The 110,110-nt window shown below is 69.4% G+C and carries 115 protein-coding genes, 2 tRNA genes, 48 pseudogenes and 1 riboswitch (2 of these 166 running past the window's edge); of the genes and pseudogenes, 95 read left to right on the forward strand and 70 right to left on the reverse strand.

Annotation, left to right across the window (positions count from 1 at the left end):
• The 9 genes and pseudogenes from G7085_RS15750 to G7085_RS15790 form a co-directional block, all read right to left on the reverse strand.
• Positions 1-122 carry the 5' portion of a hypothetical protein gene (locus G7085_RS15750; RefSeq protein WP_197511691.1) on the reverse strand. Its footprint begins 214 nt before the window's first position, so 122 of the gene's 336 nt are visible here — the first part of the coding sequence; the start codon lies at positions 120-122; its stop codon lies beyond the left edge, outside the window.
• A 492-nt stretch (positions 123-614) separates the two neighbouring features.
• Positions 615-691: transfer RNA gene (locus G7085_RS15755), tRNA-Pro, on the reverse strand.
• 58 nt (positions 692-749) lie between these two features.
• A pseudogene (locus G7085_RS15760) lies at positions 750-1,650 on the reverse strand (metallophosphoesterase).
• 3 nt (positions 1,651-1,653) lie between these two features.
• Positions 1,654-1,830, reverse strand: coding sequence for a hypothetical protein (locus tag G7085_RS15765; protein ID WP_197511692.1), 177 nt, complete (start codon positions 1,828-1,830; stop codon positions 1,654-1,656).
• On the reverse strand, positions 1,827-2,192 hold the full coding sequence (locus tag G7085_RS15770) for a PASTA domain-containing protein (RefSeq protein ID WP_197511693.1): 366 nt from the start codon (positions 2,190-2,192) through the stop codon (positions 1,827-1,829). Before G7085_RS15770 ends, G7085_RS15765 begins: the two co-directional genes overlap by 4 nt.
• The gene (locus G7085_RS15775; RefSeq protein WP_197511694.1) at positions 2,174-2,767 is read right to left on the reverse strand and encodes a penicillin-binding transpeptidase domain-containing protein; all 594 of its coding nucleotides are present in this window, start codon (positions 2,765-2,767) and stop codon (positions 2,174-2,176) included. Before G7085_RS15775 ends, G7085_RS15770 begins: the two co-directional genes overlap by 19 nt.
• On the reverse strand, positions 2,659-3,006 hold the full coding sequence (locus G7085_RS30810) for a penicillin-binding transpeptidase domain-containing protein (RefSeq protein WP_197511695.1): 348 nt from the start codon (positions 3,004-3,006) through the stop codon (positions 2,659-2,661). The genes G7085_RS15775 and G7085_RS30810 overlap by 109 nt, the downstream gene beginning before the upstream one ends.
• Positions 3,007-3,168: 162 nt before the next feature.
• Positions 3,169-3,315 (reverse strand): hypothetical protein, encoded by a 147-nt coding sequence (locus tag G7085_RS15785; RefSeq protein WP_197511696.1) that lies wholly within the window; start codon positions 3,313-3,315, stop codon positions 3,169-3,171.
• Positions 3,309-4,073 (reverse strand): transglycosylase domain-containing protein, encoded by a 765-nt coding sequence (locus tag G7085_RS15790; RefSeq protein ID WP_197511697.1) that lies wholly within the window; start codon positions 4,071-4,073, stop codon positions 3,309-3,311. The genes G7085_RS15785 and G7085_RS15790 overlap by 7 nt, the downstream gene beginning before the upstream one ends.
• Before the next feature lie 141 nt (positions 4,074-4,214).
• Between G7085_RS15790 and G7085_RS15795 the strand changes: the two genes are divergently transcribed.
• Positions 4,215-4,529 (forward strand): WhiB family transcriptional regulator, encoded by a 315-nt coding sequence (locus G7085_RS15795; RefSeq protein WP_197511698.1) that lies wholly within the window; start codon positions 4,215-4,217, stop codon positions 4,527-4,529.
• A 30-nt stretch (positions 4,530-4,559) separates the two neighbouring features.
• On the opposite strand, the pseudogene G7085_RS35280 reads toward G7085_RS15795, so the two are convergent.
• The 6 genes and pseudogenes from G7085_RS35280 to G7085_RS15825 form a co-directional block, all read right to left on the reverse strand.
• Positions 4,560-5,079 (reverse strand): annotated as a pseudogene (locus G7085_RS35280) (NUDIX hydrolase).
• Between the two features lie 19 nt (positions 5,080-5,098).
• A complete protein-coding gene (locus G7085_RS15805; protein ID WP_197511699.1) occupies positions 5,099-5,650 on the reverse strand; it encodes a TlpA family protein disulfide reductase in 552 nt (183 codons plus the stop codon).
• A 170-nt stretch (positions 5,651-5,820) separates the two neighbouring features.
• Positions 5,821-6,490: pseudogene (gene nth, locus G7085_RS15810) on the reverse strand (endonuclease III).
• A pseudogene (locus G7085_RS15815) lies at positions 6,490-6,944 on the reverse strand (RidA family protein). The pseudogenes nth and G7085_RS15815 overlap by 1 nt, the downstream one beginning before the upstream one ends.
• A gap of 228 nt (positions 6,945-7,172) precedes the next feature.
• The gene (locus tag G7085_RS15820; RefSeq protein ID WP_197511700.1) at positions 7,173-7,631 is read right to left on the reverse strand and encodes a phage holin family protein; all 459 of its coding nucleotides are present in this window, start codon (positions 7,629-7,631) and stop codon (positions 7,173-7,175) included.
• A gap of 97 nt (positions 7,632-7,728) precedes the next feature.
• Positions 7,729-8,466, reverse strand: a complete 738-nt coding sequence (locus tag G7085_RS15825; RefSeq protein WP_197511701.1) for a hypothetical protein — start codon at positions 8,464-8,466, stop codon at positions 7,729-7,731.
• Positions 8,467-8,661: 195 nt separating this feature from the next.
• On the opposite strand from G7085_RS15825, the gene G7085_RS15830 reads away from it, so the two are divergent.
• From G7085_RS15830 to G7085_RS15960, 31 genes and pseudogenes are all read left to right on the forward strand, one after another.
• Entirely contained in the window at positions 8,662-9,597 is a 936-nt protein-coding gene (locus G7085_RS15830) for a hypothetical protein (RefSeq protein ID WP_197511702.1), read from the forward strand.
• A 118-nt stretch (positions 9,598-9,715) separates the two neighbouring features.
• Positions 9,716-10,317: pseudogene (locus G7085_RS36380) on the forward strand (ATPase, T2SS/T4P/T4SS family).
• An 8-nt stretch (positions 10,318-10,325) separates the two neighbouring features.
• Positions 10,326-10,718, forward strand: coding sequence for an ATPase, T2SS/T4P/T4SS family (locus G7085_RS35295; RefSeq protein ID WP_408647122.1), 393 nt, complete (start codon positions 10,326-10,328; stop codon positions 10,716-10,718).
• Complete coding sequence (locus G7085_RS15840; RefSeq protein ID WP_197511703.1) at positions 10,715-11,197, forward strand: hypothetical protein; 483 nt, start codon at positions 10,715-10,717, stop codon at positions 11,195-11,197. Before G7085_RS35295 ends, G7085_RS15840 begins: the two co-directional genes overlap by 4 nt.
• Positions 11,194-11,802, forward strand: coding sequence for a type II secretion system F family protein (locus G7085_RS15845; protein WP_197511704.1), 609 nt, complete (start codon positions 11,194-11,196; stop codon positions 11,800-11,802). The genes G7085_RS15840 and G7085_RS15845 overlap by 4 nt, the downstream gene beginning before the upstream one ends.
• A gap of 180 nt (positions 11,803-11,982) precedes the next feature.
• Complete coding sequence (locus tag G7085_RS15850) at positions 11,983-12,210, forward strand: type II secretion system F family protein (protein WP_197511705.1); 228 nt, start codon at positions 11,983-11,985, stop codon at positions 12,208-12,210.
• 42 nt (positions 12,211-12,252) lie between these two features.
• Positions 12,253-14,490, forward strand: a pseudogene (locus tag G7085_RS36385) (DEAD/DEAH box helicase).
• 137 nt (positions 14,491-14,627) lie between these two features.
• Positions 14,628-14,822 (forward strand): DUF4244 domain-containing protein, encoded by a 195-nt coding sequence (locus G7085_RS15865; RefSeq protein ID WP_197511706.1) that lies wholly within the window; start codon positions 14,628-14,630, stop codon positions 14,820-14,822.
• 62 nt (positions 14,823-14,884) lie between these two features.
• The gene (locus tag G7085_RS15870; RefSeq protein ID WP_197511707.1) at positions 14,885-15,622 is read left to right on the forward strand and encodes a hypothetical protein; all 738 of its coding nucleotides are present in this window, start codon (positions 14,885-14,887) and stop codon (positions 15,620-15,622) included.
• A 24-nt stretch (positions 15,623-15,646) separates the two neighbouring features.
• Positions 15,647-16,665: pseudogene (locus tag G7085_RS15875) on the forward strand (aldo/keto reductase).
• Positions 16,666-16,718: 53 nt separating this feature from the next.
• The gene (locus G7085_RS30825) at positions 16,719-16,841 is read left to right on the forward strand and encodes a hypothetical protein (RefSeq protein WP_269451892.1); all 123 of its coding nucleotides are present in this window, start codon (positions 16,719-16,721) and stop codon (positions 16,839-16,841) included.
• Between the two features lie 2 nt (positions 16,842-16,843).
• A complete protein-coding gene (locus G7085_RS26955) occupies positions 16,844-18,070 on the forward strand; it encodes a methyltransferase (protein WP_331715728.1) in 1,227 nt (408 codons plus the stop codon).
• 426 nt (positions 18,071-18,496) lie between these two features.
• Positions 18,497-21,144, forward strand: a pseudogene (topA, locus tag G7085_RS30830) (type I DNA topoisomerase).
• A 124-nt stretch (positions 21,145-21,268) separates the two neighbouring features.
• A complete protein-coding gene (locus G7085_RS15890) occupies positions 21,269-21,922 on the forward strand; it encodes a hypothetical protein (protein ID WP_197511708.1) in 654 nt (217 codons plus the stop codon).
• Between the two features lie 129 nt (positions 21,923-22,051).
• Complete coding sequence (locus G7085_RS15895) at positions 22,052-22,543, forward strand: hypothetical protein (protein WP_197511709.1); 492 nt, start codon at positions 22,052-22,054, stop codon at positions 22,541-22,543.
• Complete coding sequence (gene tmk, locus G7085_RS15900) at positions 22,543-23,163, forward strand: dTMP kinase (RefSeq protein WP_197511710.1); 621 nt, start codon at positions 22,543-22,545, stop codon at positions 23,161-23,163. The genes G7085_RS15895 and tmk overlap by 1 nt, the downstream gene beginning before the upstream one ends.
• A gap of 341 nt (positions 23,164-23,504) precedes the next feature.
• A pseudogene (locus G7085_RS15905) lies at positions 23,505-24,361 on the forward strand (sulfite exporter TauE/SafE family protein).
• 7 nt (positions 24,362-24,368) lie between these two features.
• Positions 24,369-25,523: pseudogene (locus G7085_RS15910) on the forward strand (DNA polymerase III subunit delta').
• Positions 25,524-25,612: 89 nt separating this feature from the next.
• Positions 25,613-25,777 carry a hypothetical protein gene (locus tag G7085_RS15915; protein WP_197511711.1) on the forward strand — a complete coding sequence of 55 codons (165 nt, stop codon included), beginning with the start codon at positions 25,613-25,615 and terminating at the stop codon, positions 25,775-25,777.
• Positions 25,778-25,813: 36 nt separating this feature from the next.
• Positions 25,814-26,653: a hypothetical protein gene (locus tag G7085_RS15920; RefSeq protein WP_197511712.1), complete on the forward strand. Its 840-nt coding sequence runs from the start codon at positions 25,814-25,816 to the stop codon at positions 26,651-26,653.
• Positions 26,635-27,204 (forward strand): DoxX family protein, encoded by a 570-nt coding sequence (locus G7085_RS30840; RefSeq protein ID WP_197511713.1) that lies wholly within the window; start codon positions 26,635-26,637, stop codon positions 27,202-27,204. Before G7085_RS15920 ends, G7085_RS30840 begins: the two co-directional genes overlap by 19 nt.
• Before the next feature lie 206 nt (positions 27,205-27,410).
• Positions 27,411-27,692, forward strand: coding sequence for a hypothetical protein (locus G7085_RS26985; protein WP_231980826.1), 282 nt, complete (start codon positions 27,411-27,413; stop codon positions 27,690-27,692).
• On the forward strand, positions 27,587-28,228 hold the full coding sequence (locus G7085_RS15930; protein ID WP_231980563.1) for a PSP1 domain-containing protein: 642 nt from the start codon (positions 27,587-27,589) through the stop codon (positions 28,226-28,228). Before G7085_RS26985 ends, G7085_RS15930 begins: the two co-directional genes overlap by 106 nt.
• Before the next feature lie 162 nt (positions 28,229-28,390).
• Positions 28,391-28,873 carry a hypothetical protein gene (locus G7085_RS15935; protein WP_197511714.1) on the forward strand — a complete coding sequence of 161 codons (483 nt, stop codon included), beginning with the start codon at positions 28,391-28,393 and terminating at the stop codon, positions 28,871-28,873.
• Positions 28,848-29,876 (forward strand): alpha/beta hydrolase, encoded by a 1,029-nt coding sequence (locus tag G7085_RS15940; protein ID WP_197511715.1) that lies wholly within the window; start codon positions 28,848-28,850, stop codon positions 29,874-29,876. The genes G7085_RS15935 and G7085_RS15940 overlap by 26 nt, the downstream gene beginning before the upstream one ends.
• 46 nt (positions 29,877-29,922) lie before the next feature.
• A tRNA-Thr gene (locus G7085_RS15945) sits at positions 29,923-29,995 on the forward strand.
• A 243-nt stretch (positions 29,996-30,238) separates the two neighbouring features.
• Positions 30,239-30,325 (forward strand): annotated as a pseudogene (locus tag G7085_RS26990) (FAD-dependent oxidoreductase); the annotation flags it as partial.
• 176 nt (positions 30,326-30,501) lie between these two features.
• Positions 30,502-31,503: a flavin monoamine oxidase family protein gene (locus G7085_RS15950; RefSeq protein WP_231979602.1), complete on the forward strand. Its 1,002-nt coding sequence runs from the start codon at positions 30,502-30,504 to the stop codon at positions 31,501-31,503.
• Between the two features lie 97 nt (positions 31,504-31,600).
• Positions 31,601-31,885, forward strand: a pseudogene (locus G7085_RS35300) (DNA glycosylase AlkZ-like family protein); the annotation flags it as partial.
• A gap of 47 nt (positions 31,886-31,932) precedes the next feature.
• Positions 31,933-32,163 (forward strand): annotated as a pseudogene (locus G7085_RS35305) (DNA glycosylase AlkZ-like family protein); the annotation flags it as partial.
• A gap of 223 nt (positions 32,164-32,386) precedes the next feature.
• Positions 32,387-32,599, forward strand: coding sequence for a DNA glycosylase AlkZ-like family protein (locus G7085_RS15960; protein ID WP_197511717.1), 213 nt, complete (start codon positions 32,387-32,389; stop codon positions 32,597-32,599).
• A 12-nt stretch (positions 32,600-32,611) separates the two neighbouring features.
• On the opposite strand, the gene G7085_RS15965 is transcribed toward G7085_RS15960, so the two are convergent.
• From G7085_RS15965 to G7085_RS15985, 5 genes and pseudogenes are all read right to left on the reverse strand, one after another.
• Positions 32,612-33,094, reverse strand: a complete 483-nt coding sequence (locus G7085_RS15965) for a GyrI-like domain-containing protein (RefSeq protein WP_197511718.1) — start codon at positions 33,092-33,094, stop codon at positions 32,612-32,614.
• Between the two features lie 93 nt (positions 33,095-33,187).
• Complete coding sequence (locus G7085_RS15970) at positions 33,188-33,526, reverse strand: P-II family nitrogen regulator (protein ID WP_197512921.1); 339 nt, start codon at positions 33,524-33,526, stop codon at positions 33,188-33,190.
• A gap of 88 nt (positions 33,527-33,614) precedes the next feature.
• Positions 33,615-34,850 (reverse strand): annotated as a pseudogene (locus G7085_RS15975) (ammonium transporter); the annotation flags it as partial.
• A gap of 19 nt (positions 34,851-34,869) precedes the next feature.
• Positions 34,870-35,460: a SixA phosphatase family protein gene (locus tag G7085_RS15980; RefSeq protein ID WP_197511719.1), complete on the reverse strand. Its 591-nt coding sequence runs from the start codon at positions 35,458-35,460 to the stop codon at positions 34,870-34,872.
• A 48-nt stretch (positions 35,461-35,508) separates the two neighbouring features.
• Positions 35,509-36,494 (reverse strand): annotated as a pseudogene (locus G7085_RS15985) (TRM11 family SAM-dependent methyltransferase).
• Between the two features lie 119 nt (positions 36,495-36,613).
• On the opposite strand from G7085_RS15985, the gene G7085_RS15990 reads away from it, so the two are divergent.
• Genes G7085_RS15990 through G7085_RS15995 form a run of 3 tightly spaced genes read left to right on the forward strand, consistent with a single transcriptional unit; the run spans position 36,614 to position 37,312 of the window.
• Complete coding sequence (locus tag G7085_RS15990; protein WP_197511720.1) at positions 36,614-36,970, forward strand: FluC/FEX family fluoride channel; 357 nt, start codon at positions 36,614-36,616, stop codon at positions 36,968-36,970.
• 40 nt (positions 36,971-37,010) lie between these two features.
• The gene (locus G7085_RS30845) at positions 37,011-37,139 is read left to right on the forward strand and encodes a hypothetical protein (RefSeq protein WP_269452265.1); all 129 of its coding nucleotides are present in this window, start codon (positions 37,011-37,013) and stop codon (positions 37,137-37,139) included.
• A 2-nt stretch (positions 37,140-37,141) separates the two neighbouring features.
• Positions 37,142-37,312: a fluoride efflux transporter FluC gene (locus G7085_RS15995; protein ID WP_197511721.1), complete on the forward strand. Its 171-nt coding sequence runs from the start codon at positions 37,142-37,144 to the stop codon at positions 37,310-37,312.
• A 206-nt stretch (positions 37,313-37,518) separates the two neighbouring features.
• On the opposite strand, the gene G7085_RS16000 is transcribed toward G7085_RS15995, so the two are convergent.
• From G7085_RS16000 to G7085_RS16020, 5 genes and pseudogenes are all read right to left on the reverse strand, one after another.
• Positions 37,519-37,899: an FGGY-family carbohydrate kinase gene (locus G7085_RS16000; protein ID WP_197511722.1), complete on the reverse strand. Its 381-nt coding sequence runs from the start codon at positions 37,897-37,899 to the stop codon at positions 37,519-37,521.
• Positions 37,900-38,254: 355 nt separating this feature from the next.
• Positions 38,255-38,943 (reverse strand): annotated as a pseudogene (locus tag G7085_RS35310) (xylulokinase).
• 3 nt (positions 38,944-38,946) lie between these two features.
• Positions 38,947-39,099: a hypothetical protein gene (locus G7085_RS16010; protein WP_197511724.1), complete on the reverse strand. Its 153-nt coding sequence runs from the start codon at positions 39,097-39,099 to the stop codon at positions 38,947-38,949.
• A gap of 147 nt (positions 39,100-39,246) precedes the next feature.
• Positions 39,247-39,876, reverse strand: coding sequence for a sugar phosphate isomerase family (locus G7085_RS16015; RefSeq protein WP_197511725.1), 630 nt, complete (start codon positions 39,874-39,876; stop codon positions 39,247-39,249).
• Positions 39,877-40,178: 302 nt separating this feature from the next.
• Positions 40,179-40,716: pseudogene (locus G7085_RS16020) on the reverse strand (inorganic diphosphatase).
• A gap of 842 nt (positions 40,717-41,558) precedes the next feature.
• Between G7085_RS16020 and dacB the strand changes: the two are divergent.
• From dacB to G7085_RS16090, 14 genes and pseudogenes are all read left to right on the forward strand, one after another.
• Positions 41,559-42,247, forward strand: a pseudogene (gene dacB, locus G7085_RS27000) (D-alanyl-D-alanine carboxypeptidase/D-alanyl-D-alanine endopeptidase).
• On the forward strand, positions 42,247-43,272 hold the full coding sequence (locus tag G7085_RS16035) for a zinc-dependent metalloprotease (RefSeq protein WP_197511727.1): 1,026 nt from the start codon (positions 42,247-42,249) through the stop codon (positions 43,270-43,272). The pseudogene dacB and the gene G7085_RS16035 overlap by 1 nt, the downstream one beginning before the upstream one ends.
• The gene (locus tag G7085_RS16040; RefSeq protein WP_197511728.1) at positions 43,230-43,742 is read left to right on the forward strand and encodes a tRNA lysidine(34) synthetase; all 513 of its coding nucleotides are present in this window, start codon (positions 43,230-43,232) and stop codon (positions 43,740-43,742) included. The genes G7085_RS16035 and G7085_RS16040 overlap by 43 nt, the downstream gene beginning before the upstream one ends.
• A gap of 405 nt (positions 43,743-44,147) precedes the next feature.
• Positions 44,148-44,699, forward strand: coding sequence for a hypoxanthine phosphoribosyltransferase (hpt, locus tag G7085_RS16045; RefSeq protein WP_197511729.1), 552 nt, complete (start codon positions 44,148-44,150; stop codon positions 44,697-44,699).
• A gap of 147 nt (positions 44,700-44,846) precedes the next feature.
• Positions 44,847-45,227 carry a hypothetical protein gene (locus G7085_RS16050; protein ID WP_197511730.1) on the forward strand — a complete coding sequence of 127 codons (381 nt, stop codon included), beginning with the start codon at positions 44,847-44,849 and terminating at the stop codon, positions 45,225-45,227.
• 156 nt (positions 45,228-45,383) lie between these two features.
• Positions 45,384-47,534 (forward strand): annotated as a pseudogene (ftsH, locus tag G7085_RS16055) (ATP-dependent zinc metalloprotease FtsH).
• A pseudogene (folE, locus tag G7085_RS16060) lies at positions 47,467-47,977 on the forward strand (GTP cyclohydrolase I FolE). Before ftsH ends, folE begins: the two co-directional pseudogenes overlap by 68 nt.
• Positions 47,978-47,993: 16 nt before the next feature.
• Positions 47,994-48,713 (forward strand): annotated as a pseudogene (locus tag G7085_RS16065) (dihydropteroate synthase).
• Positions 48,710-49,195, forward strand: a complete 486-nt coding sequence (gene folB, locus G7085_RS16070) for a dihydroneopterin aldolase (protein WP_231979605.1) — start codon at positions 48,710-48,712, stop codon at positions 49,193-49,195. Before G7085_RS16065 ends, folB begins: the two are co-directional and overlap by 4 nt.
• Positions 49,188-49,595 (forward strand): 2-amino-4-hydroxy-6-hydroxymethyldihydropteridine diphosphokinase, encoded by a 408-nt coding sequence (folK, locus tag G7085_RS16075; protein WP_331715729.1) that lies wholly within the window; start codon positions 49,188-49,190, stop codon positions 49,593-49,595. The genes folB and folK overlap by 8 nt, the downstream gene beginning before the upstream one ends.
• Positions 49,596-49,620: 25 nt before the next feature.
• On the forward strand, positions 49,621-49,746 hold the full coding sequence (locus tag G7085_RS32930) for a hypothetical protein (RefSeq protein WP_331715730.1): 126 nt from the start codon (positions 49,621-49,623) through the stop codon (positions 49,744-49,746).
• Positions 49,747-49,874: 128 nt separating this feature from the next.
• Positions 49,875-50,054 carry a hypothetical protein gene (locus G7085_RS35315; RefSeq protein WP_408647124.1) on the forward strand — a complete coding sequence of 60 codons (180 nt, stop codon included), beginning with the start codon at positions 49,875-49,877 and terminating at the stop codon, positions 50,052-50,054.
• On the forward strand, positions 50,054-50,284 hold the full coding sequence (locus G7085_RS16085; RefSeq protein WP_197511732.1) for a hypothetical protein: 231 nt from the start codon (positions 50,054-50,056) through the stop codon (positions 50,282-50,284). The genes G7085_RS35315 and G7085_RS16085 overlap by 1 nt, the downstream gene beginning before the upstream one ends.
• Positions 50,285-50,416: 132 nt before the next feature.
• A complete protein-coding gene (locus tag G7085_RS16090; RefSeq protein ID WP_197513098.1) occupies positions 50,417-50,896 on the forward strand; it encodes a hypothetical protein in 480 nt (159 codons plus the stop codon).
• A gap of 26 nt (positions 50,897-50,922) precedes the next feature.
• On the opposite strand, the pseudogene G7085_RS35320 reads toward G7085_RS16090, so the two are convergent.
• Positions 50,923-51,111, reverse strand: a pseudogene (locus tag G7085_RS35320) (NADH-quinone oxidoreductase subunit D-related protein); the annotation flags it as partial.
• 91 nt (positions 51,112-51,202) lie between these two features.
• Positions 51,203-51,391: pseudogene (locus tag G7085_RS35325) on the reverse strand (NADH-quinone oxidoreductase subunit D-related protein); the annotation flags it as partial.
• 709 nt (positions 51,392-52,100) lie between these two features.
• On the opposite strand from G7085_RS35325, the gene G7085_RS16105 reads away from it, so the two are divergent.
• Together G7085_RS16105 and G7085_RS16110 are read left to right on the forward strand one after the other, a co-directional pair.
• Positions 52,101-52,430, forward strand: a complete 330-nt coding sequence (locus G7085_RS16105; protein ID WP_197511733.1) for a histone-like nucleoid-structuring protein Lsr2 — start codon at positions 52,101-52,103, stop codon at positions 52,428-52,430.
• A 113-nt stretch (positions 52,431-52,543) separates the two neighbouring features.
• Positions 52,544-55,047, forward strand: a pseudogene (locus tag G7085_RS16110) (ATP-dependent Clp protease ATP-binding subunit).
• 192 nt (positions 55,048-55,239) lie between these two features.
• On the opposite strand, the gene G7085_RS16115 reads toward G7085_RS16110, so the two are convergent.
• Together G7085_RS16115 and G7085_RS16120 are read right to left on the reverse strand one after the other, a co-directional pair.
• Positions 55,240-55,509, reverse strand: coding sequence for a DUF202 domain-containing protein (locus G7085_RS16115; protein ID WP_197511734.1), 270 nt, complete (start codon positions 55,507-55,509; stop codon positions 55,240-55,242).
• 40 nt (positions 55,510-55,549) lie between these two features.
• Positions 55,550-55,867 (reverse strand): YidH family protein, encoded by a 318-nt coding sequence (locus G7085_RS16120; protein ID WP_197511735.1) that lies wholly within the window; start codon positions 55,865-55,867, stop codon positions 55,550-55,552.
• Positions 55,868-55,925: 58 nt separating this feature from the next.
• On the opposite strand from G7085_RS16120, the gene G7085_RS16125 reads away from it, so the two are divergent.
• Positions 55,926-56,291, forward strand: coding sequence for a CDP-alcohol phosphatidyltransferase family protein (locus G7085_RS16125; protein WP_197511736.1), 366 nt, complete (start codon positions 55,926-55,928; stop codon positions 56,289-56,291).
• 212 nt (positions 56,292-56,503) lie between these two features.
• Here the strand turns inward: G7085_RS16125 and G7085_RS16130 are convergent, their stop codons facing one another.
• A complete protein-coding gene (locus tag G7085_RS16130) occupies positions 56,504-57,094 on the reverse strand; it encodes a TetR/AcrR family transcriptional regulator (RefSeq protein WP_197511737.1) in 591 nt (196 codons plus the stop codon).
• 94 nt (positions 57,095-57,188) lie between these two features.
• Here G7085_RS16130 and G7085_RS16135 point away from each other — a divergent pair, with 94 nt between their 5' ends.
• The 5 genes from G7085_RS16135 to G7085_RS16155 are packed head-to-tail and all read left to right on the forward strand — an operon-like array spanning position 57,189 to position 59,083.
• Complete coding sequence (locus G7085_RS16135; RefSeq protein ID WP_197511738.1) at positions 57,189-57,629, forward strand: DUF2871 domain-containing protein; 441 nt, start codon at positions 57,189-57,191, stop codon at positions 57,627-57,629.
• Positions 57,629-58,147 (forward strand): MFS transporter, encoded by a 519-nt coding sequence (locus G7085_RS16140; protein WP_197511739.1) that lies wholly within the window; start codon positions 57,629-57,631, stop codon positions 58,145-58,147. The genes G7085_RS16135 and G7085_RS16140 overlap by 1 nt, the downstream gene beginning before the upstream one ends.
• Positions 58,148-58,185: 38 nt before the next feature.
• Complete coding sequence (locus tag G7085_RS16145) at positions 58,186-58,539, forward strand: hypothetical protein (protein ID WP_197511740.1); 354 nt, start codon at positions 58,186-58,188, stop codon at positions 58,537-58,539.
• A complete protein-coding gene (locus tag G7085_RS16150; RefSeq protein WP_197511741.1) occupies positions 58,536-58,784 on the forward strand; it encodes a hypothetical protein in 249 nt (82 codons plus the stop codon). The genes G7085_RS16145 and G7085_RS16150 overlap by 4 nt, the downstream gene beginning before the upstream one ends.
• Entirely contained in the window at positions 58,754-59,083 is a 330-nt protein-coding gene (locus G7085_RS16155; RefSeq protein WP_197511742.1) for a hypothetical protein, read from the forward strand. Before G7085_RS16150 ends, G7085_RS16155 begins: the two co-directional genes overlap by 31 nt.
• Positions 59,084-59,160: 77 nt before the next feature.
• On the opposite strand, the gene G7085_RS16160 is transcribed toward G7085_RS16155, so the two are convergent.
• The gene (locus G7085_RS16160; RefSeq protein ID WP_197511743.1) at positions 59,161-60,135 is read right to left on the reverse strand and encodes an ABC transporter ATP-binding protein; all 975 of its coding nucleotides are present in this window, start codon (positions 60,133-60,135) and stop codon (positions 59,161-59,163) included.
• A 70-nt stretch (positions 60,136-60,205) separates the two neighbouring features.
• A pseudogene (locus G7085_RS27005) lies at positions 60,206-60,469 on the reverse strand (ABC transporter permease subunit); the annotation flags it as partial.
• Here G7085_RS27005 and G7085_RS32935 point away from each other — a divergent pair.
• The gene (locus G7085_RS32935) at positions 60,377-60,580 is read left to right on the forward strand and encodes a hypothetical protein (RefSeq protein WP_331716054.1); all 204 of its coding nucleotides are present in this window, start codon (positions 60,377-60,379) and stop codon (positions 60,578-60,580) included. The pseudogene G7085_RS27005 and the gene G7085_RS32935 sit on opposite strands and share 93 nt — an antisense overlap.
• Here the strand turns inward: G7085_RS32935 and G7085_RS27010 are convergent.
• From G7085_RS27010 to G7085_RS27025, 8 genes are all read right to left on the reverse strand, one after another.
• Positions 60,573-60,851, reverse strand: coding sequence for an ABC transporter permease subunit (locus tag G7085_RS27010; protein WP_231979607.1), 279 nt, complete (start codon positions 60,849-60,851; stop codon positions 60,573-60,575). The genes G7085_RS32935 and G7085_RS27010 overlap by 8 nt on opposite strands.
• A complete protein-coding gene (locus G7085_RS27015) occupies positions 60,821-61,237 on the reverse strand; it encodes an ABC transporter permease family protein (protein ID WP_231979608.1) in 417 nt (138 codons plus the stop codon). Before G7085_RS27015 ends, G7085_RS27010 begins: the two co-directional genes overlap by 31 nt.
• Complete coding sequence (locus G7085_RS27020) at positions 61,222-61,770, reverse strand: hypothetical protein (protein WP_231979609.1); 549 nt, start codon at positions 61,768-61,770, stop codon at positions 61,222-61,224. The genes G7085_RS27015 and G7085_RS27020 overlap by 16 nt, the downstream gene beginning before the upstream one ends.
• Positions 61,767-61,904, reverse strand: a complete 138-nt coding sequence (locus G7085_RS16170) for a hypothetical protein (RefSeq protein WP_197513102.1) — start codon at positions 61,902-61,904, stop codon at positions 61,767-61,769. The genes G7085_RS27020 and G7085_RS16170 overlap by 4 nt, the downstream gene beginning before the upstream one ends.
• Positions 61,905-62,198: 294 nt before the next feature.
• Entirely contained in the window at positions 62,199-62,801 is a 603-nt protein-coding gene (locus tag G7085_RS16175; RefSeq protein ID WP_197511744.1) for a thiamine ABC transporter substrate-binding protein, read from the reverse strand.
• A gap of 31 nt (positions 62,802-62,832) precedes the next feature.
• Positions 62,833-62,940, reverse strand: a riboswitch (TPP riboswitch).
• A gap of 31 nt (positions 62,941-62,971) precedes the next feature.
• Complete coding sequence (locus tag G7085_RS16180) at positions 62,972-63,136, reverse strand: hypothetical protein (protein WP_197511745.1); 165 nt, start codon at positions 63,134-63,136, stop codon at positions 62,972-62,974.
• A 5-nt stretch (positions 63,137-63,141) separates the two neighbouring features.
• Positions 63,142-63,597, reverse strand: a complete 456-nt coding sequence (locus tag G7085_RS16185; RefSeq protein ID WP_197511746.1) for a hypothetical protein — start codon at positions 63,595-63,597, stop codon at positions 63,142-63,144.
• On the reverse strand, positions 63,576-64,121 hold the full coding sequence (locus G7085_RS27025) for a diadenylate cyclase (protein WP_231979610.1): 546 nt from the start codon (positions 64,119-64,121) through the stop codon (positions 63,576-63,578). Before G7085_RS27025 ends, G7085_RS16185 begins: the two co-directional genes overlap by 22 nt.
• On the opposite strand from G7085_RS27025, the gene G7085_RS27030 reads away from it, so the two are divergent.
• Entirely contained in the window at positions 64,120-64,557 is a 438-nt protein-coding gene (locus tag G7085_RS27030; RefSeq protein WP_231979611.1) for a HEAT repeat domain-containing protein, read from the forward strand. The two genes, G7085_RS27025 and G7085_RS27030, sit on opposite strands and share 2 nt — an antisense overlap.
• A complete protein-coding gene (locus G7085_RS27035; protein WP_231979612.1) occupies positions 64,506-64,826 on the forward strand; it encodes a HEAT repeat domain-containing protein in 321 nt (106 codons plus the stop codon). Before G7085_RS27030 ends, G7085_RS27035 begins: the two co-directional genes overlap by 52 nt.
• Positions 64,827-64,982: 156 nt before the next feature.
• Here the strand turns inward: G7085_RS27035 and G7085_RS35330 are convergent.
• The 5 genes and pseudogenes from G7085_RS35330 to G7085_RS16200 form a co-directional block, all read right to left on the reverse strand.
• Positions 64,983-65,150 (reverse strand): annotated as a pseudogene (locus G7085_RS35330) (HEAT repeat domain-containing protein); the annotation flags it as partial.
• A gap of 29 nt (positions 65,151-65,179) precedes the next feature.
• A pseudogene (locus G7085_RS35335) lies at positions 65,180-65,503 on the reverse strand (HEAT repeat domain-containing protein); the annotation flags it as partial.
• 44 nt (positions 65,504-65,547) lie between these two features.
• On the reverse strand, positions 65,548-65,904 hold the full coding sequence (locus G7085_RS27045) for a MerR family transcriptional regulator (RefSeq protein WP_331715732.1): 357 nt from the start codon (positions 65,902-65,904) through the stop codon (positions 65,548-65,550).
• A gap of 34 nt (positions 65,905-65,938) precedes the next feature.
• Positions 65,939-67,300: pseudogene (radA, locus tag G7085_RS16195) on the reverse strand (DNA repair protein RadA); the annotation flags it as partial.
• Between the two features lie 95 nt (positions 67,301-67,395).
• Positions 67,396-68,033, reverse strand: a pseudogene (locus tag G7085_RS16200) (VOC family protein).
• Between the two features lie 112 nt (positions 68,034-68,145).
• Here G7085_RS16200 and G7085_RS35340 point away from each other — a divergent pair.
• From G7085_RS35340 to G7085_RS16295, 20 genes and pseudogenes are all read left to right on the forward strand, one after another.
• Positions 68,146-68,929: pseudogene (locus G7085_RS35340) on the forward strand (sugar phosphate isomerase/epimerase family protein).
• A gap of 172 nt (positions 68,930-69,101) precedes the next feature.
• Positions 69,102-69,302, forward strand: a complete 201-nt coding sequence (locus G7085_RS16210) for a hypothetical protein (RefSeq protein WP_197511748.1) — start codon at positions 69,102-69,104, stop codon at positions 69,300-69,302.
• Between the two features lie 8 nt (positions 69,303-69,310).
• Positions 69,311-70,009: a hypothetical protein gene (locus G7085_RS27050; protein ID WP_231979614.1), complete on the forward strand. Its 699-nt coding sequence runs from the start codon at positions 69,311-69,313 to the stop codon at positions 70,007-70,009.
• On the forward strand, positions 69,891-70,619 hold the full coding sequence (locus G7085_RS16215; RefSeq protein WP_231980577.1) for a CPBP family intramembrane glutamic endopeptidase: 729 nt from the start codon (positions 69,891-69,893) through the stop codon (positions 70,617-70,619). Before G7085_RS27050 ends, G7085_RS16215 begins: the two co-directional genes overlap by 119 nt.
• A gap of 114 nt (positions 70,620-70,733) precedes the next feature.
• Positions 70,734-71,760, forward strand: a pseudogene (locus G7085_RS30850) (aspartate-semialdehyde dehydrogenase).
• Positions 71,757-72,548 carry a pyrroline-5-carboxylate reductase gene (gene proC, locus G7085_RS16225; RefSeq protein WP_197511750.1) on the forward strand — a complete coding sequence of 264 codons (792 nt, stop codon included), beginning with the start codon at positions 71,757-71,759 and terminating at the stop codon, positions 72,546-72,548. The pseudogene G7085_RS30850 and the gene proC overlap by 4 nt, the downstream one beginning before the upstream one ends.
• 139 nt (positions 72,549-72,687) lie before the next feature.
• The gene (locus G7085_RS16230) at positions 72,688-72,789 is read left to right on the forward strand and encodes a 30S ribosomal protein bS22 (RefSeq protein WP_042842924.1); all 102 of its coding nucleotides are present in this window, start codon (positions 72,688-72,690) and stop codon (positions 72,787-72,789) included.
• A 96-nt stretch (positions 72,790-72,885) separates the two neighbouring features.
• Positions 72,886-73,047, forward strand: coding sequence for a glutaredoxin family protein (locus G7085_RS16235; protein ID WP_197511751.1), 162 nt, complete (start codon positions 72,886-72,888; stop codon positions 73,045-73,047).
• A gap of 60 nt (positions 73,048-73,107) precedes the next feature.
• Entirely contained in the window at positions 73,108-73,710 is a 603-nt protein-coding gene (locus G7085_RS16240) for an SAM-dependent methyltransferase (protein ID WP_197511752.1), read from the forward strand.
• Positions 73,635-74,516, forward strand: a complete 882-nt coding sequence (locus tag G7085_RS16245; RefSeq protein ID WP_197511753.1) for a uroporphyrinogen-III synthase — start codon at positions 73,635-73,637, stop codon at positions 74,514-74,516. The genes G7085_RS16240 and G7085_RS16245 overlap by 76 nt, the downstream gene beginning before the upstream one ends.
• Positions 74,513-74,683 carry a hypothetical protein gene (locus G7085_RS16250; protein WP_197511754.1) on the forward strand — a complete coding sequence of 57 codons (171 nt, stop codon included), beginning with the start codon at positions 74,513-74,515 and terminating at the stop codon, positions 74,681-74,683. Before G7085_RS16245 ends, G7085_RS16250 begins: the two co-directional genes overlap by 4 nt.
• A gap of 45 nt (positions 74,684-74,728) precedes the next feature.
• Positions 74,729-75,358 (forward strand): histidine phosphatase family protein, encoded by a 630-nt coding sequence (locus G7085_RS16255; RefSeq protein ID WP_197512927.1) that lies wholly within the window; start codon positions 74,729-74,731, stop codon positions 75,356-75,358.
• A pseudogene (locus G7085_RS27065) lies at positions 75,355-75,923 on the forward strand (TlpA family protein disulfide reductase). The gene G7085_RS16255 and the pseudogene G7085_RS27065 overlap by 4 nt, the downstream one beginning before the upstream one ends.
• A gap of 44 nt (positions 75,924-75,967) precedes the next feature.
• Positions 75,968-76,676: pseudogene (locus tag G7085_RS16265) on the forward strand (cytochrome c biogenesis CcdA family protein).
• A 56-nt stretch (positions 76,677-76,732) separates the two neighbouring features.
• Positions 76,733-78,211, forward strand: a complete 1,479-nt coding sequence (resB, locus tag G7085_RS16270) for a cytochrome c biogenesis protein ResB (RefSeq protein ID WP_231980580.1) — start codon at positions 76,733-76,735, stop codon at positions 78,209-78,211.
• Positions 78,208-79,117: pseudogene (gene ccsB / locus G7085_RS16275) on the forward strand (c-type cytochrome biogenesis protein CcsB). The gene resB and the pseudogene ccsB overlap by 4 nt, the downstream one beginning before the upstream one ends.
• Positions 79,118-79,193: 76 nt before the next feature.
• Positions 79,194-79,667 carry a hypothetical protein gene (locus G7085_RS16280; RefSeq protein ID WP_197511755.1) on the forward strand — a complete coding sequence of 158 codons (474 nt, stop codon included), beginning with the start codon at positions 79,194-79,196 and terminating at the stop codon, positions 79,665-79,667.
• Positions 79,668-79,702: 35 nt separating this feature from the next.
• Complete coding sequence (locus G7085_RS16285) at positions 79,703-80,065, forward strand: hypothetical protein (protein WP_197511756.1); 363 nt, start codon at positions 79,703-79,705, stop codon at positions 80,063-80,065.
• Positions 80,041-80,262 carry a hypothetical protein gene (locus tag G7085_RS16290; protein ID WP_197511757.1) on the forward strand — a complete coding sequence of 74 codons (222 nt, stop codon included), beginning with the start codon at positions 80,041-80,043 and terminating at the stop codon, positions 80,260-80,262. The genes G7085_RS16285 and G7085_RS16290 overlap by 25 nt, the downstream gene beginning before the upstream one ends.
• Positions 80,262-80,561 carry a Gmad2 immunoglobulin-like domain-containing protein gene (locus G7085_RS16295; protein ID WP_197511758.1) on the forward strand — a complete coding sequence of 100 codons (300 nt, stop codon included), beginning with the start codon at positions 80,262-80,264 and terminating at the stop codon, positions 80,559-80,561. Before G7085_RS16290 ends, G7085_RS16295 begins: the two co-directional genes overlap by 1 nt.
• Here the strand turns inward: G7085_RS16295 and G7085_RS16300 are convergent.
• Positions 80,554-81,324, reverse strand: a complete 771-nt coding sequence (locus G7085_RS16300) for an SDR family NAD(P)-dependent oxidoreductase (RefSeq protein WP_197511759.1) — start codon at positions 81,322-81,324, stop codon at positions 80,554-80,556. The two genes, G7085_RS16295 and G7085_RS16300, sit on opposite strands and share 8 nt — an antisense overlap.
• A gap of 93 nt (positions 81,325-81,417) precedes the next feature.
• Between G7085_RS16300 and G7085_RS16305 the strand changes: the two are divergent.
• The 3 genes and pseudogenes from G7085_RS16305 (at position 81,418) to G7085_RS16315 (ending at position 84,029) form a co-directional block, all read left to right on the forward strand.
• A pseudogene (locus G7085_RS16305) lies at positions 81,418-82,820 on the forward strand (mycothione reductase).
• Between the two features lie 193 nt (positions 82,821-83,013).
• A complete protein-coding gene (locus G7085_RS16310) occupies positions 83,014-83,181 on the forward strand; it encodes a hypothetical protein (protein ID WP_197511760.1) in 168 nt (55 codons plus the stop codon).
• A 164-nt stretch (positions 83,182-83,345) separates the two neighbouring features.
• Positions 83,346-84,029: a glycoside hydrolase family 3 protein gene (locus G7085_RS16315; RefSeq protein ID WP_197511761.1), complete on the forward strand. Its 684-nt coding sequence runs from the start codon at positions 83,346-83,348 to the stop codon at positions 84,027-84,029.
• A 132-nt stretch (positions 84,030-84,161) separates the two neighbouring features.
• Here the strand turns inward: G7085_RS16315 and pstB are convergent, their stop codons facing one another.
• The 14 genes and pseudogenes from pstB to G7085_RS35350 all read right to left on the reverse strand — a co-directional run.
• The gene (gene pstB, locus G7085_RS16320; RefSeq protein ID WP_197511762.1) at positions 84,162-84,941 is read right to left on the reverse strand and encodes a phosphate ABC transporter ATP-binding protein PstB; all 780 of its coding nucleotides are present in this window, start codon (positions 84,939-84,941) and stop codon (positions 84,162-84,164) included.
• 19 nt (positions 84,942-84,960) lie between these two features.
• On the reverse strand, positions 84,961-86,040 hold the full coding sequence (gene pstA, locus G7085_RS16325; protein WP_197511763.1) for a phosphate ABC transporter permease PstA: 1,080 nt from the start codon (positions 86,038-86,040) through the stop codon (positions 84,961-84,963).
• A complete protein-coding gene (gene pstC / locus G7085_RS16330; RefSeq protein WP_456300400.1) occupies positions 86,040-86,891 on the reverse strand; it encodes a phosphate ABC transporter permease subunit PstC in 852 nt (283 codons plus the stop codon). Before pstC ends, pstA begins: the two co-directional genes overlap by 1 nt.
• A 247-nt stretch (positions 86,892-87,138) precedes the next feature.
• Positions 87,139-87,267 (reverse strand): hypothetical protein, encoded by a 129-nt coding sequence (locus tag G7085_RS30855; protein ID WP_269451895.1) that lies wholly within the window; start codon positions 87,265-87,267, stop codon positions 87,139-87,141.
• Positions 87,264-87,887, reverse strand: coding sequence for an extracellular solute-binding protein (locus G7085_RS16335; protein ID WP_331715737.1), 624 nt, complete (start codon positions 87,885-87,887; stop codon positions 87,264-87,266). Before G7085_RS16335 ends, G7085_RS30855 begins: the two co-directional genes overlap by 4 nt.
• Complete coding sequence (locus G7085_RS30860; protein WP_331716015.1) at positions 87,800-88,207, reverse strand: PstS family phosphate ABC transporter substrate-binding protein; 408 nt, start codon at positions 88,205-88,207, stop codon at positions 87,800-87,802. The genes G7085_RS16335 and G7085_RS30860 overlap by 88 nt, the downstream gene beginning before the upstream one ends.
• 187 nt (positions 88,208-88,394) lie before the next feature.
• A complete protein-coding gene (locus tag G7085_RS16340; RefSeq protein ID WP_197511764.1) occupies positions 88,395-89,273 on the reverse strand; it encodes an NUDIX hydrolase in 879 nt (292 codons plus the stop codon).
• Positions 89,270-91,353: pseudogene (locus tag G7085_RS16345) on the reverse strand (RNA degradosome polyphosphate kinase). The gene G7085_RS16340 and the pseudogene G7085_RS16345 overlap by 4 nt, the downstream one beginning before the upstream one ends.
• Positions 91,350-91,505: a hypothetical protein gene (locus G7085_RS32950; RefSeq protein WP_331715738.1), complete on the reverse strand. Its 156-nt coding sequence runs from the start codon at positions 91,503-91,505 to the stop codon at positions 91,350-91,352. The pseudogene G7085_RS16345 and the gene G7085_RS32950 overlap by 4 nt, the downstream one beginning before the upstream one ends.
• Positions 91,484-91,738 (reverse strand): GNAT family N-acetyltransferase, encoded by a 255-nt coding sequence (locus G7085_RS16350; protein ID WP_197511765.1) that lies wholly within the window; start codon positions 91,736-91,738, stop codon positions 91,484-91,486. The genes G7085_RS32950 and G7085_RS16350 overlap by 22 nt, the downstream gene beginning before the upstream one ends.
• On the reverse strand, positions 91,660-92,055 hold the full coding sequence (locus G7085_RS16355) for a GNAT family N-acetyltransferase (RefSeq protein WP_197511766.1): 396 nt from the start codon (positions 92,053-92,055) through the stop codon (positions 91,660-91,662). Before G7085_RS16355 ends, G7085_RS16350 begins: the two co-directional genes overlap by 79 nt.
• 16 nt (positions 92,056-92,071) lie before the next feature.
• Complete coding sequence (locus tag G7085_RS30865) at positions 92,072-92,203, reverse strand: hypothetical protein (RefSeq protein WP_269452266.1); 132 nt, start codon at positions 92,201-92,203, stop codon at positions 92,072-92,074.
• A gap of 176 nt (positions 92,204-92,379) precedes the next feature.
• Positions 92,380-92,532: pseudogene (locus G7085_RS35345) on the reverse strand (DNA-binding response regulator); the annotation flags it as partial.
• 76 nt (positions 92,533-92,608) lie between these two features.
• Positions 92,609-92,842: pseudogene (locus G7085_RS35350) on the reverse strand (hypothetical protein); the annotation flags it as partial.
• A 503-nt stretch (positions 92,843-93,345) separates the two neighbouring features.
• On the opposite strand from G7085_RS35350, the gene G7085_RS16365 reads away from it, so the two are divergent.
• On the forward strand, positions 93,346-93,684 hold the full coding sequence (locus G7085_RS16365; RefSeq protein ID WP_231979617.1) for a hypothetical protein: 339 nt from the start codon (positions 93,346-93,348) through the stop codon (positions 93,682-93,684).
• Positions 93,685-93,687: 3 nt separating this feature from the next.
• Here G7085_RS16365 and dtd read toward each other — a convergent pair.
• Positions 93,688-94,187: pseudogene (gene dtd, locus G7085_RS16370) on the reverse strand (D-aminoacyl-tRNA deacylase).
• 103 nt (positions 94,188-94,290) lie between these two features.
• Here dtd and G7085_RS35355 point away from each other — a divergent pair.
• The 4 genes and pseudogenes from G7085_RS35355 to tpx all read left to right on the forward strand — a co-directional run.
• Positions 94,291-94,374: pseudogene (locus G7085_RS35355) on the forward strand (FABP family protein); the annotation flags it as partial.
• 169 nt (positions 94,375-94,543) lie between these two features.
• Positions 94,544-94,774, forward strand: coding sequence for an FABP family protein (locus G7085_RS30870; RefSeq protein ID WP_331715740.1), 231 nt, complete (start codon positions 94,544-94,546; stop codon positions 94,772-94,774).
• Positions 94,774-95,701 (forward strand): annotated as a pseudogene (ygfZ, locus tag G7085_RS16385) (CAF17-like 4Fe-4S cluster assembly/insertion protein YgfZ). Before G7085_RS30870 ends, ygfZ begins: the two are co-directional and overlap by 1 nt.
• 58 nt (positions 95,702-95,759) lie before the next feature.
• A complete protein-coding gene (gene tpx, locus G7085_RS16390; RefSeq protein ID WP_197511768.1) occupies positions 95,760-96,257 on the forward strand; it encodes a thiol peroxidase in 498 nt (165 codons plus the stop codon).
• Positions 96,258-96,304: 47 nt separating this feature from the next.
• Here the strand turns inward: tpx and G7085_RS16395 are convergent, their stop codons facing one another.
• Positions 96,305-96,787, reverse strand: coding sequence for a hypothetical protein (locus tag G7085_RS16395; protein ID WP_197511769.1), 483 nt, complete (start codon positions 96,785-96,787; stop codon positions 96,305-96,307).
• Positions 96,788-97,065: 278 nt separating this feature from the next.
• On the opposite strand from G7085_RS16395, the gene G7085_RS16400 reads away from it, so the two are divergent.
• A complete protein-coding gene (locus tag G7085_RS16400; RefSeq protein ID WP_197511770.1) occupies positions 97,066-97,917 on the forward strand; it encodes a hypothetical protein in 852 nt (283 codons plus the stop codon).
• 107 nt (positions 97,918-98,024) lie between these two features.
• Here the strand turns inward: G7085_RS16400 and G7085_RS32960 are convergent, their stop codons facing one another.
• Together G7085_RS32960 and G7085_RS32965 are read right to left on the reverse strand one after the other, a co-directional pair.
• The gene (locus tag G7085_RS32960; RefSeq protein WP_331716055.1) at positions 98,025-98,198 is read right to left on the reverse strand and encodes a hypothetical protein; all 174 of its coding nucleotides are present in this window, start codon (positions 98,196-98,198) and stop codon (positions 98,025-98,027) included.
• Positions 98,199-98,239: 41 nt separating this feature from the next.
• Positions 98,240-98,893 (reverse strand): annotated as a pseudogene (locus G7085_RS32965) (PadR family transcriptional regulator); the annotation flags it as partial.
• On the opposite strand from G7085_RS32965, the pseudogene G7085_RS16410 reads away from it, so the two are divergent.
• Positions 98,868-100,128, forward strand: a pseudogene (locus tag G7085_RS16410) (M18 family aminopeptidase). The pseudogenes G7085_RS32965 and G7085_RS16410 overlap by 26 nt on opposite strands.
• A gap of 44 nt (positions 100,129-100,172) precedes the next feature.
• On the opposite strand, the gene G7085_RS30875 reads toward G7085_RS16410, so the two are convergent.
• The 4 genes and pseudogenes from G7085_RS30875 to G7085_RS32970 form a co-directional block, all read right to left on the reverse strand.
• Complete coding sequence (locus tag G7085_RS30875) at positions 100,173-102,011, reverse strand: iron chelate uptake ABC transporter family permease subunit (protein ID WP_197511771.1); 1,839 nt, start codon at positions 102,009-102,011, stop codon at positions 100,173-100,175.
• Positions 102,008-102,970 carry an ABC transporter permease gene (locus G7085_RS16420; RefSeq protein ID WP_197512932.1) on the reverse strand — a complete coding sequence of 321 codons (963 nt, stop codon included), beginning with the start codon at positions 102,968-102,970 and terminating at the stop codon, positions 102,008-102,010. Before G7085_RS16420 ends, G7085_RS30875 begins: the two co-directional genes overlap by 4 nt.
• 60 nt (positions 102,971-103,030) lie before the next feature.
• On the reverse strand, positions 103,031-103,561 hold the full coding sequence (locus G7085_RS27095) for an ABC transporter substrate-binding protein (protein ID WP_331716016.1): 531 nt from the start codon (positions 103,559-103,561) through the stop codon (positions 103,031-103,033).
• 44 nt (positions 103,562-103,605) lie between these two features.
• Positions 103,606-103,872 (reverse strand): annotated as a pseudogene (locus G7085_RS32970) (ABC transporter substrate-binding protein); the annotation flags it as partial.
• Between the two features lie 286 nt (positions 103,873-104,158).
• Here G7085_RS32970 and ychF point away from each other — a divergent pair.
• Together ychF and G7085_RS16440 are read left to right on the forward strand one after the other, a co-directional pair.
• Positions 104,159-105,231 (forward strand): annotated as a pseudogene (gene ychF, locus G7085_RS16435) (redox-regulated ATPase YchF).
• A 1,031-nt stretch (positions 105,232-106,262) separates the two neighbouring features.
• Entirely contained in the window at positions 106,263-106,415 is a 153-nt protein-coding gene (locus G7085_RS16440) for a hypothetical protein (RefSeq protein WP_197511773.1), read from the forward strand.
• A 57-nt stretch (positions 106,416-106,472) separates the two neighbouring features.
• Here G7085_RS16440 and G7085_RS16445 read toward each other — a convergent pair.
• A pseudogene (locus G7085_RS16445) lies at positions 106,473-106,922 on the reverse strand (FABP family protein); the annotation flags it as partial.
• A 233-nt stretch (positions 106,923-107,155) separates the two neighbouring features.
• Between G7085_RS16445 and G7085_RS27100 the strand changes: the two are divergent.
• From G7085_RS27100 to G7085_RS16460, 3 genes and pseudogenes are all read left to right on the forward strand, one after another.
• Positions 107,156-108,025 (forward strand): GNAT family N-acetyltransferase, encoded by an 870-nt coding sequence (locus G7085_RS27100; protein WP_231979619.1) that lies wholly within the window; start codon positions 107,156-107,158, stop codon positions 108,023-108,025.
• On the forward strand, positions 108,019-108,261 hold the full coding sequence (locus G7085_RS27105) for an N-acetyltransferase (RefSeq protein ID WP_231979620.1): 243 nt from the start codon (positions 108,019-108,021) through the stop codon (positions 108,259-108,261). The genes G7085_RS27100 and G7085_RS27105 overlap by 7 nt, the downstream gene beginning before the upstream one ends.
• A gap of 605 nt (positions 108,262-108,866) precedes the next feature.
• Positions 108,867-109,672, forward strand: a pseudogene (locus tag G7085_RS16460) (DUF6357 family protein).
• A gap of 24 nt (positions 109,673-109,696) precedes the next feature.
• Here the strand turns inward: G7085_RS16460 and G7085_RS16465 are convergent.
• Positions 109,697-110,110: pseudogene (locus tag G7085_RS16465) on the reverse strand (5-methylcytosine restriction system specificity protein McrC); it runs 458 nt beyond the window's last position.

Genomic DNA, 110,110 nt, shown 5'->3' on the forward strand with positions numbered 1-110,110 from the left:
AGCGAACGTCCACGCGTCTGGAGCACCGCGTTGTTGCCGGAGCCCTTGACACCCAGTATGCGGTCCAGGTAGTAGTCGGTTCCTCCCGCTGCCTTGTCCTTGGCGAAGATCGACTGCTGCATGCTGTCAGCCGTCCATGCGACCCCGGGGTGAGCGCCTGCTCGACCGGGGCGAGGTTCGTGTAGGTCGGCGTGCCGATGTCCATCACGTCGGAGAGGCCGTTGGTGTAGAGACCGACATCGCTGTCGTTGCCCGGCGCCACGTCGGCCACGGCCGGTGTGACGCCAGCGAGTAGCGCGAGGCTCGTCAGTGAGACCCCCACCACCTTGCTCAAGCGTTTGTACATCAGGGATGTTCCTCTCCGTTGAGGGAAGGCGGAGCTTCCGCGCCTGGGCGGACCCGACCCCCGTCGGTCGGGCAGGCACGGTCAATGCGAAATCTCCGCAATCCTTTTCGGAACCCTATCGTCAGCTTCCCTCGAAAACTAGAGCTTTGGGTTTCGACTTCCCGGAGGCGTCGGGCGGGTAGGTGGGCCCGGGCCTCACGGGCTGGTGCGGAGGCGGGACATGGGAGAACCCCCACCCGTGTGGGTGGGGTTCTGCCATCTGGTCACTTGGTCGGGGTGACAGGATTTGAACCTGCGGCCTCGTCGTCCCGAACGACGCGCGCTACCAAGCTGCGCCACACCCCGATGGCCCGTGAGCCGTGGGCAATATTAGCCGACCACGGCGTCGAGTGCGAACTGAGGGTCAGGCGGGCCGCGGAACAAGTGTGAGCAGCGTCGTCTCGGGGCGGTTCGCAAACCGGTACGGCGCAAACGGTGAGGTGCCGAGTCCTCCGGAGATGTGCAGCCATGACCGGCGCCCCCTGCCTGGTGCGTCGAGAGGCCCTTGGCCCGTCTCCTGTCCAGGTCGCAGTTGGTGATGAGCGCGCCGTAGCCAGGCACGCACACCTGGCCCCCATGGGTGTGCCCGGCGAAGATCAGGTCCATGTCGTCGGCGGTCATGGCGTCCAGCAGCCTCAGATACGGTGCGTGGGTGACGCCCAGGTTCAGGTCGGCGTCCGGGTCGGCGGGCCCGGCCACGAGGCCGTAGTCATCGCGGCCCAGGTGCCCATCGTCGGTGCCGCGGAGGGCCACCGTGAGTCCCTCGACGCGCAGGCTCACGCGCTGCCCGGTCAGGTCTGCCCAGCCCAGGCTCTGGAGGCCCGTTCGCAGCGCCTCCCACGGCAACTGCCTGGGTGCGGTCTCCATCCGCGACCTGCCGTCGAGCAGGTAGCGGACGGGATTCTTGAAGCGCGGGCATGGTAGTCGTTCGACCCGAACACGAACGCGCCAGGTAGCCCGCGCAGAGGGGAGAGCGTCTCCAGCAGCGGGCCGATCGACTCTGCCTGCGTGATGTTGTCACCCGTGTTGATCACCAGGTGCGGTTCGAGTGAGGCGAGCTCATGCACGAACCGGAGCTTGCGTTCCTGCCCTGCGGCCAGGTGGAGGTCCGAGATGTGCAGCACCTTGAGCGGCCGCGCTCCGACCGGCAGGACGGGCACCTCGACCCGTCGCACGGTGAAAAGGCCGGCCTCGAGGAGGCCCCAACCGAAACAGGCGGCACCGACCGCCGCGACGACGCCGAGCGCCGTCGATGCGTGCCGGATCACTCAGCCGCCCGGTGTCGTCTGCTTGCCGTCTTCCTTACCCGGTGGCGTCTTGCCCGGATCGGGCTTCGGCTTGGAATCCGGTTTGGAGTCCGGCTTGGGATCCGCACTTGGGTCCGGCTTGGGATCCGCGGGCTGTGGACCCTTCGAGATCTTGAGGTAGATCGTCGAGAACTTCACGGCCGTCCTGCTCGGCTCGATGCCCAGGAATGTGCCCTCCCGCGGCTGGAGTACACGTAACGCTTCGCGGTGCCGAAGCCCGCGGCCTGCAGCGTCTTCTCGGCCTCGCTGATGCCCATGCCCTTGATGCTCGGCACGTTCACCTTCACGCCCTCGAGAATGGTCTTCGACGGTGCCGTGAACCTGGTCTTCGGCTTGTCCTTGAGGGCCGACTTCATGGCGGCCTTCCAGATCTTGCCCGCGTCGCCACCGCCGGAGCCGTTCAGGCGGCCGCCGTTGACGCGGATGCCGTCCAGGCTCTTGCGGTGGTTCTTGTAGTAGGCGTGGGTCTTGTCGATGCCGATCATCGCGATGCCGGCCATCTCGGGGTGTAGCCGGCGTACCACACCGCGGCGGCCCCGTTGGTGGTGCCGGTCTTGCCCGCCTCGTCGCGTCCGTCGCGCAGCGCCGCCGGTCTACCGGTGCCCTGGAGCGCGACCGACTTGAGGATGTAGTTGACGCCGTCTGCCACATCCTGCGGGATCGCCTGCTTGCAGTCGGCGGAGGGCACCTCCACCTCGGTGCCGTCCTTTGTCTGCACCGACTGCAGGATGATCGGGTTGCAGTGGATGCCGCGGTTGGCGAACGTGGCGTACGCCTCGGCCATCGACAGCGGGGTGACGTCGGCCGTGCCGATCACGAACGAGGGCGTCTGCTGCATGGTGCGCATGTCCTTGCCGTTGGCGAGCTTCGCGCCCGCGGCCTTGGCCATGTCGATGGAGGCGCAGATGCCGGTGTCGCGCTCGAGCTGGATGAAGTAGGTGTTCACCGAGTTCCTGGCGGCCTCCATCATGTTGATGGTGCCGTAGCCCTTCTTGAACTGGTTCTGCGGGGTCCAGTCCTGGGTGAACTTGAAGCTTCCCTCGCAGTCGCGGAACGTGGCGTCCTTGAACGACATCTCGCCCGGCGAGTTGTATTCCTTGCCCGGGTCATCCCCATGTTGAGTGCGGAGGCCAGGGTGAACGTCTTGAACGTCGAGCCGGCCTGGAAGCCCTCGATGCCGCCCATTCCGGTCGTGACGTTGTAGTTGTAGTAGGTCTCACCCTTGGCCGCATCGTTGCCCATCGTCGGTCGTGACTGGGCCATCGCCACGATGAGACCCGTGCTGGGCTGGATCAGGACCGTGTTCGCGAGCACCGGGTCGGTGGGGAGACCATGCCGGCTACCGCGGCCTCGGCCGATGCCTGGGCGGCGGGGTCGATCAGGGTCTGGATCCGCAGCCCCCGCGGTTCAGGAAGTTCGTCCGCTCCTGCGCATCGGCACCCATGCTCGGCATCTTGTCGGAGACGAGGGTGCGCTTCACGTAGTCACAGAGGAAGGGGTAGGGGAGGAGAAGCAGCCCTTTGCGGTGCGATGCACCTTGTCCGCCTCGAACGTCTGGACGGCCTTCGCGGCGTCCGCGGTCTCCTGGGTGGTCATGCCCCACTTGACCATCTGGTTCAGCACGACATCGCGTCGGTCCATGGCCTTGTCGGGTGCTTGACCGGGTTCAGCGCGACCGGGTTCTGCACGAGGCCGGCGAGCATGGCCGACTGATCCAACGTCAGGTCCTTCGCGTCGACGTTGAAGTAGTGCTTCGCTGCCGCCTGGACGCCGTACGCACCGTCGCCGTAATAGGCGATGTTCAGGTAGCGCTCGAGGATCTGGTCCTTGGTGAGGCGCTCCTCGAGCGCCATCGCGTAGCGCGCCTCCACGATCTTGCGTTCGATCGTCACCTCGTCCGCCTTGCGGAGGGCCTCTTCGTCGTTCGCGGCGACGGCCATCTCGATCCGGACCATCTTCACGTACTGCTGCGTCAGCGTCGACGCGCCCTGGGTGTCACCCGCCAGCGTCTTCAGGAATGCCCGACCGAAGCCTTGGAAGTCGATCGCCCCATGCTCGTAGAAGCGGTGGTCCTCGACCGCGATCTGCGCGTCCTGCATGTTCTCGGAGATCTCGCTCAGCGGAACGTAGACGCGGTTCTCGTCATAGAACGTCGCCAGCAGGGTGCCGTCGGCCATGTAGACCTCGGAGCGCTGATGCTGCGCGGGCGTCTCCAGATCGGCCGGGATGTCATCGAGCGCACCCACGGCCAACTTGCCGCCGCCGCCGAGCAGGGCGGCGAACGGAACGGCCAATCCTGAGATGAGCAGACCCGCCAACACGCTCACGGCGAGGAACATCAGGAGGGAGTACGCCTTCTGGCTGAGGGAGGCAGACTTCATGGGCCCATCCTACGTGAAGGGCCACACCGACCCTCCTTTCCCGACCTGACTTGCGAATTCGAGCCGAAAGGCCACTGTTGCCAAGACCTTCGGATGCGCTAACTTGGTGGCTACTGACGGAACTGCGCGAAGGAGGGCAGCATGTCACTGGCTGAAGCAAGCGAATGGACGCTGCATGCCAAGTGCCGCGATTTGGCGGACGCACTCTTCCCCGAAGGCAAGGACCAGAAACGGGCCCGGTCCGTGTGCATGGGGTGTCCCGTGCGGTCCGAGTGCCTCGCTGAGGCCCTGGACAACCACATCGAGTGGGGCGTCTGGGGCGGGATGACCGAACGTGAGAGGCGGGCCCTGCTCAGGGCGAGGCCCGACATCGTCTCGTGGCGGGATGTGTTGGTGAACTACTCTGACCCCGGCGGCTCCACCATCACCATGTTCCCCGCGAACCGCCTCCACTGAGACCCCGGCCCGCGTCGGGCGTGGAGCCCGTCAATCACGCATGAAGCGCTCTGGGATGTCTACGATGCGGTCGACATCCCAGGGGCGCCCCCAGCCCGCGAGGTCGAACACCCAGTCGACCAACAGCGCGGTGAGGCCCCAGATGAACTCGTCGCCCAGCACGAATGCCGGCCCCGGAAGCCGCTCGGGTGTGCGGCGGTCACCCGCACATCCGTGGACGCGAGTTGCGACACCGGGTACGAGTGCACGGCGCCGGTCTCGGCCGGGTCGACCGGATAGAGGTCCTGCCCGCCGCCCCATGTCCCGAGCACCGCCGTCACGTCGTACCGTGACGCCGGCACCCACAGAGGGGCAGGACACCGAGCACCGTGACCAGCGACGGGTCGAGCCCGACCTCCTCGTTGGCCTCCCGCAACGCGGTGAAGGCCCGGTCCGTATCTCCTGGATCGACGCGCCCGCCCGGCAGCGCCACCTGGCCGGCGTGCCGACGCAGGGCCTCCGCCCTGGTCAGGAACGTGAGTTGCGGGTCGGTGGCGTTCGTGAAGAGCATGAGGACCGCGGCGGAGCGTTCACCGCGTGGCGTCCGGTCGAAGCCGAGCTGCGGGACGCGTGGCCCATCCTTGAGCGCGGCGATCAACCTGGTGAACGTGGGATCCGGCATCACACCCCAGGTAGTCAGAGGCGAGATCGAGCAACTGCTGCTCGGAGCTGAGCTGGCCGGCGTGGACTCCTGCGATCCTGCCGTCGGCATCGATGAAATAGGTGGTGGGAAGCCCGGGCACCTTGAGCGGAATCTGCAGTTCCTTGTCCATGTCCATCACGTGCGGGTACTCCCAACCCACCAGGCTCGCGAACTCGATGGCCCAGTCGGGCTGCGGGTCGTCGTAGTTGATGCCGATGAACGAGACGCCCTCCAGATCGGCGAGGGCCGAGCGTAGATGGGGTGACTCGGCGCGGCACGGCTCGCACCACTGCGCCCAGAGGTTGATGATCGTGGGCGTGCGGGGAGCCCGCGAGGTTGACCACCTTGTCGCTCCCGAGGCACATGAGCGCCGTGACGGGCAGCCCTCCCTCGACCTGGCGGGCGTCGGGGTCGGTGTCGGGGCAGTCGGGCAGCCCATACCGGACGCGGAGCGCGGCCAGGTCCCCGGGGAGGTCGGGCAGGGGCTGACGACACCTGGTCGGCGGGCGAACAGGCGGCGAACATGGTCAAAGCCGCGGCGGCGGCCAGAATCCGGGAGGGCCTCATCGTCTACCGAGACTACCCCGCCCCACCCTGCGGCAGGGGACGTCAGGCCCGCGGCTCGCGGATCAGCTCGGCGGCCTTGGCCGGATCCTGCTCCCCGATGTCACGACTGGGGCACAGGTCGTAGACGACGCACGCCCCGCACGCGGGGCGACGGGCGTGGCAGCAGCGGCGGCCGTGCCAGATGACCCGGTGGCAGAGCATCACCCACTCAGACGGCGGGAACAGATCGCCCACGGCACGCTCCACCACGTCGGGCTTGGTGCTGGCGACCCACCCGAACCGGTTGGCGAGCCGGATCAGGTGGGTGTCGGGGGTGATCCCCGGAACGTCGAAGGCGTTGCCGAGTACGACGTTGGCGGTCTTCCTCCCGACGCCCGGAGGGTGACCAGTTCGTCGAGTGTGCCGGGGACGACGCCGTTGAACTCGTCGACGATCCGCCTCGACAGGCCGATGACGGCGGTGGCCTTGTTGCGGTAGAAACCCACCGGCTGGATGATCGCCTCGACGTCGGCCTGCCCGGCCTCGGCCAGCTCGAGAGGGGACGGGTAGCGGCGGAACAGCTCGGGGGTGACGGAGTTGACCCGCCGGTCCGTCGACTGGGCCGACAGGACCGTGGCGACCAACAACTCGAACGGGAGGTGAAGTCGAGTTCGGCGCGGGCATCGGGATACAACCCGGCCAGCGCCTCGTTGATCGCCGCCGGCTGGTCCATCAGGCCTCTACGACCAGCTCGACCTCGACCGGCGCGTCCAACGGGAGTGCAGCGACACCGACGGCGCTGCGCACGTGCACACCGTGCTCGCCGAAGATGTCACCGATCAGCAGCGACGCGCCGTTGGCGACGGCCGGTTGGGCGGTGAAGTCGGGGGCGCTCGCCACGAACACCACAAGCTTGAGGACCCGGCCGATCCGGTCGATGCCGCCTGCCACCTCCGCCGCGGCCGCGACGGCGTTGAGGGCCGCGACCCGGGCCGCGGTCGTCGCAGCGGCCTGACTGACCTCGGCGCCGACCTTTCCGGTGGCGGTGAGGACACCGTCGATGAAGGGCAGCTGCCCGGAGGTCCAGATCTGGGCACCCGCACGGGTGGCTGGGACGTAGGCCGCCACCGGTGCCGCGACGGGGGCAGGTCGATCCCCAGTTCGGTGAGGCGCTCGCTTGCGCTCATCAGCGCGAGGTCGGGCGCTTGAAGTAGCCGACGAGGGTGTCGGGGTTCGGGCCGGGGCGAGCTGGATCAGCTCCCACCCCTCCGAGCCGAAGTTGTTGAGCAGCTGCTGGGCAACATGCGACAGGATCGGGGCGACGAAGTATTCCCATGTGGTCATGGCCCTAGCCTGCCAGTTCCTCTGTCACCGCGCCCAACTGTTCCGTGACGCGGGCTGCGCGCCACGGTGGGTCAGGGGAGGTCGCCGTCCTCGGCGTCACGGAACTGCGGAAGGCCGCCCGTTTTCAGGATGACGTCTGTTCCCTTCCGGCCGCTGGCGATGGAGTCGACGACCGCATCGAGGGTGGCCTTCGCCTCACTGATGGTCGCGGTGGGCATCTTGACCTGGGCGAACTTCCCGCGTCCGAGCGTGAACAGGATGCCCGCGATGAGCACCGAGATGAGCACCGAGGCGAGGAAGCCGAGCGTGAAAGAACCCCATGGCCCGATGGGGGTGACCGCGTTGAGCAGCAGCCCGATGGCGAGCGCAATGAGGATCACCAGCATCCAGAGCGCATGGAAGAGGAAAACGGCGGCACCGGCGAAGAAGCCCGTGCCGTAACCGGCCGCCTTCGCGCTCGGCTTGAGTTCGGCGGCGGCGAGCTCTGTCTCCTTGGAGACGAAGTCGGCGACAACGTCCTTGATCTCCACCAGTGGGTGTCGTGGCTCGATTGGCATGGCGCTCCTTCCGTAGGGGTCAGCCTAGTGCCGACCGGCCGGGGCGACCACCGGCCCCGGCGGTTCGGGGTCACAGGGGGATCGCGAGCGCGTTCTCGGGCACGATGACCGGCCCGGTCAGCTCCTCGTGGTTGACCCACGCGCGAAGACAGGTCATCTGGAACGGGAGGCGCAGGCTCTCGCCCGGCCGGACGGCACCCTCGAAGAGCTCGCTCACCTGGGCGAGGAGCGCATCGAGCTGCGGCTGGCTGAGATTGGCGGCAAGCGGTTGGGACCTGACCAGGTTCAGCAGGCCTTCGTGGCTGACGCTCTGCCACACCCGGAAGGCACGTTCCTCGATCTCGGGAAAGTAGCGACTCCCCGGAGCGTGTCGAGCGACTCGTTGCCGTAGTCGCCCTTCATCGCCATCGGGTCGAAGCGGCGCAGCAGAGCGGCGAGCCTGCGGACCCACGGAACGGAATCGTCGCGGATGAGGTACGACGCGCTCAGGCAGCCACCGGGACGCAGCACGCGGGCGATCTGGGGAGGGCCTGGCCGAGGTCGAGACGGTGCAGCCGCTGGTGCACGAACACCACCTCGAACTGGAACGGGTCGGTCGGGATGGCCTCGGGCGGGCATGGAGCGCGGTGATCCGCGGATGGCCGCCGAGGCCACCCACCACGTCAGGGTCCTCGCTCATCGCGAAGATGTGGTGGCCGGCCCGGTCGAGCCTCCGGGCCAGGAGACGTCCCGGCCAGCACGAGGCCGCGGACGCCCGCCACACCGCCAGCCAGTCCACGGCGTCGGCAGGGATGGTGGCGCGGCTCATGGGTTCCTTTCGACGGGTCCGGAGTGTGCCCAACACTATCCGGGGAGGTGGCTCGTTGCCCGTAGCGGAGCCGGGTGTTGTCCACAGCGCCGCGATTGCGTGCAACGTCCGGGCCGGGGAGGCGGATAAGTAGCGGGCATGGAACCACATGTCCTTCTCTGCACGCGTGACCCGCTTGTCGTCGAGGCGGTTGAGGTGAGCGCGGCCGCCCTCGAGGTGCCGGTGCGTGTCGTCGACGATGCCGCCGGGCTCCGCGGTGGCTGGGCCGGCGCCTCGGTGCGCCTGCTCGGCGTGGACTCGGCGAGCCGGTGGGGTCTCGTCGGGCCAGGCGATGCCTTCGTCGTCGGTAGCTCCGGTGACGATCTGGCCCGCTGCTCCTCCGAGCTCATGGTGCCGGTGGTGCCGTTGCCCGACCGGTCAGGACGGCTCTCAGCGGTGATCTCCGATGCGGTGCGTGAGGGTTCGGGCCGCGGGACGGTTGTGGCGATCCTCGGCGCGTCGGGGGCCTCGGGGCGTCCACCCTCACCGCCTCACTCGCGCTGCTCGCCGCACGGTCAGGGGTCCCGGCGGCCGTCGTCGACCTTGCGCCCGGCAGCGGCGGGATCGACCTGCTCGTGGGTGCGGAGGGGTCGACGGCATCCGCTGGCCCGATCTTGCCCGGGCCCGCGGGGAGCTGGGCGACATCACCGCCGCGCTGCCGCATGTCCGGGGTGCCTCCATCCTGTCCCAGGGGAGGGAGAGGGCGCCCCGCCGGCCTGGGAGGGCGTGGAGGTGGTGCTGGCCTCGCTGACCCGTGCGGTGCGGTTCGCGTTCGTGGACGTCGGGCGGGGTCCCGCTCCCGCCCGCATCGACCTCGCGGTCTTGCTGGTGGGCGCCGACGTCTCCTCGATCGCGGCGGCGCAGGCACTCGGGGCCGCGACGCGCCCGCGGGCTCATCGTGCGACGAGGGCCGGACGGTCGATCCCGGCCGAGGTCGTCGGTCGCACCCTTGGCATCGAGTGCATGGGGGTGCTGGGCGAGCATCGTGCGCTGCCCCGGCTCGCCGAGCTGGGGCTCCCGCCGCTCCCCGGCCCGGCGAGGCGGTACGCCAGAGAGGTATCGGCCGTGCTGCGACGGGTGCGCGATGCCTGACCTGGATGAGGTGCGGATCCACCTGGCTGCGTTGGGGAGACCCTACGTCCCGGCCGATGTGGCGGCCGCGCTGCGGGCGCAGGGAGCCGTGCTGACCGATGCGCTCGTGCGGGACGCGATGGCCGAGCTCCGCAGGGGCAGCACCGGGGCGGGGCCGCTCGAGGAACTGCTGCGTGGCCAGGGCGTCTCCGATGTCGTCGTCAACGGCCCCGACGACGTGTTCGTCGACCGCGGGGCCGGTCTGGAGCGGGTCGACCTCACCTTTGCCGACGACGAGCAGGTCCGGCGGCTCGCCATCCGGCTGGCCGCGGCCGTGGGCCGCCGCCTCGATGACGCCTGCCCCTTCGTTGACGGGCGGCTGCCCGACGGCGTCCGCCTGCACGCGGTGCTCGCGCCCGTGGCCGGGCCCGGAACCTGCATCTCGCTGCGGGTGCCCGCACGTTCCACCTTCTCCCTGGACGACCTGGTGCGGGCGGGTTCCCTGCCGCGGCCCGGGCCGACCTGCTGGCAGACCTCGTCGTGAGGCGGGAACCGTTCCTCATCACCGGCGGGACGGGCACCGGGAAGACGACGCTCCTGGCCGCACTGCTGGCCCTCGTGCCGCACCGCGAGCGGATCGTGCTCGTGGAGGACGCCCGTGAACTGCTGCCCGACCACCCCCACTGCGTGCGACTGGAGGCCCGTCCGGCCAATGCCGAGGGGCCGGGGCAATCACGCTGACCACCCTGGTGCGTCAGGCCCTGCGGATGCGGCCCGACCGGGTGGTGGTCGGCGAGGTGCGTGGCCCGGAGATCGCCGACCTGCTGACGGCGCTCAACACCGGCCACGAGGGAGGCTGCGGCACGGTGCACGCCAACTCGACCGCCGACCTGATGGCCCGGATTGAGGCGCTTGCCGCGCTGGGTGGCATGGGGCGTGAGGCCTGCCACGCGCAGGTTGCCTCGGCCCTGCGGCTGGTGGTCCACCTGACGAGGGAACGCTCCGGTAGGCGCCGGGTGGCGGAGCTCGGCGTCTTCGTGCGCGGCGGCGACGGGACCGTCGGGGTGGAGACGGCGGCCGTCTTCGGTGACGACGGCGTGGAGTTCACGCCGGCCGGGCTGCGGTTGCGGGAGGCGTCGTGATCGCCGCCGTCGTCGCGGCGGTCGCCGCGCTGCTGCTCCTTGGGCCGCCACCCCAGGCGCGGCTGAGGGTCCGCCAGCATCCTCGCCGGACCGGGCGTCCTGCTGTCTTCGGCCCAGCGCTGCCCGTGGCAGCAGGCGTGGTCCTCGGCGCGGCGCTCCATCCGGGCGCGACCGGGTGGCTCGCTTCCATCGCGACTGCCACCCTGACCGTCGTGCACCTGGTGCGCGGGCAGGTGAGACGGCGGAGGGAGCGTGAGTCCGCCCGTGAATGCGGCCGGGCTGCGCGTGTCCTCGCCTCGCTGATGAGGTCGGGGCAGATCCCCACCGCAGCCCTCACTGCTGCGGCAACCGACTGCCCCGTGCTCGCCCCTGCGGCCGCGGCCGCCCGTATCGGAGGAGACATCGGCGCCGAGCTGGAACGCACCGCGACTCGGCCGGGGCACGGGCCCTGCTGCCGGTGGCGGCGGCGTGGCGGTTGAGCGAACGCGTCGGGGCGCCCGTCGCCGATGTGCTGGCGGGTGTCTCCGAGGCGATGCGCGCCGAACAACGGGTGTCCGCAGTGGTGGAAGCCGAGCTGTCGGCGGCGCGGACCAGCGGTCACATCATGGCCGTGCTCCCGTTCCTGGCGGTCGGTCTCGGCTACTCGGTCGGGGTGGACCCACTGGCGTTCCTGACCGGAGGGCCCCTCGGGCAGGTGCTCGTCAGCGCGGGGTGGGTCTCACCGCGGGTGGGGTGCTGTGGATCGACCGGCTCGCACGCCCGTGGAGGCCACACCGATGACCGGGCCGCTCGTGGCCGCCCTTGCCGCCGCAATGGCGGTGCTGCTCCTCCTGCCGCATCCGGGCGCCCGGTCATCCGAATCCGGGCGGGGGACCGACCCCGGCCGACCGCGTCGCGAAGCGGACCAACCTGGTGGAAACGCCTGGTGACGGCCGTGACCGCAGCCGCCCTCGCGTGGCTGCTCGTCCCTGGGACCCCGGCCTTGTCGCTGCTCCGCTGGCCGCGGGAGCTGCGGTCCTCGCGCTCCGGCTCCTCCGGGCAACGCCCGTGGACGGGGCCGAACTGCTCGCCCAGCTGCCGATGACTCTGGAGTTCCTGGCGGTGGCGCTGGACGCTGGGAGGCCCGTCGCGCACGCGGTCGATGCGGTGACAGCCGTCACACCCGAACCCACGCGGGGCTGCTGCGGAGGGTGTCGGGCCAGCTTGCGCTGGGAGGGCCGGCCCGAGGCCTGGCGCGAGCTGAGGACGACCCGGTGTGGGGCAGGTGGCACGCGACGTGGCGCGCGCCGAGCGGTCGGGCACCGCGCTCGCCGATGTGCTGCGCACCCACGCCGAGGATGCCCGCCGCGACTGCCACGACGAGGCGCAGAAGGCGGCCCGGCGGGTGGGTGTCAGGTCCGTCGTGCCGCTGATGGTGTGCTTCCTGCCCGCGTTCATCCTGGTGGGCGTGGTGCCGATCATCGCGGGCCTCCTGAGCGGGTTCTTCGGCTGATGCCTGCTCCGGTTTGTCGGCGGATCCTGGCACAGTGGGTGCGTGAGCTTTGAGTGGGTCCTCGACCGTGACGAGGTGACCGCCACCTCCGCACGGGAGGCGCGCGAGGCCGTCGCGGTCGCCTGGCCCACGTGGTTGGCCCGTCCTCGGCAGCCCGGATCGTCGAGTCGGGAGTGCCTGCCCCTGGCCCCACCAGGTCGAGTTCGCCGATCAGCTTTTCCACGGCCGGCATGCGATCATCAGCACCCCGACAGGGTCGGGCAAGACGCTCGGCTATCTGATGCCCATCGTTGCGGCCACCGTCGACGGCTCCGTCGGGTTCGCGGTCGACTCGGCACGCTCGCGGCTCACCGCGCCCAGGCACACGGCCCTCTACATCGCGCCGACGAAGGCGCTTGCCCATGACCAGGCGAGGGCGGCCGGGCGGCTCGGCCCCGGTCCTGGCGGGTAGCGACGCTCGACGGCGACTCCGACGACGCGGAGCGCAGGTTCGCGCGCGAACACGCGTCCTTCATCCTGACCAACCCCGACATGCTGCACTACTCCGTGCTCCCCAACCATGAGCGGTGGGCGGCGTTTCTCGGCTCGCTGCGCTACATCGTCGTCGATGAGGCGCACCGATACCAGGGGCTCTTCGGGCACACGTCTCCCAGGTGATCAGGCGACTGCGCAGGCTGGCGTCGCTGCATGGCGCCGAGCCGGTGGTAGCCCTGTCATCGGCCACCGCCCCGAACGCCGGCGAGTTCGCGGGCACCCTGATCGGAGAGGCAGGGCGGTCGCCATCTCCGGTGACACCTCACCGGCCGGGCGCCGGACGGTGGCGCTGTGGCGTCCGTCAGGTTCGTTGCGTTCCGACACGGCGCGGCTGCTCGCGGGCCTGTCCGACTCCGGTTCACAGACCATCGCCTTCGTGCCGTCGCGACAAGGCGCCGAGCTGGTGTCGATCGCGGCGCAGGAGCAGGCTGTGGAGCCGGGCCGGATCGCCTCCTACCGGGCGGCTACCTCTCCGTCGATCGCCGCGAACTGGAGTCGGCCCTCCACACCGGCGAGCTGCGCGGCCTCGCGAGCACGAACGCGCTGGAGTTGGGCGTCGACATCGCGGGCATGGACGCCGTGCTCGTGTCCGGCTATCCGGGCAAGCTCTCGTCCTTCTGGCAGCAGGCTGGGCGGGCCGGGCGCCGCGGGCAGGACGCGCTGGTCGTCCTGCTGGCAAGCGAGAATCCCCTCGACGCCTACCTGCTCGAGCATCCCGAGCTGATCTTCGAGGCCCCGGTGGAGCGCGCGGTGCTGCATCCCGACAATCCGAGGGTGCTCGGCCTGCACCTGGCGGCGGCCGCCCAGGAGTCACCCTCTGCGCGGCGGACGACCGCTGGTTCGGCCCGACCACCGCGGCCACGGCGTCGGCGCTTGCCGCGCAGGGCGTCCTGCGCGACCGGGCGGGCCGGTACTTCTGGACCCGGCCCGACAGGGCGGTGGACTACATCTCGCTCCGGTCGATAGGGGAACGCCCACTCGACGTCATCGAGCGCGACACCGGCCGCGTGATCGGCATGGTCGACATGTCGGCGGTCGACCGCACGGTCCACCCCGGCGCCGTCTACCTGCACCAGGGGAGCCGTACCTGGTCGAGGAACTCGACATCGACGAGCACCAGGCGCTCGTGGTGGCGGCCCGGCCCGCTACTACACGCAGCCGCAGTCGACCTTCGACATCCAGATCGTCGCGGAGGCGGAGCGCAGGCGGCTTGGGATCACGGATGTGTGCCGCGGCGACGTGCGACTCGACTCGCAGGTGCTCGGCTACCTCCGTCGTGACGAGGTGACCCACGAGGTGTGGGACTCCTCGGAGTTGGCGATGCCGCTGCGCCGGATGACCACCCAGGCGATGTGGTGGACCGTGCCCCCGCACCTGACCCGACGCCTCGGCTGGCCCGAGCTGCGGATGGGGCGGCCGTGCACGCCATGGAGCACACGGCCATCGGCCTGCTCCCGGCTTTCGCGCCGTGCGACCGCTGGGACATCGGCGGTGTCTCCACCGCACTGCACCCGACACCGGCCTCCCGACGATCTTCGTCCATGACGGCCTGGAGGGTGGGTCCGGCTTCGCGTACCGGGGGTTCGACGTGGCGCAGGAGTGGCTCAGGGCGACGCTCGACCGGCTCACCCGCTGCGCCTGCCAGGACGGGTGCCCCGCCTGCATCGTCTCCCGAAGTGCGGCAATGCCAACCAGGTCCTCAACAAGCCTGACGCGGCGGAGTTGCTCGCGCTGCTCCTCGACTGAGCGCCTGTCCACAGGAGAAGGTGTTGTCCGTCGTGGATCTCCACAACCACCTACCACGGTGACGGATCCGGGCGTGGCCGCCGGATGAATGGTGGGTGACCGGCTGAACCGCAGCCGCTCACCGAAAGGAACCGGCCATGTCCAACCTCATCCCCAGCGGGCGCCGTCGCCTCGCGGAGCGGGGCCTCACCACAGTCGAGTACGCGATCGGCCTGCTGGCCGCCGCGGCCGTCGCGCTGGTGCTGCTGCGCATCTTCAACGACAACACCTTCTTCAAGACGATGTTCGACTGGGTCATCGACATCTTCGGCCAGGTCGCCGGAGGCCTCTGATGCGTCACCGGGCCGGGCGGGCCGTCCCGCCTGCGGCCCCACCCCGGGGCCGCCAAAGCGGCATGGTCACCGTCGAGCTGGCGATCGGCACGATCACGGCCGTCACCGTGACCGCGTGCCTCGTGTCGCTGCTGATGCTCGGCGTGGCCCAGGCCGCCTGCGCCGAGTCCAGCGCCCAGCTGGCGAGGCAGAGTGCCCGCGGCGACGAGATCGCCGTGGCCGGTGCCCGGGAGCGGGCGCCGGACGGGGCCAGGATCCGGATCAGCAGACAGGCCGACGGAGTGCTCGCCGAGGTGGCGGTCGATGTCGGGGTCCTCGGCGTCGGCGATGTGGAGGTGCGCGCCGGGCATGGGCCGCCTACGAACCGGGCCAGGGCCGTGAGACCGAGGGGTCGCTGCGAACGGGGGAGCGCCGGGGCGCTGCTTGCCGTCGGGATGGCGCTCGCGACTGCCTCGGTCGCCGTCGTCGCGGCGCTGCTCATCAACTGGTTCGCCGTGGCACGTCAGGCGGAACAGGTCGCCGAGCTTGCGGCGCTCGCCGCGGTGAGCGCCGCCGTCGCGGGCGGTGACCCGTGCGCGGCGGCGGATGCCGCGGCCGGGCACAACGGCGTCGCCGTGCTCGACTGCGAGGTACGCGGCTCCGGACGCGACGTGGTGGTGGAGGTCGCGGTGCGGGCCCGGCTCCCGGCCGCCGTCCCCGGCGCCCCGGTGCGGTGGTCCGCAGGGCGACGGCGGCCAGCTGGTGAAGCCGGCCGCCGGTCGCCCCGCCGGCTTCACCGGGCCAATATGGTGGGGCCATGACCTACGTTGCAGCGGAAGACCGCTATGAATCCATGTCCTATCGGCGGCTGGGGCCTCGGGGCTGAAGCTCCCGCGATCTCGCTCGGGTTCTGGCACAACTTCGGAGACGACAAGCCGCTCCAGACCCAGCGCGACATCATGCGACGCGCCTTCGACCGGGGCGTCACCCACTTCGACCTTGCCAACAACTACGGCCCGCCCTACGGCGCTGCGGAGACCAACTTCGGTCGGATCATCGCCGAGGACTTCGCCGGCTACCGCAACGAACTGGTGATCTCGAGCAAGGCAGGGTGGGACATGTGGCCCGGCCCGTACGGGTTCGGCGGCTCCCGCAAGTACCTGCTGGGTTCGCTGGACGAATCGCTACGGCGGATGCGGCTCGACTACGTCGACATCTTCTACCACCACCGCCCGGACCCGGACACCCCCTCGAGGAGACCATGGCGGCCCTCGACCAGGCCGTCCGCTCCGGCAAGGCCCTCTACGCAGGCATCTCGTCCTACTCAGCGGGCCTCACGGCGCGCGCCCAGCAGATCGCCCGCTCCCTCGGCACCCCGCTCGTCATCCACCAGCCGTCGTACTCGATCCTGAACCGTTGGGTGGAGGACGGCGAGCCGTCGCTGCTGCAGAGCTGTGCCGACAACGGGATGGGCGTCATCGCCTTCTCGCCGCTTGCGCAGGGCATGCTGACCGGCCGGTACCTGAACGGCATCCCCGAGGGGTCGCGCGCGACCCAGGGTAAGTCGCTCGACTCCGATCTGCTCTCCGAGGAGAACCTCACCCACCTGCGGGCACTCAACGACATCGCGTTGCGGCGCGGCCAGACGCTCGCCCAGATGGCGATCGCCTGGGCGCTCCGCGACCAGGGAGCGGCCTCGGTCACCTCCGTGGTGCTCGGTGCCTCGTCGGTCAGCCAGCTGGACGACAACCTCGGCGCCCTCGAGAACCAGGCCTTCACAGCCGATGAACTCGCCGCGATCGATGAGCACGGTGGGGTCGAGGGCGTGAACCTGTGGCAGGGGGCGATGGATTCGGTCAGGTAGGCGGAGACCGCCCGCCCGGCTCCGGGGCGGGCGCACGCCACTACGATGGCCGGGTGCCGAACCATGAACTTGATGCCGGGAAACTGCGCTCCGACCTGCTGACCGCCGGCTACACCGTCGACGATGTCCTCGACCGGATCGGCGGGCGGGTCAGGAGGGTCTCGGACGTAACATGACGGTGCCCGCCGACGTGGCCCTCGGCGACGCGACCGACCCTCTCGCCACCCTGATCCGGCTGTTCGTGCTGCAACGGGCGGTGCCCGCAGCGCTGCTCGACGGCGTTCTGGACGCCGAAGAACTGGCGGCGGCGGGCATCCTGGAGGCGGTGGGCTCCCACGTCCGCGCGGTCGTCGACGTCCGACCGTACGGCTCGCCGGACGACGGCGCTTCCGGCCTCGTGGTCAGCGATCTCACACCCGGCCTCGATCAGATGATGGCACCCACCCGGCCCGACTACGTGTTGGGCGTCTCGCCCGCCTCCACCACGCTGGCCCAGATCACCATGCGCACCCCCATCGGTAGCGCGCTCGACCTCGGCACCGGCTGCGGGGTCCAGTCCCTGCATCTCAGCCACCACGTCGACCGCGTCGTCGGCACCGACGTCAACGGCCGCGCGCTCGAACTGGCGGCGCTCACCGCGGCCCTCAACCGTGCCGACATCGACCTGCGGGCGGGCTCCCTCTACGAGCCCGTCGCGGGGGAGCGGTTCGACCTGATCGTGTCCAACCCGCCGTTCGTGATGAGCCCGCCGACCTCCGAGGCCGCGACGCTCACCTACCGGGAGTCCAACCTCGAGGGTGACCGACTCGTCGAGACCCTCGTCCGCGGGGCCGCCGACCACCTGCTCCCGGGCGGCAGCCTGCAACTGCTCACCAACTGGGCCATCCTTGACGAGCCGTGGGAGGAGAGGCTCCGCGGCTGGGTGCCGGAGGGCTGTGATGCCTGGTTCATCGAGCGGGAGCGACTCGATGTGTTCGCCTACATCGAGATGTGGCTCGCCGACGCCGGCCTGGCGGGCACGGAGCGCTGGCGCCCCGCCTACGACGAGTGGCTCGCCTACTTCGACCGGCTCGGCATCCGGGCGGTCGGAATGGGATGGGTGCTGATCACCCGCGCCGGGCGCGACGTGCCGCAGGTGAGGTTCGAGAGTTGGCCGCATCAGGTGGCGCAGCCCGTCGGCGACGTCTTCGCCCGTAACCGGGCGGCCGTCGACGCGTCGCTGCTGCCCCTCCCGAGCTGCTTGCCTCCCGCCCCGCACTCGTCGCCGTCGAGCAGGAGACCATCGGCCGTCCGGGCGCGGAGGACCCCGAGCACGTCGTGTTCCGTCAGCGGGTGGGGCTGCTCCGGGCCATCAGGGCCGACACGGCGCTCGCCGCGGTCCTCGGCGCCCTCGACGGCGACCTGACGGTGGGCCAGGTGGTCGCGGCGGTCGCCCGTGTCCTCGACCTCGACGCGACGGAGCTGGCCGCCGCGGTGCTGCCCGAGATCAGGGATGCGCTGCGCGATCAACTGCTGCGTCTCGCCTGAGCCGCGTCCGCGTGGTCTGCAGATAACGTCGTCCCCGCCCTGATCCGATGGCCACCGCGTGGCTCCGGCAGCCCCGGTGCGCGCCTTCCACCCGTCTGCGGAGAGCACTGCCGTCCGGAGTGGCGGGAGGCGGGGCCGAGGCTGAGTCGCGCCGCCTCCGGCCCTGAACGGGCGCTGGTTCGCCCGGGTTCGTGCGGTGTGACGCGCCGACGGGGCGGCACCGGCGCCGCGCCCCTTGGATGGGTCCTATTGCCAGGTGGGGCTATTGTTCGACAGAGTTCCCAACCTGCGGAGGGCAGAACCGATGGCTTCCAAGCGCCTCGTGATCGTCGAGTCGCCGACCAAGGCGACCAAGATCGCCGGATATCTCGGTCGCGACTACATCGTCGAGTCGAGCCGTGGGCACGTCCGCGACCTGCCCACGTCGGCGTCAGAGGTGCCGGCGAAGTACAAGGGCGAGAAGTGGGCGCGCACCGGCGTCAACGTCGACGACGCCTTCCAGCCGATCTACGTGGTCTCACCTGAGAAGAAGGCGACCATCAAGGACCTCAAGTCCAAGCTCGCCGGGGTCGACGAACTCCTGCTCGCAACCGATGGTGACCGCGAGGGCGAGGCCATCGCGTGGCACCTGCTGCAGGAGCTGAAGCCGAAGGTGCCGGTCAAGCGCATGGTGTTCCACGAGATCACCAAGCCCGCGATCCTCGAGGCCGTGGAGAACCCGCGCGACCTTGACGTCGATCTGGTCGACGCGCAGGAGACCCGCCGCATCCTCGACCGGCTCTACGGCTACGAGGTCTCGCCGGTGCTCTGGAAGAAGGTCATGCCGAGGCTGTCGGCCGGCCGCGTCCAGTCCGTCGCGACCCGGCTCGTGGTCGACCGGGAACGGGAGCGCATCGCGTTCGTGCCCGCCTCCTACTGGGATCTCGACATCGTCCTCGACGCCGGGCCCGAGACCGACCCCCGCAACTTCCCAGCCCGCCTTGCGACGCTCGACGGCACCCGGATCGCCCAGGGAGGGACTTCGACTCCGCGGGCCAGCTCGCCGGCGGTGACGTCCTGATCCTGGACGAGGAGCAGGCCGCCCGTCTCGCGGGCGTGCTGCCCGAGGCCCGCGTCTCGGTCACCTCCGTCGATTCGAAGCCCTACACCCGCCGCCCCTACGAGCCGTTCCGCACCACGACGATGCAGCAGGAAGCGGGCCGGAAGCTCGGTTTCTCCGCGCAGCGCGCGATGTCGGTGGCGCAGGAGCTCTACGAAAAGGGCTTCATCACCTACATGCGAACCGACTCGGTGTCGCTGTCAGGGCAGGCCATCACCGCCGCCCGCAACCAGGTGCGCGACCTGTTCGGTGAGCGGTTCCTGCCCGAGAAGCCCCGCGTCTACGCGTCGAAGGTGAAGAGCGCGCAGGAGGCCCACGAGGCCATCCGCCCGCAGGCGACTCGTTCCAGACCCCGACCAGACCGGGCTTGTCGGAGACGCCTACCGGCTCTACCAGCTGATCTGGCGCCGCACCCTGGCCTCGCAGATGGCGGACGCCCGCGGCGAGTCGGTCACGATCCGGATCGACGCGGCCCTACCCGGCGACGAGCCGTCCGTGGCAGGCCTGCTCGCCTCGGGCCGCACCATCACGTTCCCCGGCTTCCTGAAGGCCTACGTCCAGGGCACCGACGACGACTCGGCCACCGACGATGCGCAGTCGCGCCTCCCATTCTGGAGAAGGGCCAGCAGCTCGACGTCGCGAAGGCGGAGGCCGCCGGCCATGAGACCCGACCGCCGTCCCGCTACACGGAGCCGTCGCTGGTGGCAAAGCTGGAGGAGCTGGAGATCGGGCGGCCGTCCACCTACGCGTCGATCATCCGCACGATCACGGCCCGCGACTACGTGTTCAAGAAGGGCTCCGCCCTGGTGCCGACCTGGCTGGCGTTCGCCGTCACGCGGCTACTGGAGGAGCACTTCTCCGACCTGGTCGACTACGACTTCACCGCCCAGCTGGAGGACCAGCTCGACGAGATCGCGGCTGGGCGCAGCAAACGGCTCCAGGTGCTCTCCGACTTCTACCGCGGCGTCGAGGGCGACACCCATCGGGGCTCCAGGGCCTGGTCACCGAGCTCGGGGAGATCGACGCCCGTGCGCTGTCGACGTTCCCGCTCGGTGCGACCGGCATCGACGTGCGCGTCGGTCGCTACGGCACCTACGTCGAGGATGCGGACGGCCGCCGCGCCAACGTGCCCGAGGACACCGCGCCCGACGAGCTGACCCCTGCGCTTGCGGAGGAGCTGCTCAGCCAGCCCCTCGATGCGGAGCGTGAACTGGGGGTCGACGAGGTCTCCGGCAACATGATCGTCGCGAAGAACGGTCGGTTCGGCCCTACGTCACGGAGGTGCTCCCTGAGGATGCGCCGAAGTCGGCGAAGGCCCGCACCGGTTCGCTCTTTAAGTCGATGTCGTTGGAGAGCGTCGATCTCGAGACCGCGCTCAAGCTGATGTCCCTTCCGCGTGTCGTCGGTAAGGACGATGAGGGCGTCGAGATCACCGCCCAGAACGGGCGGTACGGGCCGTACCTCAAGCGCGGCACCGACTCCCGGTCTCTGACGGGGAGGACCAGATCTTCGACGTCACCCTTGAGGAGGCGCTGGCCATCTACGCGCAGCCCAAGGTGCGGGGCCGGGCCGCCGCTGCGGCCCCGCTGAAGGAGTTCGGTGCAGACCCGGTCTCGGCCAGGCCGGTGGTGCTGAAGTCGGGCAGGTTCGGTCCCTATGTCACCGACGGTGAGACGAACGCGACGCTGCGCCGTGACGACTCGCCCGAGGAGATCTCTCCGGAACGTGCCTTCGAGCTGCTCGCCGAGAAGCGCGCGAAGGGTCCCGCTCCCAAGCGGAAGCCCGCTGCGCGGAAGGCCCCGGCCAAGAAGGCGCCTGCACGCAAACCCGCGGCCAAGAAGGCCTCGGAGTAGGTCCGGGGGTCCGGATGCCCAAGAAGCGCAGGCGCGGGGAGGTGCTCCGGCTCGACGTGCCGTTCAGTTCGCCCTCCCGCACCTCACATCGGCGGCGGTCGGGCTTCCGCGGGCCGTGCGGCGCGTGGCCGCCGCGACCAGCATCGACGCCACGATCCTCGACGTCTCAGACGGCAGGCTCCTGCGTGACGGGGTCATCCTCGCCCACCGGATCACCGGTGGCGTGGGGGAGTGGTTCCTCGCCGCGCCCCGTTGGGCGCCGTCCCTGCCGGAGGAACGCGTCGAGCCTCTCGACGGGTCGGGTGACCTTCCGGAGGTGTTCTCCGTTCTGCTGCGCCCACTCCTGCGGCATGGGGTGCTCGGCCCCATCGCCTCGATGAGCTCCGAGCGCGACGAATGGTCGCTGCGGGACGGGGCGGGTGAGGTGGCCGCGCACGTCGTCGACGAGAAGGTCACCATCCGGCGCAGCGGCATCGCGACGGCCCGGTACCGCGAGGTGGCGATCACCCCCACCCGCCTGCTGACCGGCCAGCAGCGCGATTTCCTGCTCGGCGCGGCGCGCGCCGTCAATGCCACCCTTGTCGACACCTTCCCGAGCCTGCAGCAGCGGTTGGGGGCCCCGCCACCGGCCTCACCAACTTTCCCGTTGCCGAACCCACGCGCCCGGACGCCACCCTGGAGGTGTTCACCACCGAGGTGTTCGCGCGTCACCTGCGAGCCATCGTGGTCGCCGATCTGCGCCGCAGGGCCGGCGACCTCGCCGATGTCGGTGGGGTGAACGCCGCGCTGTGGGCCTTCGGCCGCGACCTGCGGGGCCTCGCACCTGTCCTCGAGCCCGGCTGGCGCAGTTCCGTCGAGGAACTGCTGCGTGCCCTCCCTTCGAGGCACCTGGCGACCTGGAGGCCCGGTGCTCGACGTGCTCGACGCGCTCATCGGCACGGTGTCGGCCCCGCGACTGGGTGACCTGTCGCAACGACCCGCCGCCCAGGTTCTGTTCGAACGGGCCGAACAGGCGACGCTCATCCTCGCCGACCGTTGCAGGGCGCTCGAGGTGTCCTCTCCGGACGAGCGGTGGCAGGCCGCGCTCCGTGCGGCCGAGCAGCTCGACGTCGCGGTCGCCGTCGCCGGGCCGCTGTTTCCCGGCGTGCTCGGTAAGCTGACCGACCAGCTCGGTGACCTGATCTCGGACCTGAGGGCCGGCGCCTCCGCGGCGCCGGGTGCCGAGCCGGAGCTCGACGGGCTGTCCGCCGCCCAGGCATTCCAGCTCGGAGTCGAGACGGAGCGGCGCCGTTCCGGCGCGTACGAGCGGCGGAGCGCGTTCATCGACCGGTGGCCCGCCCGGGTCGTCGCGGCCCGGAAGGCGCTGGCGAAGGCGGAGAAGAAGTGGAAGGTGGCCTGATGCGGGGCCTGTTCGTGGTGTTCGAGGGCGGCGACTCCGTAGGCAAGTCGACCCAGGTCGCGCTGTTGGGCCGGTGGCTCGACGAGCGTGGGGTGCGGCACGTGACCACCAGGCAGCCCGGAGGCACCGAGGTCGGTGCCGAACTGCGCAGGCTCGTGCTCGACCCGGCCTACGGTGACGTGTCGCCCAGGGCTGAGGCCCTGATGTACGCGGCCGACAAGGCCCAGCACGTCCACGAGCTGATCCAACCCGCGCTCGCCCGTGGCGAGCTCGTCATCAGCGACCGTTACGTGCTGTCGATGATCGCGTATCAGGGCGCGGGCCGGGAGCTCGAGATGCGTGACATCGAGCACATCGGATGGTGGGCGGTAGGTGGGCTCCGCCCCGACCTGACGGTGCTGCTGGATGCCGACCCCGGCAGCGCGGTCGCCACCATCGAGGACAAGGACCGCCTCGAGCAGGCGGGCCTTGACCTGCACCATCGGGCGCGTGACTTCTTCCTCGTCCAGGCGGCGGCCGACCCCGGGCACTTCCTGGTGCTCGACGCCCGCGACACCCGTGAGGCGATCGCCGGACGCATCCGGGAGCGACTCGAGCCGCTGCTGTCGGATCGCGACTGAGGGCATCGGCCCGCGCGACGCTTTTTATTTCGTTTTCTGCGGCTGGCGAACGCCGCGCTCCGTGGGCGCGTGAGTCGTTCCCAGACGGTGCCCCGGCGTGTTTGACTGGGCCCCTCAGCGAAGGGAGGCCAGCATGATCCGCCTGACATCACGACGCAGCGTCGACTACATGAGGGTCTCCAGCGCCCTGTGTCGCGGTTGATGCCGTCGCCCGCACCGACACCCCGTGCAGCGGACGACCCGTCCAACCGTCCGCGTACACCCCAGGACCTCCCATGATGAAATTCGTACTTCTGGCCCTCGTCGGGCTTGCGGCCCAACTCGTCGACGGCTCGCTCGGCATGGCCTACGGAGTCACCTCGACCACGTTGCTGCTGGCCGTCGGTGCCAACCCGGCGATGGCGTCGGCCACGGTGCATCTCGCCGAGATCGGCACGACGCTCGCCTCGGGCGTCTCGCACCACCGCTTCGGAAACGTCGACTGGCGGGTGGTGATGCGGATCGGCATTCCCGGCGCGATCGGTGCCTTCCTCGGGCGACGCTGTTGTCGAACCTCAGCACCGGGGTGGCCGCGCCCGTGATGGCGGTGATCCTCCTGCTCCTCGGTGCCTATGTGCTGGCCCGGTTCACGTTCTTCGGCGTCTCGACCCGCAATCTCGGCAGGCACCTGCCCACCCGCTTCCTCGCGCCGCTCGGCCTCTTCGCGGGCTTCGTCGACGCCACCGGTGGCGGTGGCTGGGGGCCGGTCGGCACCCCTGCGCTGCTGGCGAGTGGCCACATGGAGCCCCGCAAGGTGATCGGCACCATCGACGCGAGCGAGTTCCTGGTGGCGATCGCGGCGAGCCTCGGGTTCCTCGTCGGTCTCGGCGGGCAGGGCATCGTGTGGTGGATGGCTATTGCCCTGCTCCTCGGCGGGCTGATCGCCGCGCCCATTGCCGCGTGGCTGGTGCGCCACCTTCCCCCTCGGATTCTCGGGTCGGCCGCGGGCACCATGATCGTGCTCGTCAACATCCGTTCCCTGATCAGTGCGTTCGACGTGCCCGCGGCGGCTCACACGCCCATCTACCTCGGCGCGGGCCTCGTCGGTGCGGCCGCGATCTCCTGGGCGGGGCGCAGCCATCTGCGCGCAAAGTCGACCCAGGCGACGCCTCCTGCGGCCGCGGAGGTTCCCTCGGAAGATGGCACCGTCGCCCTGTGATGGCAGGATGACCCGCATGGGTGACGTCTTCTCCGAACTGATCGGCCAGGACCGTGCCGTCGAAATCCTCCGCCGCGCGGTGGAGGGTCGGCGACACGCCATGACGCACGCCTGGCTCTTCGTCGGGCCCCCGGGTCAGGCAGGTCGAACGCGGCGAAGGCCTTCGCCGCCGCGCTGCAGTGCGGCCGCGGCGGCTGTGGAAGCTGCGAGGCGTGCCGCACCACCCTGTCCGGGGCACATCCCGACGTCACGCTGCTGCGCACCGAGCAGCTCTCCATCGGTGTCGACGAGGTCCGCCAACTGGTGGGCAGGGCCAACGTGACCCCATGAAGGGCCGCTACCAGATCGTCGTGGTCGAGGACGCCGACCGGATCACCGAACGCGGCGCCGACGCGCTGCTCAAGGGTCTCGAGGAGCCGTCGCCTCGGACCGTGTGGCTGCTGTGCGCCCCGAGCCCGGACGACGTGATCATCACGGTGCGTTCCCGCAGCCGACTGCTGCGCCTCGTCACCCCGAGCGACGAGGCGGTCACCGAACTGCTCGTGACGCGTGACGGCATCGCGCCCGCGCTCGCGGCCCACTCGGCGCGGGCTGCCCAGGGGCACGTCGGTCGGGCGAGGATGCTCGCCCGCAACGAGGAGGCCCGGATCCGGCGCCGGGAGATCCTCGCCCTGCCCGGCCGCCTCACCTCGGTCACGGCGTGCCTGGACGCCGCCCAGAACCTCGTGGAGTCGTCGGGACTCGAGGCCGCGCAGGCGACTGCCGAGCTCGACACCAAGGAGCTCACCGCTCTGCAGGAGGCCCTGGGCCTCGGCGGCAGGGCGCGAAGCCGCGCAACGCCCAGGCCGCCCTGAGGGACCTGGAGGACCAGCAGAAGGCCCGCGTCAAGCGCCTCCAACGCGACGCGCTCGACCGCGTTCTCACCGAGCTCACGGGCTACTACCGCGACGTGCTCGCGGCGCAGACCGCGTCGGGGGTGCCCCTGGTCAACTCCGACCTGGCCGACGAGATCGAACCCATCGCCCGCCGGACCCGACCCGAGCAGACGGTCCATGCGCTGGACGCCATCCTCAGGGCGCGCACGGCGCTCGAGGGTAACGTCGCACCTCTCCTGGCACTCGAGGCACTGCTCATCTCGCTCTCGCTTGCCGGGCGGTCCTGACGGCGTGTCCCCGGCCGCTGCGCGCCCGGCAATGCAAAGATTGCGGAGACTGCCCAGGAAAAGGGGATATTCGAGATGACCAACAACGAGTGGGTCCAGGAAGGTACCCCCGCGGCGCCGACGACTGGTCTGAGGCACAAGACGACTACGGGGTCCCCGTCGAGCCCTGGGACGACTACTCCTCCGAGCAGGGTGTGCCGACGCCGCCGGTGCCGAGCGTGCCCGTCGAGCCCCGGAGTGGAGCCCGCACCTGAGGCCGAGGCTGTCGGGAGGCGCAGTGGGTCGAGCCGGTGGCCGATGAGCCCGTGGTGGAGCAGGAGCCCGCACCTGAGGCCGGGGCTGTCGGGGAGGCGCAGTGGGTCGAGCCGGTGGCCGATGAGCCCGTGGTGGAGCAGGAGCCCGCACCTGAGGCCGAGGCTGTCGGGGAGGCGCAGTGGGTCGAGCCGGTGGCCGATGAGCCCGTGGTGGAGCAGGAGCCCGCACCTGAGGCCGAGGCTGTCGGGGAGGCGCAGTGGGTCGAGCCGGTGGCCGTTGAGCCCGTGGTGGAGCAGGAGCCCGCACCTGAGGCCGAGGCTGTCGGGGAGGCGCAGTGGGTCGAGCCGGTGGCCGTTGAGCCCGTGGTGGAGCAGGAGCCCGCACCTGAGGCCGAGGCTGTCGGGGAGGCGCAGTGGGTCGAGCCGGTGGCCGTTGAGCCCGTGGTGGAGCAGGAGCCCGCACCTGAGGCCGAGGCTGTTGAGGAGGCGCAGTGGGCCGAGCCGGTGGCCGATGAGCCCGTGGTGGAGCAGGAGCCCGCACCTGAGGCCGAGGCTGTCGGGAGGCGCAGTGGGCCGAGCCGGTGGCCGATGAGCCCGTGGTGGAGCAGGAGCCCGCACCTGAGGCCGAGGCTGTTGAGGAGTCACAGTGGACCGAGCCGGTTGCCGTGCCGATGCCCCTGGCTGAGCCGGAGGTCCCCGAGGTGGATGCAGCCGTGGCCGGGCCCGGCACCGAAGACCCCTTCGCACGACCCGGGCCGGTGGGCAGACACCCGTCCTGGACGAGGGGATGAGTCCCTCACCGAGACCCGACAGCGTCCCTCGAGGTCGCGTTCCCTGAGGGAACCTCCGACGAGGAGGTGCTCGCCGCAGGCGTAGCGGCCGCGGCCGCGGCCAGCCAGCCGAGCCCCACGATCGAGGGGCTCTACCGTCCGGACGCCGATCAGACCCAGGTGATCGACACGCAGAACACCCTCCTGGGCGAGGCCGCAGAGGAACAGAAGCTCGCCGAGCAGCTCAGGATGGAACGGGAGGCCCGTGACCAGAGGCTCGGCCTCGTGGCCACCTCCGAGGCCAATGCGCTGCGTGACCCGAACCCGCCCCGCCGCCCGGGCGTCGGTGGCTTCGGCAGCTTCGGTCTGCTGCTGCTCCGGCTGGTCGTCGCGGGCATGCTGGGCGTCGCCTCCATGCAGATCCTGACGTCGATCAATGCCACCGCCGATTACCTCGGCCAGACGCTGATCCCCTACCCCCGCGAGGTGGCGTGGGGCCTTGGGTTCGGGCTCGCCGTCATGGCGGTGATGCTCGTCCTCGGGCTGGGCGTGCGTGCGGTCGGCCTGCTGCTCGCGCTGCTCGCCATCGGCTCGCTCATCTTCGTGCGATGGGGCCCGTTCCCATCTTCACCGCGGGTATGGAGGGTTCCGCGGTGACAGGGACCTGCTGCTGGCGGTCGTCGGCATCCTGCTGTTCTCGCTCGGTGGCGGCAAGGTCGGCATCGATGGAGCCATCTCGAAGGCCCGCTGGAACGCAAAGCTGGACAAGCGGTCCTGACCGGATCAGCACCCGGAGGCCCCCGACCAGAGTCGGGGCCTCCGGCGTTTCCGGGGCCGTTAGGCTTGGCGCCATGGCAAAGGTGATGGCCGTCACGTTCGAGCGGCACGGCCAGCTGCACTACCTCGACCCGGGTGACGGCGACTACGGGGTCGGCGACTGGGTGCTCTACCCGACGGTGGACGGGGCGGAGCTCGCCCAGTGCGTCTGGGCCCCGAGGAGCCACGCGAGGGGTTCGGGGAACTGCCGGTCTGCGCCGGAATGGCCTCGTCTGCCGATCATGAGCGGGACGCCCGCAATCGGGAGATCCGCTCCGACGCCGCCCGGGTCGCGCGCGAGCTCATCGAGCGGCACGGGCTCCCCATGAAGGTGGTCGGCGTCGACTTCCTCGACCGTTCCGCTGACTTCGACAAGGTGGTGGCCGTCTACTTCACGGCGCCGCACCGCGTCGACTTCCGTCAACTGCTCGGCGACCTGGCACGAACCCTGGAATCCAGGATCGACCTGCGGCAGGTGGGTGCCCGCGACGCGGCCCGCCTGATCGGTGGCGTCGGCAGCTGCGGCAGGGAGTTCTGTTGCACCACCTTCCTCACGGACTTCGAGCCGGTGTCCCTCAGACTGGCCAAGGTGCAGGGCATCCCCGCGAACCCGCTGCAGATCGCGGGCGCCTGCGGCAAGCTGATGTGCTGCCTCAAGTTCGAACACCCCCTCTACGAGCGGTTCCATGCGGAAGCCCCGCCATCGGGGAGACGGTCACTATCCACGGGAGCGGGCGCGCGTCATCGGCCACCAGGTTCCAGCGGACTCGGTCCGGGTGCGCACCGCATCGGGCGAGGAGTTGAGTTGCCCGCTCGAGTCGGTATGTTCGAGGCGCAGGGCACGCACCGCCGAGGAGTCGCATGAGTAGAGCCGTCCAGGTCACGCAGGTCATCCTGGCCACCATCGCGATCTCGCTCGTCGCGATCCTGTTCCTGGGCCGGATGATCCAGGGACAGAGCCCGGACGTGCCCGCCCCGTCGATGACCCGGGACCGCAGACGCCCGGCCCCCTGCCGACGGCGAGCGGATGCCCGGCATGCCGGAGAAGCCCATTGCGGACCACGCCGTCTTCCCCGCCGAGAAGAACGAGAACGCCGACCGGCAACTCGACTACAAGGCGGCGGGCACACCGCGCGTCGAGTTCCTCGACTCCCCGGGTGACCATGCCGCCTATGCCGCGCAGGTGGTCAACTGGGAACTGTGCGCCGACTCCGAGACCGATCTGTGCGCGAAGGTCCTCGCGCCGCTGGTCTGGGACGAGCCGCAGGGCGACGCCATCGAACTCGCCGTGCGACGCATCCCCAACGCGGGATCCAAGCTCGGCCCGCTGTTCGTGAACCCCGGGGGCCGGGGTTCGGGGGTCAGGACTTCGCCAGGTCGGTGGCCGACCGGTGGACGCAGTACGACCCGTCGGCTGGGATCCGCGGGGAACCGGGGAATCCACCCATGTCGTGTGCGGAGGACTCGAGCAGACCGATGCCCTCATGAACCTCGACACGAGCCCCGATGACGCCGCCGAGGACGCCGCGCTGCGCGACGGCTCCGCGCGGTTCGCCCAGGAATGCCGCGACGGCTCCGGGATCCTGCTCGACCACCTCACCACCATCGACGTGGTGCGCGACCTCGACCTGCTCCGGCACCTGCTCGGCGCCGAGAAGCTCAACTACGTCGGCGTCTCCTACGGCACCTATGTCGGTTCGATGTACGCCACCCTCTTCCCCCACTCGACCGGTCGGCTCGTGCTCGACGCCGCCGTCGAGATCACCGGAAAGGACGAGGTGCCGCAGGCGGCAGGCTTCGAGTTGGCGCTCAGCAACTTCACCACCTGGTGCGCGTCCTCCGACCTCTGCGAGCTGGGCGACGACAAGGCAGCCATCGACAAGGAGATCGCGACGTTCCTCGCCAGCCTCGACGCGGCCCCGGTCACCGTCGGCAACAGGTTGTTGACCCAGTCGCTCGCTGCGAGCGGGGTCGCGCTGTTCCTGTACGCCGATGAGGAGGCCTACCGCAGCCTCGCCACCGTTCTGCAGCAGGCGATGCGAGGCGAGGGGGCCAACCTGCTCGGCGCCGCCGACTCGCTCAACGGGCGCTACGACAACGGCTACGACACCATCGCCTACTCGTTTCCCGCGATGGCCTGCGTGGACGGCGTCGACGAGGGGGTCGCTCCGGTGCTGCAGGACTGGAAGGACACCTTCGATGAGGCCCCGATCCTCGCCCCGAACATGGGCACCAGCTACACCTGTCAGCTCTGGACCGCAGGGTCCGCGCCCCAGCTGAAGCTCGACGGCGCGGGTGCCGCCCCGATTCTCGTCGTCGGCACCACAGGTGATTCCGCCACGCCCTACCAGCAGGCGGTGTCCATGGCCGGGCAGCTCGAGTCGGGCAACCTGCTGACGCTCGACGGTGCCGGCCACGGTGCCGTCACCGGCGACAACGAGTGCATCGCCAAGGCGGTCGAGCGTTACCTCTACGACGGGGTCGTCCCGGATGAGGGAACGACCTGCTCGTAGCCGGTTCGTCAAAACCCGGGACGGTTCGGTATAGTTCCGTCCTGCTGCCGCCCTAGCTCAGTCGGTAGAGCGACGCTCTCGTAAAGCGTAGGTCACGGGTTCGATTCCCGTGGGCGGCTCGGACAGCGGGACGGATCCTATGCCTGGATCCGTCCCGCTTTCTATGCACATCAGGGTGGGCGGCTTAAACGGGGGCGTCCAAGGCCGCGGCCCCGGGCCCTTGTAGGGTTGGGATACATCACTTGGACGAGCTGGGGCTCCGGTTCTGAAGGAGGAACTCGTGTTGGACTGCGCCATCATCGGGCCGGCTTGGCTGGACTCGCTGCCGCTCAGTACCTCGTTGACCGGGTCTGAAGGTCGCCGTGCTCGAGGGCCGCGACCGCGTCGGAGGGCGCGTCGAGAACCGGGATCTCAGCGATGGGGGCTACGTCGAGCTGGGCGGCCAGTGGATCGGCCCCGGCTTCGACGCCCTCACCGAGATCATCGACGATCTCGATCTCAGGACCATCGGCCTGCCGGCTAAGGGCAATCTCGTCGTCCGGCTCCGCGGCCAGGCGCTCGAGGTGCCTTCCACGGACGAGGCACCCGCGCTCACACCCTTCGAGGTGTCCGACCTCGGCCAGGGTTGCTGCGGCTCCGCCGCCTCGCCGAGCGCCTGCGTGACGACGCGGCCTGGCGTCAGGCGAACCACGCCTGGCTCGGCCAGGATCTCCGCCGCTGGGTGTCGACGAACCTGCGCACCCAGGGCGCCCAGCGCCGCTTCTCCGAGGTCTACACCGCGGCCTTCGGCCCGATGCCGAAGGGCGCGACGCTGCTCGAGGGCCTCCACCAGGTCAACTCCGGCCCCGACCTCGAGTCGATGCTCGCCAGCAACGGCGGACTGCACCAGAAGCGCGTCGAGGGTGGCATGGCCACCGTCGTCGCCGCGCTCGCCGACCGGCTGGGCGACGTGGTCCGGCTCGACGCGGAGGTGGTGAAGGTCCGCTACGACGACCGCTTCGCCACCCTGACGCTCGCCGACGGTGAGGAGATCGAGGCCCGCCAGGTCATCTCCACGCTGCCCCCGCGACTCGCGGTCAAGCTCGAGCACGAGCCGGCCCTCCCGAAGTGGCGCCAGGAGGCGGCGGAAAAGGTCGCTCCCGGCAACGTCATCAAGGCCTTCCTGATCTACGACCACCCGTTCTGGCGTGACCGCGGCTTCTCGGGCCAGTCCAGTGCCGACGAGGGTGCCGTGCGCGTCACCTTCGACACAACCGCGGACAACTCCAACCGGGGCCACCTGATGGGCTTCTTCGAGGGCGCCGACGCCGACTCGCTGTCGCGGCGCTCCATCACGCTGCGCGAGAGGGCGTTCGTGGACTCGGTGGTCCGGACGTTCGGCGAGACCGCCGCGAAGCCGGTGGCCTACATCGAGCGCGACTGGTCGTCCGAGCGGTTCACCGGAGGCTGCCACGGGGCGCACTTCTCGCCCGGCGTGTGGACCACCAACGGTCCGATTCTCGCGGAGCCAGAGGGCGTCCTGCACTGGGCAGGGGCCGAGTACGCCACCCGCTTCAACGGCTACATGGAGGGCGCAGTGCGTTCCGGCCGGGAGGTCGCCGCGGCGGTCGCCCGCGAACTGGCCTGAGCCGGCCTAGTCTGACGGGGTGGCAACACCCCCGCTGACCCGTTCCCGGCTCGTCGCCCAGGCGCTCGTCGGGCCGCCGTCGCCCGACCCGACGTCGATGGTGGCCGCGCTCGGCGCGATGCAGGGACAGGACCTCCCGGGCGTCCTCGCATCCGCAGCGCTCCGCTCCACCGGTCGACTGGACGACCTCTACGCCGCCCTGGACGACGCCCGTCTCGTACGGGGCTACCCCATGCGCGGCACCGTCTTCCTGATGGCAGCCGCGGATGCCGTCTGGGCCACCGAGCTGTGCGCAGGGCCGAGCCTGAGATCCGCCGCGAGCCGCAGGCACCAACTCGGGCTGGACGACGCGCAGATCGGACGGGCCGGAGCCGTCGCCGAGGAGGCGCTGGCGTCGGGCCCCCTGCCACGGTCTGCGCTCTTCGAACTGTGGGACGCGGCCGGCCTCGCCCCGCGGGTGGACGCGGTTACCACATGCTCTTCACGCTCATCGCCTCGACCCTGCTCGTCTACGGGCCGTGGAACGGCGCCGATCAGGACGTCGCCCTCGTCAGCCGGTGGCTGCCGGGTGCACCCGGCCTCGAGGACAGGTTCGGCGGGGAGAGGACGCCCGCCGTCGCCGAGTTCCTCCTGCGGTACCTCACCTCACACGGGCCCGCCACGCTCCGCGACTTCGCGTGGTGGACGAAGCTGACCCTCGGAGAGATCCGCAGGGCGCTTCCCTCATCGTCGACCGGCTCGAGAGCGACGGCGCCGACGAGCCGAGCTACTGGCGAGCGGGCCTGCCGGACGAGGTCGCGGCGGTGGGTCGCGCCGTCACCCGGCCGATCCTGCTTCCGGGGTTCGACGAATACATCCTCGGCTACCGGACCGGCTCTTCGCCATGCGGGACGACCACCACCGCCGGCTCGTGCCCGGCAACAACGGGGTGTTCAAGCGCTCGGTGGTGGTGGGAGGAAGGGTCGTCGGCACGTGGACCAGGACGGGTGCCGGTGGTCGACGCAAGCTGCAGGTTGACGCGTTCGAGCCGATCACCGAGGCCACAACGAGGCAGCTCGAGGCGCGGTTCAGCGCGTTCCCGTTCGTGACGCCGTAGGTCAGGACACCGTCACGAACAGATCGGTCCGCAGCGTGGCGGGGTCGGTCGTGGGGAGGGTTCGGTCACGTAGACCTCTCCCACCCGATCGCCAGGCCGCAGTCCCTGATCGGCCAGGAAGGCCGTCAGCCTCGCCCAGGCGGCCGGGAGCGCGTCGTACGGGCCGATGTGCGACAGCACCGCCAGCGAGCCACCCGGGATGCTGGACGGGCGCACGCCATCGGCCGGTGAGAACGCGCCCGCCACCGGGAAGCCGATCTCGACGGTGAACACCTCATGCGGGTCGCCCACGTAGACGGCGACGGCCGGCCCGGTGATCGGGATGTCGAGGGCGACGGTCACGGCCACGACGCGCTGGTAGCCGGCGTCGAAGAGGGCAGGCAGATCGGTGAGGGTGACGTCCTCGTGGCGCACCACCGCGGTCGGTGTCGCGGGCACCCCTTCGAGGACGATCGGCTCGGGCCAGCCTTCGGAACCGGCGGGGAAGCTGCTCATGGGTCCTCCTCTGTGCGGTGCGTGCTCCGAGCATGACACACGGGCGCCGGGTGGGATATCGATACCCACCCGGCGCCCCTCGTGGCCCGCGGATCAGATCGCGGCGGATCCGGTCTCACCGGTGCGGATGCGGACGACCTCGTCGATGGGTGTCGACCAGACCTTCCCATCGCCGACGGCGCCGGTGCGGGCCGCCGCGGTGATCACCTTGATCACGCCGTCGACCTCGTGATCCTCGACGAGGACCTCGATCCTGGCCTTGGTGATGAAGTCGATGGTGTACTCGGCCCCCCGGTAGATCTCCTTGTGGCCGCGCTGCCTGGCGTAGCCGGAGCACTCGGTCACCGTCATACCCGCGATACCGTGCTGGGCGAGCGCGATCTGGACCTGGGTCAACATGGTGGGCTGGACGATTGCGGTGACGAGCCTCATGCGTCGACCCCTCTCGGTTCGGGACGATAAGCGTCTGACGGACGCCGTAGGTGGAGTAGCCGACGTGGCTGAGGTCGTAGCCGGACTCGGCGTGCTCAGCGGTGTCGATGCCCTGGGTCTCGACCTCACCGACGACCCGCAGGCCGATGGTCTTGTCGAGGACCTTCGCGATCACCAGGGTCACCACGAAGGAGTAGACCATCACGATCAGCGCGCCCGCGACCTGGCGCCACAGCTGGTCGACGCCGCCGCCGTAGAAGAGACCGGCGACGCCCGCCGGGGAGGCAGGGTCGGCGAGGAAGCCGATGAGCAGGGTACCGACGAGGCCGCCGACGAGGTGGACACCGACGACGTCGAGGGAATCGTCGTAGCCGAACCTGTTCTTGACTCCGATCGCGAAGGCGCAGAGGACGCCCGCGGCGAGACCGACCAGGAGGGCACCGAGCGGGCTGACCGAGGCGGCGGCGGGAGTGATGCCGACCAGGCCGGCCACTATGCCCGAGGCCGCACCCAGGCTGGTGGCGTGGCCGTCACGGAGCCGCTCGACGACCAGCCAGCCGAGCATCGCGGCGGCGGCCCCGGCCAGCGTGTTGATCCAGGCCACACCGGCGGTCGCGTTTGCGCCCAGCGCCGAGCCGGCGTTGAAGCCGAACCAGCCGAACCACAGCAGGGCCGCGCCCAGCATGACAAGGGTCAGGTTGTGCGGCCGCATCGGCACCTTGCCGAAGCCGAGTCGCGGGCCGAGCACCAGGCAGAGGGCCAGTGCCGCGGCGCCTGCGTTGATGTGGATGGCGGTGCCGCCCGCGAAGTCGATCGCCTTGATGGTGTTGGCGATGAAGCCGCCCTTCTCGGCGGTGCCGCCGTCGAAGGAGAACACCCAGTGGGCCGCGGGGAAGTAGACCAGCAGCGCCCACACCGCGGCGAACGTGGCCCATGCGGAGAACTTCATGCGGTCAGCGACGGCACCGGAGATGAGCGCGACCGCGATGATCGCGAACGCGGCCTGGAAGCCGGCGAAGACGAGGGCAGGGACGGTGAAGGTGGCCTTCTCGGGATCCATCAGGCCGTTCAGGAAGGCGAACTCGAGCGGGTTGCCGAAGAGCCCGCCGACCGAGTTGCCGAACGCGATGGAGTAGCCGACAACCACCCACAGGACCCCGACGATCCCCATCGTCGTGATCGACATCATGACCATGTTCAGCACGCTCTTCGCGCGCACCATGCCGCCGTAGAAGAATGCGAGACCTGGGGTCATGAGGAGGACCAGCGCGGCGCTGACCAGGACCCACGCGGTGTCGCCGGTGTCTATTTCGAGGATTTCCATGTGGACGATCCAACAGGCGTCAGGTTTCGGTGGACGCCACGCCCGGTAACGGTGGAGTTAGCGATTCCGGGCATTGGGTAACGAACCCGGAGCGCGATGTTACGGCTGTGTTGCCGGGCGCGTGGTGCCGTCGTAGGCGGGTGTCTGGTCGCCGAGCAGGTCGATCCAGCTTCCGGGGAGTGTGAACGACGAGTAGGCGGCCGTCGGGAACCAGGAACCGACCCGGTCCGCCTCGCGGGGTTCCCGGCGTACAGGAGTCGTGCGGCAAGGTCGGGGATGGTGGGGCGTGCCCCACCACGAGCAGGCCCGTGACGGCGTCGTCGGTGGCCGCTATTGCGCTGAGGGCCGCGTCGGTGCCGCCGAAGTAGAGGTCATCGAGGTAGATGGCCGGGATGTCGAGCCCGAGCGACCCGAACGTCTCGCGCGTGCGCGTCGCCGTCGACACGAGGGCCAGCTGGAGGCCGAGGCCGCGGAGCGCGAGGCCCGCCGCCTCCGAGTCGCTCCGGCCCGTCCTGGTGAGGCCCTGGCGTGGTCGCTCCCGGGGCTGTCGTGTTCGGCCTTCGCGTGGCGCATCAGCACGAGTCGTCGCATCACCCCAGCCTAGTGTCACGGACGTCGCGGCGCGGGCTCCCGGGCGCGGGCTCCCGGTGGGGCCGGATCAGGGCTTGACTGCCACGATCAGGTCGCGACGGATCGAGGAGTCGACCCGGTGCGCGAAGCGCTCCCACGGGCCGCCCTCCAGGACGGTGAGGCCGGCGTCGGCGAGCATGGCGGAAAGGTCCTCGCGGGTGAGGCCGAACGTGTTCCAGGACAGGCCGAGGGCGCCGCCGTGCATCAGCTGGCCCGTCCACACCGGAAGCGCCTCGCGCAGCAGCCCGGCGGGGAGCGGTCGCGTCGCCCCGAGGTGCCCGGACGTCGGTGGTTGCCCCGTGCGCGACGCCGTAGGGGCGTCGGTGACGATGGCGTCGAACTTCTTCTTCCCGAACAGGTCCGCGGACTGGCGGGTGTCCCCGGTGAAGGAGGTGAGGTTGAGGCCCGCATCGGGCAGGTCGATCCGGGCGTCGAAGCGCTTGCCGATGGACTTGCCATCGCGCTTGACGGGGCGCACGTCGGCGGTGTGCTTGATCCGCTTGCGGCGGAGGTACGTCTTGTAGAAGGAGGCGGCCTGCTCGAACGACTTCGCATCGCCCTCGACGCCGTACGCGTCGTGGCCGAGCATCAGGGCAGTGGAGAGGGTGGTTCCGCGGCCGGCCAGCGGATCGAGGATCTGCCGGGGCCCGTCGCCTCGCGGGTGACTGCGGCCAGCGTCACGCACAGCAGAAGCTGGGTGAACTGCTCGTTGGTCTTGCCCTGGTACTTCGGGATGGTCACCAGGTCGTCGTCCAGCACGAACGGGGCGGGGAGCCGGACGGGACGCAGCAGGTCGCCCTCGGCCTCGAAGAGCGCGAAGCAGGCGGACTGGCGGGCCACCACCGCGAGTTCCGCCTCGCCGAGTTCCGCCGCCTCGAAGGAGAGGTAGTCGACGCCTGCCAGGTCGACGTCGGCGATCCCGCTCACATCGGGTGCGGTGATCTCCAGCTCGGCGGCCGAGAGCGGGCCGGACTCGCCGGCATAGACGCGGTTGGCCGACGGGGTGCGCAACATCAGGTAGCGGGCATCTGGATAGTTTCCCACACCATCGCTGACCGGGCCGCCGTCGCACCCCCGGCACGGGAGCCACGGCCATTTTGGATTGGCCCGTGGCGGAGGGGAGGATGTCGGTCATGAGGCTCTGGGTGAAGCTGCTGGTGATCTTCGCGGGCGGTGCGGTCGGCACCGGGCTGAGGATCGCCGTGCTGCGCCTGGTGGGCGACGAGGTGATCGCGCTTGCGGCGGTGAACTTCATCGGGTGCCTTCTGATCGGGATCGTGTCCGGGCTGCTGGGCCCCCACGCGACCCTCGCCCGCGTGTTCCTCGCCGTCGGCGGCATCGGTGCGTTCACCTCCTGGTCGACGCTTGCCCTGCAGGGCGTCACCCAGCCCGGCGGCATCCCCATCGTCATCGCCGAGACGGGCGCCGGGGTCATCTTCGCCGGGCTCGGTCATCTGGCAGGCATGAAGCTGCGCGGGAACGACGGGTGATCACGGTGCTGGCCGCCTGCCTCGCGGGAGGGCTGGGGCGATGGCCCGGGCCGGTGTCGACGAGGTCGTCACCCGGCGGACCCACGCGTGGAGGAGCACCCTGCTGGTCAACGTGCTCGGTTCCCTGGTGCTCGGGGTGGCCTCGGCCACCGTCCCGGTGCCTGGCTGACGGTGATCGGGACCGGATTCTGCGGCGGTTTCACGACCTTCTCGACGGCGTGCTGGCAGGTGGCCCGGGAGATCGGCCTGCGCCGGTGGCGGGTCGGCGTCGGCTACGCGGTGGCGACCATCGTCGGCTGCCTGGCCGCGGCCTGGCTCGGCATCCAGCTCGGCTCGTGGTAGGGCACCGGGCTCCGACCACATGACTCAGGGGGCGCCGAACTCCACCGGCAGCCCCAGGCAAGAGGCCGCCCCGCTCACCGCCGCGGGCCCGCCGCGCTGGGAGAACGACGGCGGATCGCCGGCTGACATCGCGTCGCTCCTGCCCGGCTGTTCGACCGGCAGACACGGTCCGGGAGAGCCGGGTCTGCAGGCGAACGCCCGGTGGGTCAGGGATAGATCTCGGCGCGCAGGCGGGACCAGGACGCGCGGCGGTGCGCGTAACGTTCGACGTTGACGGGATCCGGCTCGAACCGCCCGGAGATGGCGCTCTGTCCGGGGGCACCGGCGAGGATGGCCGCGCCGGCCGCGGCAGCCTCCGGGTTCGCAAGCGTCTCGAGCGGGACGCCGGTTGTGTCCGCGAGCAGTTGTGTCCATGCCGGGCTCCTCGTGCCGCCCCCGAACACACGGAGAACCGCGGGCCTCTGATGCAGCCGTTCGAGCCAGCCGGCGACCTGGAAGCCGACCCCTCGAGGACGGCACGGGCCAGGTCGCCACGGCTGCTGCCCAGCCCGAGACCCCAGAAGACGCCTGCGGGTTCCAGCCCCCACCTCTCGCGGTCGCTCGAGAGGCCGACGCGGGACAGTTCCGGGAGGAAGAGCGGGCGATCATGGCCTGGGTAGGCCTCCAACACGCTGGCTTCGAGGGCCGCGTAGTCGCCCTCGAAGAGGGCGTGTGCAGCCCAGCGGTGCGCGGCGCCGGCCGTCTCGATCGGCGCCTCCTGCACCCACCTCCCTGGGCCGAGAAACGGAAAGACCGGCGCGTCTCCCTGCGGTACAGGCCCGCTACACAGGGCTTCGATGGCTCCCGAGGTTCCCAGCGAGAGGGTCGTCACGCCCATGCCGATGCCAGCGGCCAACGCGGCACACTTCTGATCCTGCGCCCCGGCGTGGACGGGGATCTCGCTCAACCCCACCGCAGCGGCCACGGAGGGCAGCAGGGTGCCGACCAACTCCCGGATGTGACGATCTCGGGCAGCGTCGAAGGCGCGATGCCGACGGCCTCAAGGAGTTCCGTGTCCCACGCGAACGTGTCGAGCCGATAGGCCATCGTGCCACCGGCGAGCGTGTGGTCCGTGACAGCGCGGCCCGTGAGACGCAGGAGCAGGAAGTCCATGGGGAGCAGGAAGGAGGAGGTGCGCGCCACCACCTCCGGCTCGTGCCGTGCCAGCCAGAGGAGCTTGGGCAGCGTGTAGGAACCGCTGAGAGGCTTGCCCGTGCGTCGTCGCAACTCGCCTGCGCCGACGGCGTCCGTCAGGGTCGACAACTCGGACTGGCCCCTCAGGTCCAGCCAGGAGATGGCGGGCCGGAGGGCCTGCCATCTCTGCCCACGGGCACCACCGAGATGCCCTGGGTGCTGAGCGACAGACCCCCGACCCGGCTCGCATCGATGCCGGCCACGGCCCTGCCCATCACCGCGACGGTCGAGTCGAACCACGACTCGGCATCCTGCTCGACCGTGCCGTCGGGCAGGTAGCGCGGTGGGGCCTCCAGATAGGCGCTGGAGACCGGGGACAGCGCCGCGTCGAAGACGACGCACCGCACTCCGGTGGTGCCGAGGTCGACCCCGAGCCAGAGGTCTGTGTCCGCGGCCATCCGCTAGTACTGGATCTCGAAATCGGGAATGACCGGCGCAGCGATCGTCTCGCTGATGTAGAACTCGGCCCCCAACTTCTGCATGATCGAGGTCGGCACCAGGGGCGTGACCGGCCCGTGCAGCGTCAGACGGGAGATCGTGCGCTGCCAGGCCACGTCGGTACCCCTTGTCGAGATCGCATGTGTCTCGACGCGACGCTTGGTGCGCACAATGTCCAGGGGCCGATGGTCGCTGCGCGGGCGGGACATTCGCCACGTCGCCGGAGGACCCGAAGCATCCGTGCAGTGAGTTCTGGGCGATCGTCAGCGGGTGGAGTGTGACGATGCGCGCCCCTGGGTCAGGAACTCATCCAGGTCGGTCGAGAATTCGGGGCTGGGATCGACAAAGGCGACATGGCCCGCCCAACCTGGGCCCTGATAGGCGACGTCCGCGTCGCCGGCCTCGTGGATCATCTCCGAGTAGCGGGTGATGTTCTCCGTGGTCGGGAACAGGAACTGCTCTTGAGGCATCCGGAGTTCGGGATCCAGTTCGTCCCAGAAGAACTTCTTGGTCGAGTTGATGAAGCTGGCGGCGTACTCGACCCCGGCCACATTCCCATCCTCGTCCGCCCATTCATCCATGTTGAAGGTCGTGACGTGGCTCAGATCCATGCGCATCGCGTTGAGGATGTGCGCGACCTCGCGGTATGCCGGGTTCGGGTTCGGCAGGATCAGGACGCACTTGCGGCCCTCGAGCTTGGCGCGGACGATCTCCCCGACCATGTCCGCGACGAACCGTCCGTTCAGCTGGTTGTCCGGAAGGACGGTGATCTGGACGTCCGGATTGGGATGCGTCAGGTACTCCTCCCGGGTGAGTGCGTTCACCCTCGCGATCTCCGCGCGGTCCCTGAAGGGGATGAAGTCGGCGGGCTGGAAGTTCGGATTGAATGACATGGTCATCCTTTCGGGGTGGTGGCTGGGCGCGGCGTCCGTGCCGCTTGCTCGTGGGTCGGGCGGCTCGTGGGCGGCAGGCGGTCGCGTCGAGGACGGGCATGGGGCCGGTGCCGTGTCGTCGGTGGGACATCCTTCTCCTCCGTTGGAGCGTCGATCCCTATCCAACCAATCTTGTCAAAACTTTGCAAGGCCTATCGAAAGCGCGTCACTGGTTGTCAGAAAATCTCGGACTACCGGGGTGGGACGCCGTGAACGCAGAAAAGAGGTGCCGGGGAGTTCCCCGGCACCTCTTCTCTCCCGGTTCAGGCCAGGTTGACGTGATGGTGCTCGTACGGCGTGCCCTTCGCGCGCTCGAACGAGGCGGCGACCTCTTCCTCAGCGTCACCGCGACCCGTCCAGGTCGCGCCCTCGACTGACTTGCCGGGCTCGAGGTCCTTGTAGACCGAGAAGAAGTGCTCGATTTCGAGCAGCATGTGCTCGGGCACGCTCGACAGGTCGGTGATGTGGTGGCGACGGGTGTCGGCCGTCGCGACGCACAGCACCTTGTCGTCGCCGCCCATCTCGTCGGTCATCCGGAACATGGCCACGGCGTAGCACTCGATGAGGCAGCCGGGGAACGTCGGGTCGTTGCCGATGACCATCGCGTCGAGGGGTCGCCGTCCTGGCCGAGGGTGCCCTCGACGAAGCCGTAGTCGTACGGGTACTGCGTGGAGGTGAACAGCGTGCGGTCCAGTCGGATCCGCCCCGTGTTGTGGTCCATCTCGTACTTGTTCTTGGTCCCCTTGGGATCTCTACCGTCACGTCGAACAGGATGCGGCGGCCCGGATCGATCGGGGTCAGGCCAACTGGCGCCTCTTCGCTCACTGCGGCACTCCTATGATTGGGATGGTCGCCCACCGGTCGTTGGTGGGACTTGACCCTTGCAGGATACCGCCTTGGAGGACGTAGTGGAGACTCGCAGAATCGCCGAGTGGGTCGTCACCGGCGTGCTTGCGACTGTTCTGCTCGTCGGCGCCGTTGTCCTGGTGGCCTTCCGCGACGACGCGGCGGCCGCCGCGGGCTCACCAGGGAGGGCGCTCCCTCCACCGTGTCCCCGTCTCTCTTCGAGCCCCCGAGCGCCCCGCCGTCCGAACCGGCCGAGGGGTCCGGAACGGGCCTGGTCAGCGCCGCGGAGGAACCCCGGTCGGGGCGGCGCCGCGCAGAGAGGCTCTCGAGGCACGCCTCAAGGCGCTGGACACGTCGAAGCTCGTCGGGATCGACGGCGCCCCGTAACCGTCGCCTACGAGGTTCTCGACGTGGTCACGGGCGACCTCCTCGCGGAGCAGGCGGCCACGACCCCCTGATCCCCGCCTCCAACACGAAGACCCTGACCACGCTTGCCGTCATGAACGGCTTCGACGGCTCCGAGACGTTCGCCACGAGCGTCGTCTCGCCCGCGGCGGGAGCCATCGTGCTGGTCGGGGAGGCGACCCGCTCCTGGCCAGCGTCCCGCGGCCGCCGGTGCCTACCCCCGGCCCGCCTCCACGCAGGACCTCGCCGCCGCGACCGCGGAGGCACTGAGGGCATCCGGGCAGACCACCGTCACCCTCGGCTACGACGCCACCTACTTCGCCGAGCCTGGCTGGAACGACGCGTGGCCGTCCACCTACCGCGACCAGGTCACTCAGATCTCGGCCCTCTGGGTGGACGAGGGGAAGTTGGCCGCCGGGGCCGTAGCCGTACCCCGCCCTCGATGCGGCGAAGACGTTCGCCAACCAACTCGCCGCCCAGGGATCGCCGTCACGGGTGAACCTGCCGCCGCCGCGGGCGCCGGGCAGGAGATCGCGCGGGTCGAGTCGCTCCCGGTGCACGTGCTCGTCGAGACGGCCATGAACCGCTCCAACAACTCCTTCACCGAGATCCTCGGACTCCAACTTGCCCGCCTCAGTGGTCAGCCGACCACGTTCGCGGGCAGTGTCGCCGCCATCGCGGAGCAGCTGGTCGAGCTCGGCGTCTGGGACGAGGGCACCGTGCTGCACGACGCCTCCGGCTTGTCCCGCGGCAACCGGGTCACCGCGAACATGCTCGCCAGGGCCGTCCTGCTGCTCGACAGCGAACCCCGCCTCTCCGTCATTCTGGACGGCCTGCCGACTGCGGGCGTCACCGGAACCCTGGCCGACCGCTTCACCGACGACATCTCCCGGCCCGCCCGGGGGTGGCGCGTGCGAAGACGGGGACCCTCTCGCTGGTGTCGACCCTCGCGGGCACCACCCTCACCGCCGACGGGCGCCAGGTCTCCTTCGCGTTCGTCATCAACGGGCCACCCGACGGATGGGCCGCCAAGGTGTGGGCCGACCAGGCAACCGGTGTCGTCGCCTCCTGCGGGTGCTGATGGAACACGCGGCGAACATCGATTGGGATCTCGCGCTGCGGGTGGCGTCCGCGGGCAACCGCGACCTTCCAGATCTCACGGCCCCGAACTGCAGCGCCTCGTGGCCGACCTGCGCGTCACCGCACGCAGGGCCGGCGGGCTGGTGGCCGCCTACATGGGGATCGACTCGCCGGGTGCGGCGCGGATCAGCGTCGTCGACTGGGCCGGTTGGGGCGTGCCGTGCACGGCATGGTCGAGCACGCCTCCACGGCGCTGGAGCTTGCCCCCGACGGCCAGGGCCGGTCGCCAGTGTCCGCGGGGTCGGCAACGCCCTGCTGCTCGGAGTCGGCCTCAAGGTGGCAGGCAGGCGGCTGCTCGGCCAGTACGACGCCTACACCGGGGCGGACACCCTCTACCTGGTGGCACCCACGATCGTCGCGCACGAGCGCGCGCACCGCTTCGACCCGGCCGACTTCCGGCTCTGGGTCTCCCTGCACGAACAGACGCACTCCCTGCAGTTCAGGGCCGCCCCGTGGCTCCGTGGTTGGATCGCCGGGCGCGCCCGGACTGTGTTCGAGGACGACTCCTCGAGCCTGCAGGGGCTCGCGGGCTGGGCCCGCACCGGCGACATCGCCTCCCTGCTGGCCACCGGGCCGGCGGGGGAGGCGCTCGGCGAGCTGGTGAGCGCCATGACCTTCCTCGAGGGGCACGCGGACCACACCGCCGACGCTGTGGGCAGGACGCACATCCCGACGGTGGCGAAGCTGCGGTCGGCCTTCACCCGCAGGTCGGGACGCGGGCTGAGCCGCGTCCTCGACAAGCAGGCCCAGTACCGCGACGGTCTCGAGTTCTGCAGGAAGGTCACGATGTACCGGGACGCCGGGCCCTCCGCGCCGCCTTCGAGGCCCAGGGAAATCTACCGACCGCCGATGAGATCGCGACCCCGCGCGCCTGGGTCGACCGGGTACATGGCTAGGCGGGAGCTGGCCCCGACGCGCTGCTGGTGGCGCAGGCCGTCGCCGCCGGGCTGCCCGAAGGCGACGTGATCGTCGGCTGCTCCGGCGGCGCGGACTCCCTCGCGCTCGCACTCGGAGCCGACTGGGCCGTCCGGCGCAGGGGTACCGGCGTCGCCACCGCCGTGGTGGTCGACCACGGCCTCCAGGCAGGCTCGGCACGGATTGCGGAGGGAGCAGTCAACAGCCTCGCCACGTACGGCGTCCGGGCACGGATCGTGCGGGTCGAGGTCAGCCCCGACGGTGACGGCGTCGAGGCCGCTGCCCGCGAGGCGAGGCTGGTGGCACTCGCTGCCGATGGGCTGCCGGTGCTGCTGGGGCACACCCTCGACGATCAGGCCGAGACGGTGCTCCTCGGCCTGCTCCGCGGCTCCGGCACCCGGTCGCTCGCGGGATGGCGTCAGTGCGCGGCCCGTTCCACCGACCGCTGCTCGGGCTGCGGCGCGTCGACACGGAAGCCGCCTGCCGAGCCTGGGGCATCGACTGGTGGAGCGACCCGATGAACGACGACCCGGCCTTCGCCCGCGTCCGCGCCCGGCGGCTCCTGAGTGACCTGTGCGACGGCCTCGGCCGCGACATCGCCCCGGCGCTGGCACGGGGGCGGTCCTCGCGCGGGCCGACGCCGATGCCCTCGATGCGCTCGCGCAGGCCCACCATGCCCCTGACGAGCCCGAATGCTCCGCGCTCGTGGCGCTCCCGGATGCGCTCCGGTGGCGCGTGCTCCACCGCTGGCTCGATGAGCGGGGAGCCTCCCGGAACAGGCGCACGTGTTCGCCGTGGACCGCCTCCTGCTCGCCTGGCGGGGCCAGGGGCGGTGTCCGTCACCGGCGGAGAGGTGGAGCGTGTCGCGGGCCGGCTGGTCCACACCCGGCGTGCGACCCGTCACGAGCCGCGATAGGCTCAGGGCCGTGGATGCTAAAGACGTGTCGCAGGACCTCGAAAAGGTGTTGTTCACCGCCGACCAGATCCAGGAGCGCATCAACGAGATCGCGCGACGGATCGATGAGGACTACGCCGGCAGGGAAATCCTGCTGGTCGGGGTGCTCAACGGCGCGGTGATGGTGATGAGCGACCTGCAGCGCGCCATGCGCAGCCACGTCGAGATGGACTGGATGGCCGTCTCCTCCTATGGTGCGGGCACGCAGTCCAGCGGCGTCGTGCGCATCCTCAAGGACCTCAACGCCGACCTCGAGGGGCGCGACGTGATCGTGGTCGAGGACATCATCGACACCGGGCTCACCCTGTCGTACCTGATGAGCAACCTGGCCTCCCGCGGCCCGGCCAGCCTCGAGATCATGACGATGTTCCGCAAGCCCGACGCCGCCCAGATGGAGGTCCCCGTCCGGTACGTGGGCTTCGAGATCCCCAACGAGTTCGTGGTCGGCTACGGCCTCGACTACTCGGGCCGCTACCGCAACCTGCGCGACGTCGGCACGCTCGCCAAGCACGTCTACAGCTGAGCCTCCACCCCCCAGCGTCACACAGCGTCACACCGCGACAGTCGCGGCGCGCATCGCGGGACCCAGCCCGGCGGGCGCGGGCGGCAGTTCCGCCCGAGGCTCAGCCGTACTTCCACCGCGGGCGTCACCGCGGGGGATACTGCCCTCATGGGAAGGGCGACTGACCGGGACCGGCAGGTCGACGACCTGTCCAGGTCCCTGAACCAGATCGAGGCGGAGTTCCGGGGCGGCCTCGATTCTCTCCTGGTGCTCAGGCTCGTCCAGCTCATGAACCGGGCCAGCCCGCTGCGCCGGATCAGCGCCTCGCCCGTCGGCAACACCCTGCGACTCGGGTTCGCCGACGGCTTGTCGGTGCTTGTCAGCTCGCCCGACGCGCACGGCCTGCTGCGGCTGCTCCTACCTCTGCACAAGGGCGCCACCGTCCTCCTCGAGCGGGTGGAACGCACCCCGGACGGCGTCCGCATCACGCTCTGCTGGGACCGCCACCGCGCCTCCGCCGTCGTCATGGGGTTCGACCAGGCGGACTGAGCTGCCGGTCCCCGGAGCTTGTCGTCCCGACCCGGCCATGGGACCCGAAGCCCGTGGGAGACCCATCAGGTGGCCAGGTCGGGCCGCAGTAGTTGCTCCCGCTGGTAATCTTTCGGTGCGCTGAAACCCTCGGCGAAACGACGAGATCGGACTGACTTGCAGAAGTTCCTCAAGAGCCCACTGGCTTGGGTCGTGATCAGTGTGGTGTTCCTCATCCTCGGCATGCAGGTGCTGAGCTCCATGGCGGGTTCCAGACGGTGCCCACGTCCCAGACGATGGAGCTCCTGGCCGGCGATTCGAAGCTGAAGGAGGTCACGCTCGTCGACGGTGAGCAGGCGATCCAGATCGTCGACGAGCAGGGCGAAAAGACGCAGTCCGCCTGGGTCGGAAATCAGGTCGACGATGTCATCAAGCTCATCGAGAAGCGCAAGGCCGACGGCACGCTCGAGAAGTGGACCGCGACCAACCCCAGCCCCTCGCTCCTGACCACGCTGCTCTACACCGGACTTCCGTTCCTGCTGCTGATCTTCCTGTTCTTCTGGATCATGCGGTCCATGTCGGGCGGGGAGCCAACGGGCCCCTGTCGTTCGGCAAGTCGAAGGCCAAGCTCGTCTCCAAGGACACGCCTAAGACCACCTTCCGCGACGTGGCCGGCGCCGACGAGGCCGTCGAGGAACTCGAGGAGATCAAGGAGTTCCTCGCGGAGCCCGCGAAGTTCCAGAAGCTCGGCGCCAAGATCCCCAAGGGCGTTCTCCTCTACGGGCCGCCCGGAACGGGCAAGACGCTGCTCGCCCGAGCCGTCGCGGGTGAGGCAGGCGTGCCGTTCTTCTCCATCTCCGGCTCCGACTTCGTCGAGATGTTCGTCGGTGTCGGTGCGTCCCGCGTGCGCGACCTCTTCCAACAGGCCAAGGAGAACGCGCCCGCCATCATCTTCATCGACGAGATCGACGCCGTCGGCCGCCACCGCGGCGCGGGCATGGGCGGCGGCCACGACGAGCGCGAGCAGACCCTCAACCAGTTGCTGGTCGAGATGGACGGCTTCGACGTGCGTGGTGGCGTCATCCTGATCGCAGCCACCAACCGGCCTGACGTGCTCGACCCTGCGCTGCTGCGCCCCGGCCGTTTCGACCGCCAGATCGGCGTCGAGGCCCCGACGCCGAGGGTCGCGCCCACATCCTCGGGGTACACGCCAAGGGCAAGCCGCTCGCCAGCGACGTCGACCTGGTGTCGATCGCCCGCCGCACGCCCGGCTTCTCCGGAGCCGACCTCGCCAACGTCCTCAACGAGGCCGCCCTGCTCGCGGCGCGCATGAACGAGGAGATGATCCGTCAGCCGCAGCTCGACGAGGCCATCGACCGCGTCATCGCCGGGCCGCAGAAGCGCACCCGCCTCATGAACGACCGGGAGCGCCTCATCACCGCCTACCACGAGGGTGGCCACGCTCTGGTCGCCGCCGCGATGCCGGGCAACGACCCGGTGCAGAAGGTCACGATCCTTCCCCGCGGCCGCGCCCTCGGCTACACGATGGTGATGCCCGACGCGGACAAGTACTCGCAGACCCGCGGTGAACTGCTCGACCAGATGGCCTACATGATGGGCGGCCGCGCGGCCGAGGAGATGGTGTTCCACGACCCGACGACGGGCGCGGCAAACGACATCGAGAAGGCCACCAAGGTGGCCCGCGCCATGGTCACCCAGTACGGCATGAGCGAACGCGTCGGAGCCATCAAGCTCGGCGGCGGCGACTCCGAGCCGTTCATGGGCATGCGTGGCACCGACTCCACGCAGGAGTATTCCGAGTCGATGGCCGCGGTCATCGACGAGGAGGTCACCGAACTCATCCACACAGCCCACCAGGAGGCGTTCGACGTCCTCGTCGAGAACCGCGACGTCCTGGATGAACTGGTGCGTCAGCTGTTCCGCAAGGAGACGCTGAACAAGCAGGAGGTGGCCGAAGTGTTCAGGAACCTGCGCCGCCGCGAGAAGCGGCCCGCATGGACCGGCTCGGATCTGCGCGTCCCCTCGGACCTTCCGCCCGTCGAGATCCCGCAGCAGGACGGTGCACCACAGCCTCTGCCCGCCAGGCAGGCGGGGCCCGACTTCGCAACCGGCATCCCGTCGTCCACGCCCCAGCGGCCCGCGGCCCCCACCCATTGGGGACCGCCCGACACCCCCCGAGCCTCTGATGGCTGTCGACCTGCCGCGCGCAGCGGCTGCCGTCCGGGAACTTCTCGCGGCCATCGGCGAGGACCCCGATCGCGACGGCCTGCGCGACACCCCTCTGCGGGTCGCGAAGGCGTGGATTGAGCTGGGTGGCGGTTACGACACCGACGCCGCCGAGATCCTCGGGACCACGTTCGACATCGACCATGACGAGCTGGTGCTCGTCAAGGACATCAGGCTGGTGAGCATGTGCGAGCACCACATGCTGCCCTTCACCGGCGTCGCGCACGTTGGCTACATCCCTCGGCCGGGGGCGGGTCACGGGACTGTCCAAGCTGGCGAGGCTCGTTGAGAGCTACGCCCGCCGACTCCAGGTGCAGGAACGGTTGACCACGCAGATCGCGGAGGCCCTCGTCGAGCACCTCGACGCGCGCGGTGTGATCGTGGTGGTCGAGGCCGAGCACACGTGCATGACGATGCGCGGGGTCCGCAAGCCGGGCAGCCGCACCGTGACCTCGGCCGTCCGTGGCCAGCTGCGTGATCCCGCGACTCGGGCGGAGGCCATGAGCCTGATCCTGGGGCGCTGACACGGTGACCCTCGTGATGGGCATCCTGAACGTCACCCCGGACTCGTTCTCCGACGGCGGTGAGTTCCTCGATGCCGAGATCGCGCTGGCGCACGCCCGCGAGATGCTCGCCCTGGGGCGAGGGTGATCGACGTCGGAGGTGAGTCCACCCGCCCGGTGCGGGACGGGTCTCCCTTTCCGAGGAGCTGCGCCGGGTCATCCCGGTCGTGGAGGCGCTGAGTGCCGAGGGGTGGTGGTCTCGGTCGACACGATGCGCGCGGACGTCGCCCGTGAGGCCATCGCCGCCGGAGCCAGGATCGTCAACGATGTCTCCGGCGGACTCGCCGACCCGGGCATGTTCGCCACGCTCGCCCCGACGGATGTCGACTACGTCGTGATGCACTGGCGCGACCACTCGGCACGGATGCAGGAGCAGGCCCGCTACGCGGATGTCGTGGCGGAGGTGACCGCGGAACTGGGCGCCCGGCGCGACGCGGCGGTGGCCGGTGGAATCGGGTCCGAGCGGATCATCCTCGACCCAGGGCTCGGGTTCTCGAAGACCGCCGAACACAACTGGCAGCTGCTGCGGCGCCTCGACCGCTTCCAGGAGCTCGGGCACCGGCTACTGGTGGGTGCCTCCAGGAAGGCCTTCCTCGGCCACCTCCTCGGGGCCGTGAACCGCACGACCGCGACGGGGCGACGGCGGCGCTGTCGTTCTGGTCGGCCCTGCACGATGTGTGGGGGTCCGCACCCATGACGTCGGGGCCCAGGCCGACGCCATCGCGGTGGCTGTCGAGCTACGAACCCTGCCGCCGTCGCCCAGCCGCCCCGCGACGGTGCGCTAGAGTCACTGAGAGAAACAGTCCCCAAGGAGCAGGTCCCATCGATCGCATCAGCCTCACCGGCCTCACGGCAACAGGCCATCACGGCGTCTTCGACCACGAGCGCCGCGATGGTCAGCGGTTTGTCGTCGATGTGGTCCTCGAGTTGGAACTTGACACCACGAGCGACGATCTCAGCCGGACGGTCAGCTACGCCGACATCGCGGATGAGGTGGAGGCCGTCGTCACAGGTGAGCCCCGCGACCTCATCGAGACCGTGGCGGGTGAGATCGCCGAACGCTGCCTTGCCCACGGCACGGTGGAGCGCGCCATCGTCACCGTGCACAAGCCCAACGCGCCCCTGAGCCAGACCTTCGCGGATGTTTCCGTCACGATCAGCAGGAGTAGACATGTCTAACGGCCCCTTCGATATCGACGTCGACACCCTCGGTAATCTGCGTCCGATCTCCAAGGTGGTGCTGAGCCTCGGGTCCAACATGGGCGACTCGGTCAGCATCCTGCAGGAGGCGGTCGACTTCCTCGCCGAGACACCCGACCTGATCCTCGTGGAGGTCTCGCCCGTCTACCAGACCAGGCCTGTCGGCGTGGTGGAGCAGGCTGACTTCCTGAACCTGATCGTCGTGGCCGAGTCAACGCTCGAGCCGCTCACGATCCTCGACCGCGCGCAGGCCATCGAGGACAACTTCGGCCGCACCCGCGAGGTCCGCTTCGGCCCGCGCACGCTCGACATCGACGTGATCATGGTCGGCAAGCGCATCTCCGAGGAGAGCATCGAGCTTCCGCACCCCGGCCCATGAGCGCGCGTTCGTGCTGGTGCCGTGGTTGGACGTCGACCCGAACGGTGAGATCGCGGGCCACGGCCCCATCGCCGAGCTGGTCGACGACCTGGATGTCAGCGGCATTGTGCGCCGCGACGACATCGTCATCTCTGCCAACACGGGATTTTGAGCGACAGGCCGAAGCTCGGCCTGACCACCGCCCGCCAGGGCGTCGTCGCGGTCCTGGCCGGCGCTGTAGTCAGTTGGTTGATGCTGCTCGCTTTCGATGCGGCGGGGTCATTCCCGCCGGTCGTCCCGGTGTCGCTCCCCATCACCGTCGGGCTGCTCGCCGTCGCCGTCGCCTACTACAGCCGGCTGCTGCCGAAGCGGAGGGAGCAGCGCAAGGCCACGTCGCAGGAGTCGTTCATCGCGTTGAGCGTCGGGAAGGCGATGGTGATGACCGGGCCGCCGTTGCGGGCGGCCATGTCATCTACGTGATGCGCTACCTGCAGCTCTTCGACGCACCGCTGCCGTCGCAACGGGTGATCCTCGGCGCCGTGACCATCGTCGTGTCGCTCCTGCTCGCGGGGCCGGGCTGCTCCTGGAGCGGGCGTGCGTCATCAAGGACGACGATGACGACGACGAGCCGCACGGCACGCCGTCACCGATCTGATCCGGCGACACGCCGACCGGCCCCACGGGCTCCGGCTGACGCGCTCCTATACTGACCCCATGCCTGGTCGTCGCGCTGCACTCAAGTCCTCTGAACGCACACTCGCGCTCACCATCCTCGCCGTGGGGACGGTGGCGTCGCTCGCGTCCCTGCTCGGGGTGTCTGGGTGGTGCGTGCCGGTGTGGTCGTGGCCGTTGCGATGGCCTTTGCCGCCGTGTTCGTGGCCTGGCGTGAGTTGGGCGCGGAACGCGTCCGGCACGCCAACGAGCTCAAGCATGAGATCGACCTACGTTCGCAGCAGGCCGACCGGTTCCATGAGGAGTCGGTCGCGATGATCAGCCGCTTCAACGCCCGCGCCGAGAACCTGCAGGCCGTCATCGCGAAGCTCCGTGGTCAGCTGGCCTCCGCCAAGTCCGAGCTCAGCTCGATGCGTGGCAACGCCGCGTGGCTGCGGGCCGAGGTCGCCGAGCGGCAGGCCCGGGTCGAGGCTCTCGAGGTACGCATTGCCGAGCTCGAGGCCGAGGAGACCGCCAATATCGTCACGCTGCCCCGCAAGGCGGTCACACCCAGCATCGACGACATCTGGGGCGAGGACGAGCACCCGACGCTCGTCGATCTTGCCAAGCTGAATCTCGACGGGGTCCCGGAGCTCCGCCTGCACGCCTGAGGTGCCGCGCCCGAGGCGCAGGCGACCTACTTGTCCGCATCCCCGATCGTGTAGCCGAGACTGGCGACCACATCGGGGATGCGGTCTTCTGTGCATCCGGTGAGCGCGGCGCCGAGCGCGGACAGGTTGGAGAGCGACGGCGTGCGCAGCGCGACGCGCCAGGGTGTCGCGCCACCCCGCGAGACGAGTTGGCATGACGCGATGCCCCAGGGGCCTCGATGTCGGTGGTGTGCTCCCCTCGGGCACTTTCATCCGGCGCGACAGCTTGACCGAGACCTCACCGGGTGGCGCGATCGCGCGGAGCATCCGGATCATGTCGACCGACGTGCCGACCTCGTCGATCAGGACGGCGAACCGGGCCTCCGCGTCGCCTGCGGCCCGGCCGTCCACCGGGCGGAAGGCCTCGCCGTAGGCGAGGTATCCGGTTGCCCTGCGGTCGAGATCCAGGCCCGCCGCCCTCGCGACCGGGCCTGACAGGCCGTACGTGAGGCACATCTCGCGGTCGAGCACGGCGATCCCTGTGAAGCGCCCGGTGCCGGCGAGGACGCCCGGAGGTCGGCCGCGACCCGTGCGGCGTCGTCCAGCAGATCGTCCATCGCCTCCAGCCAACCCTCCGGTGCGTCGGCTGCCAGACCGCCCACCCGATTGAGCATGGGATGCACGCGATTACCCGCCCAGCCGAGCATCTGTCGGCGAATGGAATCGACGACTTCCCACAGCGCTGCGGCGATTCGATCGTCGGCCAGATAACTCAGAAAGGCCAGGTGTGAGTGGATTCGTGCCAGTTCCGCCAGGAGGGTGCGCAGTACCACTGCCCGTGGGGTGGGGGTGAGCCTCATCGCATTTTCAACTGTGAGAGTCAGGCTCAGTTCGCCGCTGGCGGCGGCGAGCCAGTCGTGCCTGTCTGCGAGCATGATCATCGATCTGTAGTCGCGCACCTCGAACAGCTTCTCTGCGCCCCGATGTCCGAATCCGGTCGTGACATCCGCGGTGGAGATCGCTCCTGTGTCGTCGCTGGAAATGTCGATGGTGATGATTCCGGTGCTTGTCGGATGACGATTTCCGAGTGAAACGGGAACATGGTCCGGCAGTGTCAACTCGCCGATCGTGAGCCTCTGGAGTTTCTGCATGAATATCCCTTGGATCTGCACCTTGTTGCTTGTAGGGTCACCATATCCAGTCATCCACCCAATTAGGAGTCACCATGGCACGCGAGATCCGCGTCATTCTTACCGACGACCTTGATGGCACTGCGGCCACCCAGACCGTCGAGTTCTCCATCGCCGGGAACGCATACAGCATTGATCTGAATGACGCCAACGTCGCCAAGCTCGAGGCGGCGCTCAAGCCGTTCATCGACAACGCCGAGAAGGTCCGCGGCGCCCGTCAGGGTGGGGCCCGCCGTCAGCCGGGTCGCGTCACGCGCGGCGGTACCACGGCCATCCGTGCCTGGGCCAGGGAGAACGGCCACAAGGTGTCCGACCGTGGCCGCATCCCTGCCGAGGTCCTCGCCGCCTACGAGGCCGCCAACTGATCGACGTTCGCGAGCGGTGAACCATGGATCGTTGGATCCCCGCCGAGCGTTAGTAAGCTTGGAAGTGTTTCTGCCAGGCATGCCACCATGTCGGGCAGCAGGAGGGAAGTTTCATGTTCGAACGGTTCACCGATCGCGCGCGGCGCGTGATCGTCCTTGCCCAGGACGAGGCGAAGCTGCTCAACCACAACTACATCGGCACCGAGCACATCCTGCTCGGGCTGATTCACGAGGGTGAAGGGGTTGCCGCAAAGGCCCTCGAATCCCTCGGCATCGAACTGGAGGCGGTCCGCCAACAGGTCGAGGAGATCATCGGCCAAGGCCAGCAGGTGCCGACGGGTCACATCCCGTTCACGCCGCGCGCCAAGAAGGTTCTCGAGCTCTCGCTGCGCGAGGCGCTGCAGATGAACCACAACTACATCGGCACGGAGCACATCCTGCTCGGCCTCATCCGTGAGGGCGAGGGGATCGCGGCGCAGGTGCTCATCAAGCTCGGTGCGGACCTGGGACGGGTGCGCAGCACGGTGCTGCAGCTCATCACCGGCTACCAGGGGCGCGAGGCCACGATGTCCGGGGCTCCCGAGGCGGGCCCGGAGAAGGGCAACTCGCAGATCCTCGACCAGTTCGGCCGCAACCTCACGCAGGCGGCGCGCGAGAACCAGCTCGATCCGGTGATCGGGCGCACGAAGGAGATCGAGCGCGTGATGACGGTGCTGAGCCGTCGCACCAAGAACAACCCGGTCCTGATCGGCGAGCCCGGTGTAGGCAAGACAGCGGTGGTCGAGGGCCTTGCCCAGGCGATCGTCCGCGGCGACGTCCCGAGACGCTGCGCGACAAGCAGATCTACACCCTCGACCTCGGCGCGCTCGTCGCAGGTTCCCGCTACCGCGGTGATTTCGAGGAACGCCTGAAGAAGGTGTTGAAGGAGATCAAGACCCGCGGCGACATCATGCTCTTCATCGACGAGATCCACACCCTCGTGGGTGCGGGTGCCGCCGAGGGCGCGATCGACGCGGCCAGCATCCTCAAGCCCATGCTGGCCCGCGGCGAGCTGCAGACCATCGGCGCCACCACGCTCGACGAGTACCGCAAGCACATCGAGAAGGACGCCGCGCTCGAGCGCCGCTTCCAGCCGATCCAGGTGGCGGAGCCGTCCGTCGCGCTCACGGTCGACATTCTCAAGGGCCTTCGCGACCGGTATGAGGCACACCACCGCATCACCATCACCGATGAGGCGCTGGCCGCGGCCGCCACCATGGCCGACCGCTACATCCAGGACCGTTTCCTGCCCGACAAGGCGATCGACCTGATCGACGAGGCGGGTGCCCGGTTGCGCATCCAGCGGATGACCGCTCCGCCCGACCTGCGGGAGTTCGACGATGCCATCGCGGCCAACAAGGTCGAGAAGGACGCGGCGATCGACGCCCAGGACTTCGAGCGGGCGGCCCGCCTGCGTGACGAGGAGCAGAAGCTCCGCGCGCAGCGTGCCGAGCGGGAGGAGGCCTGGAAGCAGGGCGACTCCGACATCCCCGCCGTTGTCGGCGAGGAGGAGATCGCGGTCGTGCTCTCCGGATCCACCGGCATCCCGGTGTTCAAGCTCACGGAGGAGGAGTCGCAGCGACTGCTCCGCATGGAGCAGGAACTCGGCAAGCGCTACATCGGCCAGCACGACGCGGTCAAGGCGCTCTCCCGCTCGATCCGCCGCACCCGCGCCGGGCTGAAGGACCCGAAGCGTCCCAGCGGTTCGTTCATCTTCGCCGGTCCGTCCGGCGTCGGGAAGACGGAACTCACCAAGGCGCTCACCGAGTTCCTGTTCGGTGACGAGGATGCGCTGATCACCCTCGATATGAGCGAGTACTCCGAGAAGCACACCGCATCGAGGATGTTCGGTTCGCCACCCGGGTACGTCGGTTACGAAGAGGGCGGCCAGCTCACCGAAAAGGTGCGGCGTAAGCCGTTCTCGGTTGTCCTGTTCGACGAGATCGAAAAGGCGCACCCGGACATCTTCAACTCGCTGTTGCAGATCCTCGATGAGGGTCGTCTCACCGATGCGCAGGGTCGGGTCGTCGATTTCAAGAACACGGTCATCGTGATGACGACCAACCTCGGCACGAGGGATATCTCGAAGTCGGTCAACCTCGGCTTCGCGAAGGCCGGTGATACCGAATCCAGCTACGAGAAGATGAAGGCAAAGGTCTCCGACGAACTGAAGCAGCACTTCCGTCCGGAGTTCCTGAACCGCGTAGATGAGATCGTCGTGTTCCACCAGCTGTCGCAGGCCGATATCGAGCGGATCGTCGACCTGATGGTCGCGCAGATCGAGATGCGGCTGAAGGACAAGGACATGGGCATCGAGCTCACGCCCGCGGCCAAGACGCTGATTGCGAAGCGTGGTTTCGATCCGGTTCTCGGGGCCCGGCCCCTCCGTCGCGCCCTGCAGCGTGACATCGAGGACATCCTCGCGGAGAAGATCCTGTTCGGGGAGCTTCAGGCCGGGCAGATCGTCCAGGTCGACGTCGCGGAGGAGGGCTCGGAGTCCCCGTTCAAGTTCCAGGGTGTCGCCAAGGCCGACGTGACCGAACTGGCACCGGTGATCGAGGGCGAAACGGGAGCCTGATCCCGGACGCGAGGGGTGGACCGCCACGGTCCACCCCCTTTCGCGTCCCTGCAGACAGGGCGGCTCCCCGGTGTCCGGGTCGGGATCAGCAACAGGGCCGATGTCGGCTACGGGTTGGTGAACGGCGTCAGGCGAGGGCGCGGATGAGGGCGACGACCAGAGCCAGTACGGCCGCCCCGAGCACCACGGTGGTCACGACGAGGGGAGGAGGCCGTCGGGCAGCTTGACCGTGCCTGTCGTGAGCGAACTGTGCGTGTAGCGGTACCGCTGCCGCGACCAGAATCCGATCGTGATGCCGGCCGCGGCGCCCACGATGGCGCAGATCCAGCTCGCCAGCCCCAGAATGTCCGACTCCACCCTTGCATAGACGAGCGCGCCGACGGCGATCGAGATGGCGGTGCGTTGCCAGGCGAGCCGTGTCCTCTCGGGCTGCAGGCCGGGGTCGAAGGGCGCCCCGCTCATCGCAGCAGGAATGCCAGGACGACGAGCACCGTGCTGAGCGTCACGCTGACGGTGAGCGGGAGCCCGAACGGCGACGGGGGAGCGGTGTTCCGGAGCGCAGCGCCCTCTCGTTCCTGGTCCAGCCGAGGTAGGCGAGCGGGGTCGCGATCACCGAGGTCAGCATCAGCACGAGCGCCGCAGCCAACCGGAGGCCCTCGTGGAGCCCGAGGCCGAGTACCTCCAGCGCGATGCCGCCGGCCAGCAGGGCGAGCGAGGTGCGGATCCAGGCCAGGAAGGTGCGCTCATTGGCCATCGTGAACCGGGGATCCGGCTCGGATCCGGTTCCGTACACGAACCTGGGGAAGCGCTGCCTTGCCATGATCGTCACACTAGTGCCCGGGTCGGGCCGACGTGAACCGTTGGGCGGGACGACTACGGTGGCTGAGTGCTGTCCCGCCTCCGCGGCGCCTACGGGCGCGCTCTCACCCCCTGGCCAGGCTCCTGCTGCGCATGGGGCTCAGCCCCACGGCCGTGACCGTGGCCGGAACCTGTGGTGTGGTCCTCGCCGCGCTGACCCTGCTCCCTGCGGGCCGCCTGGCCGTAGGGCCGCCGTCATCTGTGTCTTCCTGCTCGGCGACGGGCTCGACGGCACCATGGCGCGGTTGGGTGGCAGGGAGACCCGGTTCGGGGCGTTCCTCGACTCCACCCTCGACCGGTTGGCCGACGCGGCCGTGTTCGCAGGCATCGTCGTCTGGGCGGCAGGCCACAGCCAGGGCTCGTGTGGCTGGGGCTCGGCGCGCTGATCTCGGGATTCCTCGTCTCCTATGCCCGCGCCCGTGCGGAGGCAGAAGGGTGGGACGCCTCGGTGGGGCTGTTCGAGCGGACCGACCGCCTCGTGATCACCCTCCTCGCCCTGTTCGTCGCGGGGCTCGGGTGGGGGACACCGCGCTCGTGGTGGGCCTCGCAGTGGTGTGCGTCGGCAGCGTCGTCACGGTGGGGCAGCGCGTCGCGGCCGCTAACCGCGCCGCGACGACTCCACCAGCGCCCGCGCGGCCCGCACCGTAGCGTCGATCAGGCGATCTGACGGCAGGTCGGATTCGAGGCGCTGGAACGCGGCCTCGAGGAGCCCGAGCGTGAGCGCGGACTGGATCCTGGCCTCCGTGGGGTCGGGCTCCAACTCGAGCCAGGCCGAACCCAGCGGATCGCGCAGGATCCGGTGGGCATACTCGGCGACAGCGGTGGTGGCGGTCGAGGTACCCGAGCCACGGGAGATGTCCATCAGCCAGCTGTGCCCGGTGCTGAGGGCCTGCTCGAGGTTGACCCGCACCCACACCACGATCCGTTCCCCGGGGTCGCTCACGGAAGCGAGCGCACCGGAGACGGCCTCGTCCCAGGCGGGGAGGTACCGCTCGAGCACCAGGCCGCGGAGGTCGTCGACACGGTCCACGTACCGGTAGATGGAGTTGCGTGCGATGCCTGCCGCCGAGCTGACCGCGCCCGCGGTGAGTGGGTCTCCGGCCCGCAGGATCGCCTCGGAGGCGTCCACGAGGGCGCCCCGCACCTGCTCGCGGTGTTCGGCGACGGTTGCAGCGGAGATTTTCGGCATGTGGCATTGTCTCACGCTGTTTGACGACAGGGTGTCGCGAACATACCATTGATAGCGACGACATGTCCCTAAAACCCAAGGAAAAAGAACAGCCATGAGCAAGGCCATCAAGACCCAGTACTTCCTCGCCTCCGCCTACACCGCCCTCGGGCTCGCCAGCGGACTCTTCTACCGCGAGTTCACCAAGTTCAACGGCTCTCCCGGTGGCACCCAGCTCGCGGTCGTGCACACCCACTGGCTGACACTCGGCGCCATCCTCGGCCTCATCTTCATGCTGCTCGAGAACCAGTTTGAGCTCAGCAGCCTCCCCAAGCGCTGGAAGGCCTTCCTCATCACCTACAACGTGGGCGTGTTGCTCACGGGCTCCATGATGATCGTGAAGGGCTGCCTCCAGGTGCTCGGCAACTCCTTCGCCGACTCGCCCATGATCGCCGGCATGTCCGGCCTCGGTCACATGAGCGTGACCGCGGGATTCGTCCTGCTGCTGCTCATGCTCGGCAACAAGATCGGCTTCTTCGGAAAGGAACAGATCTGATGTCTGATCTCCGCCACGCCGACGCGGAAGCGACGCCGGCAATGGCGCAGACCCTGAGTGGGTCGCGCCGCTGGGTCGCCCTCGGCATCCTTGCCGTATCGCTCGGCATCGTGGTGCTTGACGGCACGATCGTGGGGGTCTCTCTCCCCGTCATCATCCGCGACCTCCAGATGTCGCTCACCAACGCCGAATGGGTCAACAGCCTCTACTCCGTGGTCTTCGCGGCGTTGCTGCTCACCGCCGGGCGCCTCGGTGACCGCTTCGGGAGGCGCACGACGCTCATTGTCGGCATCGCCATCTTCGCGTTCGGCAGCGTGCTCGCCGCCATGTCCGGCGGGGCCGCGGCCCTGATCGGGGCCCGCGCTGTGCAGGGGGTCGGCGGCGCCCTGATCCTCCCCTCTACGCTCTCGACGGTCAACGCCACGTTCCGAGGCAAGGACCGGGCCGTCGCGTTCGGTGTGTGGGGCGCCGTCATGTCCGGTGCAGCGGCTCTCGGGCCTCTGCTGGGGGGCTGCTGACCAAGTACGCCACCTGGAACTGGATCTTCTGGGTCAACGTGCCGATCGGGATCGTGCTGATCGTCCTCACGCTGCTCTTCGTCGACAACACCCGCGGCGACCGCGCGCTGGGCACCGATCTCCTCGGCCCGGTCCTCGCGGCCGTCGGGTTCGGCGCGCTGGTGTTCGGGCTCATCGAGGGTGCCAACCTCGGCTGGTGGAAGCCTGAGGCCGTGCTGGAGCTCGGCCCGATCACCTGGGGGATGGACGCGGCCGTCTCGGCGGTGCCTGTCGCGCTGCTGGTCGGAGCCGTGTTCGTTGCCCTGTTCATCGCCCATGAGAGCAGGCTGCGGGCGTCGGCATCCTCGATACCTCGCTGTTCAGCATCCCCAGCTTCGCGTGGGGCAACGTGACGGCCGGGCTGGTCGCCGTCGGCGAGTTCGCCCTGATCTTCGTGCTGCCGCTCTACCTCACCACCACGCTGGGCCTCGACACCCTGGGTGCGGGCCTGGTGCTCGTCACCATGGCGCTCGGTGCGTTCGTCGCGGGCGCCTCAGCCCGCCACCTCGCCGCGGCGCTCGGCGCCGCCCGCGTCGTCATCCTCGGCCTCGTCCTCGAGGTCGTCGGGTGGCCGCGACCGCTGGCTTCGTCGCGGTGAAGTCCGGCTCCCTGTGGGTCGCCCTGACGATGCTCGTCTACGGTGTCGGGGTCGGTCTGGCCTCGGCGCAGGTGACGTCGCTGGTGCTGGGCGACGTGCCCGTCGCCCAGTCGGGCGCGGGATCGGCCGTCCAGTCGACGGTCCGTCAGGTCGGCTCGGCGCTGGGCGCCGCGATGGGCGGAACGGTCCTGACCGGGGTGCTCGGCACACACATCCTGCAGCAGGCCACCCCGACACGATGGCCCACGCCAGCGCGTGGGCGGTCGCCGCGGCGGCCGTCGTCCTCTCGTTCGGCCTGATCGCCGCGCTGCGCCTCAAGGCCACCGTCCGCCACGGCTCCGCCGCTGCCATGGAGGAGACCCCGGCGCACTGAGGGTCAGGCCGGCACCGGGGCCCCGGTCGCCAGCCTGACGCGCACGGTGGGGGTCGCGACCCGGTCGGGCGACGACACCACCGCACGCTGCCCGTCCGGCAGCCGCACGCCGATCTCGACGTCGTCGACGGTGTAGCCCTGGTCGAGCACCTCGACCTCGGCACCGTCGGCGTCCATCGTGAGCGACCCCGGAAGCACCGCGAGGATCTCGCCGGTCGTGAGCGATCCGGGCCAACCGAGCGCCCTGGCCGTCGCCTCCGTGATGAACGCCCTGGCCCCCAGGAAGGCGGCAACCTCACGCGAGGCCGGGGCGTGCCGCAGCGTCTCAGGGTCGGCAACCTGTAAGAGGTGGCCCTCGCTGAGCACCGCGACGCGGTCGGCCACCGTGTAGGCCTCCTGATGATCGTGGGTCACGTGGACGGCGGTCGTGCCCGTCTCGCGGAGGATCCGGGCGAGGTCCACGGCGAGCCGACGGCGCAGCCCCGTGTCCAGCGCGGACAGCGGCTCGTCCAGCAGGAGCGCCCTGGGCGACGGGGCGAGCGACCGCGCCAGAGCGACCCGCTGCGCCTGGCCACCCGACAGCTCCGTGGGCCGGCGGTGGCCGAGCCCCGGAAGCCCGACCAGTTCCAACATCTCCTCGACCCGGGCGCGCTGTTCGGCCCTACCCAGCCTGCCCAAACCGTAGGCCACGTTCTTTGCCACCGTCATGGTCGGGAACAGCTGCGCATCCTGGAACACCAGCCCGAAGTTGCGCTTGAACACCTTGACGCCGGCGAGGTCGTTGCCGTCCCAGAGCACCGACCCGGCGGTCAGTGGCTCGAGCCCGGCCATGGCGCGCAGCAGGGTCGACTTCCCCGAACCCGACGCGCCGAGCAGCCCGACCACCGTGCCCGGTTCGACCACCAGGCTCACACCGTCGACGGCAACCGTCGCGCCGTAGCGCACCTGCACCCCGCGCACCTCGAGACCCGCTACCACGTCGATACCTCCTGGGCCGCAGCCGTTCGGCCGCCGCCATCGTGAGCCCCGCCAATACTGCCAGCAGCACAGAGGCCGCCAGCGCCATGCCGTAGGTGTCCGACCCGGGGCGGCCGAACAGGCGGAAGATGAGAACCGGCAGCGTCGGGTTGTCGGGCCTGGCCAGGAACGATGTCGCTCCGAATTCGCCGAGCGAGGTGGCGAACGCGAACCCCGCCGCCAGCCCCAGGCCTCGCCACAGGTGGGGCAGCTCGATGCGCAGCAGCACCCGCAGCGGCCCGGAGCCGAGGGTGGCGGCCGCCTCCAACTGCCCGGGGTCGACGGCACGCAGCACCGGAAGCAGGATCCGCACGATCAGCGGCAGCGCCACGACGGCCTGCGCGACGGGGATCAGAACCAGGCTGGATCGCAGATCCAACGGGGCCTGTTGAGCGTGATCAGGTAGCCGAAGCCGACGGTGACGGCCGAGACCCCCAGCGGGAGCAGGAAGAGCGACTCGAGCGCAGCCAGCCCCGCGCGGGGAGCCTGCCGTGCGGTCGCCGCGACGCCACGAGGGCGACCAGCACACCCAGGGTGACGGCGATGCCGGTCGCGGCGAGAGCCGTCACCAGCGATGTCCCCGTGGCGCCCCACAGAGTCGCACCCATCGCACCCTCGGTGGCGAGCTGGGTGAAGTTGGCAAGGGTCAGCTCCCGCCGCGGTGCAGGGAGCGCCACAGCAGGTTCGCCAGCGGCAGCACAAGCAGCCCGGCCGTCACTGCGAGGGTCACCGTGAGCGCGCCCCAGTCCCGCCGCACGACGAGTGGCCGCCCGGCGGCCGGGTCGGGCCGGAGCCGCAGCGCCGTCGTCGTGCGCGCCTGCGCGGCACCGCTCAGCCACAGGGCGAGGGTGACGATCACCAGCTGCGTGACGGAGAGGGCCGCGGCCGCGGGCAGGTCGAGCAGTTGGGTGGTGAGGAACCAGATCTCGGTCTCGATGCTCTGGTAGGCGCCCTGCCCGAGCACCATCACGATGCCGTACGACGAGGCGCTGAACAGGAACACCAGCGATGCGGCCGACACGATCGCCGGCGCGAGGGCCCGCAGCGTCACGGTGACAAGCACCCGGGCGGGGAGGCGCCCAGGGTCGCTCCCGCCTGGGCGGGCCGTGGATCGAGTCGCTCCCACATCGTCCCGACGGTGCGCACGACCACGGAGTAGTTGAAGAACACCATCGCCAGGACGATGGCCGCGGGCGTGCCTGCGAGCCCCGCCCAGCCGAACGGCCCGTCGGGCCGCAGCAGCGCGCCGAACGCGACCCCCACCACGACGGTGGGCAGCACGAACGGGATGCCGACCAGCGCCCGCAGCGCGCCGCGCCCGGGGAACCGCGTGCGGTACAGAAGGTACGCGCCCGGGAGACCGAGCCCGAGGCACGCCAGGGTCGACACCGACGCCGAGGCGAGCGTGAACCCGACCGCGCGCCACGTGCGGGCCGACGAGAACACCGACCGGAAGCCCTCCATGGTCCACCCGGTGCCGTCATGGAAGCCACGCAGGATCAGGTTGGCGGCGGGCCAGGCGAAGAAGACGCCGAGGAAGGCGAGCGGGACGGCGGCCGCGACGGCCCAGCCGGCCCGCCAGCCGACGCGGCTCACCCGATGGCCTCGGTCCACTCCCGGATCCAGTCGTCCCGCTTGGCGCCGATGGTGTCGGCGGGCACATCGATCGGATTGTCCGACAGCGGCGCGAAGCGGGCCCAGTCGACGGGCAGCTCGACGGTGGTGTCCACCGGGTACATGTAGAGGTTCTCGGGGACCGCTGCCTGGACCTCCGGGCTCAGCAGGAAGTCGATGAACTTCTCCGCACCCTCGGGTTGGCGGCGCCATTGAGGACACCGGCGTACTCCACCGCGCGGAAGCAGGTGCCCAGCAACGCCTGCGTGGTGGAGGTGTCGCCGTCGAGGGTGTAGGCGGGGAGGTGGCGTAGCTCAGCACGAGCGGCCGCGGGCCCTTGCCGTCGGCGCCGGAGAAGTCCGTGTAGTAGGCCTCGGTCCAGCCGGAGGCGATCTTCACGCCGTTGTCCTTCAGGTCCCGCCAGTAGTCCAGGTAGCCGTCCTCACCCATCTGGCCGATGGTGGCGAGCAGGAACGACAGCCCGGGGCCGACGACGCAGGATTGGTGACGACGAGCAGGTCGCGGTACCGCGGGTCCGTGAGGTCCCGGAGCGTCCGGGGGATGGCGAGGCCCCTGTCCTCGAACCAGGCCGTGTCGGCGTTGATGCACACATCGCCGAAGTCGACGGGAGTCAGGTGCGCGGCGGCGAACCGTTCCGCCGAGGCGGGTAGCGCGCTCGAGGTGTAGTCGGCGAGCACACCCTCGGAAGCGGCCCGCGACGCGAAGGTGTTGTCGATGCCGTAGACGACGTCGCCGAGGGGCGAGTCCTTGGTGAGCACCAGCTGGTTGACCAGGCTGCCCGAGTCGCCCGGGGCGACGTAGGTGACCTCGTAGCCGGTCTGCTCGGCGAAGCTGGTGAGCAGCTCCTCCGGAAGAGTGAAGGCGTCGTGGGTGACCACCGTCAGCTTCTTCGACGGCTCCGGTGCGGTCCCGGACGAGGTGCCGGCCCCGCCGCAGGCTGACAGCGCGACGGCGGTGAGGCCGACCAGCGCGATGGTTGAGAAACGTGTCATCGGTTTGTCTCCTTATCGGAGGCCCGGCGCGCGCCGGGGAGGTCCCACTCCCTACGCCGGTGTTAACCGGATCAGGTTCGAGGGTCTGCGGTCCCAGCCCGCACTCTCAGCGCCCCGTGGCGCTCCCCTGTGATGCGTCGCCAACACTAGCCCAACCGCGACGCGACGGATCAGCCCGTCTCGCTGACGCGCATCAGGGCATCGCGGATCTGGCGCGCCCGGGTGGGGCCGATGCCGTCGATCTCCATCAGCACGGTGGTGGAGGCACCGAACAGCTCCTGCAGGGAGAAGGCATCGATCAGCTTCGACACGAGTGAGGCGGGGAGGCGGCCCATGGTGGTCAGGAGCCGGATGCCGCGCGTGTCCAGGTGCTGCTCCAGATTGGGGTTGGGCCCGAAGCCGAGCCGCTCCGCGACCAGTTGCCCGCTGAAGAGCTCGTCGTGGGAGAAGTTGTGCAGCGTGCCGAGGTCGAACTCGTCGGGGTCGGCGACGTTGGGGCGTAGTCCTGTTCGATGAGGTCTCCGAGACCGGAGAAGTTGGCCGCCAGCTCGGCGTGCTGCAGTGCGACCATCCGGCCCTCGACACCGAGGAGGTCGATGTGGAACTGCATCTCCGAGCTGAGCCGGCGGGCGAGCTCGAGGCGGTGGGCCACCTGGGTGAGGTCACGCAGCGTCACCTGTTCGCCCATCTCCAGCGCGGAGAACTGCTCCAACAGCTCCGTCAGTCGCGTCGAGACGCGTGAGAGGGCCGCCAGCGTCTGGTTGGCCCGGCTGATCACCTGCTGCACGGTCTCCACGACGTGCCGGTGCCCTCGTAGAACACCGAGATGGTTCCCATCGACGCCGACACAGTCACGACGGGCAGACCCGCGGCCTGAGACGTGCGGTCGGCGGAGCGGTGGCGGGTGCCCGTCTCCGCGGTGGGCAGGTCGCCCGCGGGTACGAGGTGCACGCCCGCCGCGACGATCTGGGACAGGTCGTTGGAGAGAACGATGGCCCCGTCCAGCTTCGCCAACTCGCGCAGGGCCTGTTCGGTGCAGTCGACGCCGATCCTGAAGCCGCCGGAGCTCACGTGTTGGACGTGCTGGTTGTTGCCGAGCACGATGAGGGCGCCGGTGCGGCCGTGGAGGATCCGGTCTAGCCCTGCCCGCAGCTGCGTGCCGGGGCCAGCAGCTTCAGGTAGCGGCGGACGGTTGACTTCGCCACGGATGTGCCTCCTCGGATCGGGCCCAAGTCTAGTGTTCCTGCGGGGGCGCGCGTGGCCGTGCGGGACGCATCGGTTTGACCCTGACGCGACGTGAGGGTTTAGCGTCGTGGCCATGAACGATACCCAGTCCCTGATCCAGGCCCTCGGCAGCCCCGTGGGCACCGAACGTCGGCACGCGGCGCTTGCGCTCGGCACCGTCCGGGACGGCGCCGTCGCGGAGGCCCTGGTGGAGCGGATCCGGGTGGAGCCCGACTCCTGCGTCCGTGAGGACCTCACCTGGGCCATCGTGCAGCACGCCTCCGACGCCGGGGAACTGCTCGGCTCCATGCTGGGAAGCGATGAGGCAACCGACCGCCGCACCGCCGCCCACGTGATGAGCAAGGTGGGCGACCCGGACCACTTCGAGCGCCTGAGCCCCTGGTCGGCGACCCACACGCCGACGTCGCCATCAAGGCCTACCGTGCCGCCGTCAACACCGGCGGGGCGCGCGCCGTCGAGGTGCTCGCGACGCGGATCGGCGACGGCGACCTGCTGCAGCGCGATGCCCTGAGCAACGCCTTCGCCGCGGTGGGGGAGGCATCTGTGCCCGCGCTGGTGGCCGCGCTCCGGAGCGACCGCGTCGGGACCCGTGAGCACGCCGCCGAGGCGCTCGGCCACCTTGGAATGGACGCCGTCGGCGCCGCCGATGCGCTGGAGGTCGCCGCTGCCGATGCGGACCCGAGGTGCGGATCGCGGCCGTGGCCTCGCTCGGTCAGCTGGGTGAGGATGCGACCGGGCACCTCGGAAGGCTCGCAGCCTCCTCGGGTGACACCGTCGTAGCGGCAATGGCCCGCCGCTACCTGGCCTGACGGTCCGCGACCAGGCGACGCGCGAGCAGCCGGGTGCGCTCATCGGGGAGCCGACAGCCTCCCCGATGGCGCGCCCGGCCGCCTCATCATCGACCTGCCCCAGCGCGGCGAGCGCCGCGAAGCGCACCTCCGGATCCGGGTCCGCGAGCGCGACCGCGAGTGCGGGCACCGAGGCCGGGTCGGCCAGCAGCCCCAGGGCGTCGGCCGCCGCCTCCCGGGTCGTCGGATCCTCGGCACCCAGAGCGCCGACCAACCCTGGGAGCGACCCGGGAATGCGGGCCAGCGAAGCGACCACCTCATCCCTGACCCGGGCCGGGGCTCGCGGAGCGCCTCGACCAGTGCAGTGACGGCCTCGTCGCCGCCAACCTGCCCGAGGCTGAAGGCCGCCTTCGCGGCGACCCGCTCGTCGGTGTCGGCAAGCAGCTCGACGAGGGTGCCCGCCGACGCCGCGTCGCGCAACTTTCCCAGCACGTGTGCGAGCGCGTGGCGTGACTGCGCGTCTCCGCCCCGCATCCGCGCGATCAGTTCGCCGCGCGCCTCAGGCTGCTGCACGACGGCCCATGTCGCGGTCTCCCTCACCCCGGCCACGGGGTCGCTCAGGAGGTCGATCAGCACGTCGACCGGCGCGGCCTCGGGGTCGGTGAGCATCGCCCGGAACCGGACGGCCGGGTCGGGGTGCCGGAGCCGTTCGGTCAGGGCGATCGCGGCGAGCACCTCGTCCCACCCGCGTCCGCGGCACCCTGAAGGCGGCGCAGCGTCGCGAGCAGCCTCTGCTCCTCGGCGATCCGGTCCTCGACCACGGCGGCGTGCCTGCCCAGCAGCGCGGAGGCGTCGACGCCCTCGTCGAGTGCCGCCGCTATCTCGGTGAGCGACAGGCCGAGCGACTTCAGGTTCTGGATTGCGAGCAGCCGCCGCAGATCATCGCGGGAGTAGAGCCGGTAGTCGACGTCGGTGCGGCCGCTGGGAGTGAGCAGGCCGATCTCGTCGTAGTGCCGCAGCGTGCGGTGTGTGAGCCCGTCCGGGAGGCGACCTGCCCGATGCGCAGCCACTCCTCCACGGGTTAGCCCCCAGGATCTTGTCGTACATGCCGAGCGCATCGAGGGCGTCGATCAGCGAACCGACCTCCAGCACCTGCATCCCGCCCAGGCGGGCACCTTCACGGTCACGTCGCGTGAACCGCGCGGCACAATGGCCCGGTTGATGCCCAGCCTGGCGGCCTCCGCGAGCCTGTGCTCCACGCCGGGCACCCGGCGCAGGTCGCCCGCGAGGCCCACCTCGCCCAGTACGGCAACCCGGTCGGTGGGTTGCCAATCCAGCCCGCCGACGCCACAGCCACGGCAACCGCGAGGTCCACCGACGGATCCGTGATGCGGGCGCCGCCCACGGTGGAGACGTATACGTCGGCGTTCGAGACCTTCAAACCCACCTTGCGCTCCAACACGGCCAGCACCATCGAGATCCGGGAGTTGTCGAGGCCATGGGTGGTGCGCCTCGGGGAGCTCGGGTTGGGCGCTGTCGCCACCAGCGCCTGGATCTCGGCGAGCAGCGGGCGGCGGCCCTCTAGGGTGACCGTCACGCACGTGCCTGGCACCGGCCCGGAGTGCGGGGTCGTGAAAAGGCCCGAAGGGTCGGGCACCTCGACGATGCCGCTCTCGCTCATCTCGAAGCAGCCCACCTCATCGGCCGGGCCGAAGCGGTTCTTGGTGGCGCGCACCATCCGGAAGCCGGAGTGCCGGTCGCCCTCGAACGTCAGCACCACGTCGACGAGGTGCTCGAGCGTGCGCGGGCCTGCGATCGAGCCCTCCTTCGTGACGTGCCCCACGACGATCACCGCCATGCCCTCCCGCTTGGCCACCCGGGCCAACGCGCCGGTCACCTCGCGCACCTGGCTGGGCCCGCCAGCGGCGCCGTCGGCCTCCGAGGCGGAGATCGTCTGGACCGAGTCGACCACCAGCAGCGTCGGCCCGACGGCCTCGATGTGTCCGAGCACCGTGCCGAGATCGTTCTCGGAGGCCAGGAACAGCCTGTCGTCCATCGCGCCGGTGCGTTCGGCGCGTAGCCGCACCTGCGAGGCGGACTCTTCACCGGAGATGTACAAGGTGGTCTGCCCGGAGCGTGCCCACTTGGCGGCCACGTCGAGCAGAAGTGTCGACTTGCCGACGCCGGGCTCGCCGGCGAGCAGGATGACGGCGCCCGGCACCACGCCGTCGCCGAGCACCCGGTCGAGTTCGGCGATCGTCGTGGGCCGACGGACTGCCTTGTCCGTTGGCACCTTCGAGATGGGCACCGCCTTGTCGGCGGGCACCAGGGCAGCGACCGACTTCAGTTGGGGGCGCTCCGCTCGACGACGGTGCCCCAGGCCTGGCACTCGCCGCAGCGCCCGACCCACCTGATCGAGGTCCAGCCGCACTCCGTGCACGCGTACGTGTCCTGCTTCTTAGCCACATGCGAGAGCCTATGCGACGGCACCGACACCGGCGGAACGCGGAGGCGGCCCGGACACCAGGTGTCCGGGCCGCCTCCGCGTTCGGTGTGGTCGATCAGATGGTGACGGGCTCACCGGCCGCGTTACGGAACGTGACGCTGTTGATGCCGGGGGTGCCGCGGGGGCCACCAGGTCGAGCTCGACGCCGTCGAGCTCGGCGCCCACCTCGGTGCCGAGCCACTCGGAGAGCCGGTCGGCCGAGCCGGAGATCTGGATCGAGTCGACGGAGACGTCACCTGGGAGCGCGGCGGGGCGCAGCGAGTCGTCCGACTTCCACTCCAGGAAGTAGGGCAGCTGCGGGTCGGCGATCAACCCACGGATGCCGATCTGGACCCATTCGAGCCTGCGGCCGTCGGGGAACAGGCGGGAGCCCGGGACCGCTGAGCGCTCGAGGCGCAGCTCGAAGGGGGCGATGTCGGGGACGCTCACCACCCAGCCGAGCCAGCCGCCACCCATGTTGGAGCGGGCCCGCACGGCCTGGCCGAAGGCGGCCTTGTCGGCCGCCGGGTGGTCGAGGACCTCGACCACCTCGATGTAGCGGGCATCGGTGAGGGGAATGATGTGGTTACGCGTGCCGAACCGCGGGTGGAACCCGCCGTCCTTGTACTCCGTGCCGAGCGCGTCGGCGAGGCGGGCCGCCTCTGTCTTGAGGCCGTCCGGACCGGTCGCGAAAATCAGATGGTCGACGTGCATGTGGCCATTGTCGCCCCAGGACGCCCAGCCGCGAAATCGGACGGATGCGGAAGCGAACTGCGCCCTCCGAACGCGGCCCGCGGGTAGGGTGGATGGCGTGTCACGCTCGAAGATCCTTCTCTCGACCACCTCGGTCTTCCCTGAGGCGTCCACCAGCGCGTTCGAGCTGGCCGCAGACCTCGGGTTCGACGGCATCGAGCTGATGGTCGGTGTCGATGCGTTGTCGACCGACATCGACTCGGTGGAGAAACTGGCGGGGTACCACGGCGTGCCCGTTCTCTCGGTGCATGCGCCCACGTTGCTGGTCACCCAGTCGACCTGGGGGTCGGACTCCTGGACAAGCTCCGTCGTTCGGGTGAGGCCGCGCTCCGGCTCGGCGGCGACGTGGTCGTCGTCCATCCGCCGTTCCGCTGGCAGCGCGACTACGGCGCCGGCTTCGTGGCGGGCATCAAGGAGCTGAACGCCGCGGGCACCGTGAAGTACGCCGTCGAGAACATGTACCCATGGCGCACCCCGGTAGGCACTTCCAGGCGTACCTGCCCGGCTGGGACCCCACGGCATACGACTACGACCATCTGACCCTCGACCTGTCGCACGCGTCGACCTCGCAGCGCCAGTCGCTCGACCTCATCCACGCCTGGGGGACGCGCCTGGCCCATGTGCACCTGACGGACGGCCGCGGCTCCTTCAAGGACGAGCACCTGATGCCGGGTGAGGGTGACCAGGCCGCGTGGGAGGTCGTCGAATACCTCGCCCGCACCGGTTTCGAGGGGCACATCGTGCTTGAGGTGTCGTCGCGGCGGGCCCGCTCGCGGCACGAGCGCGAGTCGCTCCTCGGAGAATCGCTGGAGGGGATCCGCAAGGCCTTCGCGGCAGGGCTGGTGGCGCGGAGTTGATGTCGACAATCAACACGGCCGCGCGCCGGGTGATCCGGTCGCGGTCCGTGCAGCAGGCCGCCATGAACAGCGGCGTCGCCGAGGAGTTCGCCAAGGGCTACGTCGCGGGCCGCGACGCGGCCGAGATGGTCCAGGTCGCCGCGAAGCTGCACCGTCAGGGCTGCTCGCCTCGTTGGCGTACCTGCCGCGCTCCGACGACGAACTGGAGACTCCGGGGGCGCTGCAGACCGCGGTCGGGTTGCTCGGGAGCCTGGCCGATGGCGCCGAGATCTCCGTCAAACCGTCGTCCCTCGGGTTGCGTTCCGACGAGGCCAGCGCGGCGGCGCGGCTTGAGGATCTCTGCGCGACCGCGCGCTCCAAGGGGCCCACGTGACCCTCGAGATGCAGGGGCTCGAGCTGTACGACAAGACGTTGAGGCTGTGGAGCGGGGCCCGCGCCGCCCACCCCGACCTCGGGCTCACCCTGCCCGCGGACATCCGGCGGACCGAGCGCGACGCGTCGGCCCTGGCGGCCGACGGCGCCCGGCTGCGCCTCTGCATCGGTTCCTATCCCGTGGCGCGGGGCGCCGGATACCGCTCGGAGCGGGACAAGTCCAAGGCGCTGGTGCGCTGCATCCGCCGGGTGATGGAGGGCGGCGGGTACGCCATGGTCGCGTCCCACGACCCGACGATCATCGACATCACGCAGGATCTGGCCGCCCGCAACGCGGTGGCCGGGTTCGAGTTCCAGATGTTCTACGGCGTGCGCCCGCTCGAGCAGCGCAGGCTCGCCGACGTCGGGTGCCGCTCGCGCACCTACCTGCCGTTCGGCCCCGCCTGGTTCGAGTACCTCACCACGCGGATCGCGGCCCGACCGCGGACGCTGTTCAGCTACCTCAGGGCCGTGGGGACAAGCGGTGACCGCAGCGGAGGGCTCGACACGGCCGGCGCTGAGGCTGTTCGGCGTCGAGATGGCCATCGTGCTGCTCCTGTCGCTCGGGCGCTCGGCGATCTACTCGGTGCTGAGCATCATCGACAAGCTGACCCGTGGCCCACGGCTCTCGGACCAGACGACCACCATCAACCCGGCCCAGACCCCTGACCGGCCGTGGCTCGATGCGATGTACCAGGTGGCCAACCTCGTACTGCCGTTGATGCCCGTCGCGTTGTGCCTCTACCTCCTCGCCACGGTGTACCGCCCCGCCGAGGGTCCGTTCCGGGTGATGGGCTTCGATCTGAGGCGCCCGGGCAGGGACCTCCTGCAGGGGTTTGCCATCTTCGCGGGCATCGGCACCCTCGGCCTCGCGTTCTACCTGTTCGCCGTCGCCATCGGGATCAACACCCAGATCAACACGTCCGGCCTCCAGTTCACGGCGTGGAACGTCACGGTGCTCATCCTGCGGGCCGTGATGAACGGGGTGCTCGAGGAGGTCGTGATGATCGGCTACCTCTTCACCCGATGGGCGCAGGGCGGCGGCCGGATGTGGGTGATCGTCGTGGTCAGCGCCGTCATCCGGGGCGGCTACCACCTGTACCAGGGCTTCGGTGGCTTCATCGGCAACCTCGTGATGGGCCTGGTTTTCGGTTGGCTCTTCCTGAAGGTGCTGAAGGGCCGGGTGATGCCGTTGGTGGTGACGCATTCGCTGCTCGACATCTTCTCCTTCCTCGGGGCGCCGCTGCTGCCCTGGCTCATGTCGCTGATCGGACGCTGAGCCGGCCGACCCCTGACCCGGGACCACAACCCGCGTGGCGGGCCTCCCGGTGGTTGCGGGCCTGTTCGCGCTCCGCTGGGACGGTGAACGCCCCTGTCGGCCGTTCGGCCTAGAATCGGGGCCATGCGTGTTGGACTCTTTGGCGCGACCGGACAGGTCGGCGGCGTTATGCGTCGCCTCCTGGAGGAGCGCAACTATCCCGTTGACCAGATCCGCTACTTCGCCTCGGCGCGGTCGGCCGGAAAGAAGCTGCCGTGGCGTGACACGGAGGTGGTGGTCGAGGACATCGCGACCGCCGACTTTTCGGGCCTCGACGTCGCGATCTTCTCTGCGGGAGGTTCGGCTTCGAAGGAGTACGCCGAGAAGGTCGCCGCGGCGGGTGCGACCGTCGTCGACAACTCCAGCGCCTGGCGGATGGACCCCGGGTGCCGCTGATCGTCTCCGAGGTCAACCCCGGTGATGTCGCGGCCGCCGAACTCGGCATCATCGCCAACCCGAACTGCACCACGATGGCGGCGATGCCGGTCATCAAGGCACTGCACGACGCTGCGGGCCTCGTGGCCATGCAGATCACCACCTTCCAGGCCGTCTCCGGCTCCGGGCTGAAGGGCGTCGAGGCGCTCGCCAACCAGATCGGCGAGATCGAAGACCCGCGCGTCCTCGCCCACGACGGTTCCGCCTTCCGGCCCGCCGACACCGCCCCTACGTGGCCCCCATCGCCTACAACGTGGTCGCCCTCGCGGGGAGCCTCGTCGACGACGGCGAGGGTGAGACGGACGAGGAGAAGAAGCTGCGCAACGAGTCGCGCCGCATCCTCCACCTTCCCGACCTGCTGGTCGCGGGCACCTGCGTGCGGGTGCCCGTGTTCTCCGGCCACTCGCTGAGCGTGCACGCCCGCTTCGATCGCGACATCACACCCGAGCAGGCCCGAGAGGTGCTGGCCGCAGCACCCGGCGTCGAACTTGTCGACGTGCCGACCCCGCTGATGGCGGCAGGTGCCGACCCGTCGTTCGTCGGGCGGATCCGCCAGGATCGCTCGGTCGAGGGTGAGAAGGGTCTCGTGCTGTTCATCAGCAACGACAACCTACGCAAGGGTGCCGCCCTCAACGCGATCCAGATCGCGGAGCTGCTGGTCCGATGAGGATCGCGGTTGTCGGTGCGGGCGCGATGGGGGAGGCTCTGCTCGCCGGCTGGATCGAATCGGGAGTCCCGGCGTCCGAGGTGGGCGTCGTCGATGCCTCCGCCGAGCGCGTGACGGAACTCGAGGAACGCCACGGCGTGAGCGGGATCGACCTCGCCGCGGCCGGTGCGGCCGACACTGTCGTGCTGGCGGTCAAGCCGTACCAGATGGGCGAAGTGCTCACTGCGCTCGCCGAGGTACTCGCCGACGGCACCCTCGTCGTGTCCATCGCCGCCGGTGTGACGCTCGCCCGGCTCGAGTCGGCGCTCCCAGGGGCACCGGTGATCCGCGTGATGCCGAACACCCCTGCGCTCGTGGGCAAGGGCATGGCCGGGGTCGTCCCCGGCGCCTCCGCCGACCGGGAGCAGGTGGCGCGCGTGTCCGCCCTGATGGATGCCGTCGGATCGTCCATCGTCACCGATGAAGCGCACCTCGACGCCCTCACCGCGCTGTCCGGCTCCGGCCCTGCCTACCTGTTCTACATCGCGGAGGCGATGATCGAGGCGGGCGTGCATCAGGGCCTCACCCGGGCCGAGGCGACTACGCTGGTCAACCAGACCTTCGTCGGATCCGCGGCCATGCTCGCCGACTCCGGTAGGTCGGCGACCGTGCTGAGGGAGATGGTCACCTCGCCCAAGGGCACCACCGCGGCGGCGCTCCGCGCGCTCGACGACCACGGGGTGCGCGCGGCGTTCCTCGATGCCGTCGAGCGGTGCAGCGTGCGCAGCGCGGAGATGGCCGCAGAGTGAACGCCGAGGCGTCCACCAACGGTCTGCTCCTGCGCACAATTGTCGGTTCACCGGCGTGCGCGTTAAGATTTGGTTTCTGACCAGCAATGCTGGTCACCACGAACATCCGGGGCGCAGCCTCGGCGATGAAAGGCACACAGTGGGTTCTGTTATCAAGAAGCGCCGCAAGCGGATGGCGAAGAAGAAGCACCGCAAGCTGCTGAAGCGCACGCGTATCCAGCGCCGCCGCGCCGGCAAGTAGTGCACCAAGCCCCGCGGGTCCTCGTTCTGACCCGGGTCGGCTGCCACCTCTGTGGGAGGCCGAGTCGGTGGTCAGAGCGACCTGTGGGGAACTCGGGTGGGCTGGCGCGCGATCGACGTCGACACCGACGAGCAGTTACGGGCGAAGTACACCGACCATGTGCCGGTTACCTTCGTCGATCAGGAACTGCTCGGCTACTGGTTCGTCGATGAGGTCGCACTGCGCGCTGCCCTCGCCAACGGCACCCCCGATCCATGACCGACGACTGGCTGCTGGCGCACCACTGAACGGAATCCTGTGACCGAGTCTTTGCATCCGATGTCCCCGGCATCCCCGCCTGAGTTCGAATCGACCAGCGGGTCCGTCACGTTCGTCGGGTCCGGGCCCGGTGACCTGGGGCTCCTGACGCTCTCCGGCAGCCGAGCCCTCAGGTTCGCAGACGTCATCGTCATCGACCAGGAGATGGACGTCGAGCACGTCACGTCGCTGGTCAGCGCCCATGCGCAGATCCGCGTGTCGAAGGGCGACGAGGACACCTCCCTCATCCTCCGCTCGATCGCGCAGGGGCTCAAGGTCGTGCGGCTGCACCGGGGTGACTACTTCACCGACGCCGACGCCGACTCGGTGCTCGCGGAAGTGCTCGGCGAGGCCGGCCTGCACGCGAACGTCGTGCCCGGCGTCAACCGCTGGAGCGCCGCGCTCTCCTACGGTGCCGTCACCGCATCGGCCACCTTCGCGGCCCTCGATGCGACCCTGGACGTGCCCGAGATCGGGAAGTGGCCGACGGCTGAGACGCTGGTCATCCGCGTCCGGGCGACCAGGCTGCCGCACTGGCCCGGGTCGCCGTGGAGCGCTTCGGCGCCGACGGTGCCGTCCTCTCCATGGAGCGGATGGGCACCACGGCCCAGGTCAGCGACCTGACCGTCTGGTCGGAGATCGACGACTCCACGGACGAGGAACGCTTCTTCATCGTCGGCCCCGGCATCGACGAGAAGCACCGCAGCAGGTTCTCCTGGTTCGAGGGCAAGCCGCTGTTCGACTGGCGCGTCATCGTGCCGCGCACCAAGGACGACCTCACGTCGCTCGTCGACGAACTCGACCACTACGGCGCCACCAGTGAGATCGTGGCCACCATGTCCATCGAGCCGCCCCGTACCGAGCAGGCCATGGAGAAGGCGGTCCGCGGGCTCGTCGACGGCCGCTACCTGTGGCTCGTGTTCACCTCGCCGCACGCTGTCGCCGCCATCTCGGAGCGGCTGACGGAGTACGGACTCGACTCCCGCGCGCTGTCCGGCATCAGCCTCGCCGCCGTCGGCAGCGGCACCACCGAGGCGCTCGCCCGGCTGGGGCTCGTGCCCGACCTCACCCCCATCGTCGAGAACACCACCGGCGCCCTCGCCAACGAGTTCCCGGCCTACGACGACCTGATCGACCCGCTCAACCGCGTCCTCGTGCCGAGCGCAGACGTCGCGGTCGAGCCGCTGCTCGTCGGCCTCAGCCGGCTCGGCTGGGATGTCGAGGAGGTCACCGCCTACCGCACCGTCCGCGCCGCCCCGCCACCGGCAGAGGTGCGTGACGACATCAAGACCGGCATGTTCGACGCCGTCCTGTTCACCTCGGCGACCGCCGTACGCAACATGATCGGCATCGCAGGCAAGCCCCATGCGGCCACCGTCGTCGCCGCGATCGGCCCGCCACCGCGGCGGCCTGCGAGATGCACGGCATGAGGGTCGACGTCGTCGCGGACACCCCGACCTTCGAGTCCGTCGCCGAGGGCCTTGCCCGGTTCGCCGACCGTCGTCGCGCCGACCAGCTCGCCGCCGGGCTCCCCACCACCAAGCCGTCTCAGCGCAAACGACGCAAGCGACGCAAGGTTGTTGAACCGACGGGATAGCCGAATAGGGTGAGTGGCGTGGAAGATACGAGCATCGTGCACGTCATGCGGCACGGCCAGGTGGAGAACCCCGGTGGCGTCCTGTACGGGAGGCTGCCCGGCTTCGGGCTCTCGGTGCTCGGCCGTGAGATGGCCGAGCGGATGGGAAGCTACTGGGCCGACGTGCCACTGACCCATCTGCGCTGTTCGCCGCTGCAGCGGGCGCAGGAGACCATGGCGCCCACCGCGGCCCGCCATCCCGGCCTCGTGATCGTCCCCGACTCCCGCGTCATCGAGGCGGACAACCGCTTCGAGGGCATGGTGTTCGGCAGGAACAATGCCGCGCTGCGCGACCCGCGGATGTTCTGGCACATGCGCAACCCCTTCCGCCCGTCCTGGGGCGAGCCTTACACCGAGGTGGCGGCCCGGATGCAGGCCGCGATCAGCGAGGCCGCCGTGGCCGCGGGCCCCGGAGGGCAGGCGCTCATCGTCAGCCATCAACTGCCCATCTGGATCGCCCGCCGCGCGGCGGAGGGCCGATCGTACGTGCACGACCCGCGCCGCCGTGAGTGCACCCTGTGCTCCGTGACCAGTTTCACCCTGCGCGACGGCGTCATCACCGGCATCGACTACGCCGAACCCGTGGCCGACCTGCTCCCCACCACCTCGAAGCGCAAGTTCAAGGTCGGCACGTGAGGCGCCTCACCGCTGCGCTGGCGGCGGGGGTGCTGCTGCTCGCCGGCTGCTCCGGTGATGCCGGTGGCGGTTCCCAGGCGGGCGATGCCGTCGGGTTTGTCGGGGCGACGGCACCGTCACGATCGTGCCCGCCGACCAGCGGGAGGCCGCTCCGGTGCTCGCAGGGCCCACGATCGACGGCGGCGAGGCCTCGACCGAGGACCACGCCGGCAGCATCATCGTCGTCAACGTCTGGGGATCCTGGTGCGCGCCCTGCCGCAAGGAGGCCCCGGAACTCGTCAACGCCTCGCAGGAACTCGGTGACGAGGTGGTGTTCCTCGGCGTGAACACCCGGGAGAACGATGTCGCTCCCGCGCGCGCGTTCGAGCGCAGCTTCGGGGTCGGATACGACAGCATCTACGACCCCGACGGAAAGCTCCTCCTCGGGTTCGGGCAGCTTCCCCCGAAGGCCATCCCCAGCACCGTCGTGATCGATGCCGAGGGCCGGGTCGCCGCCCGCATCCTCGGCGCCGTCGACGCGCGGACGCTCATCGGTGTGGTCGACGACGTCAGGGCCGGTTCCTGATGTTGCTGCTCGAGGGCTGGGCGAGCGACGCCCTCACATCGTCGATGCTGGTGGCGGTGCCGGTCGCCATGCTGGCGGGCATCGTCTCCTTCGCGTCTCCCTGTGTGCTGCCGCTCCTGCCCGGCTACCTCAGCTACGCCTCCGGCCTCGGCACCGCCGAGATCGCCGACGGGTCGGGCTCGAGGCGGCTGCTCGTCGGCGGCACCCTCGGCTTCATCCTCGGCTTCTCCGTGATCTTCGTGGTCACGGGTGCCGTGATCGGTGGGCTCGGGGCGGCGCTCCTGACCAACGCGCGCCTCATCACAGTGGTGCTCGGCTTCGTGATCATGGCACTCGGCGCCGCCTTCGCGGGCTGGCTGCCGATGCCGTCGGGCTGGCGACCGAACGTCGCCCCACGGCTCGGAGTGTGGGCATCGCCCCTGCTCGGAATGGTGTTCGGTCTCGGCTGGACGCCGTGCATCGGGCCTGCCCTCTCCGTCGTCCTCACCCTCGCGCTCAACGAGGGGTCGGCGGTGCGGGGGGCGTCCTCGCGTTTGCCTATGCGCTCGGCATCGGGCTTCCGCTGCTCGTGCTGGCGCTCGCGTTCTCCGCGTTTGCGCCGCGGCTCGACTGGCTGAAGCGCCACCAGCGGGGCATCCAACGAGTCGGGGCATCGCCATGATGCTGGTGGGCCTCGCGATGGTGACTGGGCTGTGGGACAGATTGATGGAGGTCCTGCGACAGTGGGCGGCAGAGTTCGGAACCATCCTGTGAGCGGCGGTAACCCGGTGGCGCAGTTCCTGCGCTGGGCGTGGGGGCAACTGACGAGCATGCGCACCGCGCTCGCGCTGCTGTTCCTGCTCGCGCTGGCCACCATCCCCGGTTCGATGATCCCGCAGACCACCGTGTCGCCGATCAAGGTGCTCGACTTCAAGAAGGCCTACCCCACCCTCGACAAGGTGTTCGAGCCGCTCGGCATGTACAGCGTCTACACGTCGGCAGGGTTCTCGGCCATCTACCTGCTGCTGTTCATCTCGCTGATCGGCTGCATCCTGCCGCGGATCGGCAAGTATCTGCGCGCGGTCCGCAAGCCGCCGCCCAGCCTCCCCGCACGCATCGAGCGGCTGCCCGAATCGGCGCAGGTCGCCCTGTCCCGTGACGCGCTCATCGCGCTCGACGACGCGGAGGCGTACCTCAGGTCGCAGCGCTACCGGATCCGCAGGACCGGAGCAGGCATCAGTGCCGAACGGGGCCACCTGCGGGAAGGTGGCAACCTCGTCTTCCACATCTCGCTCGTGGCAGTGCTGCTGGGGCTCGCCTGGTCGAACCTGCTCGGGTTCCACGGCACGGCGGTCGTCGTGGAGGGGCGGGGCTTCTCCAACGTCATCACCCAGTACGACGACTTCACATCCGGGGTGCTGCTCGACACGGACCGGCTCGAACCCTTCTCCGTCGACGTCAACAGCTTCACCGCCGAGTTCGAGACCGGCGAGGTTCAGCGCGGGGCGGCCCGCCGCTTCGATGCCGACGTCACAGTCGAGGACGCCTCAGGCCAGCGCGACGAACTGATGACCGTCAACGAGCCGGTGTTCACCTCCGGCGGAACCCAGGTCAACCTGCTGGGCCACGGATACGCGCCCTCGTTCACCGTCAAGGACGGCAACGGCGATGTCGCGTTCAGTGGGCCGGTGGTGTTCCTCCCGCAGGACGGCAACTTCGCCTCGGTCGGCGTCGTCAAGGTGCCGGACGCGCGTCCGCAGCGGCTCGCCTTCGAGGCGTTCTTCTACCCGACCGCGGTGCTGAACGAGATGGGCCCGCAGTCCGTGTTTCCCGACGCGCTCAATCCCGAGGTCTACCTGAACGCGTGGAGCGGCGAGCCGCGGGAGGAAACCGGAGTGCCCGAGTCGGTCTACACCCTCAACACCACCGGCCTCGATCAGGTGAAGGGCGACAACGGCGAACCGCTTCGCGCCGCGCTCCCCGTCGGTGGCGGGATGACGCTGCCCGACGGGCTCGGCTCGATAACCTTCGACGGGTGGGACCGTTGGGTCAAGATCCAGATCAGTGACACCCCCGGCAACCTGCTGACGCTGATCTCGATCGCGCTCGGAGTGGCCGGGCTGTGCGTGAGCCTGTTCGTCCGTCCCCGCCGCCTGTTCGTGCGGATCACAGACGGGGTGGCTACAGTGGGCGGTCTCGACAGGACCGACGCAGCGTCGGGCCTCGAAGACCAGGTGGCGGGCCTGCTGGCCGCCACGACAGGACCGGCCCCACGGGAGCCCGGAAGCGATGAGGAGCAGACCGCATGACGCTGTCCGAATGGTCGTACACCTCCATGGTGGCCGCGGCCGTCGCCTACCTCGTTGCCTTCGCGCTCTGCGCCCTCGAATGGTCCGCGGCGAGAGGGCTCGCGGCGGAGCGACCCGGGGACGGCCTCGAGGACGTGGCCCGCACCCGGGTGGACTTCTTCGGACGACTGGGGCTCTTCGTGACGACGATCGGCGCCTCCTCCACATCGGAGGCGTCGTGTTGCGCGGGGTCGCCGCAGGTCGCGCCCCGTGGGGCAACATGTACGAGTTCGTGACGGCCGCGCTCGCGTTCGGGTGCTGCTGTACCTGGTGTGTGCCTACCGGTTCGGGATGCGGTGGCTCGGCCTCGGCGCGAACCTGCTGTTCACCGTCGGCCTCGGCGTGGCCGTGACAGCCTTCTACGTCGATGTCGCGCCTCTGGTCCCGGCCCTGCACAGCGTCTGGTTCGTGATCCACATCGTGGCGGCCTGCATCTCCGGGGCGGCGTTCAACATCGCCGCCATCACCTCGGTGCTCTTCCTGGTCCGCGACTCAGCCCAACGCAGGGCCGAGGCGGCAGGCACCGGGCTGACGGGCTACCTCGCCAAGCTGCCGACCGCCAAGCGTCTCGACCTCATCTCCTACCGGTTGATCGCATTCGCGGTGCCGCTCTGGACCTTCACCATCGTCGCGGGATCGATCTGGGCCCAGTACGCGTGGGGCCGGTTCTGGAACTGGGATCCGAAGGAGACCTGGTCGTTCATCACCTGGATCATCTACGTCGCCTACCTGCACGCCCGGGCGACCGCGGGGTGGCGCGGGCGTCCCGTCGCGATCATCTCGATCATCGGCATGGTGGCCTTCTGGTTCAACTTCATCGGCGTCAACCTGCTCTTCAGCGGGCTGCATTCGTACGCCGGGATCTAGGCCGTGGCGGCCGACGAGGGCCCGACTGGCTGGTCCGACTCTACGAGGAGCAGGGGCTACCCTGCACCGGCTTGCCGTGCTGCTCGGAGCCGAGGAACAGTCGGGTCGCATCGTCCGCGGCGCCCTCCTGACCCTGCACCGCCGAAGCCACCGCATCATCGACCCCGCCGAACGCATCGAGTTCCTGCAGGAGCACGTGGTCCACGCGGCTCGCGCCGTCCGCCCACCCCAGCAGTCGATCGCCCTACCCGCCGTCGAGGACCCGCGCCAGAACGAGTTGCTCCGGCAGCTGTCGGTGCTCCCGTCACGCATGTCGGAGCTGGTGGTGGTGAGCCACTACCTGGGAGTGTTCGGGCCCGAGCTCGCCGGCGTCATGCGGATGTCGTTGCGTGGGAGCAACCAGAAGCTCGAGATTGTGCGGAAGGCACTCCGGGCCAACGTCGACGACGGCGAGTCACCGCCGGCGGGCTCGAGGCGCTGTCGCAGGAGGTCACCGCGGCGCTCCGCGCCGCCGCCCGCACTGTCCAGGCACCCGGCACGGAGACGCTGAGGGCCGAACTCGCCCAGTTGGGGGAGCCCGGGCAGATGCGGATCGGGGCGAGGACGGTGGTGGCGCTCACGCTTGTGGCGTTGCTCCTCGGGCTGGTGCTCGCGGCACTGACCCGACCCGCAGTCGCTCCCACGGAACCTGTGAATCCGACGCAGGGACCGGTGGCGAGGCCGACGGCGTCACGCTCGATGCCGGCTCAGGTGCGTGGCATCCCCATCTACTACGTGGGGCGCCAGGACCATGCGCTGTACCGGGAGCAGCGAGACCTCGCATCGTCGGGCGATCTGGTGCGTTCCGCCGTCGAGGCCATCCTCACGGTGCCCCGGCCGACCCCGACTACATGTCCATGTGGAATGCCGGGCAGGTGCTCGGCGTGGAACAGTCCGGCGGGTCCCTGATCGTCGACCTCTCACCCGAGGCGTACGCCGACCTTGAGGGGGAGAGGGCCTCGGAGCTCGCCCGCAACCAGATGGTCTACACCATCACCGACCTCGTCGCGGATCCGGAGCTCAGCATCCGGTTCCTGTCCGACGGAGGCACCCCGCCCCGGCGTTCGTCAACCTGGACGGCTTCCGGCGCGGTGATCTCGACCTGATGCCCACGGTGTGGATCACGGCGCCCAGGAATCTCGCCCGTCTGACCGACGGAGCGGTCATGATCACCGGTGTGGTCAAGCCCGAACACGGCGATCCGCTCATCCGGATCACCGACACCGACAGCGGCAGGGTGATCGCGGAGGAGCACGCGCAGACGTCAACGGCCGTGAATCCGGACGGGTGGCTCGCTTGGGGCCTCAGCGCGGAACTGCCACCCGGCAAGTACGAGGTGAGCGCCCGTCCGGCGGATGCGTTGCCCTCCGCCACGACCGAGACGAAGACCTTCGAGGTCAGTTGACCCCTGGCGATGCCAGGAAGCGCGCTGCCTTCGCCTGGAACCACGCGGGAGCGAAGCGGTTTGCGAAGGCGAGGGCAGAATTCCTGGCACCGTCGATGGCGTAGGGGCGGTGCTGCCCCAGGGTCCTGAACGTCGTGTCGACCACCTGCTGCGGGGTGCGCCGCCTCGCGAGCACGTTGTCGTCGCCGGCCTTCTGGAAGAACTCGGTATCGGTGGGGCCGGGGCAGATGGCCATGGCGCGCACCCCTGTGGTTCGCAACTCCTCCCACAGGGCGATGCTGAAGTTGAGGACGTACGACTTCGAGGCCGCGTAGACGGCCATCGTGGGTAGCGGCTGGAACGCGGCCGTCGAGGCGACGTTGATGATGGCACCATGACCACGGGCCACCATCCCGGGCACGGCGGCGCGCGACAGTTTCGTCAGCGCCACCACGTTCAGGTTGAGCTCGTCGAAGATCCGGTCGGGATCGGCATCGACGAACTCGCCGATGGTGCCGAAGCCGGCGTTGTTGACCAGGTAGGACAGAGGCTTGTCCGCCATCACCTCGATCAGGACGTCGCGCTGCTCCCGGACGCCGAGGTCGACGGCGACGGTGGCCGTCTCGACGCCGTAGCGGGAACGGAGGTCGGCGCCGAGGGCGTCCAGACGGTCGGCGCTGCGGGCGCTCAGGACCACATTGACTCCCTCGGAGGCGATCCGTTCGGCGAATGCGACGCCGAGCCCGCTCGACGCTCCGGTGACAACGGCCCAGGTTCTGCTCATGGGCCAACCTTATGCGCTGACCGGGGAGGCGGCTCGCCGTCGCATGCCGTCGCATGCCGTCGGACCGGTGAGGGAGCGTGACACAATGACCCCATGCAGCATTTCGACCTCGCCGTCATCGGCTCCGGATCCGGGAACTCGCTGATCGACGAGCGGTTTGCCGACTGGAACGTCGCCCTGATCGAGCGCGACCCCATCTTCGGCGGCACCTGCCTCAACCGTGGCTGCATCCCCACCAAGATGTTCGTGCTACCCGCCGATCTGGGCGCCAGCGCGCCCGAGGCCCAGCGCCTGGGCGTCGACCTGAGGTTCCAGGGCGCCGACTGGTCCGCCATCCGCGACCGCATCTTCGGCCGTATCGACCCCATCTCCGCCGGCGGGCTCGACTGGCGCGAGCGCTCCGGCAACGTGACGGTGTTCCACGGCGAGGCGTCCTTCACCGGCCCGAAGACGCTGCGCGTCGGGGACGACGAGATCAGCGCCGACCACATCGTGATCGCCACCGGCTCCAGCCCCGTCGGCTCGACATCCCCGGCCTCGACGAGGTGGGCGACCTCGTCTACACCTCCGACGACATCATGCGCGCCGACGAGCAGCCGAAGCGGCTCGTGATCGTCGGCGGTGGCTACGTCGCAGCCGAGTTCGCGCACATCTTCTCCGGGCTCGGCACCGACGTCACCGTCATCAACCGCTCGGACGTCCTGCTGCGTGGCTACGACAGGGACATCGCCGCCCGTTTCCAGGAGCAGCTCTCCTCCCGCGTGCAGCTGCGGCTCAACCAGAGCCTGGCTGCCGTCGAGAAGGACGGCAGGGGCATCACCGTGATCACCACCGACCGCACGGGCGTCGAGTACGAGTACTTCGCAGACGCGCTACTGCTCGCCGTCGGACGTGTCCGCAACTCGGAGGCACTGAACCTGGATGCCGCGGGTATCGAGACGCGTGACGGCGGCCAGATCAGGGTCGACTCCCGGCAGCGCACCACCACACCCGGCGTGTGGGCGATGGGTGACGTGTCATCTGACTACCTGCTCAAGCATGTCGCCAACGCGGAGACCCGCACGGTGCAGCACAACCTGCTCCATCCGGACGACCTCGTCGAGACCGATCACCGTTACGTGCCGCAGGCCGTGTTCAGCAACCCGCAGGTGGCATCCGTGGGGGCGACGGAGGAACAGCTCCGGGAGTGGGGGACACCCTACGTGTCCGCGACCCAGCAGTACGCCGACGTGGCCTACGGGTGGGCGCTCGAGGATGAGGGTCACTTCGTCAAGCTCCTCGCCGCACCAGGCACCTGGCACATCCTGGGTGCCCACATCATCGGGCCGCAGGCATCGACCCTGATCCAGCCCCTCGTCCAGGCGATGACCTTCGGGCAGAAGGTGCCCGACCTTGCCCGGGGCCAGTACTGGATCCACCCGGCGCTCCCGGAGGTCATCGAGAACGCCCTGCTCGCACTGATGGCCGCCCACAAGCCGGCCGAACTGCAGGGATGAGACTCCGGACGGGGCTCGCGGCCACCGTCGCCGTCGCAGGGCTCGTCGCCTGCGCCCCGAACTGCCCCTGAACGACGGCCGGATCCAGCCACCCGGTACCTCCACCGCGACCGCGACGGGGCCGGGCGGCCAGCCGAGCGCACCCCCGTCTCCGTCGCCGTCGCCGACCCCGGAGATCGATGCCTGCCTCGCGATGGCGGAGTCGCTCACCGATGCGCAGCGGGTCGGCCAGCTCTACATGCTGGGGGTCTCGACCGGCGGCCTCGACGAGACGACCCGCGCCGCCATCAGGGACAACTCGGTGGGCTCGGTCGTCCTCCTCGGCAACTCCACGGCCGGGCAGGGGCCATCAGGATGTTGACCGCGGAGCTCGGCAGCCTCGGCCCGGCCGAGCTCCCGCTCCTTGTCTCGGTCGATCAGGAGGGTGGCTCGGTGCAGCGGCTGCAGGGCCGGGGTTCACCCGGATGCCCGCAGCCCGCGACCAGGGTCTGCTCGCCCCGGAGAGCTGACGCGCGAGGCTGAGACGTGGGGCAGGAACTGCACGGCGCGGGCGTCCTCTACGACCTGGCGCCCGTCGGCGACGTGGTCCCCGAGGACCGACGCGCCACCAACGCCCCTATCGGCCAGCTGAAGCGCGACTTCGGCTCAGACCCCGACATGGTCGGCGCGAAGGTGCAGGAGTTCATCGCCGGGATGCACGAGGCCGGGGTGCGGACCTCCGTGAAGCACTTCCCCGGCCTCGGGCAGGTGGAGACAAACACCGACTTCGGCGTCGCACTCGACACCGAGGTGACGGCTGACAGCCCCACGTTGGAGCCGTTCCGGGCCGCGATCGACGCGGGCGTCGACTCGGTCATGGTGTCCTCGGCCATCTTCACGCTGATCGACAAGGACAATCCGGGAGTGTTCAGCGGGAAGGTGATCACGGAACTGCTGCGGGGCGGTTTCGGCTTCGACGGCATCGTGATCGCCGATGATCTGGGCGCCGCCAAGGCCGTCGCCGACATCGAACCGTCCCAGCGTGGCGTGAAGTTCATCGCCGCTGGCGGTGACATCGCGATCAACGCCGATCCGAGCCTGATGGGTGGGATGGTCGAGGCGACACTCGAGCGGGTCGCTGAGGACGACGGGTTCGCCGCGCGGGTCACGGAGTCCACGGCCCGGGTGCTGGAGTTGAAGGAGTCGGCGGGGCTGCTCAGCTGCGGCTGACACCACCGACCCTCCGATCGATCCCACCCCGGACCCCGCCACCCGGCTTGTGCGGCAGGTGCCGCGTGTCTGGCAGGTGTCGGCTCGACGGCAGGTGTCCTCAGCAGGGCAGGTGTCGACGGGGAGGCCGACTCAGCCGAAGCGGCCGGTGATGTAGTCTTCGGTGGCCTTCTGGTCCGGGTTGTGGAAGATCTTCTCGGTGGAGCCGATCTCGATCAGTTCGCCCGGCTGGCCGTGCTGCTTCAGGTTGAAGAACGCGGTCTGGTCGGACACGCGGGCCGCCTGCTGCATGTTGTGCGTCACGATCACGACCGTGTAGGTCTCCTTGAGTTCCTTGATGAGGTCCTCGATCGCGAGCGTCGAGATCGGGTCGAGCGCGGAGCACGGCTCATCCATCAGAAGCACGTCGGGAGCGACCGCAATGGCGCGGGCGATGCACAGACGCTGCTGCTGGCCGCCGGAGAGGCCGGAGCCGGGGCGTTCGAGGCGGTCCTTGACCTCGTTCCACAGGTTGGCGCCGCGCAGCGACCGCTCTACGATCTCGTCGGCCTCGGAGCGGGAGATACGGGCGTTATTCAGCCGCACGCCGGCCAGCACGTTCTCCTTGATGCTCTTCGTGGGGAACGGGTTGGGTCGCTGGAACACCATGCCGACCTGGCGCCGCACCCGCACGGGGTCGACGCCGCTGTCGTACAGGTCGACGCCGTCGAGGAGGACGTTGCCGGTGCAGTAGGCGCCGGGGATGACCTCGTGCATCCTGTTGAGCGACCGCAGCACGGTCGACTTGCCGCAGCCGGAGGAGCCGATGAACGCCGTGACGGAGCGGGGCTCGATGACCATGTTGACGTCCTTCACGGCGTGGAACTTGCCGTAGAAGATGTTGAGATCCTGGATCTCGATGCGCTTGGACATTGCTTTTCCTTTTCGTGGGTCAGCGGCCGGCCTTGGGAGCGAACTTCCAGGCGATCAGGCGCCCGATCAGGTTCAGTCCCATGACGATGATGATGAGGGTGAGCGCGCCGCTCCACGCGCGGTCGATGTAGGGCATCGGGTCGGCGCCGGGCGTCGTGTATTCGTAGTAGACGAACACCGGCAGCGTCGCCATCGGGTTCGAGAGCGGGTTGAGGTTCATCGATGCTGTGATGCCGGCGGTCACCAGCAGCGGTGCCGTCTCGCCGATGACCCGCGCAATGCCGAGCACGACGCCGGTGACGATGCCCGCCACCGACGTCGGCAGGACGATCCGCAGGATCGTGCGGTACTTCGGCACGCCGAGGGCGTAGGAGGCCTCGCGGAGCTCGTTGGGAACGAGCCGCAGCATCTCCTCGGTCGATCGCACCACGGTTGGGATCATCAGGACGGAGAGGGCTGCGGCGCCCGAGATGCCGTTGTTGGTGCCGGGGCCGAGCACGATGGAGAAGATCGTGTAGGCGAAGAGGCCGGCCACGATCGACGGGATGCCCGTCATCACGTCGACGAAGAAGCGGATCACCCGGGCCAGGAGAGTCATGCGGGCGCTGCCGCTGTACTCGACCAGGAAGATGGCGGCGAGGATGCCGATGGGTACGGAGATCAGGGTGGCGAGGCCGGTGATGATCAGCGTGCCCCAGATGGCGTGCACCGCGCCGCCGCCCTCACCGACGATGTTGCGCATCGACGAGTTGAAGAACTCGCCGTCGAACCGGGCGAGACCCTTGGAGAGCGTGCCCAGGATGACGGAGAACAGCGGGAAGAGGGCGAGGATGAAGAAGCCGGTCACGACGTTGCGGGCGAGCCGGTCCTTCGCCTTGCGGGGCCCCTCGACCGCGGCGGACAGGGCGTAGTGGCCGACGAGGTAGACGGCCGCGCCGATGATGATGCCAGCTGCCGGTGATGTGATCCCGAACAGGGACAGGATCCCGAACGTGACGGCGAGCGATCCGACGAGCATTGCGAGCGTCGCGTACTTCGGCAGCTGCGCCGATGTCAGGATGTTGCGCGGTTTCTGGGTGGACGCGATCGTGCCGTGCATCAGTTGGCTCCAGAGAACTCGGCGCGCCGCGCGACGATCGCGCGGGCAGCCATGTTGACGATGAGGGTGATCACGAACAGGACGAGGCCCGATGCGATCAGCTGGTTCCTGCCGAGCCCGTAGGCCTCAGGGAACTGCAGCGCGATGTTCGCGGCGATCGAGTTCGGGTTCGACGAGGTGAGCAGTTTGAGGTGGAAGCCGTTGCCGGGGGACAACACCATCGCAACGGCCATCGTCTCGCCGAGCGCCCGGCCGAGGCCGAGCATGCACGCGGACACGATGCCGGGGGTACCGAACGGCAGCACGGCCTGGCGGATCATCTCCCAGCGGGTGGCGCCCAGAGCGAGGGACGCCTCCTCGTGCAGCCGGGGTGTCTGGAGGAACACTTCGCGCGACACCGCCGTGATGATGGGCAGCACCATCACGGCGAGCACGAGGGCGACGGTGAGGATGGTGCGGCCGGTTCCCGACACCTGACCGCCGAAGAAGATCGACAGCACCGGGACGTTGCCGAACGTCGCGTTCAGCCAGGCGTACAGGGGCTGCACCATCGGTGCCAGCACGTTGATGCCCCAGAGGCCGAAGACGACTGATGGGACGGCCGCCAGCAGGTCGATCACGTAGCCGAGGCTCTGGGCGAGCCTCCGGGGCGCGTAGTGGGTGATGAAGAGCGCGACTCCGATGGCCACCGGAACCGCGAAGAGCATCGCGAGCGCGGCGGCCCAGACGGTGCCCGCCGCGTAGGGCAGCACCCATGACCAGAAAGCGCCGTATGGAAGGTCATCGGTGGGTGAGACGAGGGCGGGCATCGACAGCACGACCAGGAACGTCGCCACCGCGGCGAGGATCACGAGGATGACGGTGCCGGAGCCCGTCGTGACGCCCTTGAACAGCGCGTCGCCGAAGCTCCGTGGGTTCCGACGCAGCGATTCGGGGCCGTGGATGGGCCCGAAAGGTCCGTCCCGGTGGTGTCGGTGGTCATTGAGCAGTTCTCCTGATGAGGCTACGGGGCCCGGTCCCTGACCCGGCTCGACGCGCCCACCCGGAAAGAGTGGACGCGTCGGCGCGGCAAGGCGGTTTCAGATTACGTGATCCGGGTCACTTGATCGAAGCGACGGCGGCGGTCACCTGGTCGCGGAGCGTCGCGGACAGCGGAGCGGAGCCGGCCGACGAGGCGGCCGCCTGCTGGCCCTCCTCCGAGGCGATGTAGCCGAGGTAACCCTTCACGAGCTCGGCCTTGGCGCTGTCCTGGTACTCGGCGCAGGCGATGGCGTAGGACACGAGCACGATCGGGTAGCCCTCGGCCAAGCGGTCGAGCTTGATGGCGATGTCGCCCTCGGCGCGCCCCTCCTCGAGGGGGAGTTCTCGACGGCGGCGGCCGCGGCCTCCTCGGTCGGTGCCTCGAACCTGCCCTCTGGGCCGATCTTGGCGACCGCCGCGGTGCCGGCCTGCGAGGCGTCGGCGTAGCCGATCGTGCCCCTGCCGCCGGTGACGGCCGCGACGACGCCGGAGGTGCCCTTGGCAGCCTCGCCGCCGTCGATCGGCCACTCCTGCGACTTCTCGTCGGTCCAGACGCCCTCTGCGGCGACCGCGAGGTAGTCGGTGAAGTTCTCGGTGGTGCCCGACTCGTCGGAGCGGTGCACCGGCGTGATGGCCTGGTCCGGGAACGTGACGCCCGGGTTGAGGGCGGCGATGGCCGGGTCGTTCCAGCTGGCGATGTCTCCGCGGAAGACCTTGGCGAGCACCTCAGGCGTGAGGTTCAGCTCGGTGACGCCCTCGATGTTGAAGATGACGGCGATGGGGAGATGTAGATCGGGAGGTCGAGCGCGGTCGACCCGGGGGTGCACCCGGCGAAGGCTCCGGCCACATTCTCGTCGACCTTCAGCGCACGGTCGGAACCGGCGAAGTCGGCGCCACCGCCCATGAAGGCCTCACGGCCCGCGCCGGAGCCGTCGGGGGAGTAGTTGATGGTCACGTTGGGGTTCGCCATCTGGAACTGGGCGGTCCAGGTCTCCTGCGCGACCTTTGCCGAGGAGGCTCCCTTACCCGACAGGGTGCCCTCAAGGTTGGCTGAGGGGTGTCGCCGGCGGGGCCGAGGCGGAGCCGGAGTCGGCCGGAGCAGGGGTGATCTCGTTGGCGGCGCACGCCGAGAGGAGCAGCGCGGCAGAGATTCCTGCGGCGGCGGTGAGACGAATCTTCATTCGGGGAGTGCCTTCCGAAGCGGTGAGAGTCGGGCCCGGTGGGCCGTGCCGGAAAGTACCGGCTTCGCAACGGACGCTATGCGCGGAAGGTAACGCGATCGTCAGTCCTGGGTGAACAGAAGGTGAACGGGTGGCGAGCTTTGGTGTCGCGCCTCAGGCAGTGGGCTTGTGCACCTCGACGGCGACCCGTTCGCCGTCTGCGTCGCGGTGGATCACGATCGCCTCGCCGACCACCATCGGGCGTGGTTCCAGACCGAGCCCCTCGAACATCGAAGGAATGACCGGGCGGTGCCCGCAGATGGCCGTCGGAACGCTCAGCGTGCGCATCAGCTTGGCGGTGTAGCGCCGTACATCCTTGGGCCGGATCGTGCCGACCTCCTCCGTGAGCACGTCCGCGGTCCGCACCGGGATCCCGTGGAACGCCGAGTACGGGGCGAGTGTCTGGGTGCACCTCGTCGACGACGACGACACGAGGTCCTCCACACCGTACGCGCTGAGCAGTTGGGTCAGCATCTCGGACTGCCTCCGGCCGCGGGCGGTCAGTCGGCGCTCCTGATCGGGGCCGCTCCAGTCCTTGCGGAGCATCGCCTTGCCGTGGCGCACCAGGATCAGCGGGATCGTCGGCGGCTTCAGCAGCGCCGCGGACAGCGCCCTGCGCTCGTCGGCGTAGGTGAGCTTGCGCATGGCCTTGTCAAGGGAGAGCCACCGGACCTTGTCGACCTCGTCGTTCGGCTCGAAGGGGAGTTCCTCGACGACCTCGGCGCGCCAGTACTCCACCTTCTTGGGGCCCTTGGACACCTGATAGCGCATCGACGGCAGCCGCAGCCCGAGCCGGACCCGGTAGCCGGTCTCCTCGAGCACCTCGCGCACCGCAGTGTGGGGCGACAACTCGTCGGTCTTGCCCTTGCCCTTGGGCAGTGACCAGTCGTCGTAGCGTGGGCGGTGGATCGCCAGCACCTCGATGTCGTCGAGGTGCTCACCGCGCAGCACGACGGCTCCGGCGGCCCGGATCTTGACGGTCCTGCTCATCATCGGGAGGAACGCCGCGCCGCGGTCTGCTGGATGAGGGACTCCTGAAGGTCGGTCAGCTGGTTGCCTTCCGCACCGTGGGTGTGTGCGGTCCACTCGGAGTCGAGCAACTCCCAGTGGACGGTGTCCGGGGAGAACGCCTGCTCGAACAGGTTCTCGATCTGCGTGATGTGTGCCGGATGCGACAGTTGGACGATGGCCTCGACGCGACGGTCCAGGTTGCGGTGCATCAGATCGGACGACCCGATCCCGACGACAGGTTTTCCGCCGCCGGCGAACCAGAACACGCGGGAGTGTTCGAGGAACCGGCCGAGGACGGAGCGGACCCGGATGTTCTCGCTCAGCCCTCGACCCCGGGCCGGATCGTGCAGATGCCGCGGATCCACATGTCGACCGACACCCCGGCCTGGGATGCCCGGTACAGCGCGTCGATGATCGCCTCGTCGACGACGGAGTTGACCTTGATCCGGATGCCGGAGGGTCGGCCCGCCTGGTGGTTGGCGATCTCGTCTTCGATGTGGCCGATCAGGCCGTCGCGGATGCCGTGCGGGGCCACGAGCAGGCGGCGGTAGTTCGTCTCCTGTGTCATACCGGACAGGTGGTTGAACAGCCGCGCGATGTCGTCGGTGATGATGGGGTTGGACGTGAGCAGCCCCATGTCCTCGTACATGCGGGCCGTCTTCGGGTTGTAGTTGCCCGTCCCGATGTGCGCGTAGCGGCGCAGGCCGTCACCCTCCTCCCGCACCACCAGCGCGAGCTTGCAGTGCGTCTTCAGGCCGAGCATGCCGTAGACGACGTGGACGCCGTACTGCTCGAGCTTGCGCGCCCAGCCGATGTTGTTCTGCTCGTCGAAGCGGGCCTTGATCTCGACGATGGCGAGCACCTGCTTGCCCGCCTGCGCCGCCTCGATCAGGGCGTCGACGATGGGCGAGTCGCCCGACGTGCGGTACAGGGTCTGCTTGATGGCCAGAACCGCGGGGTCGGCCGCCGCCTGCTCGATGAAGCGCTGAACCGACGTGGCGAACGAGTCGTACGGATGCTGGACGAGGACATCGCGCACCTTGAGGGCCTTGAACATGTCTGCCGGGCGGGAGGACTCAACCTGTGCGAGGTCGGGGTGGGTGATCGGCAGGAAGTTGGGGTACTTCAGGTCCTCGCGGCGCGAGTCGCTCAGGGCCATCAGCGCGGTCAGGTCGAGCGGGGCGCGGAGCCGGAACACCTCGTTCTCGGTGACGTCCAACTCGGTCATGAGCATGGCGAGCATCTCCTCGTCGATGCTCTCCTCTACCTCGAGACGTACCGGCGGCCTGCCGACCTTGCGGCGCAGCAACTCGCGCTCCAGGGCGAAGAGGAGGTTCTCGGCGTCGTCCTCCTCGACCTCGATGTCCTCGTTCCGGGTGACGCGGAACGTCGTGTACGACTGGACCTGCATGCCCGTGAACAGTTGCCCGAGGTGGCGGGAGATGATCTCCTCGAGCGGCACGAAGCGACCCTCGGCAAGTTTCACGAGCCGCGACAGGAGTGGCGGCACCTTCACCCGCGCGAACTGCCTCGTGCCGGTGGTCGGGTTACGCAGCAGGACGGCCAGCGACAGGGAGAGGCCCGAGATGTAGGGGAAGGGATGAGACGGGTCGACCGCCAGCGGCGTCAGCACGGGGAAGATGCGTTCGGCGAAGAACGCCCGCATCCGGTCCTTCTCGGCGGCCGTCAGCTGATCCCAGTCGAGGATCTCGATGCCCTCGGTTGCGAGAGCGGGGCGGACGTCCTCGTGGAACACGCGCGACTGCTCCGCCACCAACTCGGCGACCCGTTCGAGCAGTTCGTTGTGGAGCTCACCCGGCATCTTGCCCGCGGGGGTGGGGACGGCGACACCGGCGGCGATGCGCCGCTTCAGGCCGGCGATGCGGACCATGAAGAACTCGTCGAGGTTGGACGCGAAGATCGCCAGGAACTTCGCCCGCTCGATCAGCGGCACGCGCTCCGCGTCGCAGGCCTGGTCGAGGACCCGCTTGTTGAAGGCGAGCCACGACAACTCCCTGTCGAGGTAGCGGTCCGCGGGGAGCGGTGGCTGGGTCACTGTCATCGCCTCCTGGAGAAACTGGTGTCGATCTGGGCGACCTCGAAGCCCGCGTTCCGGTACATCTTCACGACGCGCTCCTGGCCACCCTCCACGTACAGCTGCACGCGGGTGTCACCAGAGTAGAACAGGTGGTTTAGGCCTCTTTCAAGCAGCACCCTCCCGAGACCCTTACCTTCGTGGTCGGGGCGACGGCCATCACGTAGACCTCGCCGAGCCCTCCGCCGTGCCGCTTCGTCCAGTGGAAGCCGGCCACCGTTGCGTCCCGCTTCGCGACGAGGAGGCCCGCCGGGTCGAACCACGACTGCCGCGTCAGGTCGTCGAACTCGTCGACGGTGAGCCGCCCCTGCTCGGGATGGTGGACGAAGGCGGCGGCGTTGACGGCGACCACGGCCTCCCGGTCGGCGGGGTGTAGGGGGCGATCGTGTAGCCGTCAGCGGTCGGTTCGGGGCCGGTCGGGGCATCGAGCGCGCGCTCCATCCGGTAGAGCTCGCGCACCGGCTCGAGGCGCAGCTGGGCCGCCAGTTCGTGGGTCCCGGGCAGCGTGCCGAACGCCCAGATCGTGTAGTCCGGGTAACTTCCCAGCGCCTCGGTGAGGAGCTGGTAGGCGACGCCGTCCTTGCGGTGGTCAGGATGCACACACACCTGGAGGGTGTGGTCACGCTCGTCGCACACGACGAACCCGTACGGGTCGGAGCGCAGCCCCATGAAGAAGAAGTCGGCATCACGGATCCCGTCGATCCCATCGAGGCGGACTCGTTGATGGGGAGATCCCGTCGAACTCCTCGACGGCCGCGGCGAGGCGCAGGAATGCGTCGCGCATCTTCGGGGTGAGGGTGGTCAGATTAACCAGCACGGTGGGCCTCCCGGTACTGGCGAAGCGGTAACCGACGTTCCGCACAGTACCGATGTAGTGGTCGAACTGGCCGAGCTTAGCCCGAAGACGGCGCACGTGGACATCCACCGTCCGGGTGCCCCGTAGTAGTCATAGCCCCACACCTGGCTGACGAGGGTCTCGCGCGACAGCACCCGGCCCGGGTGCTGCATCAGATAGCGCAGCAGCTCGAACTCGGTGTACGTCAGGTCGAGCGGCTCGCCGTCGACGGACGCCGAGTAGGCGGCGCCGTCGACCCGGATGGGGCCGGCGGTCAACACGTCGGGATCTGCGTTGGCGCGCGTCAGCATCCGCAGCCGGGCATCCAGCTCTGCGGGCTCGGAGCCGGTGGCCACGAAGTCGTTGAACCCCACTCGGGCTGAGGACGGCGAGCCCCGACACTGCGACGATCAGCAGGATCGGGGTGCCGCCGGCCTGCGAGAGGCTGTGGCAGGCGGACCGGGCGCCGGACAGTTCGGTGCGGCCGTCCACGATGATGACATCGGCGGCCTCAATCTCGAGCAGGGCCTGGGCGGCGGAGGGCACCCTGGTGACCGTGTGGCTCAGGAGCGCCAGTTCCTCCGGAGGTTCGACCCCGGAGACGAAGATGACTGCACTCATAGGTGAATCCTCCTTCGCGGCTGTGCAACATGTTAACGGGCAAACCACGGGAGCCCGGTGCGCAGACGGCGCTGTGGACCGGCTTGTAGCATGGCGGCCATGGCACCCCGTGTCCCGGACGAGTACTTCCGGAAGCGGGCGAGCGAGTCGGAGGACGTGGGCGTCGAGGAGACCCCTGTCGCCCCGGCTGAGGCCCGCCCTGAGGAACTGACCCTCGCGCAGCCAGCGTCCGAGGGCATCATGCCGCGCCTTCTGGTTCTGATCCTGGTGGTGGCGCTCGCAACGGCCTTCGTTGTCGGGCGGCTGCTGATCTTCACGCCGGACGTGCCGGCGATCGTGACGCCGTCCGATACCCCGACTCCCCAGCCGAGTGCTGTCGACAACTTCGCGCCCTACGACGGCGCCGTCCAACTCGCCCGGGCCGCGACGGCCGAGGGAAGGTGCCGCAGTCAGGGCACCCGGGACACCCCCGATGCCCTCATCGACGACTCGCCCGACACGATATGGCGTTGCAGGGGCGACGGGGTGGGGAGTCGGTCACGTTCACCTTCGCGCCCGCCACCACCCTGGTGGGGGTGCGGCTCATCAACGGCAACACCGCCTGGACCGGTCGGTACGCAGCGGAGCGTCGACTGCTCAGCATCCGGTGGCAGTTCGCGGACGGCTCATTCTTCGTCCAGGGGCTCGCCGCCAACAACCGCGGCTACCAGGAGGTGCGGTTCCCCGCGATCGACACCTCGACCGTGACGATGACGGTGGAGGCCGCCACCGAGCCTGGACAGCAGAACGAGATGGTCGACGCCGTGTCGGTGACGTCCCTGGAGTTCCTGACCACCGGGTAGCGGTCAGTCCCAGTCGTGTGTGTCGATCAGGATGGTGATCGGGCCGTCGTTGACGGAGGCGACCTCCATATGGGCGCCGAACCGGCCGCGGCCCACCGTCGCCCCGAGCGACTCGAGGTTGGTGCAGAGCTCCTCCACGAGGGGCTCGCCCACCGGGCCGGGGCCGCCCTGCTCCACCCGGGCCGACGACCCTTCCTGGTCGAGGCGTAGAGCGTGAACTGGCTCACCACCAGCAGCGGGGCATCGACATCGCTCGCGGAGAGCTCATCGTCGAGGATGCGCAGGCCCCAGATCTTCCTCGCCAGTGCGGCGGCGTCCGCGCCGGTGTCGTCGTGCCCGACGCCCGCGAGCACGAGCAGCCCCGGCCTCTCCAGTTCGGCGATCACCTCGCCGTCGACCTTCACCGAAGCGGAACTGACCCTCGTCACAACGACACGCATGGCCCCATTGTGGCGTCTTCGTATACTGACGGCCATGAGCGTCCTCGTCTGGGTGTTGATCATCGCCGCTGTGCTGACCAGCGCGATCGCGTTGATCGCCCTTGCCGCCCTGATGTGGTCGCTGCTACGGAAGCTTTAGGAGTGAGCAGTGAACATCGAAATCGAGGTGCCCGAGGGTCTCAACCCCGAACTCACCGCGCTCGGCTGGCTCGTCGGCCGCTGGGAGGGCACCGGTAACGGCGTCGACCACGAGGGCAAGGACTTCGAGTTCGAGCAGCGCGTCGAGTTCAAGCACAACGGGGTGACTACCTCTACTACGCCGCGCAGGCGTTTCTGCTCGGCGAGGAGGGTGCAGACCCGACGCCGATGGGCATGGAGACGGGTTCTGGCACGCCAAGCCGGACGCGACGCTCGAGGTGGTGCTCGCCAACTCCGACGGCTGGACCGAGCTGCTGGTCGGCAAGATCCAGGTGACGCGCATCGACCTGCGCACCGACGCCGTCGTGCGCGCCGAGGGTGCCGAGGTGACCCACACCGCCGGACAGCGGCTCTACGGCAAGGTCGAAGGCGACCTCATGTACGCGCTCGACCGGTCCACGGCCGAGCACGCCCTCAGGCCCCACATGTGGGCCCGGCTGAAGCGCGTCTGATGCCCGTCATCATCGAGGAGGGTCGCGACGCGGGCCTCGCCTGGCACTACGGCAACCCCGTCCAGGAGGCCAGGTCGCTCGAGGCCGGCGACGGGATCGTCGACCTGCGCACCCGCGAGATCGTCGAGATCACCGGCGCGGACCGGCTGGCCTGGCTGCACTCCATCACCACGCAGCACCTGTCCGCCCTGCCCGCCGGGCAGGCGACCACCGCGCTCATCCTCTCGCCGACCGGCCACATCGAGCACGTGCTGCACGGTGTCGACGACGGCATCAGCTTCCTGGCGTGGACCGAGCCGGGGCGCGGGAGGCTCTGACCGCGTTCCTCGACTCCATGCGGTTCGCGATGCGGGTCGAGGTTGCCCGACGCGACGATCTACGCCTCGCCTGGGTCGGTCACCGCGTGCAGCTGCCGGCACAGTGGCGCGTCCGCGACAGTGAACTGGGCGGCACCGAGGTTTTCGCACCGGTCGAGGCCGAACTCGAGGGCACTGTCGGGACCTGGGCGTTCGACGCGATGCGGATCGCCGCAGGTGTCCCCAGGATCTTCGTCGACACCGACTTCAAGACCATTCCCAACGAGATCGGGCTCGTCGGCACCCACCTGGACAAGGGCTGCTACCGCGGCCAGGAGACGGTGGCCCGCGTGCACACGCTCGGGAGGCCGCCGCGGCGCCTCGTGCTGCTGCACCTGGACGGCTCGATGTCCGAGCTCCCCGTGGAGGGGCGGAGATCACGTCGGCCGGGCGCAGGGTCGGGTTCGTCGGATCGGCGGCGCGGCACCACGAACTGGGACCGATCGCGCTCGGGTTGATCAAGCGCAACGTCCCCGTCGATGCCGAACTGCTCATCGGGGACATCGCCGCCGCCCAGGAGGCACTGGTCGATCCCGACGTCGGCCTCCACGTTCGGCCGCTGCTCGGATAACCCTCAGCCATCGGCGGACAGCCTGGAAAACTCCCCGGGGATCGGGGAGGATCGGGGCATGGCTCAGATTGCATTCAAGGGAAACCCCGTCAACTCCATCGGCGACCTGCCCGTCAACGGCTCGGTCGCACCCGACTTCGAGGTCACCGGCACCGACCTCGCGCCCGTGAAGTCGTCCGACTTCGCAGGCCAGAATCTGGTGCTCAACATTTTCCCGTCGGTCGACACGGGTGTGTGCGCCATGAGCGTGCGCACGTTCAACGAGAAGGCCGCCGGGCTCGAGGGAACCACCGTGCTGTGCATCTCGCGTGACCTGCCGTTCGCTCTCAACCGCTTCTGCGGAGCCGAGGGAATCGACAACGTCATCGTCTCCTCCGACTTCCGCACCGACTTCGGCGAGACCTACGGCGTCACGATGACCGACGGCCCGCTGGCGGGCCTCCTGTCGCGCTCCGTCGTCGTCATCGACGGTGAGGGCAAGGTCGTCTACACCGAGCAGGTGCCCGAGATCACCACCGAACCCGACTACGAGGCCGCGCTGGCCGCGCTCTCCTGAGCCGAGACCCGTACGGAAGGACCCGCCCCGGCGGGTCCTTCCGCTTCTCAGGGGAGGGTCGTCAGCGCGAGCATCGCGTCGTGCAGCGGGCGCAGATCGTTCCCGAGCACCCGCTGCGAGTTCGCCGAGGCGGTGATGGACTCCCGCTCGGCCACCTCCGCGTTGTCGAGCCCCTCCCAGAGACCGGCGAGCGAGCGGGTCGCCCCGTCGCGCAGCCGCGCCAGGTGGGCGTCGACGAGGCGCGCCATGGCGTCGGCCTGCGGCGTTGCCGCGGGCCGCTCGTCGCGGATGGCGGTGCGGGCGCTGGCATAGCCCTTGCGTTGCGACTGGGAACCGACCCAGTCGATGGCCTCCCGGGCGCGCCACCATGCGGAACCGTCCTGGATCCCGCGCGCGGCGTCGATGACCCTGAGGCCGCCGCCCCCGATGCCGAAACGCGCCTCCCAGCGGGGGCCAGCGCCAGCCGGAGCGTGAAGGCCGCCTCCAGGGCCCGCCGAGCGTGCGGTAGACGCCCTGGAGTTCGTCGCCAACCGTTGGGCGGAGGGGGTCGACGGATGCGACGCGGTGGTTCAGTGTCTCGGTCGCCTCGAGGACCGCACGGTGGAGGTGGGCGCGATCCTGGGAGCGTGACGCCACGAGGTCGACCAGGAGCGCCACGACGGTCCGTTCGTCATTCATGTGAAGAGAGTATCTACAAACCCCGTCGATGAAGAACAATACTTAATTTGTCTGGAATGTAGCCCGAGCCTTCCGATGGCGTTTGCTCGCGACCGGGACGACGTCGGAGTCGCCGTGTAGCGTGACGCCCGTGGATCTGCTGCTGAAGTCACTCATCGTGGTCGTGGGTGGGGTGCTCGCTACCTGGGGCAACCCCGTCATCAGGCTGGTCCTCGCCCGCATCGACGAGGCGGGAAGGCCGCCCGTCGACGACATCCAGATCGCCCGCCGGAACCTCGGCCTGGTGGAGACCCAGCGCGAGCTGCCCGGCGGGCGCTGGGTGGGAATGCTGGAGCGGCTGGCCGTCTATGCGTGCATCGTGAGCGGGTTCCCCGCCGGGATCGCCATGGTGCTGGCCGTGAAGGGCCTCGGACGCTACGCCGAGCTGGCGACGAGTGAACCAGCCTCCCGGAAGGGTGAACTGTTCATCATCGGCACCTTCGCTTCGCTGCTCTGGGCCGGTCTGTGGGCGGGGCCGCCTACTGGGGTGTGCGGGCGTGGTGAGTGCCCTGCCGTCCGAGGTCGAGGCCGAGCTGATGCTCCGCTGGCGCGAGGGACACCGTCGATACCACGCGGAGCCACACCTGCGACACGGCCTCGCCATGCTGGACCTGCTCGGGGTGGGCCGCTCGAACGGATCGCGTTCTGGTTCCACGACGCCGTCCATACGTCCACGTCGCCTGCCGACGAGTTGGCCTCGGCGGAACTCGCCCGCGAACTGCTCGGCGGCACGCTCGGGCGTCTGAGGTGGATGAGGTGGCGAGGCTGGTGCTCGTCACGGCCGCGCACGATCCCGTCCCGGGCGACGAGGCGGGAGCTCGGATCAGCGACGCCGACCTCGCGGCCCTGGCGTCGGAGTGGGACGTCTACCTGGCCAACGCCGTCGCGGTGCGCGCCGAGCGGCCCGACGTCGACGATGACGCGTGGCGGCTGCTCAGGCTGAGGTTCATCCGAACGCTCGAGGGCGTGCGGAGATCTTCCGCACGCCCCTCGGGCTTGCCTCGTGGGAGGCGGCTGCCCGACGCAATCTCGCGCGCGAGGCGCTGCTGATCACGACTCGGCCAGCAGCTGGTAGATCCGGCGCCTGAGCGCCTCGAGTTCCGCAGTCGCCTTGGCGATGGCCTCCTCATTGCCGGTCTGGGCAACCGCCCCGACCGCCTGGCCGAGCTGGCCGAAGCCGTGCATGAGGGCGTGTGCGGGGCTCCGCTCCTCACCCTCCGGCACGTCCCAGGGGCCGGCTGCTGAGCGAGTCGCTCCGCCTCCGCGCTGCCTGCGTCGGTGATCTCGAATGCCTTGCCTGTCGCGGCGTCGACGGGTCTGATCAGCCCCTCGTCCTCGAGCTGGCTCAGTGCCGGGTAGATCGCGCCCGGGCTCGGCCTCCAGCGACCCTCGGTGCGGCTCTCGAGCTCCTGGATGATCTGGTAGCCGTTGCGGGGCTCCTCGGCGATCAGGAGCAGCGCGGCCAGTCGGACGTCACCGCGCCTCGCCCGTCGCCCGCCACCCTGGGGCCTCCCGGAAACCCGGGGAAGCCGGGTCCCATCGGGCCACCCGGGAAGCCCGGACCCATGGGGCCGAAACCGGGGCCTCCGCGTCGACCGTGACGGTGGCCACCGCCACCCGTCTCGTCGAAGGCGGAGCTGTGCATGTCGGGACGGCGTCGCCGTCCGAAATCCTGGTGTTCCATCTGGAATCTCCTCGTGTGTTGCGCGGCGCCGTTGTGGCGCCGACACCACCAGTATGCGCGTGCTATCGAGATATGTCAAAGATATATCGCGATGCGTCGTCCGTGAAGGGTGTGAGGGGTGGCCTCGCGCCCGATGGGCGGGAAGGCTACCCGGGCCGGGAGCGACCCGCCCCGGCCGCCCGGTGGACGGCTGGGCTAGCCTGAGGGGCATGCTCGACTCCGCCCAGGCCCACATCGATGACCTCGCCGACTTCGTCGTCGCCTCGCCCACCAGCTACCACGCCGCCGACCAGGTCGCGGCCCGGCTCCGGCTGGCCGGGTTCGAGCAGGTCGATCCCACACGCCCGTTCGGCACTCCCGGGGGCGTCGCTTCCTGGTGCGCGACGGGGCCGTCGTCGCCTGGGTGGCGCCCGAGGCCGTCAGTGACGACTCGGCCTTCCGGATCGTCGGCACCCATACCGACTCGCCGACCTTCAAGGTGAAGCCCGGCGACCTGCCCGCAGCGCGGGTTGGGCCCAGCTCGGCGTCGAGATCTACGGTGGGCCGCTGATCAACTCCTGGCTCGACCGCGACCTCGGCATCGCAGGCCGGATCGTCACCCGCGACGGCGCGGCTCACCTTGTGCGCACCGGCCCCATCGCCCGCATCCCGCAGCTCGCCATCCACCTCGACCGCACCGCCAACGAGGCGCTGAAACTCGACCGGCAGAGCAGCACGCAGCCGATCCTCGCCATCGACCTCAAGCAGCCGCTGATCGAGTATCTCTGCGCGCTTGCGGGGCTGGCGCCCTCCGATGTCGCCTTCCACGATCTGACCCTGTTCGACACCCAGCGCCCCTCCGTGATCGGGGTGGAGCGCGAGTTCCTCGCCGCGGCGAGGCTCGACAACCTCCTCAGCACGCACGCCGCGCTCACCGCGATCGAGGGTCTCGAGGTGGGCGATGTCGTGTCCGTGTTCGCGGCCTTCGACCATGAGGAGGTGGGCTCCGACACCACCACGGGCGCGGGCGGCCCGCTGCTGCAGGACGTGCTGGAGCGCATCGCCGCCGGCTACGGGCTGGGGCTCGACGCGACGAGGGCGATGTTCGCCAGATCGAGCTGCATCTCCGCCGACTGCGGCCACGTCGTCCACCCGAACTACCCCGGCCACCACGACCCCATGAACCAGCCGCTGCCGAACAGGGGCCCGCTGCTGAAGATCAACGCCAACCAGCGCTACGCCACCGACGGTGTCGGCGCCGCGATCTGGCTGCGGGCCTGCGACGCGGCCGGGGTGCCGACCCAGCCGTTCGTGTCGAACAACGCCGTCCCCTGCGGGTCGACCATCGGGCCGATCACGGCGACGCGGCTCGGGATCACCACGGTGGACGTCGGCGCCGGCCTGCTGAGCATGCATTCGGCCCGCGAGCTCTGCGGCGTCGAGGACCCGTGGTTCCTTGCGCGCGCGATGGGCGCCTACTGGGCCGACTGAGCCCCGCCCAGGGCGCCCTCAGACGGCGGTCGGCATGCTCAGGGTCAGCGGTACGGGCCCTGGACGTGCGGCGAGCCGTCCAGGCAGCACCCGTCCGTGGTCGACCGGTTGCAGTGACCGCACATCGGCACCGGCAGGTAGAAGTGCGCGATGCGGCGGCCACGGAACTCGGCGACCTCGATCTCCAGGTCGAACACGTCACGCAGCGTCTCCGGCACCACGATCTCGCGGGGCGACCCGATGGCCCGGATCCGGCCGTGTTTCATGGCGACGATCTGGTCGGCCCAGCAGGATGCGTAGTTGATGTCGTGCACGACGATCACCACCGTCTTGTGGAGCTCGTCGGCAGCCCGGCGCAACGTCTGAAGCATGGCGTGCGCGTGGGCCACGTCGAGGTTGTTGAGCGGCTCGTCGAGCAGTACGTACTCGGTGTCCTGTGCCAGCACCATGGCGACGAACGCGCGCTGCCGCTGGCCGCCGCTCATCTCGTCGAGGAACCGGTCGCGCAGGTCCTCGAGGTTCATCCAGCCGATGGCCTGGTCGATGGCCTCGCGGTCCTTCGTCGTGAGTCGTCCACCGCTGTGCGGGTAGCGGCCGAACGCGACCAGATCCTGCACGGTCAGGCGCGAGTTGAGGTCGTTGCTCTGACGCAGGATGGCAAGGCGCCGGGCCAGTTCGCGTGAGTCGGCCTTCTCGATGTCGAGGCCGCCGACCGTGATCTGGCCGTTGTCGGCGCCCAGAAGCCGCGCGATCATCGACAGCAGGGTCGACTTGCCCGCGCCGTTGGCGCCCACGATCGCCGTCACGCCACCAGTGGGCAGCGACACCGTGACGTCGTCGACTACGACGGTGCGGCCGTAGCGCTTGGTGACTTCCTTGATCTCGATCATGAGCGTGACGCCTTTCTGATGACGAGCCAGATGAAGGCGATGCCTCCGGTGAACTCGATGATGACGGACAGCACGGTGCCGAGCCCGAAGACCTGTTCCAGGATCGCCTGGCCGCCGACGATGACCGCGACGCCGAGCAGCCCCGCCATGGGAGTGTGTAGGCGTGTCTGCCGTTGCCCGCGATCTGATAGGCGACCGCCGCGACGATGAGACCGAGGAACGTGATGGGCCGACCAGGGCGGTCGATACGCACACGAGCAGCGTGGAGACCAGTAGGACCGCGCGCACCGTGCGCTGGTAGTCGACGCCGAGGCTGATGGCCGACTCGCGGCCGAGCGTCAGCACGTCGAGGGTGTGACGCTGCCGCCACAACCACCAGCTGGCGGCCGCGACCACGATCGCGCCCACCCCGATGAGCTCCGGATTGACGGCGTTGAAGGACGCGAAGAGGTTGCCCTGCAGCACCAGGTAGCTCACCGGGTCGAGTACCCGGGAGATCAACGACGACAGGGAGCGCAGGATCGAGCCGAGCACCAGGCCGGCGAGAACCACGAGGTAGACGGAGCGTCCCTTGCGGCCGAACAGCAGCCCCGTCAGGGCCATCGCCGAGGCGAGCATCAGAGTGAGGCTGATGGTGAACATGGCGTAGGGGCCGATCGTGCCGACGAAGCTGACGCCGAGCAGGAACACCAGCATCGTCTGGATGAACGCGTACAGCGCGTCCAGGCCGAGGATCGAGGGCGTGAGCAGCCGGTTGTTCGTCACGGTCTGGAAGGCGACGGTGGCGACACCGGTCGCCCAGCCGACCAGCACCATGGCCAGCACCTTGCGGCCGCGGAAGGCGAGGATGAACTCGGGTGGGCCGACGACGTTGATCGACATGAAGGCGACACAGGCCAGAACGCACACGGCCAGCCCGATCCACAGCCGGGTGGCCGGAGCCAGCGGGCGCCTGACCGGGGCGAGGGGCGCGGTGGTCGCTTTGATGCTCATCGGGTCTTCATCCTTCCGGTGAGCAGGAGAACCAGGAAGATCATGCCGCCCAGCACGCCGGAGATGGTGCCGACAGGGATCTCGTAGGGGAAGTTGACGGTGCGGGCGAGCAGGTCACAGACCAGCACGAACAGCGAGCCGGCGATCGCCGTCAGAGCGATGTTGCGGCGCAGGTTGTCGCCGCGCCACATGGTGATCAGGTTGGGGATGATCAGGCCGACGAATCCGATCGCTCCGACCACGACGAGGGTGACGGCGGAGGCGACGGCCACGAGTGCAAGGCCAAGGTTCAGCGTCGCCCTGTACGACAGGCCGAGCGAGGTCGCCTGCTCCTCACCCAACGATGCGACTGTGAAGCGGTCCGCGAAGATCCACAGCAGCAGGCCGATGACGCCGAGGATCCACAGCAGTTCGTAGCGGCCGCGCAGGACGCCGGAGAAGTCGCCCTGCATCCAGATGCCGAGGCTCTGGAGCAGGTCGAACTGGAAGGCCACGAACGTGGTGCCCGCCGAGATGACGCCGGCGAGCATGATGCCGACCAGCGGGACCGCCACGATAGGCGCCCGCGGTGGGAGGGCACGGATTAGGCGGATGAAGACGGCGGTGCCGATCAGGGCGGTGGCGACGGCGATCGACATCTTCACGATCAGTGGGGCCGACGGGAACACCATGACGGCGATCAGGATGCCGACGCCCGCCGACTCGGTGGTGCCGACGGTGCCGGGCTCGACGAAGCGGTTACGCACCAGCAACTGCATGAGCAGGCCGGAGAGGGCCAACGCGGCCCCGGCCAGCAGGACCGCGACCGTGCGGGGGATGCGGTACGCGAAGAGGTTCAGCTTCTGCTCGGCGGTGGCCTCCCCGCTCAGGAAGTCGAGCGGGAGAGGTCCGCGACCCCGACGAACAGCGATCCGGTGGCCAGCGCCAGAAGCACCGCGAGCCCGCCGAGCCAGCCCCAGCTGAGGGCCGACCGGCGGGCTTGTCCGTCCTTCGCGCGTCGGGTTTGGCGGGTGCGGTGGTCACAGCCCCTCCGAAACGCCCTTCATCATCTCGACGGCGTTGTCGACGCCATGGATGAGGATGTACCAGCGGGCGGCGTCCAGGTAGACGACGTCCTGGTTGGTCCAGGCCGTGGTGCTGGCGATCAGCTCATTGTCGAGGACCTCCTCGGCGGAGGCACCCTCCTCGCCGACGGCCGAGTCGCGGTCGACGACGAACATGATGTCGGGGTTGGCCTGCTGGATCGCCTCGAAGGAGATCGCGTCGCCGTGGGCCTCGGCCTCGACGTCGGAGATGGTGGGCTTGATGCCGAGGTCGTTGTAGAGGACGCCGTAGCGTGAGTCGGTTCCGTGCACGGAAACCTTGCCGCCAGAGGTCATCAGGACCATGGCGTTCCTGGCCGAGTCGACGTGGGTCTTTGCCTTGGCGATCGCGTCCTCAAGCTCCTTGAGCTGGACTGCGGCTTCGTCCTGCCTGCCGAGGGCCTCCGCGATGATGTTGGTCGCGGACGCGAGGCCCGCGTAGTAGCCCTTGTCGTAAGCGAAGGTGATGTCGACAGTCGGGCGATCTTGTTCAGCTCTGGCTGCTGCTTGGCCGAGCGGAAGCCGGCGATGATGAGGTCGGGCTGCAGCGCCGCGATCTTCTCGAAGTCAGGTTCCTGGAGGGTGCCGACGTTGACGTACTTCTCGTCATCGGCGAAGTCCTTGACGGGGTCGGTCAGGCGCTGACCCTTCGCGACGCCCACGACGGTGTCGGATGCACCCAGAGCGCGGACGGTGTCGAGCGAGCCGTGGTCGAGGACGACGATGCGCTGGGCGGGGCCGTCCAGCTCGACGGTTCCCTGAGCGTGGGTGACGGTGATCGTCGCTGCCGGGCGGAGCCCGCGGCTGTTGGGTCGGTGGGGTGCTGGCGCCGCAGGCGGTCGTCAGTGCGAGGAGACCGGCAGCGGTGGCGGCCAGGATGCGGGTGCTCGGCTTCATCGTGGTCTTTCCGTAGGGGAAGTGTGTCAGTCGCGACTTAGGTAACCCTAACCGGTCAGATTTAAGTAACGCAACTCTGATCAAAAGGTGGACTCTCTGGGGTTGGCTGCAGGGCGGGTGGGGGTCCGGGTTCGGCCGACGCAGGGGCGACGGGTAAGCTCACCCCTTGTGGCACTCACCATCGGAATCGTCGGTCTCCCTAATGCCGGCAAGTCGACCCTGTTCAATGCACTGACCCGCAACGACGTGCTCGCGGCGAACTACCCGTTCGCGACGATCGAGCCCAACGTCGGAGTCGTCGGCGTGCCCGACGCGCGGCTCCCTGAGCTCGCGAAGATCTACGGCTCCGAGCGGATCATTCCCGCCACCGTCAGCTTCGTCGACATCGCGGGCATCGTGAAGGGCGCCTCCCAGGGGGAGGGCATGGGCAACGCGTTCCTCGCCAACATCCGTGAGGCCGACGCGATCTGCCAGGTGACCCGCGTGTTCACCGATGAGGACGTCACGCATGTCGACGGCAAGGTCGACCCCGCCAACGACATCGACACCATCACCACCGAGCTGATCCTCGCCGATCTGGCCACCGTCGAGAAGGCGCTGCCGCGCATCGAGAAGGAGGCGCGGATCAAGAAGGAGTCGCAGCCCAAGGCCGGCGCCTTCGCCGCGGCCAAGGATGCGCTCGAGGCGGGCAAGGGCGTCCGCACCGCCGGCCTCGACCTCGAGGAGCTGTACGAGCTCCACCTGCTCACGGCGAAGCCGTACCTGTACGTGTTCAACTGCGACCAGGACGAGCTCGCCAACGAGGAGCTCAAGCAGAAGATGCGCGACATCGTCGCCCGAGTGAGGCCATCTTCCTCGACGCGAAGTTCGAGTCCGAGCTCGTCGAGATGGAGGAGGATGAGGCCCGCGAGTTCCTCGCCGAGATGGGCGTCGAGGAGCCGGGCCTGGATGTGCTGGCGCGCGTCGGCTACGACACGCTCGGCCTGCAGAGCTACCTGACCGCCGGGCCCAAGGAGTCGCGCGGTTGGACGATCAGGAAGGGCGCCACGGCGCCCGAGGCCGCCGGCGTGATCCACACGGACTTCCAGAAGGGCTTCATCAAGGCCCAGGTGGTCAGCTTCGAGGATCTGGTTGCGACCGGCTCCGAGGCCGCGGCCAAGGCGGCCGGGAAGCTGCGCCTCGAGGGCAAGGACTACGTGATGCAGGACGGCGACGTGGTGGAGTTCCGTTTCAACGTTTGATGTGAGCTGATTCTGCTTGGTGGGCCCGTCGATCTTCGTGATCGGCGGGGCTTCGTTATCTTGTCCTGGTCCGGCTCAACCGACTGCTTCTGGCCGTCCCCGACGAGGTCTTCCGGGTCGGTGTAGGAGCGCACCCACAGTTAGGATCCCGACCGCAGCAGTCGGTTGAGCCGGCCCCGCGCGGAGCGCCGGGCCGTGTCGAAACCACTCCCGACTCGGTGCAGAGAGTTCAGTAGAGCTGACTTTCTTGTGGTTGGGTCCCTGCCTGTCGTCTGGGGTGGTTTCGACTCGGGCGGCGTCTCGTTCCTCGTCGCCGGCCCGGCTCAACCGACTGCTGGTGGCCGTCCCCGGCGAGGACTCCGAGCAGGTGCAGACCCGAGCACAGCGAGAAGCCCGACTACAGCCAGGATCCCGACCACAGCAGTCGGTTGAGCCGGCCCCGCGCGGAGCGCCGGGCCGTGTCGAAGCCACTCCCGACTTGGTGCAGAGAGTTGAGTAGAGCTGACCTGCTTGTGGTTGGGTACCTGCTCATCGTCGGGGTGGTTTCGACACGGGCGGCGTCTCGTTCCTCGTCGCCGGCCCGGCTCAACCGACTGCGGGTGGTCGTCCCCGACGATCTCTCCCGACTCGGTGCAGAGACCCGAGGAGCGCCCACCCACTCAAGTGTCGAGCGGGTTCAGCCCGTAGTGGCACAGACCAACGGCCCCGGCAGAATCCCGTCGCCGTCCGCCTGGCAGGTGCATGACCCGCTCCGGTGCGAGGATCCAGGGCATGGTGGACTCCAGTAATGACCTCCCGGGCCGGATCCGGGCCCTCGGCCTGCCGGATGTGGTTGGGAGGATCGCCGTCGACGGCGGTGAGAGCATCAGCCCTGCGCTCTGGTACCGGGCCAGGCCGGTATGGCCGGAGGTGGCGGAGACGGCGATGGGTGCAGTTGATGAGGAACTGGTTCCGCTGTGGGCATGTGACACGACGCATGCCTTCGCGGGCGCGGCCGGTACCTTCTGCTGGCCCCGGAGGCCGATGAGCCGTTGTCCGTCTTCTCGGACTTCGCGGATCTCGTCCGTGACCTCCTCACCGACCTCTATGAGGACGAAGAGGACGAGGCCGAACGCGAGCGCGTCGCGCACCTGCTCCTCCCAGCCGACGAGGCCGCGGCCGCGCTGGTGCCGGAGGAACGCTGAGTCACAGGCTGACGCACGAACTTCAAGGGCTGCCGAGGCCGCAAGGAAGGCAGGCCACTACGGCGACGGCGACTCCCGGTGCAACTCCGAGGCCAGGTGGTGGGTCATCGGGACGCCGACCGCCGCCATGGAGAACCCGGTGGTGAGCACATCGCCCTCGAGCGTGAGGTGCCGCTGCGTCGCGTCGACGTGCTTGGCGCTGCCGGAGTTGACGACCTGCGATGTGAGCGTGCAGGAGAAACCGGCGGTAGTCGGCGCAAGATGCCCCTGCGCCAGCTCCGTCTGCCCGGTCGGCTGGGCCAACACGAACTCCACAGAGGTGCCGTCGATGACCCGCAGGTACCCGGTCTCCGTGTGCATGGGCACACCGGCTGGCGACCAGGTCCGCTGCACGTAGTGGAGGAACGGCTTGCCCACGTCGGTGAACGTCACCTCTTCGGTGTAGAGGAAGGAGGTGATCGTCGGGTACTCACCGTTGCCCTCGCCACGCCAGGTCCCGACGAGGCCGGCGACGGGGTGAGCCCGGGATGAAGCGTCATCGTGTTGCCCTTCCTGCGTGAGCCGAACGTATCACCTTGGTCGTCGTGGAGTCCCGGCTTCGATCTAGGACTGAATCCGGGCGCCCGCCTCAATGCCGAACACCTCGCGCGCGACCAGGAGGCCTCGTCCCTGCATCCAGCGCTGCGGAGAGGTGCCCCGCTTCCTCCATCCGAACTCGTGACATGGCTACGCTTCCGGGCATGAGCAACGATGACGGACTCGTCCCCGAACTCCCACAGTGGATGCCGAGGCTCGACGGCGGCTCCGTCATCCTCCGGGCGTTCGAGGAGCGCGATGCCGACCTGGTGATGTCGGTGGCATCCGATCCGCTGATTCCCCTGATCACGACGGTCCCGCGCGGCGGTACCCGGGACGAGGCGCTGGCCTTTCTGGAGCGGCAGCACTCCCGCCTCGCCGAAGGCACCGGCTACTCGTTCGCGATCGCCGACGCCGCGACGGACGAGGCCGTCGGCCAGATCGGGCTCTGGACCCGAGACATCGCAACCGGCAGAGCCTCGACCGGGTACTGGATCGCCCCGCAGTTCCGCCGCCACGGCTACGCCCGGGCGGCGCTGTCGGCGTTGACGGCGTGGGTGCTCGGCCTGGACCAGGTACACCGGCTGCAGCTCTACGTCGAGCCCTGGAACGAGGGATCCTGGCGCACCGCCGAGGCGTGCGGCTACCTTCGTGAAGGCCTGCTCCGGTCGTGGCAGACGGTCGGTCGGGTGCCCCGTGACATGTATGTGTACGGCGTCGTCAATGAGCGGGCCAGCGGCTCGGCAGGCTGCAGGAACATGACGGAGGTTCGCTGGGTCGCGGTACGTGACGTACAGGTACCCGCCGACGTAGAACGACTTCTCGCGACGGTACCCGAGTGGTTCGGGCAGCCGGAGTCCACCGCCGAGTACGTCGAAGCGGCCCGGACGAAGGAAACCTGGACGGTCCGCGACGCTACCGGCGCCGTCGTCGGGGTGACACTGGTGGATTGGCATTTCCCGCACATCGCGGAGATCCACCTGACGGTGGTCGATCGTGGCGCGCACGGGGCCGGGTGGGGACCGAGATGCTGAGGGCGATCGAGATCGACGCGGTCGCGCGCGGTGTGCGGCTCCTCGAGGTGAAGACGCTCGGCCCGTCCCACCCCGATGAGAGATACGCGCGGACGCGCCACTTCTACGAGAGGTGTGGCTTCCTGGCACTCGAGGAGACGGACCTGTGGGGCGAGGGCACCCCCTGCCTGATCATGGTGAAACCGCTGGACGGTGCGGGCCATGCCCCTGAGGGTCCGGGCGCGGCGGTGCGATAGTTCAGCCCTCCAGCACGCGGAGCACTGCCTCGAGCGTCGTCTCGGGGAGTCGTTGAAGCAGAGCGGCACGCCTGGTTGCAATGCCACCACGGTGTTGGCGACGCGCTCGAAGATGGGCGTGTAGCCATGCGAGGTGCGCAGACCCGACCCGATCTCGATGACGTCGAAGGAAGCGCTGGCCAGGCAGCCCCGGACGGCAGCCTCGGCGGCACTCACATCCTCGGGCAGTAGACACGAGGTGACGTCAAACCCGGCCTCGCGCAACGAGGCCTCAGCCTCGGCGATCCGCGCCCGGAGCGCCGCCGCGTCCTGGCCTGGCCAGGGGCTGAAATCGATGACCGCTGGATCCATCCCGATCTGGAGCACGCGCCGTCCCATGCATAAACGCTACCTCGGCCCTGACGAATCGATCCGCCTCGGGCGCCGGTCGACTTCGCGGACGTGGCCGGCTCACCCGGTGCGCATTGCCGGCTACCCGACGGGTGCTGGAAGACGACATGCAAGCGCCCGGGTCAACCGGTGAGCCTGCACGGCTTGTCCGACGGGGTTTCCCGTCGGCTGGCTTGCCTCGCACCCGCAGTAGCATCGGTGCCGAGGAGGTCGCCATGTGTGAGGTTGTGTTCAGCAGTGGGAACGGCTGGCTACCGAAGGTGGTCCGCGTCGACGCTGGCCTGAGGCTCGCGATCATCGGGGAGCGGGGCCGCTGCACGACCCCGGGAGTTCGACATTGCCCTCACAACAGAACAGGCGGACGCGATCCGCGAAGACCTGCCCGGTTCCTGATTCTCAACAGTGCGCTGATGCCTCTGTGTGATGCGGCCGGCATCGATCGCCCCATCGACGAGGACGTGGCCGTGGCGCTGCTGGACCCGATTCTGCTCGGAACGCCGGACGAGGTCATCGCGACGCTCGGCGCCGTCAGTTGGCGCAAGGACCTGCTCGTCGCGCACGGAGCCGACATCGCCCTACTGGAGCGCGGCGATGTCCTCGCGGCCATGGAACGCGGAACCGCTGCCGCCAACCACGAGCTGGCGCAGGAGTATCGGGCAAACAAGGGAAGGCAGCGTCGCGGCGTCAGGCTCTCCGAGTTGGACACGGCGGTGCTCAAGTACACGGGCCAGTACCTGACCGGGGCCAACATTCCCGCGCGGAAGCCCGGCTCCGTCCCCTCCAGGTTCCGGGCGAGGGTCCTGCAGGTGATCGGCACCGCCGAGGAGGCATCCGCCGGGATGCGGATCCGGCGCCCGGTGCTGGGCGGCAGGAACTCAACGAGGAAGAAGGACTGGGAAGCGATGACCGCGGCCGTCGAGTCAGCCCTGCAGGGGCCTACCCGGAGCTCGCGGTGGACACTGTGCGGAGCGTGGCGTTCCTGATGTGTTCCGAGGCGGCAGACCGCGAACGCGATCGGTAGAAGGGTGCAGCGTGGGTCGCTGCATCAGAGCCAGTTGAGGATGTCCTCGAGTTGGGTACTTAGGTCATTCCATGGGAGGTTGAGATCCAAGGTGCGGGCGCCTATCCGGTTGCCCCGGATCACAACATCGAGCTCGGGGTGCTCCCCTTCATCGGTTCGCGCATAGAGGAGAAGCCCGCTGACCGAGCCGTCTCTGGACACGTCGGCGTTTTGGGTGTAGGCCAGCATCTGATAGAGATGACCCGAGTGAATCGACCGCTTGTCCCTAAAGTGTTGCATCGAGTTGCTGTAGTACTTGGCATCGATGATCAGCGTCCTTCGGTAGCCGCGCAAGGTTACGTCGGTTCGCATAGACGGAAGCTGCGAGGTCCCCCTGGCCCCGTGTTCCTCATAGTCCCAGGAGACGGTGGCCGCCTTTGGACGGAGCCCTGGATGGTG

Source organism: Tessaracoccus coleopterorum (assembly GCF_011174705.1).
Taxonomy (GTDB): domain Bacteria; phylum Actinomycetota; class Actinomycetes; order Propionibacteriales; family Propionibacteriaceae; genus Arachnia; species Arachnia coleopterorum.

Coding starts and splice junctions, on each gene's coding strand:
- G7085_RS15770 (WP_197511693.1), bottom strand. CDS start 2,192: ATGGCCGGCATCGCGATGATCGGCATCGACAAGACCCACGCCTACTAC.
- G7085_RS15775 (WP_197511694.1), bottom strand. CDS start 2,767: ATGTCGTTCAAGGACGCCACGTTCCGCGACTGCGAGGGAAGCTTCAAG.
- G7085_RS15790 (WP_197511697.1), bottom strand. CDS start 4,073: ATGAAGTCTGCCTCCCTCAGCCAGAAGGCGTACTCCCTCCTGATGTTC.
- G7085_RS15795 (WP_197511698.1), top strand. CDS start 4,215: ATGTCACTGGCTGAAGCAAGCGAATGGACGCTGCATGCCAAGTGCCGC.
- G7085_RS15805 (WP_197511699.1), bottom strand. CDS start 5,650: ATGGGCTGCCCGACTGCCCCGACACCGACCCCGACGCCCGCCAGGTCG.
- G7085_RS15825 (WP_197511701.1), bottom strand. CDS start 8,466: ATGAGCCGCGCCACCATCCCTGCCGACGCCGTGGACTGGCTGGCGGTG.
- G7085_RS15865 (WP_197511706.1), top strand. CDS start 14,628: ATGTCCAACCTCATCCCCAGCGGGCGCCGTCGCCTCGCGGAGCGGGGC.
- G7085_RS15870 (WP_197511707.1), top strand. CDS start 14,885: ATGGTCACCGTCGAGCTGGCGATCGGCACGATCACGGCCGTCACCGTG.
- tmk (WP_197511710.1), top strand. CDS start 22,543: ATGCGGGGCCTGTTCGTGGTGTTCGAGGGCGGCGACTCCGTAGGCAAG.
- G7085_RS26985 (WP_231980826.1), top strand. CDS start 27,411: ATGGCCGTCACGTTCGAGCGGCACGGCCAGCTGCACTACCTCGACCCG.
- G7085_RS15930 (WP_231980563.1), top strand. CDS start 27,587: ATGGCCTCGTCTGCCGATCATGAGCGGGACGCCCGCAATCGGGAGATC.
- G7085_RS15935 (WP_197511714.1), top strand. CDS start 28,391: ATGCCCGGCATGCCGGAGAAGCCCATTGCGGACCACGCCGTCTTCCCC.
- G7085_RS15940 (WP_197511715.1), top strand. CDS start 28,848: ATGAACCTCGACACGAGCCCCGATGACGCCGCCGAGGACGCCGCGCTG.
- G7085_RS15960 (WP_197511717.1), top strand. CDS start 32,387: ATGCGGGACGACCACCACCGCCGGCTCGTGCCCGGCAACAACGGGGTG.
- G7085_RS15965 (WP_197511718.1), bottom strand. CDS start 33,094: ATGAGCAGCTTCCCCGCCGGTTCCGAAGGCTGGCCCGAGCCGATCGTC.
- G7085_RS15970 (WP_197512921.1), bottom strand. CDS start 33,526: ATGAGGCTCGTCACCGCAATCGTCCAGCCCACCATGTTGACCCAGGTC.
- G7085_RS15990 (WP_197511720.1), top strand. CDS start 36,614: ATGAGGCTCTGGGTGAAGCTGCTGGTGATCTTCGCGGGCGGTGCGGTC.
- G7085_RS30845 (WP_269452265.1), top strand. CDS start 37,011: ATGGCCCGGGCCGGTGTCGACGAGGTCGTCACCCGGCGGACCCACGCG.
- G7085_RS16015 (WP_197511725.1), bottom strand. CDS start 39,876: ATGTCATTCAATCCGAACTTCCAGCCCGCCGACTTCATCCCCTTCAGG.
- G7085_RS16035 (WP_197511727.1), top strand. CDS start 42,247: ATGGAACACGCGGCGAACATCGATTGGGATCTCGCGCTGCGGGTGGCG.
- G7085_RS16050 (WP_197511730.1), top strand. CDS start 44,847: ATGGGAAGGGCGACTGACCGGGACCGGCAGGTCGACGACCTGTCCAGG.
- folB (WP_231979605.1), top strand. CDS start 48,710: ATGACGTCGGGGCCCAGGCCGACGCCATCGCGGTGGCTGTCGAGCTAC.
- folK (WP_331715729.1), top strand. CDS start 49,188: ATGTCTAACGGCCCCTTCGATATCGACGTCGACACCCTCGGTAATCTG.
- G7085_RS16085 (WP_197511732.1), top strand. CDS start 50,054: ATGCGCTACCTGCAGCTCTTCGACGCACCGCTGCCGTCGCAACGGGTG.
- G7085_RS16105 (WP_197511733.1), top strand. CDS start 52,101: ATGGCACGCGAGATCCGCGTCATTCTTACCGACGACCTTGATGGCACT.
- G7085_RS16115 (WP_197511734.1), bottom strand. CDS start 55,509: ATGAGCGGGGCGCCCTTCGACCCCGGCCTGCAGCCCGAGAGGACACGG.
- G7085_RS16120 (WP_197511735.1), bottom strand. CDS start 55,867: ATGGCAAGGCAGCGCTTCCCCAGGTTCGTGTACGGAACCGGATCCGAG.
- G7085_RS16130 (WP_197511737.1), bottom strand. CDS start 57,094: ATGCCGAAAATCTCCGCTGCAACCGTCGCCGAACACCGCGAGCAGGTG.
- G7085_RS16135 (WP_197511738.1), top strand. CDS start 57,189: ATGAGCAAGGCCATCAAGACCCAGTACTTCCTCGCCTCCGCCTACACC.
- G7085_RS16140 (WP_197511739.1), top strand. CDS start 57,629: ATGTCTGATCTCCGCCACGCCGACGCGGAAGCGACGCCGGCAATGGCG.
- G7085_RS16175 (WP_197511744.1), bottom strand. CDS start 62,801: ATGACACGTTTCTCAACCATCGCGCTGGTCGGCCTCACCGCCGTCGCG.
- G7085_RS16180 (WP_197511745.1), bottom strand. CDS start 63,136: ATGGGCCGCCTCCCCGCCTCACTCGTGTCGAAGCTGATCGATGCCTTC.
- G7085_RS27030 (WP_231979611.1), top strand. CDS start 64,120: ATGAACGATACCCAGTCCCTGATCCAGGCCCTCGGCAGCCCCGTGGGC.
- G7085_RS27025 (WP_231979610.1), bottom strand. CDS start 64,121: ATGGCCACGACGCTAAACCCTCACGTCGCGTCAGGGTCAAACCGATGC.
- G7085_RS27050 (WP_231979614.1), top strand. CDS start 69,311: ATGCAGGGGCTCGAGCTGTACGACAAGACGTTGAGGCTGTGGAGCGGG.
- proC (WP_197511750.1), top strand. CDS start 71,757: ATGAGGATCGCGGTTGTCGGTGCGGGCGCGATGGGGGAGGCTCTGCTC.
- G7085_RS16240 (WP_197511752.1), top strand. CDS start 73,108: ATGTCCCCGGCATCCCCGCCTGAGTTCGAATCGACCAGCGGGTCCGTC.
- G7085_RS16250 (WP_197511754.1), top strand. CDS start 74,513: ATGAGGGTCGACGTCGTCGCGGACACCCCGACCTTCGAGTCCGTCGCC.
- G7085_RS16255 (WP_197512927.1), top strand. CDS start 74,729: ATGCGGCACGGCCAGGTGGAGAACCCCGGTGGCGTCCTGTACGGGAGG.
- resB (WP_231980580.1), top strand. CDS start 76,733: ATGCGCACCGCGCTCGCGCTGCTGTTCCTGCTCGCGCTGGCCACCATC.
- G7085_RS16285 (WP_197511756.1), top strand. CDS start 79,703: ATGCGGATCGGGGCGAGGACGGTGGTGGCGCTCACGCTTGTGGCGTTG.
- G7085_RS16295 (WP_197511758.1), top strand. CDS start 80,262: ATGCCCACGGTGTGGATCACGGCGCCCAGGAATCTCGCCCGTCTGACC.
- G7085_RS16300 (WP_197511759.1), bottom strand. CDS start 81,324: ATGAGCAGAACCTGGGCCGTTGTCACCGGAGCGTCGAGCGGGCTCGGC.
- G7085_RS16310 (WP_197511760.1), top strand. CDS start 83,014: ATGGCGGAGTCGCTCACCGATGCGCAGCGGGTCGGCCAGCTCTACATG.
- pstB (WP_197511762.1), bottom strand. CDS start 84,941: ATGTCCAAGCGCATCGAGATCCAGGATCTCAACATCTTCTACGGCAAG.
- pstA (WP_197511763.1), bottom strand. CDS start 86,040: ATGCACGGCACGATCGCGTCCACCCAGAAACCGCGCAACATCCTGACA.
- G7085_RS16340 (WP_197511764.1), bottom strand. CDS start 89,273: ATGATGAGCAGGACCGTCAAGATCCGGGCCGCCGGAGCCGTCGTGCTG.
- G7085_RS16355 (WP_197511766.1), bottom strand. CDS start 92,055: ATGGGGCTGCGCTCCGACCCGTACGGGTTCGTCGTGTGCGACGAGCGT.
- G7085_RS16365 (WP_231979617.1), top strand. CDS start 93,346: ATGGCGTTGCAGGGGCGACGGGGTGGGGAGTCGGTCACGTTCACCTTC.
- tpx (WP_197511768.1), top strand. CDS start 95,760: ATGGCTCAGATTGCATTCAAGGGAAACCCCGTCAACTCCATCGGCGAC.
- G7085_RS30875 (WP_197511771.1), bottom strand. CDS start 102,011: ATGAGCATCAAAGCGACCACCGCGCCCCTCGCCCCGGTCAGGCGCCCG.
- G7085_RS27100 (WP_231979619.1), top strand. CDS start 107,156: ATGAGCAACGATGACGGACTCGTCCCCGAACTCCCACAGTGGATGCCG.
- G7085_RS27105 (WP_231979620.1), top strand. CDS start 108,019: ATGCTGAGGGCGATCGAGATCGACGCGGTCGCGCGCGGTGTGCGGCTC.